The 115343-nt window shown below is 59.1% G+C and carries 95 protein-coding genes and 3 pseudogenes (1 of these 98 running past the window's edge); 40 read left to right on the top strand and 58 right to left on the bottom strand.

Annotated features, from left to right (window positions below; genetic code table 11):
- The 5 genes from AB4N82_RS23940 to AB4N82_RS23960 all read right to left on the bottom strand — a co-directional run.
- Nucleotides 1-2607 carry the 5' portion of a hypothetical protein gene (locus tag AB4N82_RS23940; protein WP_163034967.1) on the bottom strand. Its footprint begins 2112 nt before the window's first position, so the window shows 2607 of its 4719 coding nt (coding positions 1-2607); it begins with the start codon at nt 2605-2607; the stop codon falls past the left edge of the window.
- Nucleotides 2608-2758: 151 nt separating this feature from the next.
- A complete protein-coding gene (locus AB4N82_RS23945; RefSeq protein ID WP_095184747.1) occupies nt 2759-4429 on the bottom strand; it encodes a response regulator in 1671 nt (556 codons plus the stop codon).
- Entirely contained in the window at nt 4429-5928 is a 1500-nt protein-coding gene (locus AB4N82_RS23950) for an ATPase domain-containing protein (protein WP_032885743.1), read from the bottom strand. The genes AB4N82_RS23945 and AB4N82_RS23950 overlap by 1 nt, the downstream gene beginning before the upstream one ends.
- Nucleotides 5929-6073: 145 nt before the next feature.
- On the bottom strand, nt 6074-7132 hold the full coding sequence (locus tag AB4N82_RS23955) for a tetratricopeptide repeat protein (protein WP_095184748.1): 1059 nt from the start codon (nt 7130-7132) through the stop codon (nt 6074-6076).
- 76 nt (nt 7133-7208) lie between these two features.
- A complete protein-coding gene (locus AB4N82_RS23960; RefSeq protein WP_032885671.1) occupies nt 7209-8102 on the bottom strand; it encodes a bestrophin family protein in 894 nt (297 codons plus the stop codon).
- Between the two features lie 291 nt (nt 8103-8393).
- On the opposite strand from AB4N82_RS23960, the gene AB4N82_RS23965 reads away from it, so the two are divergent.
- Genes AB4N82_RS23965 through AB4N82_RS23980 form a run of 4 tightly spaced genes read left to right on the top strand, consistent with a single transcriptional unit; the run spans nt 8394 to nt 12280 of the window.
- The gene (locus AB4N82_RS23965) at nt 8394-9161 is read left to right on the top strand and encodes an SDR family NAD(P)-dependent oxidoreductase (RefSeq protein ID WP_099602498.1); all 768 of its coding nucleotides are present in this window, start codon (nt 8394-8396) and stop codon (nt 9159-9161) included.
- A gap of 12 nt (nt 9162-9173) precedes the next feature.
- Nucleotides 9174-10358 (top strand): acetyl-CoA C-acyltransferase, encoded by a 1185-nt coding sequence (locus tag AB4N82_RS23970; protein WP_122765165.1) that lies wholly within the window; start codon nt 9174-9176, stop codon nt 10356-10358.
- 9 nt (nt 10359-10367) lie between these two features.
- The gene (locus tag AB4N82_RS23975) at nt 10368-11495 is read left to right on the top strand and encodes an acyl-CoA dehydrogenase (RefSeq protein ID WP_122765164.1); all 1128 of its coding nucleotides are present in this window, start codon (nt 10368-10370) and stop codon (nt 11493-11495) included.
- A gap of 11 nt (nt 11496-11506) precedes the next feature.
- Entirely contained in the window at nt 11507-12280 is a 774-nt protein-coding gene (locus AB4N82_RS23980) for an enoyl-CoA hydratase (protein ID WP_122765163.1), read from the top strand.
- Between the two features lie 75 nt (nt 12281-12355).
- Here AB4N82_RS23980 and AB4N82_RS23985 read toward each other — a convergent pair whose 3' ends face one another.
- The 12 genes from AB4N82_RS23985 to arnC form a co-directional block, all read right to left on the bottom strand.
- The gene (locus AB4N82_RS23985) at nt 12356-13507 is read right to left on the bottom strand and encodes an acyl-CoA dehydrogenase family protein (RefSeq protein ID WP_122765162.1); all 1152 of its coding nucleotides are present in this window, start codon (nt 13505-13507) and stop codon (nt 12356-12358) included.
- Between the two features lie 3 nt (nt 13508-13510).
- A complete protein-coding gene (locus AB4N82_RS23990; RefSeq protein WP_122765161.1) occupies nt 13511-14614 on the bottom strand; it encodes an enoyl-CoA hydratase/isomerase family protein in 1104 nt (367 codons plus the stop codon).
- A gap of 142 nt (nt 14615-14756) precedes the next feature.
- Nucleotides 14757-15467, bottom strand: coding sequence for an HPP family protein (locus AB4N82_RS23995; protein WP_122765160.1), 711 nt, complete (start codon nt 15465-15467; stop codon nt 14757-14759).
- 178 nt (nt 15468-15645) lie between these two features.
- The gene (locus AB4N82_RS24000; protein WP_122765159.1) at nt 15646-15885 is read right to left on the bottom strand and encodes a type VI secretion system contractile sheath small subunit; all 240 of its coding nucleotides are present in this window, start codon (nt 15883-15885) and stop codon (nt 15646-15648) included.
- Between the two features lie 189 nt (nt 15886-16074).
- Complete coding sequence (locus tag AB4N82_RS24005) at nt 16075-17697, bottom strand: ArnT family glycosyltransferase (RefSeq protein WP_122765158.1); 1623 nt, start codon at nt 17695-17697, stop codon at nt 16075-16077.
- A gap of 3 nt (nt 17698-17700) precedes the next feature.
- Nucleotides 17701-19080 carry a UDP-glucose dehydrogenase family protein gene (locus AB4N82_RS24010; RefSeq protein WP_032885662.1) on the bottom strand — a complete coding sequence of 460 codons (1380 nt, stop codon included), beginning with the start codon at nt 19078-19080 and terminating at the stop codon, nt 17701-17703.
- Nucleotides 19077-19490, bottom strand: a complete 414-nt coding sequence (arnF, locus tag AB4N82_RS24015; RefSeq protein WP_032885661.1) for a 4-amino-4-deoxy-L-arabinose-phosphoundecaprenol flippase subunit ArnF — start codon at nt 19488-19490, stop codon at nt 19077-19079. The genes AB4N82_RS24010 and arnF overlap by 4 nt, the downstream gene beginning before the upstream one ends.
- Nucleotides 19487-19834 (bottom strand): 4-amino-4-deoxy-L-arabinose-phosphoundecaprenol flippase subunit ArnE, encoded by a 348-nt coding sequence (arnE, locus tag AB4N82_RS24020; protein ID WP_122765157.1) that lies wholly within the window; start codon nt 19832-19834, stop codon nt 19487-19489. Before arnE ends, arnF begins: the two co-directional genes overlap by 4 nt.
- A complete protein-coding gene (arnT, locus tag AB4N82_RS24025) occupies nt 19831-21486 on the bottom strand; it encodes a lipid IV(A) 4-amino-4-deoxy-L-arabinosyltransferase (RefSeq protein ID WP_122765156.1) in 1656 nt (551 codons plus the stop codon). The genes arnE and arnT overlap by 4 nt, the downstream gene beginning before the upstream one ends.
- Nucleotides 21483-22367: a 4-deoxy-4-formamido-L-arabinose-phosphoundecaprenol deformylase gene (gene arnD, locus AB4N82_RS24030; RefSeq protein WP_032885658.1), complete on the bottom strand. Its 885-nt coding sequence runs from the start codon at nt 22365-22367 to the stop codon at nt 21483-21485. The genes arnT and arnD overlap by 4 nt, the downstream gene beginning before the upstream one ends.
- Nucleotides 22367-24358: a bifunctional UDP-4-amino-4-deoxy-L-arabinose formyltransferase/UDP-glucuronic acid oxidase ArnA gene (arnA, locus tag AB4N82_RS24035; RefSeq protein ID WP_122765155.1), complete on the bottom strand. Its 1992-nt coding sequence runs from the start codon at nt 24356-24358 to the stop codon at nt 22367-22369. Before arnA ends, arnD begins: the two co-directional genes overlap by 1 nt.
- Nucleotides 24355-25386: an undecaprenyl-phosphate 4-deoxy-4-formamido-L-arabinose transferase gene (gene arnC, locus AB4N82_RS24040; RefSeq protein ID WP_032885656.1), complete on the bottom strand. Its 1032-nt coding sequence runs from the start codon at nt 25384-25386 to the stop codon at nt 24355-24357. The genes arnA and arnC overlap by 4 nt, the downstream gene beginning before the upstream one ends.
- A gap of 410 nt (nt 25387-25796) precedes the next feature.
- Here arnC and AB4N82_RS24045 point away from each other — a divergent pair, with 410 nt between their 5' ends.
- Both AB4N82_RS24045 and AB4N82_RS24050 read left to right on the top strand, forming a co-directional pair.
- Nucleotides 25797-26609 carry a M949_RS01915 family surface polysaccharide biosynthesis protein gene (locus AB4N82_RS24045; RefSeq protein ID WP_095184759.1) on the top strand — a complete coding sequence of 271 codons (813 nt, stop codon included), beginning with the start codon at nt 25797-25799 and terminating at the stop codon, nt 26607-26609.
- Between the two features lie 108 nt (nt 26610-26717).
- The gene (locus AB4N82_RS24050) at nt 26718-27632 is read left to right on the top strand and encodes a site-specific integrase (protein ID WP_032885654.1); all 915 of its coding nucleotides are present in this window, start codon (nt 26718-26720) and stop codon (nt 27630-27632) included.
- A 226-nt stretch (nt 27633-27858) separates the two neighbouring features.
- Here the strand turns inward: AB4N82_RS24050 and AB4N82_RS24055 are convergent, their stop codons facing one another.
- A complete protein-coding gene (locus AB4N82_RS24055) occupies nt 27859-28716 on the bottom strand; it encodes an SDR family oxidoreductase (protein WP_032885742.1) in 858 nt (285 codons plus the stop codon).
- A gap of 119 nt (nt 28717-28835) precedes the next feature.
- Entirely contained in the window at nt 28836-30044 is a 1209-nt protein-coding gene (locus AB4N82_RS24060) for a multidrug effflux MFS transporter (RefSeq protein ID WP_122765153.1), read from the bottom strand.
- A 146-nt stretch (nt 30045-30190) separates the two neighbouring features.
- Here AB4N82_RS24060 and AB4N82_RS24065 point away from each other — a divergent pair.
- Together AB4N82_RS24065 and AB4N82_RS24070 are read left to right on the top strand one after the other, a co-directional pair.
- Nucleotides 30191-30946 (top strand): annotated as a pseudogene (locus AB4N82_RS24065) (MCP four helix bundle domain-containing protein); the annotation flags it as partial.
- A gap of 132 nt (nt 30947-31078) precedes the next feature.
- Nucleotides 31079-31804, top strand: a complete 726-nt coding sequence (locus AB4N82_RS24070; RefSeq protein ID WP_371260729.1) for a methyl-accepting chemotaxis protein — start codon at nt 31079-31081, stop codon at nt 31802-31804.
- Nucleotides 31805-31896: 92 nt separating this feature from the next.
- On the opposite strand, the gene AB4N82_RS24075 is transcribed toward AB4N82_RS24070, so the two are convergent.
- On the bottom strand, nt 31897-32382 hold the full coding sequence (locus AB4N82_RS24075) for a DUF4019 domain-containing protein (RefSeq protein WP_122765152.1): 486 nt from the start codon (nt 32380-32382) through the stop codon (nt 31897-31899).
- A gap of 946 nt (nt 32383-33328) precedes the next feature.
- Here AB4N82_RS24075 and AB4N82_RS24080 point away from each other — a divergent pair.
- The 7 genes from AB4N82_RS24080 (at nt 33329) to AB4N82_RS24110 (ending at nt 38195) form a co-directional block, all read left to right on the top strand.
- On the top strand, nt 33329-34144 hold the full coding sequence (locus AB4N82_RS24080) for a DUF1206 domain-containing protein (RefSeq protein WP_122765151.1): 816 nt from the start codon (nt 33329-33331) through the stop codon (nt 34142-34144).
- A gap of 108 nt (nt 34145-34252) precedes the next feature.
- Nucleotides 34253-34384 (top strand): DUF2256 domain-containing protein, encoded by a 132-nt coding sequence (locus AB4N82_RS24085; protein ID WP_122765150.1) that lies wholly within the window; start codon nt 34253-34255, stop codon nt 34382-34384.
- 243 nt (nt 34385-34627) lie between these two features.
- Nucleotides 34628-35092, top strand: coding sequence for a thiol-disulfide oxidoreductase DCC family protein (locus AB4N82_RS24090; RefSeq protein WP_122765149.1), 465 nt, complete (start codon nt 34628-34630; stop codon nt 35090-35092).
- A gap of 154 nt (nt 35093-35246) precedes the next feature.
- Entirely contained in the window at nt 35247-35807 is a 561-nt protein-coding gene (gene folE / locus AB4N82_RS24095) for a GTP cyclohydrolase I FolE (protein WP_032887313.1), read from the top strand.
- 36 nt (nt 35808-35843) lie between these two features.
- Nucleotides 35844-36554 carry an SDR family NAD(P)-dependent oxidoreductase gene (locus tag AB4N82_RS24100; protein ID WP_095184766.1) on the top strand — a complete coding sequence of 237 codons (711 nt, stop codon included), beginning with the start codon at nt 35844-35846 and terminating at the stop codon, nt 36552-36554.
- 299 nt (nt 36555-36853) lie between these two features.
- Entirely contained in the window at nt 36854-37372 is a 519-nt protein-coding gene (locus AB4N82_RS24105) for a cysteine hydrolase family protein (RefSeq protein ID WP_122681001.1), read from the top strand.
- Between the two features lie 100 nt (nt 37373-37472).
- Nucleotides 37473-38195, top strand: coding sequence for a hypothetical protein (locus tag AB4N82_RS24110; RefSeq protein WP_122765148.1), 723 nt, complete (start codon nt 37473-37475; stop codon nt 38193-38195).
- A gap of 100 nt (nt 38196-38295) precedes the next feature.
- On the opposite strand, the gene AB4N82_RS24115 is transcribed toward AB4N82_RS24110, so the two are convergent.
- On the bottom strand, nt 38296-38838 hold the full coding sequence (locus AB4N82_RS24115; protein WP_122757316.1) for a cytochrome b/b6 domain-containing protein: 543 nt from the start codon (nt 38836-38838) through the stop codon (nt 38296-38298).
- A 201-nt stretch (nt 38839-39039) separates the two neighbouring features.
- Here AB4N82_RS24115 and AB4N82_RS24120 point away from each other — a divergent pair, with 201 nt between their 5' ends.
- Genes AB4N82_RS24120 through AB4N82_RS24150 form a run of 7 tightly spaced genes read left to right on the top strand, consistent with a single transcriptional unit; the run spans nt 39040 to nt 45331 of the window.
- Nucleotides 39040-39717, top strand: coding sequence for a thermostable hemolysin (locus AB4N82_RS24120; RefSeq protein WP_122765147.1), 678 nt, complete (start codon nt 39040-39042; stop codon nt 39715-39717).
- Nucleotides 39707-41188 carry an AMP-binding protein gene (locus tag AB4N82_RS24125; protein ID WP_122765146.1) on the top strand — a complete coding sequence of 494 codons (1482 nt, stop codon included), beginning with the start codon at nt 39707-39709 and terminating at the stop codon, nt 41186-41188. Before AB4N82_RS24120 ends, AB4N82_RS24125 begins: the two co-directional genes overlap by 11 nt.
- Nucleotides 41185-41859, top strand: coding sequence for a TenA family transcriptional regulator (locus AB4N82_RS24130; protein ID WP_032887331.1), 675 nt, complete (start codon nt 41185-41187; stop codon nt 41857-41859). The genes AB4N82_RS24125 and AB4N82_RS24130 overlap by 4 nt, the downstream gene beginning before the upstream one ends.
- Nucleotides 41846-42655, top strand: a complete 810-nt coding sequence (locus AB4N82_RS24135) for an SDR family oxidoreductase (RefSeq protein WP_122765145.1) — start codon at nt 41846-41848, stop codon at nt 42653-42655. The genes AB4N82_RS24130 and AB4N82_RS24135 overlap by 14 nt, the downstream gene beginning before the upstream one ends.
- Nucleotides 42652-43293, top strand: a complete 642-nt coding sequence (locus tag AB4N82_RS24140) for a tetratricopeptide repeat protein (RefSeq protein ID WP_460103313.1) — start codon at nt 42652-42654, stop codon at nt 43291-43293. Before AB4N82_RS24135 ends, AB4N82_RS24140 begins: the two co-directional genes overlap by 4 nt.
- Before the next feature lie 11 nt (nt 43294-43304).
- Nucleotides 43305-43967 carry a response regulator gene (locus tag AB4N82_RS24145; RefSeq protein ID WP_032887337.1) on the top strand — a complete coding sequence of 221 codons (663 nt, stop codon included), beginning with the start codon at nt 43305-43307 and terminating at the stop codon, nt 43965-43967.
- Nucleotides 43964-45331 (top strand): sensor histidine kinase, encoded by a 1368-nt coding sequence (locus tag AB4N82_RS24150; RefSeq protein WP_122765143.1) that lies wholly within the window; start codon nt 43964-43966, stop codon nt 45329-45331. The genes AB4N82_RS24145 and AB4N82_RS24150 overlap by 4 nt, the downstream gene beginning before the upstream one ends.
- A gap of 105 nt (nt 45332-45436) precedes the next feature.
- Here AB4N82_RS24150 and AB4N82_RS24155 read toward each other — a convergent pair whose 3' ends face one another.
- From AB4N82_RS24155 to AB4N82_RS24165, 3 genes are read right to left on the bottom strand one after another with little or no spacing between them, the layout of a single operon-like run.
- Entirely contained in the window at nt 45437-46075 is a 639-nt protein-coding gene (locus AB4N82_RS24155; RefSeq protein ID WP_122765142.1) for a dTMP kinase, read from the bottom strand.
- Nucleotides 46076-46085: 10 nt separating this feature from the next.
- Nucleotides 46086-47465 (bottom strand): LLM class flavin-dependent oxidoreductase, encoded by a 1380-nt coding sequence (locus AB4N82_RS24160; protein WP_122681008.1) that lies wholly within the window; start codon nt 47463-47465, stop codon nt 46086-46088.
- 23 nt (nt 47466-47488) lie between these two features.
- A complete protein-coding gene (locus AB4N82_RS24165; RefSeq protein ID WP_032887343.1) occupies nt 47489-48445 on the bottom strand; it encodes an ABC transporter substrate-binding protein in 957 nt (318 codons plus the stop codon).
- Nucleotides 48446-48744: 299 nt separating this feature from the next.
- Between AB4N82_RS24165 and AB4N82_RS24170 the strand changes: the two genes are divergently transcribed.
- On the top strand, nt 48745-49614 hold the full coding sequence (locus AB4N82_RS24170) for an isocitrate lyase/PEP mutase family protein (RefSeq protein WP_032887345.1): 870 nt from the start codon (nt 48745-48747) through the stop codon (nt 49612-49614).
- 10 nt (nt 49615-49624) lie between these two features.
- Here AB4N82_RS24170 and AB4N82_RS24175 read toward each other — a convergent pair whose 3' ends face one another.
- Together AB4N82_RS24175 and AB4N82_RS24180 are read right to left on the bottom strand one after the other, a co-directional pair.
- Nucleotides 49625-50728, bottom strand: a complete 1104-nt coding sequence (locus AB4N82_RS24175) for an aryl-sulfate sulfotransferase (RefSeq protein ID WP_122765141.1) — start codon at nt 50726-50728, stop codon at nt 49625-49627.
- A 63-nt stretch (nt 50729-50791) separates the two neighbouring features.
- Nucleotides 50792-51766 (bottom strand): ABC transporter substrate-binding protein, encoded by a 975-nt coding sequence (locus tag AB4N82_RS24180; protein ID WP_460103319.1) that lies wholly within the window; start codon nt 51764-51766, stop codon nt 50792-50794.
- 32 nt (nt 51767-51798) lie between these two features.
- On the opposite strand from AB4N82_RS24180, the gene AB4N82_RS24185 reads away from it, so the two are divergent.
- On the top strand, nt 51799-52908 hold the full coding sequence (locus tag AB4N82_RS24185; RefSeq protein WP_122765139.1) for a GlxA family transcriptional regulator: 1110 nt from the start codon (nt 51799-51801) through the stop codon (nt 52906-52908).
- Between the two features lie 183 nt (nt 52909-53091).
- Here the strand turns inward: AB4N82_RS24185 and AB4N82_RS24190 are convergent, their stop codons facing one another.
- Entirely contained in the window at nt 53092-54447 is a 1356-nt protein-coding gene (locus AB4N82_RS24190; protein ID WP_095184780.1) for a methyl-accepting chemotaxis protein, read from the bottom strand.
- Between the two features lie 180 nt (nt 54448-54627).
- Here AB4N82_RS24190 and AB4N82_RS24195 point away from each other — a divergent pair, with 180 nt between their 5' ends.
- Both AB4N82_RS24195 and AB4N82_RS24200 read left to right on the top strand, forming a co-directional pair.
- Nucleotides 54628-55008, top strand: coding sequence for a RidA family protein (locus AB4N82_RS24195; protein WP_032887358.1), 381 nt, complete (start codon nt 54628-54630; stop codon nt 55006-55008).
- Between the two features lie 70 nt (nt 55009-55078).
- Nucleotides 55079-57058, top strand: a complete 1980-nt coding sequence (locus AB4N82_RS24200) for a peptidase U32 family protein (protein ID WP_122765138.1) — start codon at nt 55079-55081, stop codon at nt 57056-57058.
- On the opposite strand, the gene AB4N82_RS24205 is transcribed toward AB4N82_RS24200, so the two are convergent.
- Nucleotides 57036-57941: a DMT family transporter gene (locus AB4N82_RS24205; RefSeq protein ID WP_095184782.1), complete on the bottom strand. Its 906-nt coding sequence runs from the start codon at nt 57939-57941 to the stop codon at nt 57036-57038. The genes AB4N82_RS24200 and AB4N82_RS24205 overlap by 23 nt on opposite strands.
- A 109-nt stretch (nt 57942-58050) precedes the next feature.
- Here AB4N82_RS24205 and AB4N82_RS24210 point away from each other — a divergent pair, with 109 nt between their 5' ends.
- A complete protein-coding gene (locus AB4N82_RS24210) occupies nt 58051-58485 on the top strand; it encodes an Lrp/AsnC family transcriptional regulator (protein ID WP_095184783.1) in 435 nt (144 codons plus the stop codon).
- Here AB4N82_RS24210 and AB4N82_RS24215 read toward each other — a convergent pair.
- The 6 genes from AB4N82_RS24215 to AB4N82_RS24240 form a co-directional block, all read right to left on the bottom strand.
- Nucleotides 58482-63077 carry a hypothetical protein gene (locus tag AB4N82_RS24215; protein WP_122765136.1) on the bottom strand — a complete coding sequence of 1532 codons (4596 nt, stop codon included), beginning with the start codon at nt 63075-63077 and terminating at the stop codon, nt 58482-58484. The two genes, AB4N82_RS24210 and AB4N82_RS24215, sit on opposite strands and share 4 nt — an antisense overlap.
- Before the next feature lie 147 nt (nt 63078-63224).
- Nucleotides 63225-64685, bottom strand: a complete 1461-nt coding sequence (gene xylB / locus AB4N82_RS24220) for a xylulokinase (protein WP_122765135.1) — start codon at nt 64683-64685, stop codon at nt 63225-63227.
- 16 nt (nt 64686-64701) lie between these two features.
- Complete coding sequence (locus tag AB4N82_RS24225; protein ID WP_122765134.1) at nt 64702-65694, bottom strand: LacI family DNA-binding transcriptional regulator; 993 nt, start codon at nt 65692-65694, stop codon at nt 64702-64704.
- A gap of 21 nt (nt 65695-65715) precedes the next feature.
- Nucleotides 65716-66648 carry an ABC transporter substrate-binding protein gene (locus AB4N82_RS24230; protein WP_032887376.1) on the bottom strand — a complete coding sequence of 311 codons (933 nt, stop codon included), beginning with the start codon at nt 66646-66648 and terminating at the stop codon, nt 65716-65718.
- Nucleotides 66649-66682: 34 nt separating this feature from the next.
- The gene (locus AB4N82_RS24235; protein WP_032887379.1) at nt 66683-67660 is read right to left on the bottom strand and encodes an ABC transporter permease subunit; all 978 of its coding nucleotides are present in this window, start codon (nt 67658-67660) and stop codon (nt 66683-66685) included.
- Entirely contained in the window at nt 67653-69185 is a 1533-nt protein-coding gene (locus AB4N82_RS24240) for a sugar ABC transporter ATP-binding protein (RefSeq protein ID WP_095184789.1), read from the bottom strand. Before AB4N82_RS24240 ends, AB4N82_RS24235 begins: the two co-directional genes overlap by 8 nt.
- Before the next feature lie 248 nt (nt 69186-69433).
- Between AB4N82_RS24240 and AB4N82_RS24245 the strand changes: the two genes are divergently transcribed.
- The 4 genes from AB4N82_RS24245 to AB4N82_RS24260 all read left to right on the top strand — a co-directional run bounded on the left by AB4N82_RS24245 (nt 69434) and on the right by AB4N82_RS24260 (nt 73275).
- Nucleotides 69434-70042 carry a hypothetical protein gene (locus tag AB4N82_RS24245; RefSeq protein WP_233896796.1) on the top strand — a complete coding sequence of 203 codons (609 nt, stop codon included), beginning with the start codon at nt 69434-69436 and terminating at the stop codon, nt 70040-70042.
- Between the two features lie 249 nt (nt 70043-70291).
- On the top strand, nt 70292-71650 hold the full coding sequence (locus AB4N82_RS24250) for a sensor histidine kinase (protein ID WP_122681017.1): 1359 nt from the start codon (nt 70292-70294) through the stop codon (nt 71648-71650).
- Nucleotides 71635-72018: a response regulator gene (locus AB4N82_RS24255; RefSeq protein ID WP_032887385.1), complete on the top strand. Its 384-nt coding sequence runs from the start codon at nt 71635-71637 to the stop codon at nt 72016-72018. The genes AB4N82_RS24250 and AB4N82_RS24255 overlap by 16 nt, the downstream gene beginning before the upstream one ends.
- Nucleotides 72019-72027: 9 nt before the next feature.
- Complete coding sequence (locus tag AB4N82_RS24260; RefSeq protein ID WP_032887387.1) at nt 72028-73275, top strand: EAL domain-containing response regulator; 1248 nt, start codon at nt 72028-72030, stop codon at nt 73273-73275.
- Between the two features lie 5 nt (nt 73276-73280).
- On the opposite strand, the gene AB4N82_RS24265 is transcribed toward AB4N82_RS24260, so the two are convergent.
- The 3 genes from AB4N82_RS24265 to AB4N82_RS24275 all read right to left on the bottom strand — a co-directional run bounded on the left by AB4N82_RS24265 (nt 73281) and on the right by AB4N82_RS24275 (nt 74253).
- Nucleotides 73281-73415 carry a hypothetical protein gene (locus AB4N82_RS24265; protein WP_256583459.1) on the bottom strand — a complete coding sequence of 45 codons (135 nt, stop codon included), beginning with the start codon at nt 73413-73415 and terminating at the stop codon, nt 73281-73283.
- Nucleotides 73416-73426: 11 nt separating this feature from the next.
- Nucleotides 73427-73639 (bottom strand): hypothetical protein, encoded by a 213-nt coding sequence (locus tag AB4N82_RS24270; RefSeq protein ID WP_032887388.1) that lies wholly within the window; start codon nt 73637-73639, stop codon nt 73427-73429.
- 68 nt (nt 73640-73707) lie between these two features.
- On the bottom strand, nt 73708-74253 hold the full coding sequence (locus tag AB4N82_RS24275) for a hypothetical protein (protein WP_032887390.1): 546 nt from the start codon (nt 74251-74253) through the stop codon (nt 73708-73710).
- Nucleotides 74254-74685: 432 nt separating this feature from the next.
- On the opposite strand from AB4N82_RS24275, the gene AB4N82_RS24280 reads away from it, so the two are divergent.
- The gene (locus tag AB4N82_RS24280) at nt 74686-76095 is read left to right on the top strand and encodes a circularly permuted type 2 ATP-grasp protein (protein WP_032887392.1); all 1410 of its coding nucleotides are present in this window, start codon (nt 74686-74688) and stop codon (nt 76093-76095) included.
- 3 nt (nt 76096-76098) lie between these two features.
- Nucleotides 76099-77049: an alpha-E domain-containing protein gene (locus tag AB4N82_RS24285; RefSeq protein ID WP_032887395.1), complete on the top strand. Its 951-nt coding sequence runs from the start codon at nt 76099-76101 to the stop codon at nt 77047-77049.
- 221 nt (nt 77050-77270) lie between these two features.
- On the opposite strand, the gene AB4N82_RS24290 is transcribed toward AB4N82_RS24285, so the two are convergent.
- The 3 genes and pseudogenes from AB4N82_RS24290 to AB4N82_RS24300 form a co-directional block, all read right to left on the bottom strand.
- Entirely contained in the window at nt 77271-80645 is a 3375-nt protein-coding gene (locus AB4N82_RS24290) for a hypothetical protein (RefSeq protein WP_460103336.1), read from the bottom strand.
- A gap of 271 nt (nt 80646-80916) precedes the next feature.
- Nucleotides 80917-83173 (bottom strand): annotated as a pseudogene (locus tag AB4N82_RS24295) (ATP-dependent DNA helicase).
- Nucleotides 83170-84819: a VRR-NUC domain-containing protein gene (locus AB4N82_RS24300; RefSeq protein ID WP_122757300.1), complete on the bottom strand. Its 1650-nt coding sequence runs from the start codon at nt 84817-84819 to the stop codon at nt 83170-83172. The pseudogene AB4N82_RS24295 and the gene AB4N82_RS24300 overlap by 4 nt, the downstream one beginning before the upstream one ends.
- Nucleotides 84820-85006: 187 nt before the next feature.
- Here AB4N82_RS24300 and AB4N82_RS24305 point away from each other — a divergent pair, with 187 nt between their 5' ends.
- Complete coding sequence (locus AB4N82_RS24305; protein WP_122757299.1) at nt 85007-85231, top strand: YgdI/YgdR family lipoprotein; 225 nt, start codon at nt 85007-85009, stop codon at nt 85229-85231.
- 427 nt (nt 85232-85658) lie between these two features.
- On the opposite strand, the gene AB4N82_RS24310 is transcribed toward AB4N82_RS24305, so the two are convergent.
- The 8 genes from AB4N82_RS24310 to AB4N82_RS24345 form a co-directional block, all read right to left on the bottom strand.
- Nucleotides 85659-87083, bottom strand: coding sequence for a polyurethane esterase (locus tag AB4N82_RS24310; protein ID WP_122765130.1), 1425 nt, complete (start codon nt 87081-87083; stop codon nt 85659-85661).
- Between the two features lie 40 nt (nt 87084-87123).
- Complete coding sequence (locus AB4N82_RS24315; RefSeq protein ID WP_122765129.1) at nt 87124-88461, bottom strand: TolC family outer membrane protein; 1338 nt, start codon at nt 88459-88461, stop codon at nt 87124-87126.
- 2 nt (nt 88462-88463) lie between these two features.
- Complete coding sequence (locus tag AB4N82_RS24320) at nt 88464-89765, bottom strand: HlyD family type I secretion periplasmic adaptor subunit (protein ID WP_032891488.1); 1302 nt, start codon at nt 89763-89765, stop codon at nt 88464-88466.
- A complete protein-coding gene (locus AB4N82_RS24325; RefSeq protein ID WP_032891486.1) occupies nt 89762-91513 on the bottom strand; it encodes a type I secretion system permease/ATPase in 1752 nt (583 codons plus the stop codon). Before AB4N82_RS24325 ends, AB4N82_RS24320 begins: the two co-directional genes overlap by 4 nt.
- Before the next feature lie 101 nt (nt 91514-91614).
- Nucleotides 91615-91983, bottom strand: coding sequence for an AprI/Inh family metalloprotease inhibitor (locus AB4N82_RS24330; protein WP_032891485.1), 369 nt, complete (start codon nt 91981-91983; stop codon nt 91615-91617).
- A 49-nt stretch (nt 91984-92032) separates the two neighbouring features.
- Nucleotides 92033-93466 carry a serralysin family metalloprotease gene (locus AB4N82_RS24335; protein ID WP_122765127.1) on the bottom strand — a complete coding sequence of 478 codons (1434 nt, stop codon included), beginning with the start codon at nt 93464-93466 and terminating at the stop codon, nt 92033-92035.
- 367 nt (nt 93467-93833) lie between these two features.
- Complete coding sequence (locus AB4N82_RS24340) at nt 93834-94937, bottom strand: DmpA family aminopeptidase (protein WP_122765126.1); 1104 nt, start codon at nt 94935-94937, stop codon at nt 93834-93836.
- Between the two features lie 9 nt (nt 94938-94946).
- A complete protein-coding gene (locus AB4N82_RS24345) occupies nt 94947-96311 on the bottom strand; it encodes an APC family permease (protein WP_032891482.1) in 1365 nt (454 codons plus the stop codon).
- Between the two features lie 198 nt (nt 96312-96509).
- On the opposite strand from AB4N82_RS24345, the gene AB4N82_RS24350 reads away from it, so the two are divergent.
- The gene (locus tag AB4N82_RS24350; RefSeq protein ID WP_032891481.1) at nt 96510-97295 is read left to right on the top strand and encodes a helix-turn-helix transcriptional regulator; all 786 of its coding nucleotides are present in this window, start codon (nt 96510-96512) and stop codon (nt 97293-97295) included.
- A 63-nt stretch (nt 97296-97358) separates the two neighbouring features.
- On the opposite strand, the gene AB4N82_RS24355 is transcribed toward AB4N82_RS24350, so the two are convergent.
- The 5 genes from AB4N82_RS24355 to AB4N82_RS24375 form a co-directional block, all read right to left on the bottom strand.
- Nucleotides 97359-97823 carry a M10 family metallopeptidase C-terminal domain-containing protein gene (locus tag AB4N82_RS24355; RefSeq protein ID WP_460103346.1) on the bottom strand — a complete coding sequence of 155 codons (465 nt, stop codon included), beginning with the start codon at nt 97821-97823 and terminating at the stop codon, nt 97359-97361.
- Nucleotides 97824-98045: 222 nt separating this feature from the next.
- A complete protein-coding gene (locus AB4N82_RS24360; RefSeq protein WP_095184806.1) occupies nt 98046-99125 on the bottom strand; it encodes a polyamine ABC transporter substrate-binding protein in 1080 nt (359 codons plus the stop codon).
- A 60-nt stretch (nt 99126-99185) separates the two neighbouring features.
- Nucleotides 99186-99527, bottom strand: a complete 342-nt coding sequence (locus AB4N82_RS24365; protein WP_032891477.1) for a cupin domain-containing protein — start codon at nt 99525-99527, stop codon at nt 99186-99188.
- A 27-nt stretch (nt 99528-99554) separates the two neighbouring features.
- Nucleotides 99555-100961 carry an NAD(P)/FAD-dependent oxidoreductase gene (locus AB4N82_RS24370; RefSeq protein ID WP_122765124.1) on the bottom strand — a complete coding sequence of 469 codons (1407 nt, stop codon included), beginning with the start codon at nt 100959-100961 and terminating at the stop codon, nt 99555-99557.
- A gap of 49 nt (nt 100962-101010) precedes the next feature.
- Nucleotides 101011-101820 carry a helix-turn-helix transcriptional regulator gene (locus AB4N82_RS24375; protein WP_122765123.1) on the bottom strand — a complete coding sequence of 270 codons (810 nt, stop codon included), beginning with the start codon at nt 101818-101820 and terminating at the stop codon, nt 101011-101013.
- 256 nt (nt 101821-102076) lie between these two features.
- On the opposite strand from AB4N82_RS24375, the gene AB4N82_RS24380 reads away from it, so the two are divergent.
- A complete protein-coding gene (locus AB4N82_RS24380) occupies nt 102077-102349 on the top strand; it encodes a DUF1652 domain-containing protein (RefSeq protein ID WP_032891472.1) in 273 nt (90 codons plus the stop codon).
- Nucleotides 102350-102360: 11 nt separating this feature from the next.
- Here AB4N82_RS24380 and AB4N82_RS24385 read toward each other — a convergent pair whose 3' ends face one another.
- Entirely contained in the window at nt 102361-104808 is a 2448-nt protein-coding gene (locus AB4N82_RS24385; protein ID WP_122765122.1) for a UvrD-helicase domain-containing protein, read from the bottom strand.
- A gap of 219 nt (nt 104809-105027) precedes the next feature.
- On the opposite strand from AB4N82_RS24385, the gene AB4N82_RS24390 reads away from it, so the two are divergent.
- Entirely contained in the window at nt 105028-105723 is a 696-nt protein-coding gene (locus AB4N82_RS24390) for a pirin family protein (protein ID WP_122765121.1), read from the top strand.
- Nucleotides 105724-105785: 62 nt separating this feature from the next.
- On the opposite strand, the gene pgm is transcribed toward AB4N82_RS24390, so the two are convergent.
- From pgm to AB4N82_RS24410, 4 genes are all read right to left on the bottom strand, one after another.
- Nucleotides 105786-107429 carry a phosphoglucomutase (alpha-D-glucose-1,6-bisphosphate-dependent) gene (gene pgm / locus AB4N82_RS24395; RefSeq protein ID WP_032891469.1) on the bottom strand — a complete coding sequence of 548 codons (1644 nt, stop codon included), beginning with the start codon at nt 107427-107429 and terminating at the stop codon, nt 105786-105788.
- Nucleotides 107430-107525: 96 nt separating this feature from the next.
- Complete coding sequence (locus AB4N82_RS24400; protein ID WP_122765120.1) at nt 107526-108932, bottom strand: aminotransferase-like domain-containing protein; 1407 nt, start codon at nt 108930-108932, stop codon at nt 107526-107528.
- Nucleotides 108929-110347 carry a hypothetical protein gene (locus tag AB4N82_RS24405; RefSeq protein ID WP_032891467.1) on the bottom strand — a complete coding sequence of 473 codons (1419 nt, stop codon included), beginning with the start codon at nt 110345-110347 and terminating at the stop codon, nt 108929-108931. Before AB4N82_RS24405 ends, AB4N82_RS24400 begins: the two co-directional genes overlap by 4 nt.
- Before the next feature lie 707 nt (nt 110348-111054).
- Entirely contained in the window at nt 111055-112077 is a 1023-nt protein-coding gene (locus tag AB4N82_RS24410; RefSeq protein ID WP_032891466.1) for a zinc-dependent alcohol dehydrogenase family protein, read from the bottom strand.
- 247 nt (nt 112078-112324) lie between these two features.
- Between AB4N82_RS24410 and AB4N82_RS24415 the strand changes: the two genes are divergently transcribed.
- The 3 genes and pseudogenes from AB4N82_RS24415 (at nt 112325) to AB4N82_RS24425 (ending at nt 115168) form a co-directional block, all read left to right on the top strand.
- The gene (locus AB4N82_RS24415) at nt 112325-113239 is read left to right on the top strand and encodes a LysR family transcriptional regulator (RefSeq protein ID WP_028616088.1); all 915 of its coding nucleotides are present in this window, start codon (nt 112325-112327) and stop codon (nt 113237-113239) included.
- A 152-nt stretch (nt 113240-113391) separates the two neighbouring features.
- Nucleotides 113392-114660, top strand: a complete 1269-nt coding sequence (locus tag AB4N82_RS24420) for a tyrosine-type recombinase/integrase (protein WP_460103355.1) — start codon at nt 113392-113394, stop codon at nt 114658-114660.
- 263 nt (nt 114661-114923) lie between these two features.
- Nucleotides 114924-115168, top strand: a pseudogene (locus tag AB4N82_RS24425) (type II toxin-antitoxin system ParD family antitoxin).
- Nucleotides 115169-115343: the final 175 nt, after the last annotated feature.

Consider the following 115343-nt stretch of genomic DNA (forward strand, 5'->3'; position numbering starts at 1 on the left):
ATCGGCAATATAAGAGGTACGTTCACTGTTAAAGCTATCGGGCGTGGCGGCTGCGCCACTTTTTTCATCCGTGAGGCCTGACGCGGACGGTGTGTCGGGAATCACCTGGACAAGTTTTCTATCAGGATGGGTGTGACCGGTTGGGAATCTTCCAGGTCGAAAATCGCCCAGGTCGGTACGTTCGGTAATTTTTGCGTGTTTTAGATCTATCTCGTAGGTATGAATCTGACCCATGCGTTCAGTTTTGACCAACAGGTTGTGATCGTCACGCTCGCGTATTTTCGGCATGAGAGAGAAGGGTGAATAGTCAATGTATTGCTCTTTAACAAGAGTTAATTTTCCGAGTTCAAGATTATTTCGCGTGGAAATGGGTTGTTGCGATATCAAGTGTTTGACTTGCGTGCCCAGGCTTTTTTCCATGCTTGAGCAGTACGCCGAAAACGCACTTTTGAAGGTCGAGGAAAGATGAGGGAGTTGTTTTATCGTTTTCAGGACCTCGCTGATATTGACGCCAGAGGCTGACGAAACAAACCTGCTGGGCGAGTAGGGGGATCCGTCGGTGAAGAGCGCTCTATAAAAAGCATCGGGTTGGGCGGTGGGTGCGCCATGTGCACTTCTTCCATCCATGTACAAATCCAGGACCGAATAAGGTCCGGGGAAATCCGCAACAGAAGGCTCCAGCGTGATGCACTTTTCATCAAAAAGTGCCGCAGCCATGTGCGGCAGCGCCTTCTGTAACTCTTCCCGCGCCATGTCCCTGGCTATCGGCATCGGTGCACGTTGCGCATCGCTGGCAGTTTTCAATTCAGCGATCCGAGCATGAAACGCGTTGCGCACTTCGTTCATCTGCGTTTCGTTTTGAGGGTAAGGCAAGCCATTGGCGTGCCCCCAGTCCTTGAGCGCTTCCTGCTGGACAAGGAACTCAGTACGACGCTCCTCTTCAGAGATCGGTGCGATCGCCGCTTGCAGCATCACCTCGCCGTAGGTCATCGCCGCCGTTGATCCCGCAGCCTTGGCCTCAAGGCGCCCGACGGCGGTGACAAAACTGACCCAACTGTGAGAGCCGAAGGTCAGGCTTTCGGGGATGTCCTTGACCAGCAACTCCGGCGTACGGCTTGCCAACAACAGGTGGGCTTGCAGCGCGGCTTTCTCGGGCGATGATGCTTGGCCTGAGGACACCAGGTAGTCGCTCAGGTCCTTGACGATGCCCGCTACAGGCTTCCCGTAAACATTAGGGCCCAAGGTAGAAATGCCCGCTACGTAGCCTCTGGGAGCGCCTGGTTGAACCTTACGGTCAATACTCAGCGCAGCCAGCAGCCAGTCGTTGGGACTGCCTTTCACAGACTTTGCATCGAAACTGCTCTGCAGTGCTTCGCCAAGTGCCTGCCCCCTGGGCGACTGGATCAACCTGTCGAGGACCCGTTGAGGATGACGTAACTCGGAAGGCTCGAATGTCGCGTCTTGCGCCAGGTACTCCAGCACGCTCTTGAAAGGCTTCAGGTCAATGTCGCCGATCTTGCCGTGACGTAGGTTTGCCCTCAGTTGCCACTGGCTGCGGGTGTCGAGTGGTATCGGCCATGCCAGTGCACCGCCATAGTTGCCATGGGGCGGGTGTTGGGGTTCTGGTCGGAGCAGGGCCGCGGCGAGATTCTCCGCTTCCTGGTGATTGGTGGGAATATCCCAACCGTTTGCCTGCAGGTAGTGCTCAAGTGTGGCTTCGCCCCATGTGTTCATGGCAGCTTCTGGATAGCTGCTGTCGGGGGCGATCTGGACGTTGTTTTTTTGCAGGTGATCAAGAATCAGCTCGGAGGGAAGATCGCCGCGCTTTAAAAGCATGGCGAGATGCGTGAACGCAAACGCGGCCTCACGGCGGGTATTCTTATCTCCCAGGGCCTTCTTTTGCCCTGTGAGTGCCTCCTCACTGCGCGCCTCTTGAAGGCCGGCGGGTAGCTGCGCAAAGGATTTATCCTGCGCCAATTGCGCCGCTCTGTCCTGGCGCTCTGCGACTGACGATTTTTCGGGCTCCCGATAGAAGCGCTTCACCAGCCATAACGGCGCACTGTTGCTGTGTTCGGACAACGGCGGGGAGAAAGTGGAAAGTCCGTTGCCCGCCGCTATGACCTTCGCCGCCTCAACGACAGGGCCGCTTACCCCGGACCACTGCTTGTCTTCCTGGCCATGCGTCTGTGTCACTGGTGATGCGGTGATATAGCGCTGAACTTTGAAAGATACCTGACCCGATTCGGGCGTGATTTTCACTGTGCGGCTATCCACCCCGATGTGTCTCATCCACTCCTTGACATCATCGGACTGCATCGCTCGCCCTAATTGCGCCCACCACTGACCGAATGTGGAGTTGGGAGGAATGTTTTCTATCATCACCTCCCGATCCTGACTTTCAACATCAGTCAAGCGAAGGAGTGCCTTGCCATAAATCTCGGCCAGAAGGCTGTCGCCCTCAGAACGGGCGGTGTCATGGGAGGGGATGGGACCTTCAGTCCTGAGCCCAGGCTTATTGAACTGGGGTTGATCTACGGACGTCAGTGGCGCGTTGACGTTCATCGGGAGGTGATGACTGAGCACTACATCATTACGGGATGGGATCATTGGCTAGCTCGTCAGGTCGGCAGGGAGGAACACCCTAGGTGTCACTCTCAGTACCCAAAACCGTTCTGGCGATTCCGCTTATCCCGACGCCAATGATTTCCGAACTTTTCCCTCTTGACCTGGCTGTGCCGCAAGCAATACATGCATCACATCACGCCCGGATCATCTCCCGCACCTTCGCCGTCAACAAATCAAAGGTAAATGGCTTGGTAATCAACTGCATGCCAGGGTCGAGAAAACCACCGCGCACGGCGGCATGTTCGGCATAGCCGGTAATAAACAATACCTTCAGATCCGGCCGCATCTGCCGGCCGATCTCTGCCATTTGTCTGCCGTTCATGCCGGGCAAGCCGACATCGCTGATCAACAGGTCGATCCGCTGTTCAGATTCAATGATCGGTAATGCCGTATTGGCGTCCTCTGCCTCAACAAACCCATAACCCAGCTCTTTAAGTACTGCGCTGACCAGCACGCGTACGGCGGGGTCGTCCTCGACGATCAGCACGGTCTCCCCGGAATTGGCAAATGGCAGCAACGCAGGGTCGACGGGTGCGGGCACGACGGTCTCACCCAGAAAACGTGGCAGGAACAGGCTGACGGTCGTCCCAAGGCCCACCTCGCTGTGCAGGGTGACGTGTCCGCGGGACTGACGGGCGAAGCCGTAGATCATCGATAAACCAAGGCCGGTGCCTTGGCCGATCGGCTTGGTGGTAAAGAAGGGATCGAACACACGGCCAATCACGCTTTGCGGGATGCCGCAGCCGTTATCACTGATGCTCAGCTCAACGTAATCGCCTGGGGGCAGGGTGCCAAACGCAGCGGTGAAAACGCTGTCCAGGTGCCGATTCGACGTTTCCACCGTCAGCTTGCCGCCGTTGGGCATTGCATCGCGGGCATTGAGCACCAGGTTGAGCAGGGCGCTTTCCAGCTGATTGGGGTCGGCTTCAGCTGTCCAAGGCTGGTCGGTGAGTTGCATCTCAAGGGTAATGCTTTCATTGATGCTGCGTTCCAGCAGTTCACCCATGGAGCTGACCAGTTCATTGATATTGACCGGTTTGGAGTCCAAGGATTGCCGGCGGGAAAACGCTAGCAACCGATGGGTCAATCCGGCTGCGCGGTTAGCTGACGTGACGCCAAGATCGATGAGGCTATCGAGGTCGTCCAACTTGCCACGGGACACGCGCCTGCGCAGTAACTCGAGGCTGCCGATAATCCCGGTGAGCATATTGTTGAAGTCGTGGGCGATACCGCCCGTCAATTGGCCGACGGCTTCCATTTTCTGTGATTGGCGCAGCGCCTCTTCGTTGTGGCGCAGTTGCGCGGTGCGCTCTTCGACTTGTTGTTCAAGGGTTTCAAGTGTGCGTTGCAGGCGCAGTTCGCTTTCGCTCAAGTCGATCAGGCGGTCACGCGCCTCGTACTGGCGACGACGGCCGCGCAGAGCAGCGCTGACCAGGCTGATCAGGGTCACCGGGTGGAAGGGCCGCTCCAGGAAGGTCACATTGCCGAGCAGGCCACTGAGGTGGGACGAACCGTTCTGTTCGCTGCCGCCGTGATGGGTCATCAGCACGATGGGCATATCCGACCAAGCGGGCTGCTGGTGCAGTTTTTCCAGCAGCGGCTCCAGATCGATACCGCGCAAGGCTTCGGCGGCAATGATCAACAGACCTGCACCTTCTTCCATCGCGTCGCACAGCATCGGCAGGTGGGTCGCGACGATGCCGGAGTAACCGGCTTCGTTGAGCATCATCAACGCCAGTGAACTGTCGCGCCCCACTGGCGCCAGGATGATCGCGCGTTCGGAAACGCCAAGTAGATTCGGCACTATTGCTCATCCTTGAGCAAAGGGGAGCCTGCGCCCATGTAGGTCGGGATGCCGCGCAGTACGCCCTGGAAGTTGTCCAAGGGCTCGCCGACGGTCAAACCACGGTTGCTGATGCGGTATTCACGAATGGTCGACTCGTGGGCGCCGGTACGTTTCTTGATGATCGAAATCGCCCGGCGGACTTTGCCCAGCGCTTCAAAGTAACGCAGCAGAATCACTGTGTCGGCCAGGTAGGTGATGTCGACCGGTGCTTGCATGTCACCCACCAACCCGTGTTGAGCGACGGTCATGAAGGTCGCCGCACCGCGACGGTTGAGGTACAGCAGTAACTCGTGCATGTGCAGGATCAGCGCATTTTCTTCAGGCATCGCCGCCTGGTAACCGTTGATGCTGTCGATCACCACGGTTTTGATACCCCCTTCGTCGATAGCGCGGCGCACCCGGTGGGAGAACTCGCCAGGGGACAGTTCGGCAGCGTCCACTTGTTCGATCATCAAGTTGCCGGTGGCCTGCAGCGCTTCAAGGTCGATACCCATGTTTTTCATGCGTTCAAACAACAACCCCAGCTCTTCGTCGAAGATAAACAGCGCTGCCTTTTCGCCGCGTAACACGGCGGCGGCAGCGAAGATCATCGAGATCAACGATTTGCCGGTACCGGCCGGGCCGAGAATCAGACTGCTGGAGCCCGTCTCGATACCGCCTCCCAACAATGAGTCCATCTCGCTGATGCCGCTGGTGAGCGTCTGGCGGTTGTAACCACCGCGGTGTTCGGCGGCCACCAGGCGAGGGAATACATGCACCCCGTCCTGCATGATGGTGAAGTCGTGGAAACCGCCGCGATACTTCTGTCCACGGTACTTCACCACGCGAACGCGGCGGCGTTCGGCACCGTAGTTCGGCGTCAATTCTTCCAGACGGATCACGCCGTGGGCCACGCTGTGCACGGTTTTATCCAGGGATTCAGTGGTCAGGTCGTCCAACAGCAGTACGGTGGCGTCATAACGCACAAAGTAGTGCTTGATGGCGAGGATCTGCCGGCGATAACGCAACGAACTCTGCGCCAGCAGGCGGATCTCAGAGAGGCTGTCGACGACCACGCGGGTCGGCTTGACCCGTTCCACCACCTCAAAAATCTGCCGCGTGGCTTCACCCAGCTCAAGGTCAGAGGAATACAGCAGGCTCTGTTGGTGCTCGGCATTGAGCAAGCTTTCCGGTGGGGTCAGCTCAAAAATATGGATGTTGTCATCCAGGTCCCAACCGTGGGACTTGGCGCCCTGGCGCAACTCGCGCTCAGTCTCCGACAAGGTGATGTACAAGGATCGCTCGCCGTTTTTTGCCCCGGCCTGAAGGAAATGCAGGGCCACGGTGGTTTTACCGGTACCAGGTTCACCTTCCAGCAAAAACAGGTGGCTGCGCGATAGCCCCCCGGCAAGAATGTCATCAAGACCTTCGATGCCGGTGGCCGCCTTTTCACTGAACAGCTCTTTGGATGTAGACAAGAAGTGCCCTCGGGTCACGTACAAGTGGAAGGGCATGTTCGTCACAACACGCCATGTTTACTTGACCGTGGCACTATGCAACCGTTCAACAAACGGCTCAATTTATCGGTACAGGCGAGCCGTCCCCGAGGTGTCGTGGCGTGTCTTAGAGCCCTTGCTGCAAGGCCGGATCGTCCGGATTCTGTTGCTCAAGCTGAGCCAGCAGCACTTGGACATTCTGCAACTGCCCACTCTCTTTCCAGTAGTTGACCAGCAGCACCCGAGCCTTGCGATTGGCCGGGTGGCGCTGGACGATTTCTTCCAATTGGCGCTGCGCTGCCTCCAGCTCCTGCTGGTCGTGCAGGGTGGTGGCCAGGTCGTAGCGGTAATCCTGATTATCCGGCTCAAGCTCTACCGCTTTGGACAGGCCGAGGAGGGCATAAGGCCGCTCGCCATGGTGCAGCAGCCACATGCCGAGGGCGTGTTGCAAGTAGGCGGACTCGGGGTGAGACGCCAACTGCCGCGCCAGCAATTGGCGGGACTCGTCGGTCTTGCCTTGCTTATCCAACAGCTCGATCTGCGCGACCACTGCTTGCAGGTTGTCCGGTTGCAAACGCATCGCCTGTTCCAGGGCCTGTTGCGCCTCCGGCAACAGCGCGCTGTGGATGTAGAGGCGTGCCAGCTGAATCCACCCCTCGGCGGTTTCGGGCTGGGCCTTGAGGTATTTCACGAATTCGTCCAACACCTGCTGCAGCGGCCCGAAATACAGGCCAAGGGTGTCCGGCGAAAGGCCGAGCAAGGCATTGGCGGCGGCAAAGCGCACGCTTTGCTCGGGGTCATCCAGCGCCGGGCCCAGCAGCAGGGTGCGCTGGCCCGTGGGCACCAGGCCGACAATGCTGTGGATCGCCGCTTCGCGCACCACCGGCGATTCATTGATCAGGTCTTTATCCGCCAGCTTCAGGGCCTGGGGGCTTGGATAGTTGTGCAGTTCGGCATGCAGGGCGGCGCGGCGCTCATCGGTCAGGTCCGGGCGGCCCAATTGCTGATACAGCACTCGGGCGGCGCCAGGCTCGCCGTTACGCGCCTGTTTCAGCGCTTTGGCGTAGCCATGGGCAATCGCGGGAGCCACAGCCACCGGGGCGGAGCGGGAGAAATACCAGGTGAGCAGCACAATGAAGAACAGGGCGCACAGGCCGACGATGGCGTAACGGCGTGACTTTGACATGCAGGCGTCCGAAGCTTGAGTAGCTATTACAAAGGCCGTCAGCTTCGGTCAGACCAGGGCAGGTGTCAAACCGGCGTCAGGTGAGCACGTACTCCACTGGCTCCAAGGGCGCCGGCAGTTCGGTTTCGCCCAGCGCCGCGAGAATCTCACGCTCCAAGGTGCGTAGAAGCGCATTGCAGGGCAGGTCGTTTTCATCAAAGCCGAACGGGTCTTCCAGGTCATCGCCGATTTCATCCAGGCCAAAAAAGGTGTAGCTGACAATGGCGGTGAACACCGGTGTCAGCCAGCCCAGAGGTTCGGCCATGGCGAAGGGCAGCAGAATACAGAACAGGTAGATGGTGCGGTGCAAAAGCAGCGTGTAAGGGAAGGGCAGTGGCGTGGTCTTTATCCGCTCGCACGAGGCCTGAACCTGACTCAGGCTGACCAAGCGGGTTTCCAGCTGGGTGTAGCGCCATTCGCTGATGACGCCCTGCTGAGCCAGTACCGAAAACCGCCCGCCGAGCTGTTGCAGCACACGGTCCGGCAGGTTGGGATGGTCCGCTTCCACGCTGGCCCAGGGCTGTATCGCCTGGGCTTCATTTTCATGGCGCAGTCGTGCGATCAACCCATGGGCAAAGCCCCCCAGCCCGCGCAACACGCGCGCACGTTCAGCGGCATCGGCGAGTACTTGTGTTTCACGGATCAGCGAGCGCACCTCGATGATCATCTGCCCCAACTGCTTGCGGCCCTCCCACCAACGGTCATAGCAGGCATTGTTGCGAAAGCTCATGAAGATCGACAACGAGAGCCCGAGCAAGGTGAAGGGCGTGGCGTTGACCTTGGAGAAGTACGCGGGGTGCAGGGTTTCCACGAGCACGATCACCGACGCCAGCAACGTGACCAGTAGGCTGCGCAGGGCGATGCGCTTGGCAATCGAACCTTTTAGGGAAAACAGGATACCCAGGAGATTGGGTTTAGGACGCACGATCATGGGGGGGCTTCTTTGGTGGTGCAGGCCATCAGGTTAGAAGCTGATAGGGAGGGCGTCCAATCGCTTGGGCTTACCGGCTGATCGGTGGGGTCTATGATCGGAGGTGCGCCAGCTTCTGTGTCAAGCAGGCCTCTGTGGTGGGCGGGGCAAGTCCACTCACCACCAGTGCCTTGCCCCCTTGGCCAAACCAGTCAGCCATGTTGAAAGCTTTGACCATTGTCGCTGTGCAGCACCCAAGCGACTATCTGGGCCATACGCTCGTTACCCGGTCCATCGTTCAAGGAAACAATGATGCAGATTGAAAACAAGGTTTTTCTGGTCAGCGGCGGCGCTTCGGGCCTCGGCGCGGCCACCGCTGAGATGCTGATCGCCGCTGGTGCCAAGGTGATGCTGGTGGATTTGAACGCCGAAGCGGTCGCCGCCAAGGCCAAGCAATTGGGTGAAAACGCCCGCAGTGCGGTGGCCGACATCAGCCAGGAAGCTGCCGCTGAAGCCGCCGTGCAAGCCACGGTTTCGGCCTTTGGCGGCTTGCACGGGTTGGTCAATTGCGCAGGCGTGGTGCGCGGCGAGAAAATTCTCGGCAAGAACGGCCCTCACGTGCTGGCGAACTTCGCCCAGGTGATCAACGTCAACCTGATCGGCAGCTTCAACCTGTTACGCCTGGCCGCTGCGGCCATTGCGGAAACCGAAGCGAATGCCGACGGTGAGCGCGGCGTGATCATCAATACCGCTTCCGTGGCCGCCTTCGATGGGCAAATCGGTCAGGCTGCGTATGCGGCCTCCAAAGGTGCCATCGCCAGCCTCACACTGCCCGCGGCTCGTGAATTGGCGCGTTTCGGTATTCGCGTAATGACCATCGCTCCCGGTATCTTCGAAACGCCCATGATGGCCGGCATGACGCCGCAAGTGCGCGACTCCCTGGCCGCCGGCGTGCCATTCCCGCCACGGCTGGGCAAGCCTGCCGAATACGCCGCACTGGTGCGGCACATCATTGAAAACAGCATGCTCAATGGCGAGGTGATCCGTCTTGACGGTGCCTTGCGCATGGCAGCCAAGTAAGGAGAGTGACCCATGACTGATCCCATCGTGATTGTCAGCGCCGTGCGCACGCCCATGGGCGGGTTCCAGGGTGACCTCAAGGGACTGACCGCACCTCAACTCGGTGCCGCCGCTATTCGTGCAGCGGTTGAGCGCGCCGGTATCGCTACCGACGCCGTGGATGAAGTGCTGTTTGGCTGCGTACTCCCTGCTGGCCTGGGCCAGGCGCCAGCGCGGCAAGCGGCATTGGGCGCCGGGTTGGACAAGTCCACCCGTTGCACCACCCTCAACAAGATGTGCGGCTCAGGTATGGAAGCCGCCATCCTGGCCCATGATTCACTGCTGGCGGGCAGTGTCGATGTGGTGATTGCTGGCGGTATGGAGAGCATGTCCAACGCACCGTATTTGCTGGACCGCGCCCGCAGTGGCTACCGCATGGGGCATGGCCGCGTCCTCGACCACATGTTCCTCGACGGCCTGGAAGACGCTTACGACAAGGGCCGCCTGATGGGCACCTTCGCCGAAGACTGCGCCCTGCATAACGGCTTCACCCGTGAAGCCCAGGATGCCTTCGCCATTGCCTCCTTGACCCGCGCTCAGGAGGCGATCACCCACGGCAACTTCGCTGCCGAAATCGTCCCGGTACAGGTCACTGTCGGCAAAGAGCAAAAAACCATTCTGCACGACGAACAACCCCCCAAAGCCAAGCTGGACAAGATTGCCAGCCTCAAACCGGCGTTTCGCGAAGGCGGCACGGTGACAGCGGCCAACTCCAGCTCGATTTCCGACGGTGCTGCGGCGCTGCTGCTGATGCGCGAGTCCGAGGCGCACAAACGTGGGCTCAAGCCGTTGGCGGTGATCCATGGGCATGCTGCATTTGCCGATGAGCCGGGGCTGTTTCCCATGGCGCCAGTGGGTGCGATTCGCAAATTGATGAGCAAGACCGGCTGGAACCTTGATGAAGTGGATCTGTTCGAGATCAACGAAGCCTTCGCGGTGGTCAGCCTGGTGACCATGAGCAAGCTGCAAATCCCCCATTCCAAGGTCAACGTTCACGGCGGTGCCTGCGCCCTCGGCCACCCGATTGGTGCCTCGGGCGCCCGCATCCTGGTGACCTTGCTCTCGGCCCTGCGCCAGAAGGGCCTCAAGCGTGGCGTTGCCGCGATCTGCATCGGCGGTGGTGAAGCCACAGCCATGGCCGTCGAATGCCTGTATTAAGGAGCCACGATGCTGCCCAATGACGAACAACTGCAAATCAGCGACGCGGCCCGGCAATTCGCCCAGGAACGTCTCAAACCTTTCGCCGCCGAATGGGATCGCGAGCACCGCTTTCCCAAGGAGGCCATCGGCGAGATGGCCGAACTGGGGTTTTTCGGCATGCTGGTGCCGGAGCAATGGGGCGGTTCCGATACCGGCTACCTGGCTTACGCCATGGCCCTGGAAGAAATTGCCGCTGGTGATGGAGCCTGCTCCACCATCATGAGCGTGCACAACTCGGTGGGTTGCGTGCCCATCCTCAAGTTCGGCAACGACCAGCAAAAAACGCAGTTCCTCACGCCTCTGGCCAGCGGCGCCATGCTGGGGGCCTTTGCCCTGACCGAACCGCAGGCCGGTTCCGATGCCAGCAGCCTGAAAACCCGCGCGCGTCTGGACGGTGACCACTACGTGCTCAACGGTTGTAAACAGTTCATCACCTCCGGGCAAAACGCTGGGGTGGTGATTGTGTTTGCCGTTACCGACCCAGCGGCAGGCAAACGCGGGATCAGCGCGTTTATCGTGCCCACCGATTCGCCGGGCTACAGCGTCGCGCGGGTCGAGGACAAGTTGGGGCAGCATGCGTCCGACACGTGCCAGATTCTGTTTGAAGACGTGAAGGTCCCGGTGGCCAACCGTTTGGGTGAGGAGGGTGAAGGCTACAAGATCGCCCTGGCCAACCTCGAAGGCGGCCGCGTGGGCATCGCCTCGCAAGCAGTGGGCATGGCCCGTGCCGCGTTTGAAGCGGCGCGCGACTACGCCCGCGAGCGCGAGAGTTTCGGCAAACCGCTGATCGAACACCAGGCGGTAGCCTTCCGACTCGCCGACATGGCCACGCAAATCGCCGTGGCACGGCAGATGGTGCATTACGCCGCCGCCTTGCGCGACAGCGGCAAGCCGGCGCTGGTGGAAGCGTCGATGGCCAAGCTGTTTGCCTCGGAAATGGCCGAAAAAGTCTGTTCGGCCGCCTTGCAAACCTTGGGCGGTTACGGTTACCTGAGCGACTTTCCCCTGGAGCGGATCTACCGCGATGTGCGGGTCTGCCAGATTTACGAAGGCACCAGCGACATTCAACGCATGGTCATCTCACGCAATCTCTAAGGAGCCGATACATGAGTTACGAAACCATTTTGCTCGACGTCCAGGGCCGCGTCGGGCTGATTACCCTGAATCGTCCGCAAGCCCTGAATGCGCTGAATGCGCAGTTGGTCAGTGAGTTGAACCAGGCGCTGGATGATCTGGAAGCCAATCCGCACATCGGCTGCATCGTGCTGACCGGTTCGAAGAAAGCCTTTGCGGCCGGCGCCGATATCAAGGAAATGGCCGAGCTGACCTACCCGCAGATTTACCTCGATGACCTGTTCAGCGACAGCGACCGCGTGGCCAACCGCCGCAAGCCGATCATTGCCGCCGTCAACGGTTTTGCTTTGGGCGGCGGCTGCGAACTGGCGCTGATGTGCGACTTCATCCTGGCGGGTGATGGCGCCAAATTCGGCCAGCCAGAGATCAACCTCGGCGTCCTGCCCGGCATGGGCGGCACCCAGCGCCTGACCCGCGCGGTAGGCAAGGCCAAGGCCATGGAAATGTGCCTGACCGGGCGCTTTATCGATGCGGTGGAGGCTGAGCGTTGCGGGATTGTCGCGCGCATCGTGCCGGCCGATGAGTTGCTGGATGAAGCGCTGAAGGTCGCCACGCTGATTGCTGGCAAGTCGGTGCCAATCAGCATGATGGTCAAGGAAAGCGTGAACCGTGCGTTTGAAGTGAGCCTGTCCGAAGGCGTGCGCTTTGAGCGCCGTGTGTTCCATGCGGCGTTTGCGACGCTGGATCAGAAGGAAGGTATGGCGGCGTTTGTGGCCAAGCGCACGCCAGAGTTCAAGGATAAGTAAGCCAATCTTCATGTACTGAAGTGCAAATGTGGGAGGGGGCTTGCCTCCTCCCACAGTAGTTCGTTGGTGTCTCTGTCAGAGCTGGTAGTTCTTGAGTTCCCTGGCAATCACCATCCGCTGAATCTCGCTGGTCCCTTCGTAAATCTGCGTGATCCGCGCATCCCGGTAGTAACGCTCCACCGGGTAATCCTCCAGATAGCCGTAGCCGCCATGTATCTGCATCGCTGACGAGCAGACCTTCTCCGCCATTTCCGAGGCAAACAGTTTGGCTTGTGACGCTTCCGACAGGCACGGCTTGCCGGCACTGCGCAGGCGCGCTGCGTGCAGGATCAGCAGGCGGGCCGCGTTCAAGCGGGTCTGCATGTCCGCCAGCAAATTAGCCACGCTCTGATGCTCGATGATCGCCTTGTCGAACTGCACCCGGTCTCGGGCGTAGGCCAGCGCCGCTTCAAACGCTGCTCGTGCGATACCCAGGGCCTGGGCGGCGATACCGATGCGGCCACCTTCCAGGTTCGACAGCGCAATCGCCAGGCCTTTGCCGCGTTCGCCCAGTAAGTTGGCTTCGGGAACTGTGCATTGGTTGAGGGTGACGGCACAGGTGTCAGAAGCGCGTATGCCCATCTTGTGTTCGGTGCGGTCCACCACAAAGCCAGGGGTGTCGGTGGGCACTAGGAAAGCGGAAATGCCTTTCTTGCCCAAGTTCGGATCAGTCACGGCAAACACGATAGCCAACTTGGCGCGCTTGCCGTTGCTGACGAATTGCTTGGCGCCGTCGATCACCCACTGGCCGTCACGCAGCTCAGCGCGAGTGCGCAGATTGTGGGCTTCGGAACCGGCCTGGGGTTCGGTCAGGCAGAAGCAGCCAATCGCTTGGCCACTGGCAAGTTCTGCCAACCAGGTTTCTTTCTGCGCCGCTGTGCCGTAGTTGAGGATCGGCCCGCAACCCACTGAATTGTGGATACTCATCAGTGCGCCGGTGGCGCCATCGCCGGCGGAAATCTCTTCCACCGCCAGGGCATAAGCCACGTAGTCGACGTAGGTGCCGCCCCATTCTTCCGGGACCACCATGCCCAGCAGGCCGAGTTCGCCCATTTTGGCTACCAGGTTGTCGTCAATCCAGCCGGCTTTTTCCCAGGCTTGGGCGGACGGGGCGATTTCACGCCGGGCGAAGTCACGCGCCATGTCGCGGATCATCACTTGTTCTTCAGTGTATTCAATGTCTTGCATGGCTTATCTCGCAATTTGCTCGAACTGTTGGAAGAAGCTTTCGACGTGGGCAACTGATAGCCCATGCAACGTTGGCGGGTTCCAGCGCGGGGTTTTGTCCTTGTCGATGATCAGGGCGCGCACGCCTTCGATCAGGTCGCCGCGCTTGAACCATTGCCGGTCCAAGTGCAGTTCCAGGGCGAAACACTGTTCCAACGACAGGCGGCGGCCTTTGCGCAACATTTGCAAAGTCACGGCCATGGCCAGGGGCGAGCGGGTCTGCATCAGGTGGGCCGTGTTGAGCGCCCATTCATGGCTGTCGGCAACGGTGACGGCCTGTAATTGCTCAACGATGCTCGGCACATCCGGCAACCCGAAGAAATGGTCGATCGCCGGGCGCAAGGCTGCCAGCGGCGGATCGGGCAGCTGCTGCACCGCAAGCTTTGCCAGCACACCTTGCAAGTCTTTGAGCGCAGAGTCGTGCCATTGCAGGTGGTCGAGTTTCTGGTCGAGGTCGGCGAGCTTGTTGCTGTCGAGGTACCAGTCTGCTAAACCACAATACAGTGCATCGGCGGCTCGGATCTGCACGCCGGTGACGCCGAGGTAAATCCCCAGTTCGCCCGGAATGCGCGGCAGGAAATAGCTGCCACCCACGTCGGGAAAATAACCAATGGCCACTTCCGGCATGCCCAGGCGGCTGCGCTCGGTAACGACGCGTAAATCGGCACCTTGCACCAGGCCCATGCCACCGCCGAGGACAAACCCGTCCATCAACGCCAGCACGGGCTTACGGTAGTGGTGGATGGCGAGGTCGAGGGCGTATTCCTCGACGAAGAAATCTTCGTGAAGGGTGTCGCCATTCTTGAAACTGTCGTACAGGGAACGGATATCGCCGCCGGCACAGAAGGCTTTGTCGCCGGTGCCGCGCAGGACCACGGCGTAGACCGATGGATCGTCGGACCAGGCCTCCAGGTGCCGGGTCAGGCTGCGAACCATGTCGAGGGTGATGGCGTTTAAACCCGCAGGGCGGTTAAGGGTGAGGTGGCCGATATGGTTGCGGACGTCGGCCAGTACCTCTTCCTGAGGCGAATCGGCGCGGCTTGCTTCGGATGAAACCTGAGCAGTCATCTCTAACTCCCTGCTTTTATTGTTCTTTATCAAGATGTTCGGGGACGAACTATCTCGCGATCGTACCAGTGCAAATTTGCGCAGTACAACCCGGAATCATGCAGGTGGTTGTTGCATTTATGCAGGGCGCCCGGGCCTCTGCTCAGGGCGCGCGGTTGGCCAGTACTTCGCCGATGCTGCGACGGCGCGCGTGGGTTTCGGCCGCGTGAATCAGTTGTTCAAGCTCTGCGGGCGCCACGTCGTAGAACTGCTCCATCTCGGCAAGCGCCAGCTTCAAATCGGCGGCGGTCACGGCAGGGTTTCGCGCTGCATCGGGGGTATTCAATACGGCCGAAGGGGACTCGACAGCCCCCTTGGGATAACGCGTGCGAGTGGCGTTGTTGTAGGCCAGCGCACATGCCAGCAGGGCGCTGGCGCCGAGCAGCACAGCGCCCAACTCATGCCAGCCCAGTGCGGCGGAAGCCGGGTCGGCCAGCACCAGGGTCATGGCCAGGCCACCTGCGGGTGGGTGCAGGCAACGCAGCCAGCACATCAACACCACTGCCATGCCGGCCGCCAGGCAAGCGCCGCCCAAGGTGCGTCCGAGAACCCGCGCGACCAGCAATGCCACGACACCGGCGCACAGGTAGCTGCCGATGATCGACCAGGGTTGCGCCAGCGCACCGGAGGAGACGGCAAACAACAACACCGCCGAGGCCCCCAGCGGGCCGAGCAGGTGCAGCGCCACCTCCATGCCAAATACCTGGGCACAGAGCCAGACACTGAACAATGTACCCAGTGCCATCCCAATGGCGGCACGGCTCCATTCGGTAGGACGAGTATTGATTGCAGCGGGAAACCAGCGAGCGAGCATTGAAAAGAAATCCATAAACGGCGGGCAAAAAAAAGGCTTGTCTGGTTTCCCGGAAAAGCCCTTTGAACGTTCCTGCATTTGGGGGAGGAACCTGCGCAGTGTGCCGCGCCTCGATTATCGGCGCCAATGCATATTAATGAGGTTTTAATGCATAAATATTGAATTAAAACCCATTTCACTAGAGGGGAATGCACGCGGTGTTCAGTTTGCCCAAGACGCGGATATCGGTTTCTTCGTTGAACATATGCTTTTGCAGGTTTTCCAGGAGCCCTGGCTCGCCAGAGAGGGGACCTTTGAGTGCCACCAGAGCGTTGCGTAGCGACATCAGTCGATCCAACGGCGGAATGGGTAGGTAGCCGATATGCACTTCATCCCGGATCAAGGCAGCAGGAGTATCAGGTAAACGATCATTTGGCACGGCATTGTCCTCTCGCGAAGTGAGCCGCAGTGATGGCTGCCGCTCTTAACGTCCTTGTTGTGTTCCATGGCCTGTGGCGGTAAAGACCTACCCCACATGGCCATCGAGTTTACAGTTGGGTTTCAACCCCCGGAAAGTGAAATGACACCAGCCATTACGCATAGCTGCGTAGGATTCTTCCGGGTCGGCTCAAGGCTGTGGGGGTTTGGCCAGGTACAGCAGGACAAAGGTGTTGCGATCAAACTCACCCGTTAAGGTCGGTGTGAGCGTGGCAAAGCGCGGATCTTTAAGCGCGCGGAAATCCTCTTCGCTCATCACCAGCCAGGCTGGCCCTTGCAGGGGCGTCAGGTCAGCAGCTTGCTGGGTAAACAACGGCACCTGATCGCAGTCGAGGTTGACCATGTATTTGATGGCCTTGGCGTCTTTGCCCAAACCGTGCAAGACCACGGGGGCATGCTGCTGCATCACCTGCTCATGAACGTTCAAGGTAAATGTGCGGGTGTCATAGACACTGCGCTCCAGCGGCTCCACCACCAGGATGTAGGTAGCCCACACCGCCAACACCGCAGTGAAGGCCGGCCCCACCGGCCGTAGACGAGAGACGAACAACGACAACAGCGCCAATGCCTGCAGCGCACCAAGCACACCCAGCACCAAGCCCAGATGGCTCAGTTGTTCCGGATAACGTGGGCGCACGAACAGCAGCCCGGCGATCAGCAGCGTAGGCAGCAGCGTCCATAAACCCAGCATCAGGCCGCGCAGCCAGGCGAAAAGCCGCCCGCGTGCGCCGTAAAAGGGATACGCCGCAATAATCGCCGCCATGGGCAGCATCGGCAGTACATAGCGCGCCTTTTTCGCCTGGGGGATCGACAGGCCAACCATCACCAGCAAGCCGGCAGCGGCGCAGTACAGCACCAATTGCAAGGCCGGCTCCGGCGTGCGCCGCCCACCGGTCGCCACTGCCAGCAGCACCAGCAACGCCAGGGGATAGGCCAAGGCGTAATTACCCAGGGAGCTGGTGAAGTAATACAGCACACCGCTGCTGCCTTCGCTGCCATCCATGCGCCCGAGGAACTGCATGCGGATCACGTCCTGCATGAAACGCTCACCGCCACTGAGTTTGGCCATCAGCAACAGCAGGCCGACACATGCCAGCAGCAGAGCCAGCGCCAGGAGGCCGAAGCTGAGCAGTTGGCGCCATTGCCGGTTGATCAGGTAATAGCTGCACAGCACACCGGTGGGCACGACCAGGCCAATTGGCCCGCGTATCGCAAACCCCAGGATCAAGAGCAGAAACAGCCAGTGCAGACGTTTACCCGCAGAGAAATGATCATGGGCGTAACCCAGATAAAACACCGTCAAGGTGATCGCGGCGAGCATCTGGTCCAGGGACACGGCGCGGGTTTCGCTGATAAAGGTGGTGCTCAACAGCAGCACCGCAATGCTCAACAAGCCCCAGCGCTGGGAGTAGGGCGCCGTGAGGCGATACACCAGGATGACGATCAGTGCCGAGGCCATCGAAGTGGGCAGCCAGGCCGTGAGGCTGGTGACCTGGCCCAGGGGCAGCGACAACAGCCAGGTCATCAGGGTCGAGGTGGCCAGATAATCAGCATACGGCTGGCCGTAAGTGGTGGGAAAAAAGCCCGGCCCATGGCGCAGCATTTCCTGGGCGAACAGCACGAAGCGTGAGTCGAAACCGATAATCGCCTGGTGCCAACTGCCGGCGATAAACAGCAACAGCGCCAGCAATCCCAGGCAGAGGGATTGGCGGCGGATCGTGGCACTCAGCAAAGGCGGTCGGGCTGTGTTCACGTATCAGGCTTCCACGACCTGTGGCACCCACTGCTGCTGCGGAATCGGCAACTGACATGAGTCGCCTCGCCCTATCGGGAAGTACTGGAAGCCCTTGCGCGACAGGCGCTCGCCGTCATACAGGTTGCGGCCATCGAAGATCACCGGGGTTTTCAGGCGCTGGTGGATCAGGTCGAAATCGGGGGCTTTGAACTGCTGCCACTCGGTGCACACGATCAGCGCATCGGCGCCAACCAGAGTGGACTCCGGCGTGCCCATCAGCATCAGCCGTTCTTCGTCGCCGTAGAGGCGCTGGGTTTCCTGCATGGCTTCCGGGTCGAACGCGCGCACGTTGGCGCCGGCAGCCCACAGCGCTTCCATCAGCACGCGGCTGGGTGCATCGCGCATGTCGTCGGTGTTGGGCTTGAACGCAAGGCCCCACAGGGCGAAGGTCTTGCCGCGCAGATTGCCTTGGAAGAACGCATTGACGCGCTCGAACAGCTTGCTCTTCTGGCGTTGGTTGATCGCTTCTACGGCTTCCAACAGGTCGCTGGAGCAGTTGGCCTGTTTGGCGCTGTGGATCAAGGCGCGCATGTCTTTGGGAAAACATGAACCGCCGTAACCACAACCGGGGTAGATAAAGTGATAGCCGATGCGCGAGTCGGCACCGATGCCCAGGCGCACGGCTTCGATATCCGCCCCCAGGTGCTCGGCCAACTCGGCGATCTGGTTGATAAAGCTGATCTTGGTGGCCAGCATGCAGTTGGCGGCGTACTTGGTCAGCTCGGCGCTGCGCAGGTCCATGAAGATGATGCGGTCGTGGTTGCGGTTGAACGGCGCGTACAGATCGCGCATCACTTCGCGCACTTCTTCGCGCTCACAGCCGATGATGATGCGATCCGGACGGCGACAGTCGGCAACCGCCGAGCCTTCCTTGAGGAATTCCGGGTTGGAGACGATATCGAACTCCAGGTGCCGGCCAGCGACGTGCAGGGCTTTTTCGATATGGGCGCGCAGGGTGTCGCCGGTGCCCACGGGTACCGTGGACTTTTCCACCAGGATTACCGGGGCCACTCGATGACGGGCCACGGCGTCGCCCACCGACAGCACGTACTTCAAGTCGGCCGAGCCATCTTCATCCGACGGCGTGCCGACGGCGATGAACAGCACTTCACCGTGTTCGACGGCGAGCTTCTCATCGAAAGTGAAATTCAGGCGGCCGCTTTCCAGGTTCTCCTTGACCATGGCGGCCAGTCCCGGTTCGAAGATACTCACATGGCCTTGCTGCAGCAGCTTGACCTTGTTTTGATCGACGTCCATGCAGATCACATCGTGACCGACTTCGGCTAATACGGTGGCCTGTACCAGGCCGACGTAACCACTACCAAATACACTGATTTTCATGGGGCATTCCTGGGACGAGTAGCACTGGCACGACGAGAGTTGATGATCAGCACACCGAGGATGACAAGCGCCACCCCCAGGGTTTTTGAAACGGAAAAATGTTCGTTGAACACCGGCAAGCTGGCGGCCAACAGGTACACCAGCGCATAGCTGATGCTGAGCAATGAATAGGCGCGGCCAAGGGGCAGGTGCTTGAGCGCGCCGAGCCAGCAGAGCATCGACAGCGCGTAGGCGAAGATCGCCAGGCTCACCACGCCCAACGCAGCGAAGTCGATGGCGTTGCTGTTCAACGCCGCCAGCCATTCGGTGGGCAAGGGCAGGCGCGTCATGCTCCAGCGCATGCCCAATTGGGCGGCGCTCACCAGGCCAACGCTGCCCAGGGCCAGGGCAAAACCACGCACGCGGCTCATACCTGGCGCCCCAACAGCACCACACCGGCAATCACCAGCACGACACCCAGCCAATGCCGTGTGTCGATGTGTTCCTTGAACACAAAGCGCGCCACCAGCGTGACCAGGACAAAATTGAGGCTGAGCATCGGGTAGGCGATACCGACTTCCAGGCGCTGCAATACCAGCAACCACACCAGCAAACCAAAACCCAGGCACAGCAGGGCCGACCACAGCCACGGCGAGCGCAGCTTCAGCGCCCAACCGTCGGGCTGGTCGCGCCAGCTTTCCACGGCGAATTTTTGCGAAACCTGGCCAATGCATGTCAGCAGGCAGGCGGCCAATAACAGGCATAGCGTGATCATGGCGCAACCTGCGGGAACACCAGGATCACGATATTGCCTTGCTCGTAGCGCTTGCCGTCTTTGGGCAGCAAGTCCACCTCGGCGATTTCGTCGTCACCCTTCACGCGCATGACCACCCCGACGGCGCCGTGTTTACGTGCGTCGCTCATCCACTGCCGGACCTGTGTGGTGTCGACCTTGTGATGGGCCGCATCGTCGAAGGCCAAGCCATATTTCACTTCGCCGACGGTGTTATAGAGGGTCACGTCCGGGCGCTTGACGCGCCAGGCCAAGGCGGAGGCTGCGCCCAGGTCATTGCTCAGCAACGCGCTGGTCTGGCTCAGCTCCTGGAGGTGATCGATGATGAACTGGTCCGGAGTCTTGTTGTAAACCACCGAATGGGGCAGTGCGGCCGGGACCAACGCCACCAGCAACCAACTGCCAACTACCGGCGCTGCCCACAAGCGCAGCGGGCGTGACGCTTGCAGCAGGTTGGCGATGATCCAGCCGAACAGGAAGACAAACACCAGCACCAGGCTGAGGGTTTCCTGACCGTGTTCGTAGACGGGCTTCTTCAGTTGAAACCACGTCAGCGCCAGTAACGCCGCGACGCCAATCACCAGGTTCAGCCAACCGTTGATACGCACGACACGGCCGCGGCCTGCGGCGAGTTTGTCCGCCAGTGTCGAGCCCATCAGCAGCGCCAGCGGCAACAGGCACGGCATGATGTAGGAGGGCAACTTGCCCTTGGCCAGGCTGAAAAACGCCAGCGGCATCAGCAGCCACAGCAGCAGGAAGGCAGTTTTCGCTGCACGTTTTTCCTGCCACGCCTGTTTCAGGGTGGACGGCAGCAGTGCGACCCACGGCAGGCTGAACGCGACCAGCAACGGTAGGTAATACCAGAAAGGCTCGGCGTGCTGGGCATCCTCGCCGGCAAAACGCTGGATATGCTCGTGCCAGAAGAAGAAATTCCAATAGTCCGGTTCTTGCAGATGCACGGCCAGTGCCCACGGCAGGCTCACTGCAATGGCGACAACCACGGCGACCAGCCCATAACCGAGCAGTTCGCGAAAGCGCTTCTGCCAGATCGCGTAGGGCAGGGCGATTAACACCGGCAACAGCCACGCCAGGAATCCCTTGGTCATAAAGCCCATGCCACAGGCGAAACCCAGCAGCGCCCAGGATCCCAGGCGGCCGTTGCGGGAGGTGCTGTCGAAGCAGAACCACAGGGCAACGCCGGTCAGGTTGACCCAGAAGGTGAACTGCGGATCGAGGTTGGCATAACCGCCCAAGGCCGCGACGCTGACAAAGCTCATGTACAGCACGGTGCTGACCAGGCTCTTTTGCGGGTCATTCCACAGCCGACGCGACACCAGGTACACCAGCAGGATGCTCAAACCGGTGCTCAACGCCGAGGCGAAGCGCACACCAAACAGGTTTTGCCCGAAGATCGCCTGGCCGAGCGCGATCATCCAGTAACCGGCAGCCGGCTTTTCGAAATAGCGAATCCCCATGAAGTGCGGCGAAGCCCACTTGCCGGTCAGCAGCATTTCCTGGCTGATCTGTGCGTAGCGGGTTTCATCAGGAATCCACAGGCCATGGGTGGCCAGCGGCAGCAGGTAAAACACGCCAAACGCTAACAGGAGCAGGGGCAAGGCCCAACGCCGAATCATGCCTGCTGCACTCCAAGCCAACCCTCACGGCCGCTCAATGCGCCGCGCACCAACTGTTGCTGGGGCAGGGTGGTCAGGTCCGCAGGCAACAAGTCACCCAGCGGTTTGAAATCGATGCCGCGCTGCCCTGCCTGGGCAAGCAACTGGCGAAAATCGTTGGCCATCAGAATCCCTTCTACTTCTGCGTGGATCGTGTAGACGTTGAGCTTCGACTCGGCAAACCGGTCAAGAATGAAGCTGTTGAAGTCTTTGGCGGCCACCACCGGCCCGACGACTTCGTCGAAGGTCGGCAGGTCCACCGGAATTTGTGGCGTACCTGCGCTGCCATCGGCCAATGTCGGCCGAAACAGGCTGGTACCCCGGCAATCGCTGTTGTAGCGAAAGTTGAAACCTTGTTTGGCTTGCACCACACGCTCATCGGCACGCCAACCGGCGGCCGCCGAACAGTCGATGCGTTCGCCCAGGATGTCGCTCAGGGTCTCCACGCCGCGTCGAATTTGCTCGACCAGTTGTGCATCGCTCCACCGTCCGGTGTTGGCCTGCCAGCCATGGTGATCCCAGGCGTGCAGGCCGACTTCGTGACCGGCGGCCTTGGCCTGGCGCATCAAGTGCCCCAAGTCACGGCCGATCGGCTTGCCCGGCCAGGCAGTGCCGGCGAGCAGGATGTCCCAGCCGTACAGGCCGGCAGCGTTGGAACGCAGCATCTTCCACAGGAATTGCGGGCGGATCAGGCGCCACAAGTGGCGCCCCATGTTGTCCGGCCCGACACTGAAGAAGAACGTCGCTTTTACCCCGGCCTCGTCCAGGGATTCGAGCAACCGTGGCACACCTTCACGGGTGCCCCGATAGGTATCGACGTCAATGCGAAGACCTGCCTGCATTAGCGCTTATCCGCGATTTCGAGCATGGCCTCGCGCAGGAAGAAGTCCAGCGTGTTGCCGATGGTTTCGCTCATCTCCACGGTTGGCTCCCAGTTCAGCAGGCGCTTGGCGTTTTCGATGCTTGGCTTGCGGTGTGCCACGTCTTGGTAACCGGTGCCGTAGAACGCCTTGCTCTCCACATCGCGGAAACCGGCGAACGGCGGGAAGTTGCTGCGCAGCGGGTGCGCTTCGAACTGACGCAGCAGCTCTTCGCCCAACTGGCGGATGCTGGCTTCGTTTTCCGGGTTACCGATGTTGATGATCTGGCCGTTGCAGGCATCGTTGTCGTTATCAATGATGCGGGCCAGGGCTTCGATACCGTCGGCGATGTCGGTGAAGCAGCGTTTCTGCTCGCCACCATCGAACAGGCGGATCGGCGTGCCTTCCACCAAGTTCAGGATCAGTTGGGTGATCGCACGGGAGCTGCCGATACGGGCCGAATCCAGGCGGTCGAGGCGTGGGCCCATCCAGTTGAACGGACGGAACAGGGTGAAGTTCAGGCCCTTGGCGCCGTAGGCCCAGATCACGCGGTCCAGCAGTTGCTTGGAGACCGAGTAGATCCAGCGCTGTTTGTTGACCGGGCCAACCACCAGGTTGGAAGTGTCTTCGTCGAAATACTGGTCTTGGCACATGCCATAGACTTCAGAGGTCGACGGGAAGATCACGCGCTTGTTGTACTTGACGCAGTAGCGCACCAGCTTGAGGTTTTCTTCGAAGTCCAACTCGAACACGCGCAGTGGGTTGCGGGTGTATTCGATCGGCGTGGCGATGGCCACCAGCGGCAGGACCACGTCGCACTTCTTGATGTGGTACTCGATCCACTCGGTGTGGATGCTGATATCGCCTTCGACGTAATGGAAGTTCGGGTGGCTGCGCAGGCGCTCAATGGCGTCGGAGCCAATGTCCAGGCCGTAGACTTCATAACGGTCGTCACGCAGCAGACGCTCGGACAGATGGTTACCGATAAAACCGTTCACGCCCAGGATCAGCACGCGGGTACGGCGTGGCTTGCGGCCGGACTCGGCACCGCGCAGCACGGAGCCGTCGACCAGGCCCAGTTCGTTGGCCAGGGAAGGGCCGGCCAGGTACAGGCCGTTGTCGTTGCGCTGGCCGAACTTGACCACCAGGGAGTCTTCGCCGCAGGCGATGCGCAGCGGGTTGACGCTGATCACCCGGCCCGGTGCCAGGCCTTCGTTGCCCTTGACCACCTCGGCTTGCCACACGATCAGCTTGTGTTCGCCCACGGCACAGAATGCGCCTGGATACGGTTGAGTCACGGCGCGAACCAGGTTGAACAGGGTTTCAGCCGGATGTTTCCAGTCCAGCTTGCCGTCTGCGGCCGTGCGGCGACCGAAGTAAGTGGCTTGGCTTTCATCTTGTGCGGTTTCAGTCAGCTTGCCTTCGGCCAGTTGCGGCAGGACATCACGCAGCAGGTTGCTGGCGGCTTCACGCAGCTTGGCATGCAGGGTCAGGCCGGTGTCGCTACGCTCGATGGTGACTTTTTGCTGGGCGAGGATCGCGCCGGCATCCGCACGCTTGACCATGCGGTGCAGGGTCACGCCGGTTTCGGTTTCGCCGTTGACCAGCACCCAGTTGGCCGGGGCGCGGCCACGGTACTTGGGCAGCAACGAACCGTGCAGGTTGAACGCACCTTTACGGGCGGTGGCCAGCAGCGGCTCGCTCAGCAGGTTGCGGTAGTAGAAAGAGAAAATGTAATCCGGGTTCAGCTTGGCGATGCGCTCAATCCACAAAGGGTGGTTGGCGTCCTCTGGCGCATGCACCGGGATACCGTTGCGGGCGCACACTTGGGCAACGGAACCGTAGAAGTTGTTTTCCTTGGGGTCGTCGGCATGGGTAAACACAGCAGCAATTTCGTAGCCGGTATTGAGCAGCGCTTCAATGCCTGCACAACCAATATCGTGGTACGCGAATACAACAGCTTTTGAACTCATGACTGAACCTGATCGGCGGAAGTGGAAGTATGGGAAGACACCAGGCCGTCAACGACGACCACAGGAGCCGGTGCTGCCGGTTGGTTGCGCAGCACTTTTTCGATAAAGAAGCGTGGGCGGGCGCGCACATCGCTGTACATGCGGCCCAGGTATTCACCCAAGAGGCCCATGCCGATGAACTGGCCACCGGTGAAGACGAACAGCACCGCGAACAGCACGAACAGGCCGTCGCCCGCCCAGTCGGCACCGAAGGCCAGGCGCAGAACGATCAGCGCGAAGGCAAACAGCATGCCCAGGGCCGCCAGGCTGAAGCCGACAATAGACAACAGGCGCAGCGGCGTGGTGGTCATGCAGGTCAGCAGGTCGAACATCAGGCTGATCAGGCGCATGGCGCTGTATTTGGACTCACCGTGTTCGCGCTCGGCGTGGTGCACCAGGATTTCCGTGGTGTGGCGGGCGAAGCCGTTGGCGAGGATCGGGATAAAGGTGCTGCGCTCGCGGCAGGCGAGCATGGCGTCGACGATGGTGCGGCGGTAAGCGCGCAGCATGCAGCCGTAGTCAGTCATGGCCACGCCGGTAGAGCGCTGCACGGCAAGGTTGATCAGGCGTGACGGCCAGCGGCGAAACGCCGAGTCCTGGCGATTGTTGCGCACGGTGGCGACGACGTCGTAGCCGAGGGCGGCTTGCTCCACCAGGCGCGGGATTTCTTCGGGTGGGTTCTGCAGGTCGGCATCGAGGGTAATCACCACTTCGCCCTGGCACTGTTCGAAACCCGCCATGATCGCGGCATGCTGGCCGTAGTTGCGGTTGAGGATCACAGCCACCACGTTGCTGCCGTCTTCTGCGGCAGCGTCTTCCAGCAGTTGGGCCGAGTTGTCACGGCTACCGTCATCCACCAGGATGATTTCGTATTCGTAGGCCAGTTGCCTGCACGCCGCGGTGGTGCGACGCAGCAATTCAGGCAGGCTTTCTTCTTCGTTGTAGACCGGGATAACGATCGACACGCGATGAATAGGGTAGGGTTTCAAAGATTTATGACCTCGGGGTTAGAGCAGCGTGGCGCGTGAAAACGCCCGCAATCATTGGATACAAACGCCGTGCAACGGTTGGGAACCGCTAAAAATCGAATTCTAATCAAGAGGTTAGTTCAAAAATGTGAATATCACATTGAGCTTCCGTATTTAAGATTAAGCTCAAAAATGTAGGAAAGGTATGAAGCGGAAGTCGAAAATTCGTTTATTTGACAGCCAGACAGCCAGGGTTCAGCTAAACGTGAGGGCGCTAAGGGGGGCTGGATCGCGGTGAAACAGGAACGGCATGCAACGCATTTGCTACAGCGTGGGCGAACACAAACAGGCTTCGACCACGATTGAAGAATCTTCTCTGCAATGCCTCTCAAGTGCCGGTAAAGTAACGCGTCTCTTGGCAGGGTAATCGGATGAATAGCGTGCAGCTTTTACGCGGCCAGTTGCGGCCAGTATTGATGGGGTTGTTGATGAGCGTGGCGTGTGTCACGACCGTTCGCGCCGATGAAAGCGTGGCGTTGACCAGCCTCGATCAGGTGCCGGATGGCGTGGAAGTACGTGGCAAGCAGATCGCCGCTTACACCTGGGACGACCGCCAGGGCAAGAATCTGCTGGTGCTGGCTGAACAAGTCAGCGAGCGGGATGACGACGGCACCCAGTCGTCCTTTGTGTATGCCGCTCAGTACCTGATCGACGGTAACCGCCCCAAGCGCGTGTGGATGCTCTACGACGATGTGCAGCATTGCGAATTTGACGCGGCGTTGCGTTTCGACCAAGCCGCGACCAAGGTCACCGACCTGTCTGGCGATGGCATCACCCAGGCCACTGTGGGCTATTCGCGCACCTGCACCAGCGACGTCAGCCCCAATGAATTCAAGCTGATCATGCATGTGGGCAAGTCGCAGAAGTACCGTTTGCGCGGTGTCGACCGCTACGGCGCCGCCTGGTGGGATGAAGAGGCCGGGGCGTTGCGCGGGATGCCGCTGCCCAAGGATTGCAGCACCGCCGGGCAACAGGCGCTCGTCAGCCAGTACAAGGAGCAGGGCACCGAATTGCCGTTACCCGGCTGCTATGGCGATGAGAAGGATTTCGCCAATGCGCCCGAGGCGTATCTCACGTTCATGCGTCAGCATTGGTTCGCACTGATGCAAAAGCAGGACGCCGAATGGAGCCAGGCCCAGACCCAGCCCCAGGAACCCACGGAGGACGAAGAAACCGCCCCATGATTTGGTAAGAGGGCCTGTGCTGCGCTAGACTCGGCCCTCGCCAATTCACTAAATACCTTGATTTAACAATGGCTTGTTCGAGGTATTTAATCCAAAGGCTGATCTATTTTGACTGAGCATATCCGCAACCCGCTGACCCTCTACCTCACCCGCCTGGCCCCCTCCAGCCAACTCACCATGCGCTACGTGCTGCAGGACGCCGCCGACCGCCTGGGCTTCGAGGATATCAACCTTGAAGACATCGACTGGCACCTGCTGCAACCCGAACACGTCATCGCCCTGGTAGCCGCCCTGCGCGAAGACGGCTACGCGCCCAACACCTCATCGTTATATGTAAATGCGGTGCGCGGGGTGATGAATGAAGCGTGGCGCATGAGCCTGATCAGTCAGGAACACTTGTTGAGAATGCGCACGGTCAAGCCAGCGCCCGGTACGCGTCTTGGCCAGGGCCGTAACCTGCGGCGCACGCTGATCCGCGAAATGATGGAAGTCTGTGCCGCCGACCCCAGGCCACAAGGCCTGCGTGATGCAGCGGTCATCGGCATCCTCTACGGCTCGGGCATGCGCAAGTCGGAGTCGGTCAACCTGGATCTCGCGCAGATCAACGTTGAGGAGCGCAGCTTGCGGGTCATTGGCAAAGGCAACAAAGAGTTGATCAAGTACGCGCCGCAATGGGCATTTGCCAAGTTGCAGGCCTGGTTGGCGTTTCGGCGCGAGCAGTTAAAAGAGGGCGAGCAGGACGACAGCTTCCTGTTCAATCGCATCCGCCGGGGTAGCCATATCACCCGGGAACGCATTACTAAACACGCGATTTACTACATTGCCCGGCAGCGAGGGGAACAGGTTGGGGTGAAGATCATGCCCCATGACTTCCGTCGCTCGTTTATCACGCGGGTGATCGAGGAGCATGACCTATCGATCGCGCAGAAGCTGGCGCATCACACCAACATCCAGACCACCGCCAGCTATGACGTGCGTGACGATAACGAACGCCGCCGAGCCGTAGATCGATTCGACCTGTAATGAGCGGGCTTGCCCCGCGCCGGCTTGCATAGCAGCCCCCAAGTTTATTGGGTCTGCTTCGCAGCCCAGCGCGGGGCAAGCCCGCTCACCACAAAAGCCTGATGATCACAAAAGCCCGATCACCACAAAAAGCCCGGTCACCGCGAAAAGAGAGGTCACCACAGGCGCTCAGTTCATCAAGGCGCTCGCCACAGGGAGGATGTTCAGCCTTCGAGCGCCTTCAAGGCTAGAGGATGGGTTTCCCCCCGGTAACCGCATAGCGTGAACCGGAGATGTAGCTGGCTTCATCCGAGGCAAGCAGCACATAAATCGGCGCCACCTCCACCGGCTGGCCAGGTCGGCCCAGTGGTGTTTCGCTGCCGAAGCTCTTCACGTCTTCATCGGTCATGGTCGCCACGATCAGCGGCGTCCAGATCGGTCCGGGGGCCACACTGTTGACGCGAATGCCCTTGCTGCCCAGCAACTGCGCCAAACCGCCGGTGAAGTTGGCAATCGCGCCCTTGGTGGCGGCGTAGGCCAGCAGGGTCGGTTTGGGCATGTCAGAGTTGACCGAACTGGTGTTGATGATCGAACTGCCAGCCTTCATATGGGGCAGGGCGGCCTTGCAGATGCGAAACATCGCCGTGATGTTGATATCGAAGGTCTTCACCCATTCCTCGTCCTCGATCTCTTCGAGGGTTTCGTGGGTCATCTGGAACGCGGCGTTATTGACCAGCACATCGATGCGACCGAACTGTTCGACGGTGCTGTCGACCAGTGCCTGGCACTGGGCTTTCTGCGCAAGGTCGCCGGGCAGTAACAGGCATTGGCGACCGGCTTCTTCCACCCAACGTGCGGTTTCCTTGGCGTCTTCGTGCTCGTCCAGGTAGGCGATGGCAACGTCTGCACCTTCACGGGCAAACGCAATGGCAACCGCGCGACCGATGCCGCTGTCGGCCCCCGTGATCAGCGCGATTTTGTTGGCCAGCCGACCAGAGCCTTTATAGCTTTGCTCGCCACAATCGGGATACGGGTCCATTTTTCTCTGGGAGCCTGGGACCGATTGGGCTTGAGGGGCGAAAGGCGGGCGTGGGTAGTCAGTCATCTCAATCTCCATAGGTTGCTAAGGGTGCTATGGAGTTAGTAATTCCTTGGCCGGCGATAGTTGTGCTGGATCCTGCCCAGGGCCGACGAGTGGTTAACGCCGAGCCCTGTTGTTACCCCTCAGGAGGAGGGCGGGGCACTCGCCAAGTGGGCGGGCAAACGGCGTAATGTCCAGATCACCGTGAGCATCGCCGCAACGGCACACATCGCAATACCGATGATCATTGGCGCCGGGGTGTGGTCGGCAAAGACACCAACAAGGGTCATGGACACTGCCCCTGTGATCATCTGAATCGCGCCAAGCAAAGCGGATGCAGAACCCGCCACCGCGCCATGGTCCTCCAGGGCCAATACCCCCGAGGCAGGTAACAGCAAACCAAGGAAGCCGAAGCCGATAAACAGCAACGTCATCATCAGGACCAAGCTATCAACCCACAGCGTGGTGACCGCCAGCAGGAGCATCACTGCAGCCACCGCCGTAACTGACCAAAGTATCAACGGCACCAGACCGAAGCGTGCGCTCAGTCGCGCCGTCAGCTGGCTCATAGCGAAAAATGACGCCGCATTCAGGGCAAAACACAGGCTGAATTGCGTGGGTGTCAGGCCGAAATATTCGATGTACACAAAGGGCGCGCTGCCAATAAAAACAAAGAACGTTGCCAACCCAAAGCCGCAGACCACCGACAATCCGATAAACACAGGATCGCGCAGCAGAGCCCCATAACTGCTGAATGCAATGCCCAGGGTTTTACCCATACGACGCTCGGGCGGGTGGGTTTCGGGCAATTGCACGGCCGTCATCACCAGGCACAACACGGCCACCACCGCCAGCACGGCGAACACTTCGCGCCAACTCCAGAGCGCAATCACCACACTGCCAGCCAGCGGGGCAAGAATTGGCGAGACACTCATCACCAGCATCAGCAATGACATCAGCCGCGCGGCTTCATGGCCGGTGTACAGATCGCGAACGATAGCCCGAGGGATCACCATGCCGGCACACGCACCAAATGCTTGCAGGGCTCGAAATCCAATCAGCACTTCAATGGTCGGCGCCAGGGCGCAGCCGATACTGCCTATGGCAAAAATCAGCAGTCCGGCATAAATCGGCGGTTTGCGTCCGAATACATCGCTGATGGGGCCGTAGAACAGCTGGCATACCCCCACGATCACAAAGAACACGGTCAGGCTCATCTGTACGGCGGCCGGCGAGGCGTGCAGGCTCGCGCCAAGGGTTGGCAGCGCAGGCAGATAAATGTCGATGGCGAACGGGCCAACGGCCGTGATCAACCCCAGGAGCAGGGCCAAGTGGGCAATACTTCGAGACATGGGCATTTCCGGGCGGAGCAAAGGATGGCCAGCTTAAGGGATCCTCGCAGATCCGCAAACTTAGGCTTCACTAACCAGTGACTGCTGCCGATAACGTTAATAGAGGTTGGGTTCCCAACCCGCGGCCAAGGTATGGGGATACCCGCATGACGATCAAACTACGCTTGATGCTGTTGATAGCGACCGGGTTGCTTACCGCCCTGGTCATGAGCCTGGCCAGTTACCTGGGCAACACGCGGATGGGCGAGGCTGTGCAGGCCAATGAGGTCGCCATGACGGTACTGCGCAACCACATGGAAGCCGACATGATGCACGACGCCCTGCGCGCCGACGTGCTGTCGGCCATGTTGGTGGGCTTGGGGAAAAGCGCCAGTACCAAGGCCGAGGTGACGAGTTCGATCAAGGAACATTCAGAGCACTTCCGGGAGGTGCTGGGGGACAATCTCAAGTTGCCCCTGGATGACAGCCTTAAAGCCAGTCTGGAAAAAATCAAACCCAGCCTCGATACCTATATAAGCGCCGGCGAACGTATCGTCGCGCTGGCGTTGGAAAATCCCGAAGCCGCTCGCGCAGAACTGGAGAGTTTCAACACTGCGTTCAGCCGTCTGGAAGACCAAATGGCGGCGCTGAGTGAGCTGATCGAAACCAATACCCAGCAGACCGGCGCAAGCACTCAGCACGCAATCAGTAATGCGAACTTCACCCTGGGCACGGTGTTGATTGCCAGCGTATTGCTGCTGTTGGCTCAGGGCCGCTGGGTCATCCTGAGCATCATGGGGCCGCTGCAGACCGCCAGCCGCATTGCGGCGAGTATCGCCAGGGGCAACTTGAGCGAGCCGATTGTCGAACCTAAGCGCAATGATGAAGCAGGCGCGCTGATTCTCAGCCTTGCCACCATGCAGCGCGACTTGCGCGGCATGATCGAAGTGGTGCGCAGCAACGCTCATGGCGTCAATGGCATGAGCGAGCAACTGAGCCACGGCTGCCATGAAGTCGCCGGCAGCAGCCAGCAGCAAAGCGCTGCCGCCAGCACCATGGCCGCTGCTGCGAGTGAAATGACGGCGAGCATCGAGGAAATCACTCGGCACGCCGGCCGCGCCCTGGACATGGCCAATCAGGCTGAAGCCTTGGCCAAGGACGGCGGTCGCGTCATTCACCAAGTGGTCAAGGACATGGACGGTATTGCCCGTTCAGCCCAGCAATCGGCTCAGGTGATCCGCACGCTGGACAAGGAGTCCGAGGCGATTTTCAGCATTATCCAAGTCATCAAAGGCATCGCCGACCAGACCAACTTATTGGCCCTCAACGCCGCGATTGAGGCTGCCCGCGCGGGAGAACAAGGCAGGGGATTTGCGGTGGTCGCCGATGAAGTGCGCAGCCTGGCGGGTCGCACCAGCGCTTCGACCCAGGAAATTGCCAGCATGGTCGGACGCATCCAGCAAAATACTCGGGAAGCGGTGACCAGCATGGAGGAGGGCGTCACTCAAGTGGATAAAGGCATGGCGGTGACCGCAGAAGTAGAACGGGCAATCCGCGAGATTCTGCAGGCCACGTTGAACACCACGGAGTTGGTGAACGACATTTCGCGCACCATCGGGGAACAAAGCCTGGCCAGCAATGAAATCTCCCATCAGGTGGAGATGATCGCTGGCATGTCGGAAAACAACAGTCGCGTGATCGGGCAAACTGCCTCAACTACGGATGAACTGGCCAATCTAGCAGGCAAACTGTCGCAATCTGTGGACCGTTTTCAGCTCTAACAGGGGTAGCGTAGGAATGACTCATATATAACTCAACTAAATAGATATTTAGTTGAGTTATATCATTATCGAATAATTGGGGCAGGGCCGGGCTAGGGGGATTTCTTAGTACCGTCACCGAAAACAATGCTCTTATGGACGAAATACCCGACGATTCCCCAGTGCTTGTCGTCGTCGCGCATGATCACTTTCTCTTGAACAGAGGTCGTGGAAAACATCGAGGCAAACTCGATCACCGCATAATTTCCGGCAGGCGCGTCAGGTAGCTGATCGATAAAACCAATCGCAACAGGTTCGCGCCTCTGGAATGAACCCAGCCCCAGTCGCAGGCCTTTGAGGCTACTGGCCCACATCGACTTAGAGGTTTTGGCTTGCAGCACGGGACTGATTGCGGGCCAAGTCATTTCGGCTGTGCCCGCATCAAGTAACCCCAAAAATCCCACAGCTGTATCGAAAACACGCTGTTGCTGTTGCGGCGTGCCAGGATCGGTTGCAGTGACGTTAGGCGTGTTGTTGAAGCTGACGTCGCAGCCACCGAGCATCGCGAGTATGAACACCATGACTGCAAGCGACTTCATGCAAAACCTCCAAGGCACTGACATCCGTTGGAACGAGTAAAGATGACGCTTAAGGGGGTTGCCATCAGCTAGGCGGAAAATGCTGGGGTGGTGTGTGAATTCTGCAGGCCTACGGCTGGCATCCAGAAATATATAGTTACGCATAATGTATATTATGTTAAACAGGATATTACGTAGAGATGCTCATCGGCCATATATCCCTCAACGTCTACTGTCCCTTTCCCAATTTTCTGCACTCACGTTGAATGGCGTCCATCAGGCATCAGTCAATTTCCAAAAAATGCCGATGCGATCGCCAAGCTGCAGGCTGTCACCGCTTCCAGCCGTCCATTTGTCAGCGACTGGTACTGCCAACGATATTTTGCCTGGTTGGCACGTAGCTAGAATCCTGAGCAAAGCTTCTGGGGCTTGCTACGTCGAAACCACACACCTCGGGCGCCTTCTAAACTCACCAGAGTATTCGGCGTTCTGAACTGGGCATACGCACGAGTAACCAGAAAGTCAGGGCTGTCGGCCAACAGTTGATCAAAGCGCCGTAAGTGCTCGGTTTTTTTCATTCTGCAGCTGACGCTTGGGCTCTTGTATCAATGGGGCAACGGCCATGCGATTTCGAAGAATCCCGGACATGCGCAACAAGGTAGCCTGGCCGATGGACGCCGCCGCCAATGGCGTTAAGGAAAACCGGTCGAAGCACCCTTCCCATCCCTTGCCTCAGCTTTCGTTGAGGGATGCACATTGCCCGAAGTCAACAGCAAGTGCCGGACGTATGTATTCCTTACAGTGAGTGACACTCAAAACTGTAGGCCCAAAAGACCCGCGTGGGCGAGGCAATCTCGACAGCGGCCGGCGTTGGGGTTTTTTAAATCACTTCACCCTTCGACTTGGTAATAGAACCCCACCCAGCGATAGGGGTCTGCTCTTGTATCAGACCTCAGGAATACATCGAATGTCCGCGCAACATAGCCTGGTAATACTCGCTCGGGGAGGCTACGCCGCTCGGGGATTGCTTTATTTGATCATCGGTATCTTCGCACTGCTGGCAGCACAAGATTCGACGAAACCGAAGGACAGCCACAAAAGCCTGGAAGCACTGCTAAGCCAACCCTTTGGCTATTTTCTAGTTGGCCTTGTGGTGGCTGGCCTCCTCGCATTTGCGGCGTGGCGCATCCTGCAAGCTACACGCGATGTCGATCATCATGGCAAGAAATTCAAAGGGTTGGTGATTCGTGCTGGTCTGTTCGCGGGAGGTATGTTCAACGGCGCTCTAGCTTTTTTTGCGTTGGGCCTACTCATTAGCGGTATTAAAAGCTCGGGCGATTCTGGAGGGCAAACCAAAGACTGGTTAGCGCATCTCTTGTCATGGGATCACTCGAATGTGTTGGTATACCTGATCGCACTCGTTCCGCTTGGGGTTGGTATTGCTCACATCATCAAGGGATGGAAAGCGTCATTCGAGAGATATTTTGAGGCCGATGAAGACGTCATGCGATACGTCCGCCCGGTATCACGATTCGGACTAATCGCCCGTGGAGTCGTGTTTTTAGAAATTGCGTTGTTACTGGCCATCAGTGGTTCCACTTATCAAGCCATGGATCCACCTGGTATGAAGGAATCGCTGGATGCACTCCAAAATCTACCTGCTGGTTGGTTGATTTTGATGGTGATGGCCTTGGGGCTGATTGCCTTCTCGGTGTACAGCTTCTCTGAAGCCTTTTGGCGCAAGATCAACATGGATGTGCCGGGAGTATCGAGCAAGGATTGATGAGAAACGGAAGTCTCACGGCCATGGGGAGCCTTACTTGCACCAGGGCCACGATCTCGGCGGGTTATCCACGAGATCTATTGATCGCACCAGCCGGTAGTAATATCCATGAAAAAGAGTGATCTTCCCGTAAAAACCTGCGTGATCTGTGGTCTTCCCTTCACTTGGAGGAAGAAATGGGCGCGCTGCTGGGATGAAGTCCGTTATTGCTCGGAGCGTTGCCGGCGCAGCAAACGTTGACCAAAAAAGGGCCGTCACAGGCCCTCTTGTACTCAAGCTACATGAAACAATTTACGGCTGTCCCCTCCTCCCTTCTGCGCAACGACACTTAGCCGTGGCCCTCCCTCTGGAAGCTTGATGCCGAAGGGGCGGACGATCCCTTCACAACACTGGGCGTGCCCATCACGCAGCTACAACACAGTGCCCATTGTCAGCCCGTTTCTTTCAGCCTATCTTGTGTAAACCTATACAAGGTCCATTACGATGTACAAGAAAATGAAGTGGCCGTTGACGCTGTATTTTGACGGTGAATGCCCTCTGTGCGCGCGAGAAATCAAGTTCCTGCGAGGACGCGCCGTAACGGATCGACTGCTTTTTGTGGACATCAGCAGCGGTGCATTCGATGCCAAGGCACTCGGGTTGACGTTCGAGCACATGCAGTCCTCGCTGCACGCTCGTTTCGCTGATGGCCGCTGGGTTACCGGCCTGGATGCCACTCTGTGGAGTTGGCGAGCGGCTGGCTTAGGTTTTTGGGCCACGCCACTGACGTGGCGTGCATTGCGCCCGCTGTTTGAATTCGGTTATCGCCTTTTCTGCCGTTTACGTCCCCATTTGGCGTGGTTACCTCATCCAGAGGGTGGCCGCCGCTGTGTCGATCAGCAGTGCGCGGTGCCGGCGTCAAAACCCGCATCAGACAAGCAGGCCATTTTGAAAAAAAAGCAGACCTAGAACGCTTTGCGTTGTCATGGTCCCGACGAAGAAGGTGGGTCATGGCTGATCTGGCGACCCCCGTGCCATCTGCGTCAGATCGTGCGCAGCAGATACGTTCCTACCGCCATGGATTGCCGACACTTAAACCGCAGCATGGCTGCGAGGAATCAAGATGAGCCCATCATTAGCCGAACACTACCGTGAAATTCTCGTCGGCGTAGGCGAGAACCCTGAGCGTGAAGGACTGCTGGATACCCCCAAGCGCGCAGCCAAAGCAATGCAGTACCTGTGCAATGGCTACACAATGAGCCTGGAAGAAGTGATCAATGGCGCATTGTTCGAATCGCAAAACGATGAAATGGTCATCGTGCGCGACATCGAACTGTATTCATTGTGTGAGCATCACATGCTGCCCTTCATCGGCAAGGCTCATGTGGCATACATCCCTACTGGAAGGGTATTGGGCCTGTCGAAAGTGGCCCGAGTGGTCGATATGTTCGCCCGCCGCTTACAGATCCAGGAAAACCTCACAAAACAAATTGCTGACGCCATTCAGCACATCACCGATGCGGCCGGCGTGGCAGTGGTCATTGAGGCTAAGCACATGTGCATGATGATGCGAGGCGTGGAGAAGCAAAACTCGGTGATGACATCTTCGGTGATGCTGGGAGCCTTTCGCGAGTCGTCCGCGTCGCGTCAGGAGTTTCTACAGCTGATTGGACGAATGGGTTAACACCAACAAAGCGAACCAGACCGCGGGAGCGCCTAGATGAACAGTCCCTTCAAGATGAACTCGCTTGGTGAGGGCTATCGTGCCCTCGTGATAGGTGCCAGTGGAGCGATCGGCTCGGCTTTTTGTGAGTTGCTCAATCAGGATCCAAGTTGCGCGTATGTGCGTGAGCTGGGGCGTAACAGTGTTCCATGCCTCGATCTGGAAGAGGCCGACAGTATTGCCAGCGCGGCCTCCGAATTAGCTCAAGAAGCCCCCTACCAATTAATTTTGCATGCTGCCGGTTTGCTCCATCGCGACGAAATTAAACCTGAAAAGAGCTACTCCGCTATTGAAGCGGATACGCTCCAGGCGATATTCCAGGTCAACACCATCGGGCCTGCGCTGGTTTTGCGTCACTTTTTGCCCTTGCTTGACCCACGAGGCGCTATGGCGATGCTCTCTGCCAAGGTGGGTAGCATCGGTGATAACCGTTTGGGCGGCTGGTACGCCTATCGCGCCTCCAAGGCGGCACTGAACATGATGATTAAAACGGCCGCCATCGAGCTGGCACGAACCCGGCCTCAGACGCGCTTGTTAAGTCTTCATCCCGGCACGGTTATTTCAGGCCTGTCACACCCCTTTCGAGGTGCCTCTGAAGCCAGGCCGGCAAACATTGCTGCGCATGAGCTGTTATCTCTGATTGACCGCTTAGGGCCTGCTGACAGCGGTAATTTCTTTGCCTATAACGGAGAACGCCTTCCTTGGTAGACAGGAAGTGAACCTTGAATCTCCAGGGGCCGACCGACAGGGCCGCGCACAGGGACGTATGCGAATCAGAGCAACTGCTGCAATCTGGGATCCTGGCTTGTCAGCTCGCCGCGAGATTGTTAGTGTCGATCCATGACTCACTATTGCCTCACCTCGACTACCACCACCACGACCGCTGTATGCGGAGCGTGCGAGGTGTCGTGAGCCAATAGCCTACGAACTTCAAAGGCCCGCCAGCGATGGACAGGGCCTTTTTTTATGCCCTTGTGTCGCTGGTTCATACGCAAGGAGATGCACCCATGTACGCCCTATTGATACTCGATATCCAAGTCGGGCTTGTTCACGGCCCGGAAAAACCATGGCGCTGCGAAGCGTTATTGGAAACAGTGAATAGCCTAATGGACAAAGCCCGCAGCGCTGGCGCTCCGATTTTTCTCGCGCGCCACGTCGGGCCCGCTGGATCGCCCATCGGCCCCGACAGTCCGTTGACGATGCTTGCGCAGGAACTCAACCTGGTGGGTACAGAGGTGGTGTTCGAAAAGCGGCGGCCCAACGCCTTTGAAATGACTGAGCTGGCAGACAATTTGCGGTCTCGTGGAGTTACTGGTGTGGTCATCACAGGCATGAAAACTCAATACTGCGTCGATAGCACTTGCCGTGCTGCTCGTGATCTTGGCTTCGATGCGGTACTCGTTGCCGAAGGTCATACCTGTTCAGACACGCCAGTGATGAGCGCTAAGGACATCGTTGCTCATCACAATGCAACCCTAGATGGGCCGTTCTGCCGGCTGGTTCGGGCCGAAGAGTGGCGCTTCTAGCAGAGCCTCAATAACGGGAATGTGCGTGACTTGGGAGAATGATTTCTTCTTGTCACGCTCTGCTACATTCATCGGAGGCCACAATCAGGGATAGAAACAAGTGACCATTCGCCTAAACGTTCGCCTTCTTTTATTCGTGCGATTCGCGAGCATCGCAATCGCGCTCACTGCAGCGACTGATGCCCACTCTGAGCAATACACAGTGGGCGGCAGATCGATTGAGCTGCCTTCGCCTCAAGGCTACTGCAAGATTGGCGAAACGCCCGGAGAGCAAACGTTCGTTGAACTGACAGCCAAGGCCACTGGGCCGTCGAGCCGCATTTTGGCGTTGTTTTTGAGGTGCGAAGAGGTGGCAGAGTGGAGAAAAAACGCACCGTCCGAGTTAGTGAGCTCATCCGACTGGGTGGTGTTGGGCGTCATCCTGGACCGTGATGGTCAACTGCGGCCCATGGAGGGCGTGAGCCGTAAGGAGTTTGTCCGCACACTTGGAAGTGCAATGTCTAAAGATCCAACCCTCTTCTCGCGCACGAATGCTGACGCCCAGATTCGACTCAATAGCTTAGTAACCGGAGCGGACTTCAGGATGATGGGCACCCAGGTTCTAAAGGCGGACGACGAAGCCATCTATTTCATTCTGGGAAGTGAAATACTCGCCGACAATGGTGAGCACCGCCGCGTAATCGCTGTATCAGCGATCACCCTACTTAAGGGCGTGCGCATCGTTTATGGTAACTATCGTCAAGTGAACCCATCACAGAATGGCAACGCGCTCTTTGGCAAGACGAACGCGCTGGTTCATGCCGCTGTGCAAGCCAATCCCTGAAACGGACCTCAGCGCCCACGACGAAAATTAAAGACTGACTCAACCCTTTATTGAGTAGTGCGGCAACCTTTAAGTCGATAAGCGCTCAAGCCCCAGAACACTAACGTTTCGGTAGCATCCGCGTCAGGGTGTTGTCCCGCACCCAGTAGTGATGAAACAGCCCTGCAGCCGCATGCAAACCGATCAGCCAATAGCCGCTGCTACCGAGCAGCTCATGCCAATGTTTGAACTGCCTGGCCAAGTCTGGATCGGGCTGGACCAGCGCGGGTAAAAAGAACCCGAAGTAAGGCATCGGTTTACCTGCTGCAGACAACATTAACCAGGCAAGCACGGGCGTAGCGATCATCAGGCCATACAAGGCCAGATGCATCAGGTGCGATACCCCAGTCTGCCACGCCGGTAAGTGTGGCGTTATCGGTGGCCGAGGTGTCAGGCGACCCAGCAGGCGTATCCAGACCAGAGCAAAAATGCTCAATCCGAAGACCCCATGCAACCCAAGGAACATCGCTTTCCACGGATTACCCCGTGGCAAAAGCCCTTTGATTTCGATACAGGCATACACGCCGACAAACAGTCCCAGCATCAACCAGTGCAAGGTGATCGACAGTTTTCCGTAACGATGGTCAGTTGAGTCTGGGGTCATGATGCGCCTCTTGAATAATTAACGCGGGCAAGTCATTCGCCCGGCCACGATCCGACGTGTCACCTAATCGAATGCCAGCACAGTGCCCATCAAGCCTTAAGGTAATCTGAAGGTGCGTTTGCATCGGCTTTTGCCACATTCAGACTTCGTTAAGAAATGCCCTCGATACTCTTCCCAAACCTACCGGGGAGACGTTGTCCAATGGCCGATTTCGACTGGCACATCGCATTACCACTCCACTTCGGCCAAGCCGGCTCTCCACCGCTGAGTATGGCTCGGGCCCTGCCCAGCGATGCGGCAAGGCCTCACTTCGAAACCTTTGTGCAGCAACGCTTTCGTCAGGCACACGGTGCTGACATTCGTCATTTCATGCCGCAACTGTTTGGCATGAGCGATGCGGCCGGACAATTGTGCGCAGTCGCTGGCGTACGCCTGGCCAGCGAAGAACCCCTCTTTCTCGAACGCTATCTAGACGATTCGATTGATCCACTGATCGCCGCGGCTGCCGGGCGGCCGGTTGACCGCGCCTGCATCGTCGAGGTGGGCAACCTGGCTGCCAGTGACAACGGCAGCGCGCGTCTGAGCATCATCACCCTCACTTACATGCTGGCCCTGGGGGGGCTTGAGTGGGTGGCGTTCACGGGGAATATCGGGTTGGTCAACAGCTTCCATCGCCTCGGTTTAAAACCCGTGACGCTGTGCGCCGCCGACCCGGCGCGGCTCGGCGATGACCGCCACAGCTGGGGCAGTTATTACGAAAGCAAGCCCTGGGTGCATGTCGGCAATATCCGCGCGGGCTTTATCCATTTGCGCAACATCGGGTTATTCAATCGCCTGGGCTTGCCCACGTCACTCCTGGAGGCCACTCATGTCGCCTGAAGTCGAGCATTTCAAGAAAACCCTGCGCAGCCATGCTGAGCGCAACACAAACACCATTTCTTTATGGGGCGATGAGCTGAAGCTGGACTACGCCACGTTGTATGCCGAGGTCGTGTATCGCCAGGAACGCCTGCGTGACGAGAACGTCAAGGTGGTCGCGCTGGCTTTGGATAACGGCGTCGAGGCGCTTATATGGGATCTGGCCGCGCTGTTCGAAGGGCTGACGTGCCTAACGCTGCCACCGTTCTTCACGCCCTCCCAGCGCAAGCATTGCCTGGACCAAAGCCAAGCAGAACTGTTGATCGCAGAAGTCGAGTTGGAGTCTGAACTGCAAACAGCGGGTTTCGAGAAAACCGGCGAATTCTGGCGTAAGACTGTTCACGGCCCATCGCTGATGCCTGAGGGCACCGCGAAACTGACGTTTACGTCGGGCACTACCGGCACCCCCAAAGGCGTGTGCCTCAGCGCCGAGAGCATTGTGTGCGTCGCGCGTGAGTTGCATGAGGCGAGCCGGCCCAACGATCCGCAGCACCACCTTGCGGTTCTACCCCTTGCGATCCTGTTGGAAAACATCGGCTGTTATGCCGCGCTGTATGCGGGCGCAACCCTGAGCCTGCCCAGCCAGGCAACCCTGGGTATTCAGGGCGCCAGCGGCGTCGATGTACCGCGACTGCTCGGCTGCCTGGCCTCTCGCGCCCCCGACAGCCTGATTCTCGTGCCACAGCTGCTGTTACTGCTGGTGAGTGCTGCCGAACAGAACGCCTTCAATCCAAAGACGCTGCATTTTGCAGCCGTGGGCGGCGCGCGCGTTTCACACGAACTTCTGGACCGTGCGCAACGCGTTGGCATGCCGGTTTACGAAGGTTACGGGCTGTCGGAATGCGCATCGGTGGTGTGCCTCAATCGCCCAGAGGCGCGCCGCGCAGGCAGTGTCGGAAAACCGCTGCCGCACGTTGAGGTGCGTCTGGCCGAGGACGGCGAAGTACTGATTAAGGGCGCTACTTTGCTGGGTTATCTGGGCGAGCCGCCTCACACCCATGAATGGTGGTCCAGTGGCGACATCGGCGAATTTGACGATGAAGGTTTCCTCTACCTGAAGGGGCGCAAGAAACATCAATTCGTGACCAGTTTCGGGCGCAACGTGAACCCTGAATGGGTTGAGGCCGAACTGACACAGCGCCGCCACATTGCTCAGGCCTTCGTGTATGGCGAAGCCATGCCAAGCAACCATGCATTGTTGTGGCCTCATCGACCCGATTGCACCGATGAGGCGTTGGCGGCAGCGGTTGCCGAGGCCAACGAGGCGTTGCCCCATTACGCCCAAGTCCATCACTGGACCCGCCTGCCCCACCCATTCACGCCCGCCAATGGCCTGCTGACCGCCAACGGCAGACCCCGCCGCGACGCCATTGTCGAGCTTTACCAGACACAACTGACTGCTCCCCTACGCACCGAGGAATCTGAATCATGAGTTTTTTTGACACGCTGCAACTGGCCACGCAAAAAGAACGGGCGGAATTGTTCAACCTTCCGGTCATTCGTGATGCCCTTGAGGGAAGGGTCAGCCTGGAAAGCTATCGGGCCTTTCTGACTCAGGCTTACTACCACGTACGCCACACCGTACCGTTGATGATGGCCTGTGGTGCACGCCTCCCGTCGCGCCTGGAGTGGCTGCGCAAAGCGGTCTGCGAATACATCGAAGACGAATACGGCCATGAACAATGGGTACTCAACGACATCCATGCCTGCGGCGGAGACAAGGATGCAGTGCGTGACGGGCGTCCGTCCTTGCCCATTGAGCTGATGATCAGCTTCCTCTATGACCTCATCGCCCGGGATAACCCAGTAGGCCTGTTCGGCATGGTCAACGTGCTTGAAGGTACCAGCATCGCCTTGGCGACCCATGCTGCAGGCGCTATTCGCGAACGCCTTGAGTTACCGGAAACGGCGTTCAGCTACCTCAGTTCCCATGGCTCGCTCGATATTGAACATATGCAAACTTATCGCCGATTGATGGACACACTGGACGACCCGAGCGATCAGGCTGCGGTCATACACGCCTCCAAGGTCGTCTACACCCTCTACACCGACATGTTTCGTGGCTTGCCGCGTGACGGGGAGCGTTTGCATGCGCCTGTCTGAGGCCCGTGCGGTATTGACCGGCGCCAGCGGCGGTATCGGTCTGGCGATCGCTCATGCCCTGTGCGCCAGCGGCGCCTCTGTGTTGGTGGTATCGAGGAACCGAGAGTCATTGGTGCCGTTGCTTGATCAGTATCCGAACCAGGCGTTGTGGGTGGGGGCCGACCTCACGTTTCTGGCAGATCGTCGTAAGGTGCTGGCGGCGGCCGAGGCCATGGGCGGGGTCAACTTGCTGATAAACGCTGCCGGGATCAACCACTTCGCCATGCTTGAGCAACTGGCGGACAGCGACATCAATGCAATGCTGGCGGTAAACATCAGCGCACCGATCTGCCTGACCAAAATCCTGCTGCCGCTGCTCAAGCAAGCCCCAAGCGCGATGGTCGTCAACGTTGGCTCCACGTACGGCTCTATCGGCTATCCCGGATATGCCAGCTATTGCGCGAGCAAGTTTGCGTTGCGCGGATTTTCCGAAGCCTTGCGCCGAGAACTGGCAGACACCCGTGTTGGCGTTTTATACGTCGCGCCCCGGGCCACCCGCACCCCCATGAATAGTCCGGCTGCGCAGGCGTTGAATGATGCCCTCAAATCCAATGTCGACGACCCGGAAACCGTCGCATCCGCAGTGATCCGCGCAATTGCCGGCGACCACCGCGACTTGTACCTCGGATGGCAAGAGCGATTTTTTGTGCGCCTCAACAGCCTGCTGCCCAACTTGGTGGACCGAGGCTTGCGCAAACAGTTACCTCTGGTCCGTCGCCTCAGTGAAAAAAACGACAGTGAGCACCCTAAACCATGAAAAAAATTCTCTGTGGCCTGTTGCTCGGCGTCATGAGCCATAACGTCTGGGCCCTTGACGCTGCTGACCAGCAGCGCCTCGCTAATATTCAGCAAAGTTGGGCACATATCCAATACGAACTGCCCGCAGACCAGCGTGCTGCGTTTGAACAGCTCGCCACGCAGGCCGACGCCTTTACTCAGGAACGCCAGTCAGTCGCCGAGGCATGGATATGGTCCGGCATTGTCACCAGCAGTTGGGCCGGCGCCCAGGGTGGGCTCGGTGCCCTGAGCAAGGTCAAGCTGGCAAAGGCCGATCTTGAAAAAGCCATCGCCCTGGACCCCAAAGCCTTGCAAGGCTCGGCTTATACCAGCCTTGCTGCGTTGTACGATCGCGTGCCGGGCTGGCCCATTGGGTTCGGCGACTCGGACAAAGCAGAGGTGTTACTCAAGCAAGCCTTGCAACTGAACCCGAACGGCATCGATAGTCTGTACTTCTGGGGTGATCACCTCTACCGTCAAAAGCGCTATACCGACGCCCACGCGGCACTGCAAAAAGCACTGCTGGCCGCCCCAAGGCCAGGCCGCGAAACCGCTGACGCTGGACGGCGCAAGGAAATCGAAGCGTTGCTGCAGGATATAACCAAGAAACTCGGCTGACAGGAGTCCGTGTGCGCATATTATTGATCGAGGATGACGTCGCTCTGGGCGAGGGTATTCACCAGGCGCTGGTACGAGAAAGCTATACCGTCGACTGGTTACAGGATGGCAGTAGCGCCTTGCATGCTCTGCTCAGTGAAACGTTTGATCTGGCCGTACTCGACCTTGGCTTGCCGCGCATGGATGGGCTCGAAGTGCTGCGTCGCTTGCGTGACAGTGGCTCCAATCTGCCGGTGTTGATCCTGACCGCTCGGGACGCCACAGAGGACCGCATCGCAGGGCTCGACGCCGGTGCCGACGACTATTTGATCAAACCGTTCGACCTGGCAGAACTCAAGGCACGCCTCAGGGCGTTGCTGCGACGCAGTGCGGGCCGCGCCCAGGTGTTGATTGAGCACGCAGGCATCAGCCTGAACCCGGGAACTCAACAAGTCAGCTATCAGGGCGAAGCGGTCGCCCTGACACCCAAGGAGTATCAGTTACTCCATGAGTTGCTTTCCCCGCCGGGTCGGGTGATGACGCGCGACCAACTGATGCAGTTACTCTACGGCTGGAACGAAGAGGCAGAAAGCAACACGCTGGAGGTGCATATCCATCACTTGCGCAAGAAGTTTTCGAGCCAGCTGATCCGCACGATCCGTGGGGTCGGTTACCTGGTGGAAGAGCGCCCATGACGTCTATTCGGCGACGCACGCTCAGGTTGATTCTGGGTCTGTTGTTCCTCGGGCTGTTGCTCATGACCGTTGTCAATCTCCACGACAGCAATCATGAAATCGACGAGGTATACGACGCTCAGCTGGCGCAGAACGCACGTCTGCTGCAGGGCGTGATGCGCATGCCAATGGCGAGCAACGAGCACGCAAAGCTGTATGAGGCGTTCAACCAGGCATTGGGGCTCGCCGCACCCAGAGTGGATGGCCACCCGTATGAAAGCAAAATCGCTTTTCAGGTGTGGAACGCGGCTGGCTCGTTGCTGGTGCACACCTCCAGTGCGCCGTCCTTTAGTTCGCCTCCGGTCAAACCGGGTTTCAGTGACATCACGGATATCAACAACCGAACCTGGCGCGCATTTGTCTTGGATGATGCCCAATACAATCTGAAAATTTGGGTGGGAGAGCGTGACGATGTGCGTGCCGACCTGGTGGATCGCATCGTCCGTCATACGGTTTTACCTAACCTGATAGGTAGCCTGCTGCTTGCCGCAGTGATCTGGTTGGCCATTGGCTGGGGGCTCAAACCGTTGAGCAATATGGCTGAAACCTTGCGAGCGAGGCATTCAGGTTCTCTCGAACCCTTGCAGTTGAATCCGCTGCCTACTGAGCTGGAGCCCATGCAGGCCGCCCTGAATCGTGTGCTGGCACAGATCCAGGAGGTGATGGGCCGTGAGCGACGCTTTATCGCGGATGCCGCCCATGAAATGCGCACACCGCTCGCCGTGCTCAAGGTCCACGCAGAAAACCTCGTGGAGGCCGTCAGTGAGGAAGATCGGCGCGAATCCCTTAATTACCTGATCGTAGGTGTGGACCGCACCACTCGCCTGGTCAATCAACTTTTGACCATGGCCCGTATCGAACCGCAACCCCAAACCCATGAGGCGCAGAGCATCGATCTAGTGGCGACGATTCGGGGCGGTCTGGTGCAAATGACACCCTGGCTGCTGAGCAAGGGGCTTGAACTCGTGTTCGAACCCATGGAAGAGGTCTGCCTTGTTAACGTCGATGCAGCCGTCATACATATTGCCTTGAACAACTTGGTCACCAATGCCGCCAACTTTTCCCCTCCCCAGGGAGTGATTACCGTGCGGTTGATGAAAAACCAGGATCACTACGAATTATGTGTTGAGGACGAGGGGCCAGGCATCGATGAAGCAGAATGTGATCGACTTTTTGAGCGGTTCTACAGTCGTGGAAATGATCAAGGCGCTGGGCTGGGGCTGACCATCGTCCGGTCCATCGCAAGTCGTTTGGGAGGGAGCGTGCGTTTAGAAAACCGTGAATGCGGAGGATTGCGCGCAACATTCGAGATCTTGAGGTTCTAAAAAACCATGGCATTCGAAGTAGCCGGACAGCGCATTTTTTTAAGGCTGTTGCTGGATGCCTGGGGGAAATCGTCACTGTCTGGCTGATATCCGATAGCGCATCCCTTAACCCTGATTGGGTAGAGGCGAAGCATCACGAAGGACTCTCTGGATATGAGCAACCACCTGCATGGTTGCCTCTTCGATCGTTCCTTCATTGCGGCAGAGCACCCAGTCATGATCGGCAGCCGCCTGCTCAAACGCCTCGGTGCTAGCAACATGTTCCTCCAGCGCATGCATGACCGTACTGCTCAACCCACGCGTTCGTGCTGCCGCTCGCGCCCATGAAATCTCAGGCGCGGTGACAACCCCAACGTGCAGGTCTGGCACTTGCACGTTGCGGTCACGGTTCACCTGGAGAATCTCTGCAAACGGCACCAGCCGGCGAAACGCCGCTTCTGACGGGTACCAGCGATCCATCAGGATGATGCTGCCCGGCGGCTGTTCCGGCAGCACCTGTTGGGAAATCCACCGGCGGCTATCAGCAAAGCGCTCGCACACCGTCAGCTCCAACTCCCTGCTGGGGTTTCTGACGAATTGATTAACCAGGGCCATGGTTTCAGCCCTGTAGGGATCGCTTTTTTTCTCGCTCAGCCGGATCACTGTGTGGTGGTCGACCCTCAGGGCTTTCGTCACGGCCTCCAACAATGTGGTCTTGCCGACGCCCTTGGGACCATCCAGAGAAACAAACAACGCACGCTTCATTTTTCACATATCAACGGGTAACGGATGACCACTCTAACCCGGTTGCTGGGTCCACCGTAAACGTCGACCCGCGACGCTCAAACCGGGGGATCTCCAATCCCAGGCTTTCACGCAAGGTTGTCCCTTCATACGCGGTGCGGTAGACACCACGCGCCTGCAACAACGGTATGACTTCCTGGGTGAAACGATGGAATTGCTCGGGGTGCCCGATGTAGATATTGAACCCATCCACGGCCCGCGCCTCGAACCATTCGGCCATTTTCTGCGCGACGGTTTCAGCCGTACCCACGAATGCACCGGGACGCAGTTGTCGGCCGAACTCTACGGCCTGGCGCAGCGTGAAGCCTTTCTCGCGCGCTTGGTCTGCAATGCGTTTGGCAGCGGTAAAGAAGCTGCTGCGCGCAGCCTCCAGGCTTTGCTGGGGAAACGGTGCATCGAGGTCGTACTGGCTGAAATCATGCCAGCCGAAATTGCGCCCGAACTCCTTCAGGGCGAGCTCAAAGCTGTGATCGGTCTGATGATAGTGCTGCTCGATTTCCCGAGCGTGCTCGTCAGTGTCGCCAACATAAATTTCAGCGCCCGGCATGACCAGCAATTGCTCCGGGTCGCGCCCCTGTTGCGCCGCCCTGCCCTTTATATCCTGATAAAAAGCCTGGCCCTGCTCGATACTGGCGGCATGGGTGAAGATCACATCCGCCGTCGCAGCCCCCAGGTCGCGCCCCTGCTGCGAATCACCAGCCTGGAAGATCACCGGTTGGCCTTGCGCTGAACGTTGGATATTCAACGGGCCGACCACCGAAAAGTGTTCGCCCTGGTGATTCAGGCTATGCAGTTTGCTCGGATCGAGAAACTGACCGGTCGCCCGGTCGCGCACGAATGCATCGTCCTCGTAGGAGTTCCACAACCCCTGCACCACCTGGACGTGTTCCGCGGCGCGGCCGTAGCGTGTGTCGTAGTCGTAATGTTCGTCGCGGCTGTAATTGCCCGCCGTGCCGGCGTCGCCGCTGGTGACCACATTCCAACCCGCACGGCCTTTGCTGATCAGGTCCAGTGACGCCAGGCGCCGCGCGACGTTATACGGCGAGTTATAAGAGGTAGTCAGCGTGCCCACCAGGCCAATGTGTCGAGTGCTCACGGCGAGCGCCGATAACAGCGTCAGCGGTTCCAGTCGATTCAGGTAATGGGACGGTGAGCCCGGCGTAATGAACTGGCTGTCGACGATAAATATCAAGTCAAACAGCGCCGCCTCGGCTTGGCGCGCGATGTCGATATACCAGTCGACGTTGACGCTCGCATCGACCGGCAATTGAGGGTCGAGCCACAGGTTGTGTCGGCCTGGACCGCCGCTGCCCATGGTCAAGGCACCCAGTTTGAGCTGTCGTTTGGTCATTTGCAGAGGATTCCTTGAGGCGTTCACGGCTGTTTAGTAGCGACGGCGGGCTGCAAAGACGCCGCGAACGAGTCATCAAACAAGCTGGCAGCAGGGAAAGACTTGACCAGTCCCTGGCCGGCAAAAAAGTCCACGGTCTTTTGCGCTTCGACGGGAGATTGGGCCGTTACGGGCTCGACGGTGGTGCGCGCGCGGGCAAACCAGGCACGGGCGATTTCAGCATCCGCGCGGGTGCGTTTGGCCCACGCGTCGGCATAGGCGTCTGTGTTGGCCGGCGCTTGGCGAGCCCAGTCGCGTGCTTTCTTCAGGCGCTGGAGAAAGTCACTGATGGGCGCCCGTTTGGCGTCCACAGCACTGGCGTTGGCGGCAATGAAACTCTGGGCTGGAATCAGCCCTTGCGCCGTGGCCAGCACCCGCGCGCCTTGACGTTCCTGCTGTGTCACATAGGGTTCCCAGGTCGCGATGACGTCAACCGAGCCGCCTTCCAGCGCGTGGGAGGCATCCAACGCGCTCAGGTAACGCAACTCCAGGGCGTCGCGCTGCACGCCGGCTTTGTCCAGCGCCGTCAGCAACAACTGCTGACTCCAGGAGCCTTTCCAGATGGCCGCGCGCTTGCCTGCAAGGTCCGCGAGACTCTTGATCGGCGAATCCTTCGCAACCAGAATCGCCACGCCGTCGAGATTTTGCCGACTGACGGCAATCACCTTGATTGGCGCGCCCAATGCGCCCAGGAACAGCACAGGCGCATCCCCCAGCAGGCCGATGTCGAGGCTGCCGACGTTGAGCGCTTCGGCAACTGGCGAGCCGGCGGTGAATTGCTTCCATTCAAGGGTATAGGGAAGATCGTCCAGCACCCCCGCCGCTTCCATGACGGCTTGGGCGTTGTAGCTTTGGTCGCCGACCACCAGCGTTTGCGCGTTCGCGGTCAGGCTCAGCAGTGCGGCGGCTAACCCGGCCGCCAGTTTTGAAAGGTAACGCACGTTCGTCTCCAGATGCCTTGTCAGGCAGATCAAGTCGATCCGCGCGTGCGGTCTCGGTAGTGTTCAAAGGAATAATCTGCCTCATACGATGAGGCCCATCCAGCCACCTGTAAAATACTGATAACGCATAACGTAATTCTATAATAATGCCACCTACGCATTTTAACGCCGGCGTTCAACATCTGTTTGGCGCATACCCCATGCTCAAACGTCATAATCCCCGGCCTGCCTGCATGGTAATCTCGCGCGACCACGAATAGACATATGTCGTCACATGACGATCAGAGCCAGGAAAGAACATGCCCAAAAAATCTCACTCGACGCTGCGCCGTGACTTCCGCGAATTGCTTGCCAAGCCGAGCTGCGTTGAAACTGCTTCCGTATTTGACCCCATGTCCGCCCGTATCGCGGCGGACCTGGGGTTTGAGGTGGGTATCCTGGGAGGGTCAGTCGCGTCGTTGCAGGTATTGGCGGCGCCCGATTTTGCGTTGATCACGCTGAGTGAGTTCGTTGAGCAGGCCACGCGCATTGGGCGTGTCGCTCAACTGCCGTTTATCGCCGACGCCGACCACGGTTACGGCAATGCCCTCAACGTGATGCGCACCGTCGAAGAGCTTGAGCGCGCCGGCGTGGCCGCATTAACGATTGAAGACACCCTGCTGCCGGCGCAATTCGGGCGCAAATCCACCGACCTGATTTCCATCGAGGAAGGCATTGGCAAAGTCCGCGCCGCCCTGGAAGCCCGTGTCGATCCTGAACTCTCAATCATCGCTCGGACCAATGCGGGTGTGTTGCCCACCGAAGCGGTGATCGAGCGCACCCTGGCCTATCAAAAAGCCGGTGCGGATGGAATCTGCATGGTGGGCGTGAGTGACTTCGAGCACCTGGAAAAAATCGCAGAAAACCTCACCGTTCCATTGATGCTGGTGACCTACGGCAATCCCAAGCTCAACGACGCCCAGCGCCTCGCGAGCCTGGGCGTGCGCGTGGTGGTTGCCGGGCATGGCGCCTATTTCGCGGCGATCAAAGCCACTTACGACAGCTTGCGTGCCCAGCGCCAATTAACCCATAGCACCTCTAATCTCAGCGCGACCGAACTGACGCATACTTACACGCTCCCGGAAAACTACGTGGCGTGGGCTGAAGAGTTCATGGACGTCAAAGAGTAATCCTCCCCCCTCACAGCCAGGCAATGTCCTCGCGCTGGTAACGGTGCGCACGGAAGATCGCGTTGTTTTCTCCCGGCAGGTAACGCCGGGAGGCTGCATCGGGATAAGCGGCGAAGTGCGGATTCATGTACTCCCACACCACTTCCCCGGCTGGCGTGACTTCGAACAGACGGCCAAAGTTGGCTTCGGTCACCAGCGTGTTGCCATTGTGCAGACGCTGGGCGCCGCCCATGAATGGCGTGAAGAAGGCATAACCCGGCGTGTCCGCGTACTGCCATTCGATACGCTGCGTGTGCGGGTCGATCTCCAGGATGCGCGAGTGCGGCATGCTCACATGTGGGCGTGAAATGCCGTTGTCGAACACCAGCACATTGCCGTTTTCCAGCTCAGTCGGGCAATGCTGCTGCGCGACCAGATCGTGGCCCAGGCGCCACAACACTTCGCCACTGCCACGCTGGATAGCAATCACCGAAGAGACACTGCGCAAACTGAGAATGACCTTACCGTCACTGCCCGGCGAGACCGCGTTGGTCATCGGCCAGTGGTAACGCTCGAATGTGTCGTGCAGCGGGTAATCCTCGGGCCGCAAATGCTCCCAACTGCGCCACTCCCAGACCACCTGCCCTTGGCGGTCAACCTCCTTGACCACGTCCGCATAAATCACACCACCCGCCGCCTCGCTGCCGGGAATGCCGCCGACCACTCGGCTGGCTAACTCCGCACTCAAGGGTTCCACCGTGGTGTACAGCAGGTGGCCGTTGTCCAGCCATTGAGCGTCGTGATGGTGCAGCAAATCGGTGTATTCCCACACCACCTCGCCTTGGGGGGTGACCTCGCTGAAGGCACCGCCGTGCCACACCGACCAACCGGGAAACAGCTCCGGGGAATCCGGGTGATTGCCGTTGTAGCCCAGGTTGCCGTTGCCCAGGATCACAGCGTCGCGACCGGGGCGCTGAGGGAGCTTCCAGCGGTGCACGACCTCGCCGTCGATGTCGATCAGGAACACATTGCCCTCGGCGGTTTGCGGTGCGAACAAGGTGTAGCCACCCGCGCTGCGGGCGTGGTCGACAGTGATAAGGCCGGTCTTCTGGCGTTTGAGGGTGGTGCTGTGCATGAGATTTCTCCGGGTGCAGGAATCCCTGCCGAGGCTACGTCGACAAGGTCAGAAATAAGCGAATCAGTGGGGGGTCGGTAAAAGGCTGTTGAAGCGCGGGTCGAAGATTTGCCCGACGTCCAGCGCACGGGGAATCACCCGCTCGGCGGCGAACAGGTCCGCCAGACGCTGTTGCAAGGCGATGACGGCAGGATCAATCGGCACGTACTGCAAGGTTTGATGGGCGAGCATGTCGCGCACCAGAGCGATTGGCAGCCGCGTGGTCTGGGCAAACACCTCGGCCCAGGCATCCGGATGCGCCGTGGCCCAGGCTTGGGCGCGGGCGAGCCTGGCCAGCAAGTCACCGGCCTGCGCCGTACGCTCAGGGTCGGCCAGAGCCTTGAGGCTCGCCACCGTAAAATTCTGCCCGGTTTCCGGCCATTCGCTGCCGTCCAGCAGTACCCGCGCGCCTCGCGAAGTGGCTTGGCCAACAAAGGGATACCACACTGCCCAGGCATCGAGCCGGCCACTGGCAAAGGCGTTTTGTGCATCGACGGGGCTGGCATAGATCATGTTCAGGTCCCGCGTTGTGAGCCCGGCCTGATGCAGCGCTGCCAGGAACAGGTAATGCCCGCTGGTGCCTTTGGCGACGGCGACCCGTATGCCCTTGAGATCGGCGACTCGCTGGACAGTGGTCCCCTCAGGTAACAACAGCGCGTTATTGTTCTGCGCCCCGCTCGCCACGCCAATGATGCGGATATCAAAACCGCCAGCCTGGGCAAAAACCGGCGGCGCGTTGCCGACCACACCCAGGTCGATGGCTCCGGCGCTCAGGGCTTCCAGCAGCGTGGTACCTGCGGTGAATGGATGCCACACCAACGTTCCCGACAGCCCCGCATCCTCCCCCGCCGCGTGCAGCATGGCTTGGGTCAAACCGCTTTGGTCACCCACATGCAGCGCAGCCGACACCGGTTGCACGATCAACAACGCAGCCCAGCACACCAGCCCGACCAAGCGTTGTCGTACAGCGTACTTGGCAGCACCCGGTTTTAACGTCATTGTCTTTCCCTCATTTTTGCGTTGAATCCAGTATGTCGAGGCTCGCCGTGCCGCTCCATGCCAAACACCCCTCCTTTACTGCCACGTCGGACATCGCTGTGCGCACGGTGGTGGTGCTAGCGTTCGATGACTTGCTGCTGCTCAACGCCGCTGGACCGCTGGAGGTGTTTGCCGCGATTCCACGCCTGCTGGGCGGCGCGTTTGCCACACAGGCGCCGTATCGGTTGCTGCTTGCCTCACCGTTTGGAGGCCAGGTCAGCTCGGTGTCGGGGATCAGCGCCAGCACCCAGTCACTGGAACAAATTGATCAACAAGCGCCCGACATTGATACGCTGATCGTCGCGGGCGGCCCCGGCATGGACGCCCTGGAAGCCAACGAGCATGCCTGCGCCTGGCTGCGCGGCCGCGCCCCGGCGATCCGTCGCCTCTGTTCAATCGGCACCGGCGCCTTCGCATTGGCCGCCGCCGGTTTGCTCGATGGGCGCAACGTAGTGACCCACTGGAAGTTCGCCGAAGCATTGCAGGCGCGTTACCCCAAGGTCATCTGCCAGACCGACGCGTTGTACCTGCATGACCGCAACCTGTGGACGTGCGGCGGCGCCACCGCAGGCATCGACTTGGCGTTGGGACTGGTCGAGCAGGATCTGGGGGCCGACGCGGCGCTGTCATTGGCGCGCTATTTCACCGTGTTCCTGTGGCGCTCGGCCGAGCAACCGCAGTTGAGCGCTTCGCTCAAAGCCCAGTCCACCGCTCTGCGAACTGATCCCGATGTACGCCTGGCGCGCTTGCATGCGTGGATTGCGGGCAACTTGAACGGTGATCTACGCGTGGAGCGCTTGGCCGAGCAATTCGGCATGAGCCCGCGTCACTTTGCGCGAGCCTATGTCGCCGCCACGGGCGATACGCCCGCACAGGCGGTGGAGAGTTTGCGCTTGGAAGCCGCCTGCCGGGTGCTGGCCACCACGAGTGAACCCATCAAGCGGATAGCGCAAACGGTTGGTTTCGGCCGTGAAGAGCGCATGCGGCGTGCCTTCCAAAAACAACTGGGCACTAGCCCGCTGGGTTATCGCAACCAAATGAAGGCAGCAACCCACCAGGCACCGTTTCCGATGGGGATCGCGCTGCAGGGTTTGGCGCATTGAGTTCAGCTAAGCCCAGCGCTCAAGGACGCCCCCACAAAAAAATCCGCCGTAACATGTGAGCGCTGGCTTGCCCGCGACAGCGGCCGTTCGGTGTACCTATCCACTATCTAGGTAACGGCGGCTCACTTTTGGAAAAGAGCCCCAAAAGCAAGCCTGAGACCAACATCAACAGCGAGCCAGCGATTAGCCAACCCAGCCTATGGCAGTCTTGGGAATCACCTCCGACTCATCCAGCTTCGACGCAAACATACTCACCGCCTGCACCGCATCGCTGGTGCTGGTGCGAATCTGCAAGATCACCGAACCCGCCTGGTCCGCCAACTGGACGCCGCGTTGTGCGCCTTCCTGCGTGGCGTTCATGCTGGTCACTGCGTCGCGGGTTTCCGAGAGGATCATGCCGATCATCTCGGCGATTTCCGCTGTGGAGCGACTGGTACGCCCGGCCAGTTGCCTGACCTCATCGGCCACCACCGCAAAGCCACGGCCTTGGTCGCCGGCCCTTGCGGCCTCGATGGCGGCGTTGAGCGCCAGCAGGTTGGTCTGGTCGGCGATGCCACGAATGGTGTTGACGATGGCGGTAATTTGCTCGGAACGATCGCCCAACTGCCCGACCAGGCGCGCGGATGAGCCGATGTTTTCGGCAATCCGGCGCATCTCCGTGGCGGTTTCCTGGATAACCTGGGTGCCGTGCTCGGCAAACCGTTCGGTCTCGGACGAGATGTGGTAAGCACGGGAGGCGCCACGGGAGTCTTCTTCGAACTTCTCTACACGTTCGGTGATGTCGCTGGCGAACTTGACGATCTTGATCAGCTTGCCGTCGCCGTCGTAGACCGGGTTGTAACTCGCTTCGAGCCACACGACCCGGCCATGTTTACCAAGGCGTTTGAATTGCCCGGTGAAGAATTCGCCATTGTTCAAGCGCCGCCAAAAGTCCGCGTACTCATGGCTGTTGATCAGGGCCGGTTCGCAAAACAGGCGGTGGTGTTTGCCTTTGAGCTCGGCCAGCGAATACCCCATGACGTTCTGGAAGTTGTCGTTGGCGTCCAGTACCTGCCCGTTCAAATCGAATTCGATAACGGCCATCGCCCGGTCCAACGCCGTCAGTTTGCTGCGCGTAGCGGCTTCCTGTTCAACCTTGGCAGTGACGTCCAACGCGTACTTGACCACTTTCAACACCTGGCCACGCTCATCCAGCACCGGGTTGTAGCTGGCCTCAAGCCAGATAGTCCTGCCTTGGGAGTCCACCCGCTTAAACGTACCTGACACGAACTTTCCGGCCTTGAGGTCAGCCCAGAACTGGCCATAGGCCGAGCTGCTGGTCAGCGCTGGCAAGCAGAAATCACGATGGGATTTACCGAGCAGTTGCTCACGGCTGTAACCCAGCGTCCTCAGGAAGTTGTCGTTAGCGCTCAACACCTTGCCATTGAGGTCAAATTCGACCACGGCCATGGAGCGTTCGAGTGCAGTAAACAGTCCTTTGTATTCGGTGACTTCGGCCGTCCTGGCCGCCAGTTCTGTTTTAACTGCTTTATTGAACATGACGTACCCTCAACCGTGCGAAGAAGCTGTCTGTAACTGGCTATCGGCGGCTGAATACGCGACTTTACGCGGTTTTAATGTTTATTTTCTGGCGTCAAAAAAGCCGCGCATTGCGGTTTGCCCGCGCGGCTGTTTTCGGGGACCATGGGCGCCTTTGCAACCTGCCAACGAGAGGCGCCCATGGCCAACCACGACCTGTCCTACACCCCCGATCCTGATGCCGACTCCATCTCATCTGACGTAATTGGCTTCAACGGTATCCTGGTCTCCACCCAGATCCCGACCCGCGCCGACGGCAGCCTGGAGCTGGGCGATATCTCCCTGCAATGCGAATGCACCCTGCAAGCGCTGAAAGTCGCGCTGGAAAAGGCCGGCAGCTCCATGGATCGGGTAATGCACCTGACCATTTATCTGACGGATATGGCCGATCGTGCGGCCTTTAATGAAGTCTACAAACGCTTCTTTGCCAAGCCCTGGCCCGTGCGTGCGGCGGTTGGCGTTGCTGCATTGGCGGTAGAAGGCATGCGCGTGGAAGTGACCGCGATGGCCGCCCAGGCCTGAGTTGATGCCGGTCAGGCATTTCACAGCTACAATGCGCGCCTCAACCGTGACAAGCCTGACTAAAAAAACTATGTCCATGCCCAAGCATCACCTGGAATTGCTCAGCCCTGCCCGCGATGTCGCCATCGCGCGGGAGGCGATCCTGCATGGCGCCGACGCCATCTACATCGGCGGCCCAAGTTTCGGCGCCCGCCATAACGCGTGTAATGACGTGAGCGATATCGCTCAGTTGGTAGAATTCGCCCACCGTTACCATGCGCGCGTCTTCACCACGATCAACACGATCTTGCATGACAACGAACTGGAACCCGCGCGCAAGCTGATCCATCAGCTCTACGACGCCGGTGTTGACGCGTTGATCGTGCAAGACCTGGGTGTGATGGAGCTGGATATTCCGCCCATCGAGCTGCACGCCAGCACCCAAACCGATATCCGCACCCTGGCCCGCGCGAAGTTTCTCGACCAGGCCGGTTTCTCGCAGTTGGTCTTGGCCCGTGAGCTGAACCTGCAAGAAATCCGCGCCATCGCCGACGAGACCGATGCCGCCATCGAGTTCTTTATCCACGGCGCCCTGTGCGTGGCGTTCTCCGGGCAGTGCAACATCTCCCACGCGCAAAATGGCCGCAGCGCCAACCGTGGCGATTGCTCCCAGGCTTGCCGCCTGCCATACACCTTGAAAGACGATCAGGGCCGCGTTGTGGCCTTTGAAAAGCACCTGCTGTCGATGAAAGACAACAACCAGAGCGCCAACATCCGCGCCCTCGTCGAAGCCGGTGTGCGTTCGTTCAAGATCGAAGGCCGCTACAAGGACATGGGCTATGTGAAGAATATCACCGCCTATTACCGCCAGCGCCTCGACGACGTGCTTGAAGACCGCACAGACCTGGCCCGCGCTTCCAGCGGCCGCACCGTGCACTTTTTCCTGCCTGACCCGGAAAAAACCTTCCACCGTGGCAGCACCGACTATTTCGTCAGCGACCGCAAGATCGACATCGGCGCCTTCGACACGCCGACCTTCACCGGCCTGCCGGTCGGTACGGTGGAAAAAGCCGGCAAGCGCGATCTGCAAGTGGTCACCCATGAGCCGTTGTCCAACGGTGACGGGCTGAACGTGCTGGTCAAACGCGAAGTGGTGGGTTTTCGCGCCAACATCGCCGAACCCAATGGCGAGTTCGAGGAAGACGGCCAGAAGCGCTATCGCTACCGCGTCGAGCCGAACGAAATGCCGGCCGGTCTGCACCAGTTGCGCCCGCACCATCCGCTGAACCGCAACCTGGACCATAACTGGCAACAAGCGCTGCTCAAGACCTCGGCGGAGCGCCGTATCGGCCTGTCGTGGGTCGCGCGCCTGCGTGAAGACCAGCTGGAAATTACCGCCACCAGTGAAGAAGGCATCAGCGCCAGCGTCACCCTGCCCGGCCCGTTCGGCGCGGCCAACAAGCCGGAGCAGGCGCTGGATACCCTGCGCGACCTGCTTGGCCAACTCGGAACTACCGAGTATCACGCGACGAATATCGAGCTGGACGCGCCACAGGCGTTCTTCGTCCCCAACTCGCAGCTCAAGGCATTGCGCCGCGAAGTGATCGAAACGCTGACTGCGGCCCGTGTCGCGGCTCACCCCCGTGGTGGACGCAAGGCCGAGACCACGCCGCCGCCGGTTTACCCGGAAGCGCACCTGTCGTTCCTGGCTAACGTCTACAACCAGAAGGCCCGCGACTTCTATCATCGTCACGGCGTCCAGATGATCGACGCTGCCTTTGAAGCCCATGAAGAAACCGGCGAAGTACCGGTGATGATCACCAAGCACTGCCTGCGCTTCTCGTTCAACCTCTGCCCTAAACAGGCCAAGGGGGTGACGGGCGTGAAAACCAAGGTCGCGCCGATGCAATTGATCCATGGCGACGAAGTGCTGACGCTGAAGTTCGACTGCAAGCCGTGCGAGATGCATGTGGTGGGCAAGATCAAGGGGCATATCCTTGGCTTGCCGCAGCCGGGCAGCGTGGTGGAGCATTTCAACCCGGATAAGATCATCTTTCAGGGCACGCACTAACCCTGCGGGAGCGGGGCCACCACCAGCCCCGCTGCAACCCGGCAGCCGCCAGCAGAATAGCCGCCACCCCCAGCCATTGCAGCCAGCCCAGGCGGTGGCCAAAGGCAATCCAATCGACGACGATCGCCGCTATCGGGTAGATAAACGACAGCGCGCCGGTGATGGCCGTCGGCAGTTTCTGGATCGCCCCGTACAGCAACACATACATCAACCCGGTATGCACAACGCCCAGGGCCACCAATGCCGACCAGGCATTACTCGCCTGCGGCAGGCTGTTCCAAGGCACCAGCGGTGCCAGTAGCAGCGCACCGGTAATCACTTGGATCAACGCCATCAAATGCGGCGGCACGTCCTTCAAGCGCTTGATGATCAATGCCGCTACGGCATACAAAAACGCTGCGCCCAACGCCAGGACGATTCCCGTCAAATAGTCCCCGCCACCGCTCTGCTGCTCGCCATGGGCAGTGACAATCGCCAGCATCCCCATAAACGCCACACTCAGCCAGGCCAGTTTCTGTAAGGTGATTTTTTCACCGAGAAACAGCGCCGCCAGCATGACCAACAGGAACGGCTGAACGTTGTACACCGCCGTACTGATAGCGATGGATGCGCGGGAATAGGATTCAAATAACAGTAACCAATTACCGACGATGGCAACGCCGCTGAGCATCGCCAGCCCGAGCCGGGCCCAACTGAGCAGGTCCAGGCGCAGGTAACCCAGCACCGCGCAGACCAGCAGTAACGTGAGCCCACCGATCACACAGCGCCAGAACACCACCTCAATTACCGACACGCCCGACACCAGCACAAACCAGCCAATGGTGCCCGAGATGAGCATGGCGGCGACCATTTCCCAAGAACCGCGACGGATCGATGTATCCATGATTGGAGCTCCTCAAGTGAGGCTCAATTATGGCAATCTGCGCGTGATCGGCTCCAGTGACTAAAAAAGGCAAACACCGGAAATCACCTTTTCTTATTAGGCGAACACCATGATTGACACCATCGACCAGCAACTGATCGCCGCCTTGATGGACGACTCGCGTTTGTCGCTCAAGGCCCTGGCGGGTATTACCGGGCTGTCCTCGCCCAGCGTTGGCGAACGCTTGCGTCGCCTGGAAGAACGCGGCGTGCTGACCCACTACACCGTGGACATTGACCCCAAGCATTTTGGCTATTTGCTGCAAGCCATCGTGCGCATCCGTCCTCTGCCCGGCCAGTTGCAGGAAGTGGAACGCCAGATCCAGGCGATCCCCGAGTTCACCGAGTGCGACAAGGTGACGGGCGAAGACTGCTTTATCGCCCGCCTGCATGTACGCACCATGGACCATCTCGACACCCTGCTTGACCGCCTCAACGCCTATGCCGAAACCAACACGGCCATCGTCAAGAAAACCCCGGTAAAGCGGCGTTTACCGCCCCTCTAGGGTGTGCAGGGCGCCAGCCGTCGCCAAGGTTTGGCGCTGCCTGTGATGACCCAGTTCAAATCCGGCCGTTGGTTTTGCGTCCAGTGCGCCACCTCATAGTTGTAGCGGTCATACGAGACTTTCTCGTTGTTGACCGAATAGGCTTTGCTCGCCACCCACGGCGGCGCGCAATCCCCGGCTTGCTCCGGTGGGCTGATAATCACCGAATGACTGGCGCTGGCCGTGCGGTTGGCGGCGTCGGTGACAGTCAGCCCGATGCTTCGCGCGCCCGCAGTGGTGGGCGCGGTGAACGTTGGGCTGACTGTCACCGACGCGGCCGGTGTAAAGCCCTCTGCCTGCCATGCGTAGCGTAACGAGAGCCCACTTGAGCCGGTCGCCGACAACGCCAGGGGTTTGCCCGCCTCGACCGTGGTGGGCCCACTGATCTGGGCGACGGGCCTGGCGGACGGTACGACGCTCACCGTCTTGCGCAGGTTCAGGCTGGCGTTCTTGCTGTCTGTGACGGTCAATGACACCGTGGCCGGGGTCACCACGCTGACCTGGGCCGCACGCAGTGTCAGCGACGGGCCATCGACCAGCGTACCGTCCAGTGGCGGCGAAATGGACCACGCGTACTTCAGTTCGCCGCCCGGCGGGTTCGAGGCTGCGTCGGTAGTGAACAGGATGGATGCACCGGCTTCTACGTCGTCTGTGCTGATGATTTTACCCACCGGCGGTAGTGGATCAGGCTCTGGATCAGGCTCAGAGCCGCTGGCCTTGACCAACACCGCGACGGCTTTTTTGACACTGTTGCGGGCCGCGTCAGAAACCGTCACCGCCACGGTGACCACTTGATCGGTGGTCACTCGCGGCGCGGTCCAGGTCTGATCGGCGCTGTTGGGCGTGGCGCCGATCAATGAGCCTTTGACCCACGCGTAGTTCAAGGGATTGCCAACGGGCGAGGTAAACGCGGCCTGGTAACGAATGCTTTGGCCACTTACGACTTCCAGAGGGCCGTTCAGTTGACCTTGGGGTGGATTGGCGCCGGACGGCTCTCCAACAACCACGCGAGGCTCGTTGTAAATCACCGTTCGAGGGCCGCCGTCGCTGACCGTGGCCTGAACCACCAACCCACCGTTATTACTCGACTTGACCGCCTTGACTCGGGCTGTGGGCTGCTTGGGGTCGGCATCCAACAATTCGAAGCTGGCGGTGTTCACCCACCAGCGATAGCTCAGATCCCGGTCTTCAGGGTTATCAATGATCACCCGGGGCTCGAAGATGTCCCCCACGTTGACATGGTTAGGCAAGATCATGCGTCCGATCAAAGGAGGATATTCATACGCCTTGATCTGGATGGTTTTGTTCGGCAGCGATGCGAAGCCCACACCATCTCGGACCAACACCCTGACGTAACCATTCTTGTTAGCCATCAACTTAGGCGCCTTGAGGGTGATCTCCCGCTGATCGCTAGGGCCTATTACCGTCAAGGCGCCTTCGGGCGGCGATGTTACGGTCCATACGTAGGTCAGTTCACGATTGTGCGGGTTGCCGATTTCGACGTGCTGGGTGAAGGCCTGATCGCTCGGAACTTGCGTTTCGCCGACGATGGTTCCCCCGACCAACTGGGTATCTTTTTTGACGATTACGTTTTTGTGCAAATTCAGCGTTGCGCCGTTGCTGTCGCGTACGTCCAGGGCCAACTCAAGCGTCGTGTCAGCCGCGACCGGCGGTGCCGTGAGGGTCACGCTCGCGGTATTGCCCACCTGGCCCGTAAACCCAGGTGGGATCCGCCAGTCATACATCAAGGGCAAGTTGCCGGGGGAGTTGACCAAGGCCGTAAAGGTCGCGGTGGTTTTTTCCACCACCTCCGCCGGAGCGTTCAGCTCGCCTTCGGGCCCGCCTTGTCCCTGGCTGCGTACCACGACCACATGCTCTTCACGGGCCTGGACCTGCCCGTCATCGACCCGAAGGGCCAAGGTGTACGGCGTCGGCGTGGTCACCGTCGGCGCGTTGAATTGCAGCCGCGCACCGTCGGTGTGTGCGCCGAGTTCGGGCGGTGCTTCCCACGTGTAAATCAGCGGGTTGGCGCCTGGGTTGATGGAACTCGAACCCGCGCCGTCCAGTTGCACGCTGTCACCACTGCTGGCCTCGGTGGGTCCGCTGATCACAATCATCGGCGGCATGGGCGGTGCGGTACCGGGCTGCCCTTCGCTGTCCATCACGTGCCCGACCACTTTCAAGGTGTCCGCGCCCGCATGGGCCAGCAGCAAACTGGCGTCCTGGGCAACGTTGCCGAAGCGGGTGTAAGTGACGGAGTTAGTGGGGATTTTTGTTTTGGTGATCAGACTCCCCCCCACGTTGGCCAGGAAATTACCGTAATCCACCGCCGGGTTTACGGTGAAGTCGCTTGCAAGGGACAGCCCCACGGCCCCTTGGTAGTCAATGAACCCTTCCTTGAGACGGACCCAGGGCGTGCTGTCGTCGGCACAGGCCTGCAACGTCACTGGCTGATCATTGCCGTTGTTGCGCACACACAGCTCCGGGGTATCCATGGCGTGCAGGCGTCCACTGCCATCGAGCAACCAGCGCGCCGCATTGGGCTCATGGCAAGCCTCCTGCGCCACCAACCTGAGGGGGTTGGCCGCGTCCTTGACCACGCAGTTTTTGGACTCGAACTCGATCGGGCGCAGGCGCCCCGCTGCCGCTGGCGCGGGCCAGTCCATGTGTAGTTGCGCCAGCAAATTGTGCAGCTGTTGCTGCAAGCCGACAGTCACCGGCGCGTCGCGGTTGACCCTTGCCCAGTGGTCCACCGCCGCCAGACGCTGCTGCAAAGTCCTTGCGTCGTCACAGGTCTTGATCAGCCGCCAGTTCATCGGGGCCACCAATCCGCTCCATACGGCCGGTGCACGTCGCGCAGAGCTACCGCTCGCAGGCACGATGAGACGGTACAGATTGCCTTGGTAGCTCACCGGCTGGCCGGGCACGGAATACACCTGCGCGGGGTCCCATGGCGCCACGTTTTCGCAAGCGTCCCCGAGGGTGCGCGGATACACCCGCACGCTGGCCACGGTGGCGTCCACGGCCCCCGTGGCATTCCTGACGGTGAGGCGAAAGCGATAGTCGGTAGGCACCTGGACTTCAGGGAAATGTGCGACGGCCATGTCCGACTGGCTGTTGTCGATCACAGCCGCCGGGGCACCTTCAAGCTGCGACCATTCGAATTGCAGCGCGTCCATGCCAGGATTGCGTGACGCCTTGGCATTGAGCGTGGCGCGCTCACCGGAAAACGGCAGGTCTTTTTGCCCCAACTCCACGAAGCCACTGGCGATGGGCGCCCCTGTTGGATCGGGAGGTGGGAAAAAGCCGGCGATTACCGAATGCCAGTTGTTGATGGAACGTACATTGTCATTCACGCCCTCCACCCCGGTGGGTAATCCCTGGTACGTCAATTGCGGATTGGAATAGACACCAATACGTACCGAGGACGGTGTGGCACCGCCGCAATACCCCATGAGGGTGTGCCAGTAAGGCAAGACGCTACGCTGGCAATAACCACGGGAATACGGATAGGGCGTCCCGGCATCTTCATGGTGTGCGCCCAATAAATGACCGACTTCATGGGCGTAGGTCTGGGCGCTGTGCATGGTCGCGTAGGCATGGCTTTGTCTCAGCGATGTGGGCCCTGCGGTGGACGCGAGGCCGCCATCGGTATCCAGCATTGCGATGACCACATGGGCCTTTAGTTGGGTGCGAATATCACTGCTTAACGTCCCGACCGGGCTCAGCAACCGATTCATGCAGGGCAAATCGCCCAGGCATTGCTTGGATGGCTGGTTGTAGTCGATGTGCGCCACACCTGCATTTTCAAACACCCCGGTCACCCCGCTGAGCTGGGCCACCGTCTTGAAATACTCGAAGTGCTTGATGCCTTGTGCGACGGGATCAACCAACGCATCGCGAACATCGTTGCTATAGACCGTCAGGACACGTATCGGCTGCTGCACCGTGTCGCCGTTGCGCGCAACTGCCTGCACATCGCGTGCGTTCAGGGTGTCGACAAGTGGGGGGTCAGGAAGGTCGGCGTCTTGCCTGCGCGAGACGGCAACCTGGCCATTCTCCATGGGTAAAATTTCATAACTGACCCCGTCCACGATAACGGTGCCGGTGACACGCTCATCATGGGCCACCAGGATCGCCAGGTTCTTGGGGTCTATGGCCAGGTCATGGGACAGGTCAGTACTGGGAGAGATGTAACGACGCCCGGATGCGGAAGGTTGCACCTCACCCACCCACACCGTGGCACCGGACTGCTGGGAAACTCGAAGTTTCTTGACCCTGACCGTCACGCTCCGGTCCAACGGAATGTCCAGCCACTGCTGTGTATCAAGCAACAATTTTGCGTTACCACGGCCCAGGCTGGCGGGCTGGCCCAGCACGGTTTTCGGGGCACCACTGTCAAGGATGATCAGGGAGGGAGCATCGTCAGCCCGGGCGGTGCCGGTCGCAACAGTCACCCACACAAAGGCAATTAATACCAAGGCAGGTAATGCAAGGCGAAGCGCCCCTTTCTGCCACGTTGCAAGGGTGGAAGGATTTTTTTCGGAGCGCATCGTGCTTCTCCCTGAGTAGTCAATTACCCAGTTGCAGCAGCTGATTCCACTCGCTCCGAGACTGCGCCGGCGAAATGCCCGTGGCACAGTAAACTCGCAACTGACGCCAGATTTAACTGTAGTTCAATATGCGCGACAGGCAGCCCTTCAATCACGCAACGCCTTGGCGGCGGGCAATAACTGCTTGAATTTGGCATAGCGCATTTCCAGTAACCCATGCTGAGCCAAATCAGGCTGATAACGCGCCTTCACCGGCATACCCGCCTGCAGCAACTCCGCGCCCTGCCCCATCGCCAGAAACCCCAGCTTCGCCGCCCCAATACACGCACTCAGTTCGCTGCCGTGCAGGGTATGGACTTCCCGCTGGAGGATGTTGGCCAGCAGTTGGGCCCAGTACTCGCTGCGCGCACCACCGCCCACCAGCGCACAGGCGCCAACACTGGCACCGGCGGATTGCACGGCGCGCAACGCATCCAGCAGGCCAAAGCCCACGCCCTCCATCACTGCATAACCGAGCATGGCGGGGTTGCAGTCGTGACCGAGGTTCATAAACCCACCCCGCAACAATGGATCGTTATGGGGCGTACGCTCACCGGCCAGGTAAGGCAGAAACAGCGGCGTATCCAACGGCACCGGCTGTCCGATCGGGAATTGCGCCTGCACCTGATTCAACAGCGTTTGCTCATCCGCCGTCCCGGTGAGCCGAGTGACCCAGCGCAGGCAACTGGCGCCGGCGAGCATGGCGCCCATGGTGTACCAGCGGTTGGGCAGCGCATGGCAGAAACTGTGCACAGCGCTGGCCGGGTTACCGGCAGCGTGATCGGTGATCGCGACCAGGGCCGCGCTGGTACCAAGGGTGATAAACGCATCACCGGCATTGATCGCCCCCATACCCACCGCGGCCACCGGGTTATCGCCGCCACCACCGGCGATCACCACGTTTGTCGGCAAGCCCAGGCCACTGAGCGTCACGCACGCACTCGCGGCGCCACCTTCCACCAACCGGGGCATCTGCGCAGGCGTGAGGCCCGTTGCATGCAGCATCGGGGCGAACCACTCACGTTGCGCCACGTCCAGCCACAGCGTACCCGCCGCATCGGACATCTCGCTGATCCGCTCGCCACTGAGCCGCAAACGCAGGTAGTCCTTGGGCGACAGCACACAGTCAATCGCCTTGAATACCTCAGGTTCGTGCTGTTGCAGCCACAGCAACTTGGGTGCAGTCAGCCCGGCCATGGGCAAACTGCCCGTGACTTCGGCAAAGGTCGGCCCCAACTGTTCGGCTTCGGCCACGGCGCGGGAGTCGTCCCACAGGATCGCCGGGTACAGCACGCGGTCGTCATCGCCAAGTAAAACCGCACCGTGCATCTGCCCGGACAGCCCGATACAGGCCACTCGGGCATACGCTTCATGCTGGCGCAATTGGTCCAAGGCCTGCAGGCACGCCTGCCACCAATCTTCCGGAGCCTGCTCGGACCAACCGCTGTGGCGCCGTGACACGCTCAAGCGCACGCCGGCATGGGCCAGTACAGCACCGCCGGTATCCATGAGGATGGCTTTGAGTTCCGAAGTGCCGAGGTCGATTCCGAGGGAAACAGGACTGTTCATACGTGCGTTATTCCAATCAATCACAGCCGCAGGAGTTACGTAATTGCAGGGTGGGTGCCAGTCGTACGCTCTGGGGTGGCGCGCCGGGCGCAGCCATGCGCTGCAGCAGCAACTCGACCGCGCGTGCGCCGAGGGCCTTGACCGGTTGCGCGATCAGGCTCAGACGCGGCACAAACAAATCCGCCCAATCGAAATCATCGAACCCCACCAGGGCCATTTGCCCCGGCACCTCGATCTGCGCCTCCCGCAGTGCCTGCATGGCACCGAGGGTCATCAGGTTATTGCCGGCCATGATCGCCGTGGGCGGCGCAGCCAAGCCCAGCAACTGAACGGTGGCCTGGCGTGCCGGCTCAGTGTTGGAGCCGCCGTCGACCAGCAATTGCGGATCAAACACCAACCCCGCCGCTTGCAAAGCGGCTCTGTACCCCGCCACTCGCTCATCCGTGGTGCTGAAGCCGGCACGTCCGGCGATGAAACCGATACGGCGATGCCCATGGGCAATCAGGTGTTCAATCAGGGCCTGGGTCGGTTGGGCATTCTCCACCCCGACTTGATCGAAGTGCTCACTCATCATGCGATCCACCAACACCGCTGGAATCTCGTTGGCCTGCAAATACGCCAGGGCCATCGAGCCGTTGGACGGCGCCAGGACAATCCCATCGACCCGTCGATGATGCAGCGCCGTGACCACCCGCAATTCCTGCTCCGGGTCATCATGGGTATCGACAAACAGCATCATGTAGCCGTGTTTGGCGCACTCGGTTTCAATCGCGTGCACGGTTTCGCTGAAGTAATGGTTGGACAACGCCGAGATCGCCACGCCAAGGGTGTTGGTACTGGAGCGGGCCAGCGAGCGCGCCAGGGTATTAGGGATATACCCCAACGCCTGGATCGCCCGCTGCACCGCCTGCACCGTGGCCGGGCTGACTTTGCGGGTGCCGTTCAACACGTGGGACACGGTCGACGTCGACACCCCCGCCCTGCTTGCCACGTCATCCATGGTGACCACGGCGCCGTTCCTCTCAATAGATCAATGTTTACTGGACCAACCGCTGTACGTACCGACGTTGTCGCGGGTGATCAGTTTGGGGGTCAGCAGGGTAACCGCTTCGGCCGGGGCTTTGTCATTGAGAATGTCATTGCCCACGTTCACGGCAGTCTGGGCCATGGCCCATGGGTCCTGGCTGGCGGACGCCTGGATCTGGGTGTCGGTCTTCAGGGCGTTCTCGATATCCGGCGCGCCGTCCACTGAGGTAATGATGATGCCGCTGCGCTTGAGCTGTTTGGCCGCCAGGTCGCTGCCGATGGCTTGCGGGTCATTGATTGCGAACAGGCCGTCAATTTTGGCGAAGCGCGTCAGGTAACCCTGCATCACGTTCAAGCCGCCCTCGCGGGAGCCTTTGCCGTCCTGGTCGTCGGACAGCACCTTGATCTCTGGCGCTCCGGCCAGTGCAGCCTTGCAGCCTTTGACGCGATCGGTCACAGCGGTCACTTGCGGGCCGTTCTGGATAATCACATTGCCTTTGCCCGAGAGCTTGTCCACCAGGTACTGGCAAGCGAGCTTGCCGGCTTCGACGTTGTCGGTCTGCACGGTGGCATTCACGCCTTTGGCGTCCACATCCACCGCGACCACGACGATACCGGCGTCGCGGGCTTTCTTGATCGCCGAGGCCATGGCGGACGGGTCGACAGCGTTGATCAGGATGAGGTCGACCTTGGACGAAATGAAGTTATCGATCTGCGAAAACTGCTTGCTCAGGTCATAGTCGGCCGACACCGAGGTGACCTTGACGTTGGGATTCAACTCCTTGGCGCGGGCGGTTGCGCCGTCGGCCAGGGTCACGAAATACGGGTTACCCAACGAGCCCATGCTGATGCCGAGGGCTTTGAGCTCCCGGGCCTCCACGGCTTGCGACATCAGGGCGGCCAAGGCAATGACAGGAAACAGGTGTTTAAGCTTCATGGGAGTCTCTCTTGTGATTGTTGTATGAGTGAAATCAGGTCCGCGCACCGGACTGGCGATAACGATCCAGCGCCACGGCGCCAATGATCACGATGCCCTTGATGATGTACTGCCAGATATCCGACACGCCCAGCAGCACCAGGCCATTGGTGAGCACCGCGATAATCAGCGCACCGATCAGCGTGCCGCCAATGGTGCCCACGCCGCCGGTAAAACTGGTGCCGCCGAGGATCACCGCCGCAATCGCATCCAGCTCATAGGATTGCCCGAGTTGCAGGCCATTGGCGGCAAACAGGCGCGAGGCGCTCATCACCGCGCCAAGCCCGGCCAACGCACCGGACATGGCGTAGACAAACAGCAGCACTTTCCACACCTTGATCCCGGACAGCCGCGCGGCTTCTGGGTTGCCGCCCACCGAGTAGATCTGCACGCCCATCACGGTGCGGCGCAGGATGAACCACGACAACGCCACCACTGCCACGGCGATCACCACCAGCCACGGCACACCAAGAATCGAATCGTTACCGATAAACGCAAAGGGCAGGTCGGGGTTGAACACGGTTTTGTCATCCGCCAGCAACCGTGCGAGGCCGCGCATCGCGGTGAGTGCACCGAGTGTGACGATAAACGGCGGCAGGCGCATAAAGGCGATCAGCCCGCCGTTGACCAGGCCCAGCAACAGGCCAAAGCCAATCCCGGCGGCAATCCCGAACATACCGAACTGCGGCGACATTGACGCCTGCAATGCCACCACGGCGGACGCCGCCAGAATCGCCCCCACCGACAGGTCGATGCCCGCCGTGAGAATCACGAAGGTCATGCCCGCCGCGAGCACCACGTTGACCGAGGCCTGCTGGGTGATGATCGACAGGTTTTGCACCGTCAGGAAGTTCTCGCTGGCCAGGGCGAAGCCCACCAGCAGCAATATCAGCACCGGCAACATGCCGACCGTGCGCATCAGTTCGCGCACGCGCTCTGCCTTGCCTGTTGTTGCAATCATCGAATCAGCCATGGGCAACCACCTGATCGCCACCGGTGGCGAGGTCAATAATACGTTCCTGGGAAATAGCGTGGCCGGAAGCCCCGCCGACTTCGGCCACCAACTGGCCTTCGCGCATGATCAGCACCCGGTCGCAGGTGCCGATGATTTCCGGCAGTTCGCTGGAAATCACCACAATGCCCACGCCGGCCTGGGCCAGTTGATTGATGATGCGGTAAATCTCGGACTTGGAGCCGATGTCTACGCCCCGCGTCGGTTCGTCGAGGATGAGCACATGGGGCTTGACCTCCAACAGCCGTGCCAGCAACACCTTTTGCTGGTTGCCGCCGGACAACGCGCCGACATTGACCTTGCCCGACGCGACGCGAATCGACAGGGACTTGATAGCGTCATTCGAGCGCTGCGCCGCATGACCGCGATCCAGCAAGCCGCCGGCATGGGCATCCGGCACACAGGCGCAGACGTTGATGTTGTCGGCCACGCTCATATCCAGGAACAGGCCCTGGGCCTTGCGGTCTTCGGTGAGGTACACCACGCCGGCGCGAATCGCGTCCGCCGGGGTGCGCAGTTGGGTGACGGTCTTGCCCACCACTTCCAGGGTGCCGCTGGTGCGAGGGTCGGCAGCGAAGATCAGCCGCGCCAGCTCGGTGCGCCCTGCCCCCACCAGTCCGGCGATGCCCAGCACTTCACCGGCGTGTAAATCGAAACTGCAGTTGCGCACGCGTTTGCCATCGGCCATGTCGCGCACGCGCATCACCACGTTGCCGGGGTTGTAGGCGGCGTGTTCTTTCTTATAGAAACCGGACAGGTCACGGCCCACCATCATCTTCACCAGCACCTCGGCCGACAGCGCATCGCGGGTGAGTTCGCCGATGTACTGGCCATCGCGCAACACCGAGACGCGGTCCGACAATTCATAGATTTCGGCCATACGGTGGCTGATATAGATGATCGCCAACCCTTGGCTGCGCAGTTGCTTGATCAGCGCGAACAGCCGGTCGGTCTCGCGGGACGAGAGTGGCGTAGTGGGTTCGTCCATCACCAGGATTTTGGCGTGGGCGTGCAAGGCGCGGGCGATTTCCACCAGTTGGCGCTCGGCAATCGACAGGCTGCTGACCTGAGTTGCCGGCGTGAACTCCGCTCCCAGGCGTTGCAGCACTTCGACGCAGCCGGCCTGCATGCCTTTGCGGTCGATGGTCCAGCCTCGGCGCAGCTCACGACCCAGGTAGATGTTCTCGGCCACACTCAGGTTCGGGCACAGGCTCAGCTCTTGATAGATCACGGCGATGCCGAGGGCTTTGGCGGTGGCGGGGTTGTAAGTGGCGATGGCTTGGCCGCTGATGCGAATTTCGCCGCCGGGGTCGGCTTGGTAGGCGCCGGAGAGGATTTTCATCAGCGTCGATTTGCCGGCGCCGTTCTCCCCCATCAAGGCGTGGATTTCGCCGGGGTAGACCTTCAGGCCGACACTTTTGAGCACGCGCAAACCGCTGAAGGTTTTACTGATGCCCTGCATCTCAAGCAAGGGTTCAAGGCTCATGGCTGAGCTCCTGGTTTTATTATTTTTGTGGTTAAGCGAGGCCGACTCTAATCCAGATACATTTTCGTACGCAAGCGCTTGCTTAGGCATTTTTGTCATTGAAGAAACGTTTCACCAAGCTGTTTGGTGAAATTTTGCGGGTAGCAGGATGGATTTGGTTACAACCCTATGCCCGTAGGGTAAGGGGCAAAGACAGATGACCTGACTAGAATGCGCGCCCCTCATTCACGCGGAAAAAATCGAAGACCATGCCCCTTTCCAGCGCCGTCGTTTATATCTGGTTTCCCGTATTTGCTAAGCAAGAGACAAACGTCGGCCACGCCGCCCTGTACATCGGCGACCCACATATCGGAAAAAATATAGAGCGCAATTACTACGCGTATGCAAATAGAGAGGCACGGCATGTCGACAGGGGGGCGATCGAGCATGTCAATACCAACTACGTGAGTTGGTGGCCGGAAAGTGACGCGCAGTGGTTAGGCAAGCAGCCGCAAGGACGCAACCTGTTCCTGGAGTCGGACATAAGCGCCGAAGGCAGCCCTCCCCATCTGGTCTATACAGTCTCCGGGCTGGACGTGGCGAACATGCGGGCGGAATGGTTCAAAATCAGGAACAAAACCAACGCCCATTACGATTTGTTCCGCAAAAACTGCTCCACCATCGTTTTGCGAATACTCACGGCGGGCGGAGCCCTGAAAAACTTACCCACTGCCAAGCACCTGTGGTTTTCCAACAACCTTTACGTCACGCCGAAAAACATCGCGCAGATTTGCAACGAACTGCGCAATCTCAACATGGCCGTTAAGGCCAGAAGCAGCAATTGCCCACAAAGAGAATTCATGTTCGGTCTGCGCTGAGGTAAACCAGCGCTGGCGCAGGTCGTTTATCCATGAGTGAAACGATTCATTAACGACAAGCTTCAAAGGCACTCATATGAGTGCCTTCCAATCCGAAGAGATAGACCAAGACATCAAATCGCCATAATGTCTGCTATTGTCCAAGGACCTCATCTCCTCCTCGTCGCTTCATCGCGATCTTCTGTGAGCATGCTCTGCGCCCTCGCCCACTGACGATGGCGGGCCTTACGTTCACGGAACCCCACCACGATGGATAAAAGCTCAACCGACCACCCCAGCGAACCGCAGTCACGCGCTGAAAAAATCGTCGAATTCAAACGCCAGAAAACCCTGCTCAAGACCGGCGCCCTGCAAGACGCCATCTTCAATAGCGCTTATTTCTCCAGCATCGCTACCGATGAAAAAGGTGTGATCCAGATCTTCAATGTCGGCGCCGAACGCATGCTCGGTTATGCCGCTGTCGATGTGGTCAACCGCATCACCCCCGCTGACATTTCCGACCCTGCCGAGCTGATCACCCGCGCGGCGGCCCTCAGCGAGGAACTGGATACGCCGATCACCCCAGGGTTCGAAGCGCTGGTGTTCAAGGCCTCGCGCGGCATCGAGGACATCTACGAGCTGACCTATATCCGCAAGGACGGCAGTCGGCTATCGGCGATGGTCTCGGTGACGGCGTTGCGCAATCGCAATGACACGATCATCGGCTACCTGCTGATCGGTACCGATAACACTGCGCGCAAACAGGAAGAAGCCGAGCGCAAAGGCTTTGAGCGCGCCCTGGAAGAAAAGAACCTGGAGCTGGAACACGCCAACCACATGAAGTCCGAGTTCCTCGCGACCATGTCCCACGAATTGCGTACGCCGCTGAACGCGGTGATCGGCTTTTCCGAGGCGCTGAAGGACGGGCTGGTGGGCGACATGACTGAGATCCAGCGCGAGTACATCGGCGATATTTTCACCAGCGGGCAGCACTTGCTCTCGCTGATCAACGACATCCTTGACCTGTCCAAGGTCGAGGCCGGGATGATGGACCTGGAACTGGAGCCGGTGGAGCTGGCCGGGTTGTTGGCAAACAGCCTATTGATCGTGCGCGAAAAAGCCGCCCTGCAGCGTATCCAACTCAAACTCGACAGCCAGGACGACCTGGGCACGCTGATCCTGGACCTGCGCAAGACCAAGCAAATCGTCTACAACCTGCTGGCCAATGCGGTGAAGTTCAGCGCCCACGGCAGCGACGTGACCCTGGCGGTGCGCGAGGTCAGCCGCGATGAGGTGGGGCTGGTCGCCGGCGATTGGCCGGTGCATGGCTTTGCCCTGCAACCCAGCGCGCACCGCCGCTTTCTTGAGTTGAGCGTCAGCGACAGCGGTATCGGGATTGCCCCGGATGACATGGGCAAGCTGTTCAAGGCGTTCAGCCAGATCGACAGCAGCCTGGCACGCAAATTCGAAGGCACCGGCCTGGGCCTGGCGATGGTCAAGCAGCTCACCGATCTGCAGGGCGGCAGCGTTGCCGTGGCCAGCCGCGAAGGCCTGGGCGCACGCTTTGTGGTGTGGCTGCCGCTGCATCGCGCCGCCGCTACTGTGGAGGCCACATGGCCAACATCCTGATTGTCGAAGACAACGAAGCCAACATGCGTCTTGCGCGCTTACTGCTGGTCAACGCCGGCCACATTGTGCTGTGGGCCGCCGACGCCGAGAGCGGCCTGACCATGGCCCGCGAACACCAGCCGGCTCTGATTCTGATGGACATTCAATTGCCAGGCATGGATGGCCTGGCAGCCACTCGCCTGCTCAAGCAAGACCCTCACACGGCTCACATCCCGGTGATCGCCCTCACCGCCATGGCGATGAAGGAAGACCGGGAAAAAGCCCGACTCGCCGGATGCGACGCCTACGTGAGCAAACCCCTGCGCTACAAGGAGCTGTACCAGGAGATCGACACCCTGCTGAACCCAACCCTCACACCTCCTGAATGAGTCCTCTCCATGGCCAGCTCACCCGCAACGCTGTTGATCGTTGACGACGAACCCCAGGTTCGCAAGCTATTGGAAACCCTGCTGCAACACGAGGGCTACCTGACCCTGAGCGCCTGCAGCGGTGAAGAAGCGTTGCAGTTGGTGGCGCAGCAACCGCCGGATCTGATCCTGTTGGACATCATGATGCCGGGCATGGACGGCTATGAAGTCGCCACCCAGCTCAAGGGCAACCCGGCCACGGCGAACATCCCGATCATCATGCTTTCGGCCTTGAGCGACATCAGCGCTCGGGTCAGCGGTCTGGAAACAGGCGCCGAAGAGTTCCTCAGTAAGCCAGTGGAGCACTTGGAACTCTGGCTGCGGGTGCGCAACCTGCTGCGGCTCAAGGCCCATGGTGACCAGTTCAAACAACGCAGCGAGCAGTTGGAGCAACGGTTGCACCAGCACACCGTGCATACCACCCAGGGCAATGTGCATGATCTGGTCCGCGTAGACATGGAGAAGGCCCTGCGTGAGGCCATTGAGCGGGGCGAATTCGCCCTGCACTACCAGCCCAAGGTCGAGTTGGCCAACGGCAATATCTGCGCACTGGAAGCCTTGCTTCGCTGGGACCGGCCCGATTATGGCGCGGTGTCCCCGGCGGTCTTCGTGCCGATCCTGGAAAGCCTGGGCCTGATCGTACCGGTGGGTCGTTGGGTGATCGAGCAGGTGTGCCAGCAGATTGCCGAGTGGCAACGCAGTGACATCGGCGCGGTAGAAGTGTCGGTCAACGTGTCCGGCCATCAGTTAATCGAGGGCGACCTGATTGCCGATATCGCCCATAGCCTGGAGAGCACCGGGGTTGAAGCGCACTGGCTGGAAGTGGAACTGACCGAAGGCTCGCTGATGGAAAACACCCAGCACACCATCGCCAGCCTGCAACGCTTGCGCGCCATGGGCGTGAAGATCTCAATTGATGACTTCGGCACCGGCTATTCAAGCCTGGCGTACCTGCGCAGGTTTCCCATCGATACGCTGAAAATCGACATCGCGTTCATCCGCGAGGTCACTACCAACCCGCAGGATGCGGCGATCACCCGCACCATCATTGAACTGGCGCACAGTCTGAAATTGCGCGTAGTGGCCGAGGGCGTGGAAACCCAGGCGCAACTGGCGTTTTTGAAGGAGGCCGGCTGTGATCAGATTCAAGGGTATCTGTTCAGCCGGCCGTTGCCGGTGGTAACGCTGGAGCGGCTATTGCTGGAGCGTCTTAAGTAACGGGCTCAGTCCTGATCTTCGGTGTTGCCCAGATCGGCTGCTTCATCCAGATCATTAAGCGGGACTTCGGCATCATCCATCAATGACCCGGGATCTTCATTGCCTGGGTCGTTAAGTTCTTCGTCGAGTTCTTTAGACATGACCTTCTCCTCTAACCGCCTTGGGTGTCGATATCTGCATCCGTTTCAGGCTTGGGCTCGCGCTCGGGCTTGAAATCAGGGCTGTAGTCGTTGTCCTTCGCCTTGGGATCGCTCTTGGCCTTGGGATCCTTGGGGGCGTCAGCGCTGGTGCCGGGGGCCGGTTCGCCGCGGTCAATCGCCGGATCGTTACGGTTACTGACTTGTGGATCGTTGGATGTGCTCATGGGTCACCTCTCACTGGGATCTGTAAGGTTAAGGCGCCGCGCTGCGCGTTGAAGTTCCGTCCAATTGCCTAGCGGATCGGATTGTCGACCTGGATATAAAACGCATAGATGCCCAGCAGCAACCAGAACACCATGAACAGCCACGGAGCGCGCATGGAGAACAGCAGCGACTTGCGGTAGCCCTTATGGGAAGACTCCATCTCGGAAAACAGCGGTGATTCGTCATAGGCCATGCCCATTATCGGTTCGCTGCGCAGCAACTCACTTTGCTTGAAGTGCCAGTGATCGATGATGTCATACGCAGCGCGGATGCCCGGCCAGGCGTTCAAGGAACTGAGAATCCCGAGCGCAGCGAGGAAAACTGGCACCACGAGGGTAAACAACTTGCCCCACTCGGGGTTGAGGTTGCCCATGCCGGAGACAAAGGCAATCACCAGAAACGACTGCGCGGTGAGATAGGCGTCGGTACGGTTGGCCAGGATTGAGGTTTCGTACTGAATTTCTCGACGGTAAAAGTCCAGGCGGTCCTTGGGCGAGCCGAAAATCTTGGCGGTGTGCTCGCTGTGATCGTCCAGGCTCGATTCGGGTGTGTCGGGTGAAATGATTCTGGGCACGGGCGTGCTCCACAAGGATTCGAGTTTCGTTAGAAGAACCGGGCGCGAATGAAGTTCAAGTTTGTTCATGCACCACACCAGGGCGCGCATTGCCTCTTTATGGTGAATGGGCTCCGTCAGGAAGGGCTCGCTGCTGGGAGGGGATGACTCGGCCAGCAGGCTTTATGGCGTTTGGGCGCGCTGTGGCGAGCAGGTTTGCCCGCTCGCCACAGCAAACCCAGTCACCTCAAGGGCATTCCGGCACACGCATTGCTTAACCCATTCATCTGCCCGGATACAGGAGCAATCGTTACCGCCCGACCCAGAGCCGACCCCATAAGAAAGTAAGGACCAGGCCTGCTGGCACTCTGCGCCACAGGCTCATAAAAACATGCGTTTTTTGAAGCGGCAGTGCCACCCCCACGCAACCCTGGGCACTGACAAGGTACTGGAATGGCTCTATCTTTCTTTGACGAAATGAATGACGCAAATGGCGTATGCCGTGCGCACTATCAGGATTTCTCCCGCTGGCTGGCCAACACGCCGCCGGAACTGCTGGCCCAGCGTCGCCGCGAAGCCGACCTGCTGTTTCACCGCGCCGGGATCACCTTTACCCTCTATGGTGACGAGCAGGACACCGAGCGCCTGATTCCCTTCGACATCATCCCCCGCAGCATCCCCGCCAGTGAGTGGAGCGTGATCGAACGCGGCTGTATCCAGCGGGTCAATGCGCTGAACATGTTCCTCGCCGATATCTACCACGACCAACGCATCATCAAGGCCGGGATCATTCCCGCCGACCAGGTGCTGGGCAACGAGGGTTATCAGAAGGCCATGGTTGGGCTGGACCTGCACCGCGATATTTACTCGCATATTTCCGGCGTCGACCTGGTGCGCGACGGCGACGGCACTTACTACGTGCTCGAAGACAACCTGCGTACCCCCAGCGGCGTGAGCTACATGCTCGAAGACCGCAAGATGATGATGCGCCTGTTCCCCGAGGTGTTCGCCAAGCAGCGAATCGCACCGGTGGACCACTACCCCAACCTGTTGCTCAAAACCCTCAAAAGCTCAAGCCGCCTGGACAACCCCAATGTGGTGGTGCTGACCCCCGGCCGCTTCAACAGCGCATTTTTCGAACATGCCTTCCTCGCCCGGGAAATGGGCGTGGAACTGGTGGAAGGCGCCGACCTGTTCGTGCACGACCTCAAGGTGTTCATGCGCACCACCGACGGCCCGAAAGCCGTGGACGTGATCTACCGGCGCATTGACGACGCCTTCCTCGATCCACAGGCCTTCAATCCGGACTCGATGCTCGGCGTGCCCGGCCTGGTGGCCGCCTATTGCGCCGGCAACGTGGTGCTGGCCAACGCCATCGGCACCGGCGTGGCGGACGATAAGTCGATCTACCCTTACGTGCCGGAAATGATCCGTTTCTACCTGGACGAGGAACCGATCCTGCAGAACGTACCGACCTTCCAGTGCCGCAAACCCGATGAGTTGTCCCACGTGCTGGCCCACCTGCCGGAACTGGTGGTCAAGGAAACCCAAGGCTCCGGCGGCTACGGCATGCTGGTCGGCCCCGCTTCTACTGCCGCCGAGATCGAGGACTTCCGTCAACGCATCAAAGCGCGGCCTCACGCCTACATCGCCCAACCGACCCTAAGCCTGTCCACCTGCCCGACCTTTGTCGAAAACGGCATTGCGCCCCGGCATATCGATCTGCGGCCGTTCGTGCTCTCGGGCAAGGAAACCCGCCTGGTGCCCGGTGGCCTCACGCGGGTGGCACTGCGTGAAGGCTCGTTGATCGTCAACTCGTCGCAAGGCGGCGGAACCAAGGACACCTGGGTGGTGGAGGGCTGAATCATGTTGAGTAGAACCGCCGCAGATCTGTACTGGATGTCCCGCTACCTGGAGCGCGCCGAGAACCTGGCGCGCATGCTGGAAGTCAGTTATTCGCTGTCGTTGATGCCCCAGGCCGGACGCAGCGATGGCCTCGACGAACTGGCCATGTCGTTGCTCAGCAGCGGCACGCTGGAGAGTTATCTGGAACGCCATAAGCAACTGGACGCCGAGCGCATGCTGCACTTCTTCGCCCTCGACGAAGAAAACCCCGCCAGTATCTACAACTGCCTGCGCGCCGCACGGGGCAACGCCCACGCCGTGCGCGGACGCATCACCGCCGACATGTGGGAAAACCTCAACGCCACCTGGCTGGAAATGCGCAGCATCGCCGCCGGCGGCCTGGCGCGGCACGGCATCAGCCACTTCTGTGACTGGGTCAAGCAGCGTTCCCACCTGTTCCGCGGCGCGACCTCCGGCACCATCATGCGTAACGACGCCTATCGGTTCATCCGACTCGGCACCTTCATCGAACGTGCGGACAACACCCTGCGCCTGCTGGATGCGCGCTACGAAATGTTCGGCGAAGAGTCCGAAGAAGTCAGCGACCTCTCGGCACGCGGCTATTACCAGTGGAGCGCCCTGCTCCGCGCATTGTCGTCATTCGAGGCGTACACCGAGCTGTACCCGAATGCGCTGAATGCTCGGTCGGTGTCTGAGTTACTGCTGTTGCGTAGCGATGTGCCGCGTTCACTGCATGCGTGTATCGAGGAGTTGAGTCATATCCTCGCGGACTTGCCCGGTAGTTATGGGCGTACGGCGCAACGCCTGGCCGCCGAGTTTGAAGCGCGGCTGAGGTATACGGGGATTGATGAGATTCTGGAGGATGGGCTGCATAGTCGGTTGACGGAGTTTATTGAGACGGTGAGGGAGTTGGCGGGGGCGGTTCATAGTTCTTATTTGGAAGTTGTTTGAGGAGGCTTTAGCCACTTGTCTGTTTACTCAGATAATTGCCCTACTTGCGTGCCGCTTTTATTTTGAAGCGATGACTGGTCTTCCCAGCGTTCAACGGCTGATGGCCTGAGTGCCTTAAGCACGCCAGTTCACGGAGTCGGATAAGCCTCTTACGGTGCGGGTGCTGAGGAATGAACTAAGGTTAACTACCTGTTTCATTTTCAGCACCCATCCCTACGACGCTATATACATTTCTGCTGCGCGTTATCAAACTCCTTACCCGCAGCACAGCTCAATATCGTCTTCGTCCAGCGATAAGAGAAAGGATCCCAATAACAATAATAGTACTTTCCTGGCACCACACTTCGGAAGTAGCCATTAGCGCTGCAGGGTGGGTCGCCCACATAAGATGCGTTGACGGTATAGCTCACGACAGGAAAGACAATAGCGTCCGCTTCTGTTATGCCAGGGCCTAAAGCGGCTTTGAAGTGCAGTGTCAGTGCAGTGTTGTGCCCCAACTCTTTCAAGTACGACGCATAGCTAACTCCACTTTGCCACCACCCCTGACTGAACCAGGTACCATTGACATATGAAGCACCACCATTCCAGTGTTTGAGATTGTGCGCTGCCCCTCCACTCTTGAAGCCTCTGAATTCAATCCAAACCGGAGAATTAGTCGCAATGAACGGCCAGGAGCCGACCCGCAGCGTCCTATTAGCCGTACCGCTCGATAGATCCAATACCTTGGTAGTTTGGTTCGCCTCATTAATTCGGATTAGCGTTTTTGCCAGTTCACTTGTTGGTATTGGCGTCACTGTCACTGTCAACACCTGCGACGACTGCACTACTCCCCCACGCGTTACTTCATATTTAAGCGCGAAACTTTTGTTGGTATTGCCAATGTTCGCGGCAATTGCTGTCACGGGAATATCAAATGTCACCACGCCACCGGTCAACCCAAACTTGGCTGCGATAACTGGCGAACCCGCACCGGCAGTCCCCAACATCGTGACCTTGATGCTGTCGGTCGTGTACATCGGCATGTACTCCACCGAGACCGTGCCGCCGCTTTGTGCATTCAAGGGCGCCAGGGACACTACCACCCCTGTACCGGTTGCCTGGGTCAGCCTGGGCAAAGGAAATTCGGCCGACAAGGTATTGACCCGGTACTCCATTATCGGAAAAGTCAGGGCCTCAGCTTCAACCTTACTAGTACTTACCGCCGCCTTGAGTTCCATCTTAAGCAAAGAGCCATTACCCAACCCATCCAGATAGGACCGCAGGATACTGGATTCCACTTTCCCATCAGCGATCCAGGTCGCGTCAACCGCCGAACTTTCTGCCCCGTTGTATACCAAGCAATCATGGTCAACGTTGCCGGCTGTTTTACCCAGCAACCTCAACCACACGGGGTAAAGTGTCGTAATAAATGGCCAAATGCCGACGGCGGCGCTGGCATCTCCTGAAAAGCTGCTCAGGTCCAGTACCTGGGTGCCAGCATTGGCTTCGTTGATTTTAAGTACTGTCTTGGCCAGTTCGGCCAGCGGTATCGGCTTGACGGTTACCGTCAAGGTGTCTGATGGATACGCCGCGCCCAGGCGCGTCACCACGTACTTGAATGTAACAGTAGTGTCTTGGTCACGAAGATTGGCGTGTATTGCCGCTTTGGTGATATCGAACTCCACCTTCTGCAGCGCTTCATTACCGGGTTTTGCCGGAATGGTCGGCGACCCACCATTGCCTGCACCGATCATGGTGACCTGGATGGAGTCGGTACCCCGCATACCAAGGTAGGTCACCACCAGTTTGGTGCCGTTCTGTACCTTGAGCGGTTCCAGCGTAGCGGTCCCTGGGCCGGTCACCTGTGCTTCCAGCAAGGTCGGCGACGGCAGCTCGCCCACACCCTGACTCACCAGAACCTCGGTAATTTGTGAGTAACGCGGAATTTCATCGCCGCGCTTGAGCGTGTAGAACACCGTCACCGTTTCATTCAGGTTGCTGGTCACGTAGTAGCTTTCGATGTAATGCTCGGTGGTGGCACCGTCTACGGGCACCTGCACCGGCACCTCGATACGCGCCTTCGGCCCGACCCAGTGCATCCTGATCCAGTCATCGCGTTTTGTTTCTGCAAATGGTGCAAACACTTTGGCATAAGCGCCGATATCATCCGGATTCAACTGACCACTGATCGCCTTCTCGATGATAGGTGCAGGCATCGTGCGTTGAAGCTGGCCCACAACAACTTGCAACCGCAAAGATTCCTGCGGCCGACTGCCAGGACGTGTGTGGGCGTAGAACACTTCCACCAGGTGTCCGTCAAAACGCGAAAGCTCGTCAGGGTATACGATGAACTCCATGTCCCCGTCGGGATTGGGTGGAATATCGTCGACTTCGCGACCTACCCGATGCTCGATGGTGATATCGGGGCTGCTGACCCGGAAAATCACTTCCAGATAGCCGTTTGCCGGCCAAATGGGTTGCAAGGGGAAATACACGGTTGCAGCGAAGTCAGGCTCGATGTGACCGCCCAGGTCCTCCTTGATCTGCGGCGCTGGCCATCTGACGATTTCGCCGACCACATCCAGGTAAAGCTTTTTAGAGGGCTGCTCAATCGTCCCTTGTTGAAACACGATGTGCACGCTGACGGAGCCGTCGGCAATCGCAGCCACCACCGCATTAGGCACATTGAATGTGTAGAGCCCTGCCGAATTCAGCGACCTGGTTTCTGTATAAGGAATTGAGTTACCTTCGCGGTCCACACCCGCCCAGATCAGCGTCAGTATTGAATAGGCGACGACCTCTGCGCTGGTGATCCACGCTTGGATTTGTGCATCCCAACTGCCCAGTTCGGCCAGGTCAATCTCTGTGCCAGTGTCTGGAAATGCTAGCCACGGCGCCTCCGGGCGGATCTGATTCAGGTGCACATCAACCAACGTTGTCGCCGACCAACGTGCCCATTCATCCGGCTGGTTACCCCCGGCGTCGCGGACCTGATACCCCACTCTTGTGTCCCGGCTGTTGCCTGCGGCACTGATAGTGGCGTAGTCAACGGTCAGCGTAATATCACGGCCTACTTCGTTAGGCTGCACACGATGGAGTACCCGCTGAGACCCCCAGACCAGAATGATCAGGTCGTAGGCATGCATGTGAATCCAATGGCGGATGATGATATTGACCCCTGCCAATGCATCGACTTCGCTGACGCCATTCAACAATATGGAGGGTGGAACCACATACACCAGCCCCTGGTGGCCGGGCAATATGCTATTGGGGTCACGGTCCCCGGGGCGCGTCAGGTTAACCCGGTACTTGCGCTCTTCGGTAAACGACTCATTGCCACTGGCACGTCTTAATTTGCCGAATACCGGGTTGGCCCAATATTGGACGACTTTATGGGCAGGGACGGTCAAAGGGATACGGTCCAGGTGTTCCTCACCCTCGCGAATCTGGGTAGACGCTACGGGAACATTGCGGTTGCCCCAATAGAGATACGCAACGCTACCGGGGTTGACACCGTCTTTGGGGTTTCTGAGGTAAACAATGAAATCAACCTCCGTATGCCGAAGGCCGATACCACCGTGGGCGCCGTCAGGATCGCCTTCGAAGGGAAGCTCCAAAAGCGACACTTCAATGGGGGGTAAAAGAGCTTTAGGTTTTTTTTCCGGGTCATGGCAACAGTACTCGCAGGGCGCCGTGAGGGAGGCTTACCTGCATCAAACGCTTCAAACCCTGGGTTGCCTACTGTCAGAACTAACAGGTGGCGACGGGTGGTAATGACCCGATGACTGAACGGTGCGCTCGCTATCGGCACCTGTTAATTCTGAATGAGCACGTAGTTGTGAGCGCTCCTTACTATGCTTGACGCCAACCATACGCCGGGTCTAACCATCAGCCGACTACCCACCATTTCGGCAACAACTGACGCACCCGCCCTTCCCCAAACCGATCATCCATCAACATCACCACTCCCCGATCGTGCTGGCTGCGGATCACCCTGCCCGCCGCCTGCACCACCTTTTGAATACCGGGATACAGGTACGTGTAGTCGTACCCCGCGCCAAAAGTCGCGGCCATCCGCAGCTTCATCTGCTCGTTCACCGGGTTGAGTTGCGGCAGCCCCAGGGTGGCGATAAACGCGCCGATCAAACGTGCACCGGGTAAGTCGATGCCTTCTCCGAAAGCACCACCGAGTACGGCAAAGCCAATACCCTGGCTGTGTTCGGTGAACTGGTCGAGAAACGCCTGTCGCTCGGTTTCGGCCATGCCCCGCGATTGCTGCCACAGGGTGATGTGCGGGTGTCGTTCTGCGAGCAGTTGAGCCACCTGCTGCAGGTAATCGAAGCTTGAAAAAAACGCCAGGTAGTTACCCGGGTGCTGCCCGAACTGGCGGGCTATCAGCTCGACAATGGGGGCCAGCGAGGCCTCGCGATGCACGTAGCGGGTGGAAATTTCATCGATAATCCGCACCTGCAATTGCTCGGCCTTGAACGGTGATTCCACATCGATCCAGGCAGTGTCCGTCGGCAGGCCGAGCAGGTCGGCGTAATAGTGCCGAGGGCTAAGGGTCGCCGAAAACAGCACGCTGCTGCGGGCGGCGGTGAGCCGGGGGCGGATGAATTCGGCGGGCACCACGTTGCGCAGGCACAGGGTGGAACTGCTGCGTTTGCCGCCGAGCTGACGTTTGTGGATATCGAAGATGAAGTGTTCATTGAACAGCTCGGCGACTTTGGCAAATTGCAGCGCTTCAAAGTAGAAAGCTTGCAGGTCACCGCTGAGGGCTTCGGGGTGGTCGTTGAAGTAATCGCCCAGGGCGCTGGTGCACAGGCTCAAGGCCTGGAGCAGCTTTTCCGGGCGCGCGGCGTAGGCCTGGTACGGCGTGAGCTGGTCTTTGTGAAGGGCATTCCATTCGCGATTGAGGCGCTGCAAGGGTTTCTTCAGGGGCTCGGGCGCTGTGTCGCGCAGGCCCTTGAGGCTGTACTGGTCGAGGCTTGCGCTGTACATGGAGCGTGCACGATCCACCAGGTTATGGGCTTCGTCCACCAGCACCGCGACGCGCCATTGGTTGAGTTGGGCCAGGCCGAAGAGCATGGCGCCGAAGTCGAAATAGTAGTTGTAGTCGGCGACGATCAAGTCGGCCCAGCGTGCCATTTCCTGGCTGAGGTAATAAGGGCATACGTCATGGGCCAGGGCGACCGCGCGCAGGTTGCCCTGGTCGAGCAGGCTTACCTTGGAGGCGGCAATGCGCGCGGCGGGCAAACGGTCGTAGAACCCCTTGGCCAAGGGGCATGAGTCGCCATGGCAGGCTTTGTCCAGGTGTTCGCAGGCTTTGTCCCGCGCCACCAATTCGAGCACACGCAATTGCAAGCCGGGGCTGCTGGTGAACAGCACCTGCGATGCGTCGAGGGCAAGTTTGCGGCCCGGGGTCTTGGCGGTGAGGAAGTACACCTTGTCCAGTTGCTGCGGCGCAAAGGCCTTGAGCAGCGGGAAGATCGTGCCGATGGTCTTGCCGATGCCAGTGGGCGCCTGGGCCATCAGGCAGCGCCCGGTGCTGGCGGCTTTGTATACGGTCTCGGCTAATGTGCGTTGGCCGGGGCGAAAGTCGGCATGGGGGGAAACTCAAGGCTTGCGCGGCGGTGTTACGCGCTTCGCGGTGCTGCATTTCCTGTTGAGCCCAGCCGAGGAACAGCGTGCATTGCTGGTTGAAGAACCTCTCCAGATCAGGCGCGTGGAAGCGTTGATTGAGCAGGGTCTCGCCCTCGCCAACGATATCGAAGTACACCAGCGCCAGGTCGATTTCCGTCAACCCTAGCTTCTGGCACATCAGCCAGCCGTACACCTTGACCTGGGCCCAGTGCAATTGCCGGTGGTTGGCGGGCTGGGCATCAAGGTCGCCGCGGTAGGTTTTGACTTCTTCCAGGCGATTGGCATCGGGGTCGTAGCCGTCTGCCCTGCCCCGTACCTTGAGTTGCTGGTACTCGCCTTCCAGTGCTACTTCGTTTTGGTAGTGCGCACTGCGGCGCGACGCGACTGTGCGGTGGCCCACGATACCTTCCTGGGCGCTGGGCGACGGGGTAAAGCGCAGGTCCAGGTCGCCGACCTTGGCCGTGAACTCACACAATGCGCGCACGGCCACGTTGTAGCTCAAGCCGGTTGCTCCGCCCAGCGCACGTAGCAGACGGTGACCGGCATCTGGTTCTCGCCACAGAACTCCAGCCAGCGCAGTTGGTTGTCCTGCAGACGGTCGCCCGGACCTTTGACTTCGATCATGCGGTAGGACTTTTGCGCAGGCCAGAACTGGATCAGGTCCGGCATGCCCGCGCGGTTGGCGCGGATGTCCAGGAGCAGGCGTTCAAACCAGTAGCGCAGGTGTTCGGCGGGCAAGCATTCCAGGGCCTGCTCTAACAGGTCTTCACTGAGCAGATTCCAGAATACGAAGGGCGATTGAATGCCCCACTTGGCGGCGTAGCGCTGGCGAATGAGGGCCTTGTACCGATCATCCTGCAGTTGCTCGAAACACGCGGCGAACAGTGGGGCGCGGCGCTGGTGGAAGTCTTCGCTGTGCAAGTCGGCCGGGCCACGCTGGAACGGGTGGAAAAACGCTCCCGGCAGCGGTGCGAAGATCGCGTCCCAGCACAGCAACCCGAACAGCGAATTGATCAGGCCGTTTTCCACGTAATGCACCGGTGCATCGGGCGCGCTCAAATGAGCCTGGACGCAGTACTCCACCGACATCAAGGGTTCCGGCAGTGCCAGTTCCAGGTCCAGGCGCATGACTTCCCGTGGTCTGAGCCTGGGCAGCTTGGGCTCACCCAGCTTGCGACGCAGGCGCGGCATGACGCGCAGCAGGTGTTGCTGTTCGGCGGCACTTTCCGGTGCCTGTTGCGCGGCACTCGCCAGAACCAAGGCCTGGGCGTAGTCCTCCTGGCGCTCCAGCACGCGGATCAATCGCGCACGGGCGCCGGGGTAGGCGCAGGTACGGTAGATTTGCTCGGCCAAGGCCAACTCGGCGCTGCGCTCACAATACTGCCCCATCTGGAACAGCAGCTTGGCCCGGCGTTTTTCCAGCCAGGGGTTGTCGGTCGTCAGCGTGGCCACCTGCGCCAGCACGTCGTGCAGCGCGGTGCCGGTTTCAAACGCATGCTGGCATTGGTGCAGGAACAGCACGCCGTGCACGTCGTCACGGCTGCGCAAACCCCTCGATTCAGCGCAGAACGCCACTTTTTCGTAGGTGTAGATGCCGAGGTCTGCCAGCACGAATTCCGACCAGTCCTGGTGCAGATTGCCGAAGAACATCAAGCGCAGCCGATCACACAGGTCCATCACGGTGAGGCTGTACAGCGGTTCGGCAAGCTGCGGGCACCACTGGGCAAAGCTGCGGGTTTCACTGAACTGCGCTGCCAGCCCCTCAAGCCAGTCGGCCTTCTTGCCTTTGGGTTGGTCGATCCACGGCTTGAACGTGCTGAGGATTTCGCCTTTTTGCAGCAAGGCGAACACCTCTTCAAAGGCCAACAGGCATTGATCGTCAACCCAACCCAATTGCCGCAATGGCGTTGCAGCCGCGTGGGTACAACCGACCTCCTGATAGCTGAGTTTCCCCGCACGAAAGTGCACGCCCTTGCGCATTACCATGCGCACCAACAACGCCTGGGACGGCTGCGGCAAGCTGTCGAATTGCTGAATGAAATGCTGTTCGTCAGGGTCCAGCAGATCGGCATAGCGCTGCCCCAGCCATTGCAGGACCTGGCGGAAGTTGTGCAGGTAATAGAGCGGGTCGTCGAGGGGGTTGGTCATGGCGCAAGCGAGTCAAATACTGGTTATGCATACAGAGTGCCGGTCCCGATGCTGTGTTGCAATCGGTAATAGATAAATGGCTCACGCAACTTTTTGTATAAAAGTGATCAGATGGTGGAGTCGATGGCGTAACATTTGCGGCCCGCAGCCGCACGCTGCGGGACTTTTCAGGGTTAAGGTAAGGGTTATGAACATGAAGAATTTGGGTCTGCCACTGGTTGCACTCACATTTCTGGTATTGGCCGGTTGCGCGACGCAAACCGTAGTGACACTGCAAAATGGCACGCAGTATTTGACCAAAGACACCCCAAACGCCAAGACCGCCGATGGCTTTTATGAGTTCACCGACATCGCTGGCAAACGCGTTCGTGTCAAAGCTGACGATGTGGCGACGGTGCGCAAGGAAAAGTGAAGTGGTTCTTCAGTCGATATCTTTATTGACTGAGCCACCGCCATCGGGGGCAAGCCCCCTCCCACAGGGTTGACCGCGTTCCAATTTGGCCAATAGCGTCCGCTGCCCACTGATGCGCAAGGAAGACTGATTCTCCGCTGCCAACACTGCCCAAATGTGGGAGGGGGCTTGCTCCCGATGGCCATCTTCCAGTCAACATCTCCATTGACTGAGCCAACGCCATCGGGGGCAAGCCCCCTCCCACAGGGTTGACCGCGTTCCAATTTGGCCAATAGCGTCCGCTGCCCACTGATGCGCAAGGAAGACTGATTCTCCGCTGCCAACACTGCCCAAATGTGGGAGGGGGCTTGCTCCCGATGGCGATCTTCCAGTCAACATCTCCATTGACTGAACCACCGCTATCGGGAGCAACCCCCCTCCCACCGTTTTAACTGATGACAATCCCCTCTCCCGATAACCCAACCACTCCCACCAGCGTCACTGAATCCCCGCCAAAACTGATCACGGTATCTCCGCCCACCACCTTGGCGTGATCACGATAATCGCCACTGCTCTGCACGTCCGTAAACACCAATTTGTCCGTCGGCTGATAGCCAATAATCCGGTCCTGGCCAAACTGCCCGCTGAATAAAAACGTGTTGTGCCCGCTGCTGTCACGGATCGTGTCGTTACCCTTGCCGGCCTCGATAAAGTCCGCGCCCTTGCCGCCCTGGATCAAGTCATTGCCAGCGCTGCCAATGATGAAGGTGTCGCCTTTGTGGGGCTCGGCGTTGCGATTGAGGTCCTGCACCCACGTGTTGGCCCGCGCAGGGTCCGACAGGTTGGCGACAATAATCGTCGAGTCGCGAGTCATCACCTCATAGAACCCGGACTCCAGAACACGCGTCATGCCGTCGCCATATCCGGTGGGCAAATGGGAGATCCAAGTCGGCAGGTTGGTGATGGAAAACGGCAGCACGTTCCACAGCGTCGAGGCGTAATGGTCGTTGAAGCTGACGATATTGTCGGTGGTCGATTCATGGGGCTTGTCATGCACGCCCAACGACGACCAGTTGACGGATGAGCCGTCCAGCGCACGGAAAACCGGATCGTTTTCATAGCCGACATTGAGCACCTTGTCGCCGCTGCTCTGGGTCGGCGAGGCGTAGGCCACATAGTTGGCGTCCCTGAAGAAGCCCGCCCATTTGCCGTTGCTCAAGTCCGCCATGCTGTTCACCGCCAGGCCGCCCAGGCTGTGGCCGCTGACTACCACGTCGTGGCCGCTGAGGCCGTGGGCACTGGCGTAGTCGGCGATGTTCTTGAGCAAACCGCCGAAGGCTTCGCCGGCGAAGTTTTTCGCGTAATCCTTGGGCCCCAGGGCCGCGAGCAGATCGCTGACCAGATCGCCGATGGAGTCGCTGATCAGGCTTTCCCGTGGGCCTGAAGTACCACGAAAACCGATGCCGATTTCCAGCAGTTTGCCGGCGTCATCGTACTTGCCGAGCACTTCGACCTGGGCCGTGGTGTAGCCCGGTTTTTCGCCAAAGAAGGTGCCCCTGGCGTCGACCTTGCCGGTATAGCCCAGGGCGCTGGCGCTGATAGGTGTCCAGCCGGCGTGTTGCACGGCCTCCAGGGCGGCTTTTTCCGAGTCGGGGTTCCAGGGAATGCCGGGGATCACGCCCTGGGAATCACTACTGCCTAACAACGCGCCGACCAGGGTGGCCGGCAAGCCAATGCCCAGACCGTTGTGCTGATAACCCACGGCAAAGCCGTTATCCAGGTTGTGGTAGGTGTACAGCGTGATCGCCATGGCATCGGCGAACAACGCTTTGGAGCCTTCGGCGCCCAGGTTTTTATAGTCGAATACGCCCATGGTATTGCCTCTCTTTTGTTGGAGTTGTCGAGAAAGCTGGTTAACGCTGTGCGGGCCCGAACGCTTCGTCCACCTTGGCCAGATCGGTGTCGCGCAAGTTGCCGGCGTAGTAATGCAATTTGGTCCAGGCCATCAAATAGTCGTAGCGAGCCTGTGCGAGGTCGCGACGGGTGCTGTACAGCTGCTGTTCGGCATTCAATGCATCGAGATTGACCCGTTCACCGCCGAGAATGCTCTGCTTGGTCGACACCACCAGCGCCTCGGCCGACGCCAGCGCCTTTTGGTACGCACGCAGCTTGCTCACGCCCGACAAACAGGCACTGAACTGCCGACGCAGTTCGATCAGGGTTTCCCGAGTCTTGCCCTCCAACTCGTACTCTGCCTGCTCCATGGCGCGACTGGCCTGGCGGGTAGAGGCCGATATGCCGCCACCCGCGTACAGCGGCAGGCTGACTTCCACGCCAATGGTGTTGGTGTCATAGCGCTGATTGTAGGTGTTGCCGCTGTCGGACTCCTGCTGGCGTGAACTCGCGTACGCCGTGACCTTGGGCAGATGCCCGGCGCGATTGCGCTCCACTTCGTAGCGCGCCACCTCCAGGGCCTGGCGCTGAGACGCGAGGGTGGGGTTATTACTGATTGCCAGTTCATGCCAAGTGTCGTAATTGGCCGGGGTCAGGGCGAGTGCGGCGAAATCCTGGTTCAGCGGCGCCAAGTCGTGGATGTTGACGCTCTGAACGCCGATCAAGGCGCCCAATTCCCTTAACGACGCGTCTTGTTCGTCCAGCGCTTCGATCTCTTCGGCGGTGGCCAGCTCGTAGCGCGACTCAGCTTCGAGAATGTCGGTACGGGTGCCCTCACCCTGCTGGAATAGATGCTGGTTCTGCTGAAACTGCTGCTCGAAGGCCTTTTTCTTGGCGCGGGCGATGTCGATCTGGTCCTGGGCGAACAGTGCTTGGGTGTAGTAGGTCAACACCCGCACCAGCAGCGCCTGACTCTTGTCACGAAAACTTTCGTCGGCAAACAACGCCTGGGCCACGCCTTTGCGGTAGTTGGCATAAGCCTCGTAGTCAAACAGCGGTTGTTGCAGGCTGAAGGTGGAACCGTAGCTGTTGTAGTTGCGGTCGTCGTGATAATTGCCGCCGCGCCCGTCGGGCAAGGTGGCCTGAGAGTTGTTGCGGCCCTTGTTGTAGTTGTACGACAGCTTGGGCAGCAAGCCAGCACGGCCGATGGTGCGGTTTTCCAGGCCGGCGTCGCGCTCCTTGATCGCGCCAAGAAACACTGGGTCGTTGCGCAAGGCTTGCTCGTAGACATCAAACGGACCCATGGCAGCCTGGGCACTGGCGCAGCAGAACAACAAGGCGATGAACACAGGTTTCATGTTCATTCCTCGGTCAACGCTGAGCCGGCGCGATCCAGCAGCGGTTTGAACAGGTAATTGAGCAGCGAGCGCTCGCCCGTACGCACGAACATCTCGGCGGGCATCCCCGGCTTGATCACCAGACCCTGGAGTTTTTCCAACGCTGCCTCGCTCACCGTGGTGCGCAGCACGTAATAGGGCGCACCGGTTTTCTCATCAAGCATTTGGTCGGCAGAAATCAGGCTGACCTCCCCCGGCACGCGCGGCGTACGGCTCTGGTTGAACGCGGTGAAGAGAATATCCACCGGCAAGTGCGTGCCTACTTTGTCCACCAGATGCACCGGTAGATGCCCTTCCACCTCCAGGCGTGTGCCTTGGGGCACGATCTCCAGCAGGGTTTCACCGGCACGCACCACAGCGCCTTCGGTGTGCACGCCGAGGTTGACCGCGATGCCGTCGGCCGGCGCGTTGATTTCGCTGTGTTGCAGGTCGAACCCGGCAGAGGTCAGTTGTTGCTCCAGGGTCAGGCTGCGCAGTTGCGCGTCGGCCAATTGGCTGCGCACTTCCTTCTGGTACTCCTCGCTGTGCTGCTGCAACTTGAGACGCGACTCGACGATGCCCTGCTCTACCCGGCCGCTTTCCCCGGTGTTTTGAGCCAGGTCTTGTTGCACTTGGGACAATTGGCGCTGGTACTCCATCAGCCGATTGCGCGGGATGTAGCCGTTGTCGGCCAAGGGTTGCAGGTTGCTCAGTTGATCACGCAGGGATTGGGCCTGGGCGGTCAAGTCGCTGCGGGCACGACGCATGCCGCCGAGTTGCGCGGTGGCGCCGTCGATATTCGCGCGAATGCCGGCTTGCTCACGGGCGAAGGCCTCGCGGCGGCTGCTGAACAGCTGACGCTGGCCTTCGAGCACCAAGGCCAAGGCAGGCTCGGGATTGCTGCTCAGCTCGGCGGGAAAGGTGATAGAGGATTGATTGTCGCGCTCGCTCTGCCAACGCGCCACACTGGCCCAGGCCATACGGTACTGGGCTTGCAGCGATTGCACGTCGGCCTGGTTCTGGGTCTGGTCGAGACGGAACAGCGGCTGGCCCTGTTTCACCAGCTCGCCTTCACGCACCAGAATACGGCTGACCACGCCGGGGCTGAGGGTTTGCACAGCCTTGCGCTTACCGGACACCACCACCGTGCCTTGCACGGGAATCCCTTGATCCAGCGGCGCGAGGCTGGCCCACAGGAAGAAACCACCGGCACCGACCACTGTCAGTAGCCAGCCCATGCGGGCGAAAAAACCCGCGTCGCGTTGTTCGAAAGTGATGCTGCTCATGCGCCTGGATTCCTTCCGGCTTGATACTGACGACTGAAACTCACACCCGGTTTGTCCTTCGGCGCTTCCTGCTGGCCGGACAACGCCCTAAGCACGTCCTGGCTTGGCCCGAACGCCTGTAAACGGCCTTCGTTGAGTACCAGCAACTTGTCGGCCTGGGCCAACGCAGAAGACCTGTGAGTGACCAGCACCACGCTGCTGCCCTGGGCTTTCATCTGCACAATGGCAGTGGCCAAGGCCGCTTCGCCCACGGTGTCGAGATTGGAGTTGGGTTCATCCAGCACAATCAACCGTGGCCCGCCATACAGCGCACGGGCCAGGGCCACGCGCTGCTTCTGGCCGCCGGACAGGCCGCCGCCGTTATCCCCTAGCACTGTGTCGTAGCCTTGGGGCAGGCGCAGGATCAGTTCATGCACGCCCGCTTGTTGTGCGGCCTTGACGACAAGCTCAGGGTCCGCCTCGCGAAAGCGCGCAATGTTGTCGGCGATGCTGCCGCTGAACAGTTCGATGTCCTGGGGCAGATAGCCAATGTGCGGGCCGAGGTCGTCGCGGTCCCAGCGGTGTATGTCCGCGCCATCCAGGCGCACGGTGCCGGCCAGGGTCGGCCACACGCCCACCAGCACACGGGCCAGGGTGGATTTTCCGGAGCCCGAGGCACCGAGCACGCCGAGCACTTCGCCCGCTCCCAAGGTAAAGCTGACTTGATGCAACGTCGCCACGCGCTTACCCGGCGGGCCGGCACTGACCTGCTCGAAGCTGACTTGGCCCTTGGGTGCGGGCAGTTTCATCTGCTCCACTTCCGGAGGGAACTCGCGCAGTAATTCGTCCAGCCGCTGGTAGGCCAGCTTGGCCGAACTCCATTGCTTCCACACCGCAATCAACTGGTCGATGGGGCTGAGCACACGGCCCATCAGGATCGAACCGGCGATCATCATGCCTGCTGTCATATCGCCCCGGATCACCAGCAGTGCGCCGAGACCGAGTACCAGTGATTGCAAGCATAGCCGCAAGGATTTGCTCAACGAGGTGATCACCGAACCGGTGTCACTGGCCTTGTTCTGCAGGCCGAGGAACTGCGCATGCACCGCAAACCAGCGCTTGCGCAGCGCGCCGAGCATGCCCATGGCCTGGATGGTTTCGGCGTTGTGCAAATGGCTGGTGGCCAGTTGCGTCGACTGTTGGGAGAAACCACTGGCCTCACCCAATGGCTTCTTCGTCAGGTATTCGTTGAGGCACGCGAGGCCGATCAACAGCACAGCCCCGGCGGTGGCCAGCACCCCAAGCCAGACGTTGAACAGGAAAATCACAAACAGGTAGATCGGAAACCACGGCGCATCAAAAAACGCGAACAGCGCCGGCCCCGTGATGAATTGGCGGATATGGGTCAGGTCGCCCAGGGATTGCCCGGCGTGCCCCTGGCCGCGTTGCAGATTGCGTTCGAATGCGGCCTTGTACACGCGTAAGTTGAAACGCCGTTCCAACTGACTGCCGATACGGATCACGATGAAACTACGGATCACTTCCAAGGTGCCAATAAACGCAAAGAAGCCCACGACCATCAGCGTCAACATCACCAGGGTGGTTTCGTTCTGGGAGGACAGCACGCGGTCGTACACTTGCAACATGTAAATCGACGGCACCAGCATCAGCAGGTTAATTAATGCCGTGAAACAGCCAACGCTGATCAAGATGCTCTTGTATTCACCCAGCGCCTTGAATAAGGGCGCTACCGCAAAGGGCTTGGCCATATGTTCTGATCTTCCTTGAGCCAAATTTCGCGCATAAGTTGCCCGAACCCTGATAAAGGCCGGCCAACTAATAAAATCGAGTTATAAAGTTATAGCGATAACTAAGGCATTCGTTTTAATTCAACCACGACGCCCGCCTGGGTGCGGGCTTGATACTCCCCGTCTTTCTGGCGATTCAAATGAGTGATCCCGCTGCCTTCGGCATTGAATAGCCAGATACCGTCCGGAGTGGGCGACCAGGTCAGAGGGGTGTCGCCCAACCATTGGGCGGCACAGGCCACATCACCGCTCAACGCGTTGGCCTGTTCGAGCAGGTCGAGGGCGCACACCTGATCCTGTTGGTGCAGTTGCCAATGTCCGGCCAATTGAGCGCTGGAAGGTAAAACAAGACTGCTCGCCATTGCGTGGGCTCCTGCCGACACGAACATCACCTGCAATACGCAGGCGATAAAGTTGAAAAAACGCTGCATCTTCACGCTCCATCCTGGAGGCGCGACGCCGAAACGCCGCGCCTTTGTATCACGCCACGATGTCGCTGACGGCTGCCTGGCCTACGGTGGTGACGAGGAAATCCGCCACGCCGTGCCCGGAGAAGTCGACGGCCAACGTACCCAAATTGGTACCGGCTGCGTAGGTCAATACCGCGTCGCCGGCATGCCCGGTGAACGCGTTGACGAAGGTCAGGCCAGCACCTTTGGTGATGCCGCTGAGGTCGATCTTGTCCGAACCTGAGGTGAAGTCAAAGATCTTGTCCGCCGCCCCTGGCTTGGAGTCGGAGCTGGCACCGAACACAAAGGTGTCATTGCCGGCGCCGCCCCACAGTTGGTCCGCACCGCCAGCACCGTAGATCAGGTCGTTGCCGGCCCCACCCTTGATAACGTTGGCGGCGTTGTTGCCGATGATCAGGTCATTACCCGCACCACCGAAGGCGTTTTCGACCGTCACGCCCTTGGCGATGGACACGTTGCCCACCAGGCCGCCTACGTCGGAGAACGAGGCTTCATTGAGGTTGATCTTCTGGTTCTGAGTGAAACCGGAGAAGTCCAGGGTGTCGTTGCCGCCACCGTCCCACACCGAGAACACCAGCTTGTCGGCGTTGGAGGTAGCGCTGAGGAAATCACGCCCGGTGTTGGAATTGAAGCCGTAGGTGGTGTCGCCGGCGCGTGTGTTGTAGTTGGCGCCGTATAGCTTCTGGATTGCTGCGATGTCGTCGATCAGCGGGCCGGAAGCGTAGGCCTCGACGCCGCCTTTGCTGAAGTTCTGGTTGGTGTTGCTCTCGCTCCAGTAACTCATGAGGCTGTAGCCGCGCGTGTCCTGTCCATAGGTCGCGTCTTTGTAAGTCGGCGCGCCTTCGCCGGCGTTGTAGTCGCCAGGGTGAGCCAGGCCGAGGGTGTGCCCGATTTCGTGGGTCAGGGTCTGCCGGCCGTAGTTGTTCAGGTCCGGAGTCTTGTTAGGCGTGTAGCTGTTGTTGGTCAGGTACCACGAGGTGCCGTCGTAGCCTGCACCGGTGCCGGGCAGGTAGGCGAAGGCCGCTGCGCCATCCTGGCCGCTGCTGTAGTTGCCGAATGTCATGTGGCCGTCACCGCCGGTGGCTTTCTCGGTGAAGGTGACGTTGGCCACGTCAGACCAGGATTGCATGGCCAGTGCGGCCTGTGCTTTCTGCTGGGCGTTGAACTGGCTGAAGCCCGAGATGCCATGTTTGTTCATGGTGCTCGACGACGCCGAGGTCAGAAAGGTGTAGGTCAGGTCGATCTTGCCGTTGCCGTCAAAGTCCCGGTACGCGGCGCCGTCGCGCAGCAGCTGGGTGGCGGCCTGGTCGACGGTGTAGGACGGTTTGCCGTTGATCGTGAGGTTGCCGCCACGGTCATACAGATGGCTGAAGCTATCGATTTGCGAGTAAGCGGTGCTGGCTTGCGCCGCCGACACGATAGCCTTGTCTTTTACTTTGGACATAAACGTACTTCCTTGTTTGCAAGTGCATCAGTCTTTGATCGATAGGAACCCCGCGGGCGAGATCGTCCTATCACTCGCCTCTTTTGAAGGCGTAAGAAAACTGACACAACTTGAAATCTTTCGTCTACATCTATTTCCGCCGTAAAAAAGTAGCAAACTGCCAACTAGTGAAACTTTTGTGCCGGGTTTATTGGGGCAACTTGGTTTTGTCCGACAAAAAGCAGCGGGCACGTATTTAAATATTAAATAGCACCAATGCCGCGCAAGTTGAGCGGCACAGTTAATAATTGGATCCACTATATTGCCACGGTGTCATTGGCAACATTAAACAGCCATTACTTCAACTAATAATAGGCGTTGCCCCCCATTACCGGGACACACTCCACCCCGTATCGTGTAATGCCTGTAACAGCGTCTCGCCCATCAAACCCGGAACTTGCACGCCATCGTCGGTGTTCATGGTTTCACCCGCCAGAATGGCGTTGATGATTGCCTCTTCCACCGCCTCTGCTGCGGCGCTGAACAGCGGCGAAATGTGGTCATTATTGACCATCTGCAACGCACTGCTGAACGGCAGGCCCTTGCGGCCGTAATCCGCGGCAGGCAGGTCCTGGTTCCCGGTGGCGAAAGCCAGGAACAGATCGCCACTGGAATCTTCGGTGCCGCCGCCGGTACGGGCGATGCCGATGGAGGCGCGTTGCGCCAGACGCTGGCATTGATGCGGCAGCAACGGCGCGTCGGTGGCCAGGATCACCACAATGGAGCCCATGCCCGGCGTACCACGCTCGGCGAAGGGCGATGGGATGTCCATCAGCAGGCGTCCTACCGGATAGCCATCCACCCGCAGCTCCTGGCGCTTGCCATGGTTAGCCTGGACCAGCACGCCGACGGTCCAACCGCCCTGCTCCCCCGGCAAACGCCGCGACGCCGTGCCGATACCGCCCTTGAATTCATGGCAGATCATTCCGGTGCCGCCACCCACCGCGCCCTCTTGTACCGGACCGGCTTCGGCGTTGACGACGGCTTCGCGCACATGTTCGGGTTTCACATGTTGGCCCCAGATATCGTTGAGCAGGCCGTCATAGGTCTCCATCACCACCGGCATGCACCAATACACCGCCGGGTCCGCGAGGCGCTCGCGCTCCAGGGCGATCAAGGTGTCGCGCACAATGCCGATGCTGTGGGTGTTGGTGATGGCCAGCGGTGTGGTCAGCAGCCCTGCTTCACTGATCCACTCCAGGCCCGTGGCATCGCCATTGCCATTGAGCACGTGGTAGCCGGCGAAGCAGGGTTGCTGGCGCGCTTCCCCGGCGCGCGGCTGGATCACCGTCACACCGGTGCGCACTTGCTTACCGTCGATACGGGTGTTGAGGGTACTGTGGCCCACCCGCACGCCCGGTACATCGGTGATGGCATTCAACTCACCGGGTGTGCCCAGCCCCAAAGTGATGCCCAATTGACGTGCGCGCATAACCGCTCCTTACAATTTCTGGAAGACCGGACTCGACCGGCCGCTGATGCAATAGAAAATCACCGACAAGGCCAGCAAGCCGAGGATGATCATGATGTCGCGCACAGACGCCGCATAGATCAAGGTCACCAGCAAGTAACCTGCACCGATGACAGCCAACAACGCCGGCAACGGCCACAGCGGCATGCGATAAGGGTGTTCGCGGTCGCGCAGCAACACGCGGCTCATCAACGCGCTCAACGCCACTACCAGGTACACCAGCATGATCAGCAACACGCTGAATGAGGTGAGATCCGCCAGATTGGAACTGAAACTGAGCAGCGCCGACGGGATCGCCAGGAACAGCGTCGCCAACCAGGGCGAATCCCAGCGCGGGTGAATGCGAGTGAATAGTGTGTTGATGGTCGGCGTCCACAGCGCATCGCGCCCGCTGCTGAATACCACGCGGCCGATCTGGATCACGATGGCGACAATCGCGTTGAATACAGAGAGGAAGATCCCGGCACTGACCAAGCGCGACAAGGTTTCATTGCCGTGGCTGGTGAGCAAGTAGCCGATGGGGTCTGGGCTGCTGATCATTGCGCTCAGGGACGGCGCGCCGATCAGCAGTGCGGTGATCGGCACCAGTTCGATCACCACCACCAAGCCCAGGGACCACAACACGGCCTTGTGCACGCCTTTGCCGCCGCACTTCATGTCTTCGGCCAGCAGCACTGCGGGGCCGTAGCCATTGTAGGAAAACAAACCTATGCCCACCGCACCGATCACCAAGGCCCACGGCGCGAGATGCAGCACGCCGTTTTCGACGATCTGGGGCTGGAACAACACACTCGCCGGCTGCACCGGGTTACCAAACCCGATAAATACGATCACCAGTAGCGCCGCCACTTCCAGCAGCAAACAGGTGCCGGTAATCCAGGCATTGAGCTTGATATTGAGAATGCCCAGGGCGTAGCTGCACACCACAATCACCAGGGCGACGGTTTGCGAGTCGAACGTCGTGCCCAAAGCGTTGTTGAGATAGGTCGCGGCCCCGGTGGCCAATACCGGCGGGATGAATAGCAACATCACCAGCACCGTGAGAAAGGTCGCATAGCCAGCCATGCCACCGAACACACGCTTGGCGTACACATATTCACCACCGGCACTGTTGTGGGCGCGACCCAGTTCGGCATAACAAAACGCGAACATCAGCGCGAGCAGGCCGGCCATCACAAACGCCAGGAACACACCACTGCCCGCCTGCTGGATGGCAAAGGGCGCGATCACAAACACGGAACTGGCCGGCGTCACTGCGGAAACGGTGATGGCCACTACATCGAAAACGCTAAGGGTAGGTTTCAACACGCCGTCAGGCGTGGGGGAAGTGCTCATATCGTTATCCTCTGTCGTTGTTCTTGGTGTGAGGCAGAAACGAAAAATGATGTTTTTCGGGATATGTTTCCCGTTGGATGATGAAGACGTTATCGCCCAGGAGTTTGTCAGCCAATTCCCCTATTGGCGTACTCCCCTTGACGGTTCCCGGCAAAAGCCGAACCCTTGAGCGATCTTTTGCTGGCGGGAGCCTGTGATATGAGCCTGTTCCGTGAGGTCGGCATGCACGCTGGCTTGGGCCGTACCGTCGCGCACATCGGTACCCAGGGTTTCTGGAAACAGTTGGTGCTGTTGTTGCACCAATGCCTGCCCTTCGATAACGCGTTGGCGATTTTCTACCCGTTGGAGGGCGCGCCCCAAGCCCTTGAGGAATACGACGCCCAGCCCAGCAGCAAACCGGCGTCGATGCTGACGTACCTCAATGGCCTGTATTTGCTCGATCCGTTTTTCCAGGCGTGTCGCGAAGGGTACTCCAGCGGTGTATACCGCCTGGAAGAAGTGGCGCCGGACCATTTCCGACAGAGTGAATACTTCCTCAATTACTTCCATGACAACGTGCTGGAAGACGAGGTGCAATTGATCCTGCAACTGCCGGGGATGGGGACATTGTCACTGTCGTTGGGGATGCAGCGGCGGTTCAGTGCAGAAGACACTGGGCTGATGACGATGATGGCGGCGTGGGTACTGCCGCTGATGCAGCAGCATTGGCAGCAAAGCACCCAGCGCGCCCCGGCCATGGACAGCCAGATCAGGGATGCCTTAAGCCAGTTCGGCTGTGGCGTGCTGTCGGACCGAGAGCTGGAAATCGCCCGCCTGGTGCTGCGCGGGTTTTCCTCCAAGGCCATGGCTGAACGCCTGAATATCTCGCCGGACACGGTGAAAGTGCACCGTCGGCATTTGTACGCAAAGCTGGATATTTCATCGCAGCCGGAGCTGTTTTCGTTATTTATCCAGTCGCTGGGGCATGATCTGGAAAATCCGTAGAGCGATATCGACGTAAAACGGCCGGGCAGCACACGCTGCCTGACCATTTTGCGGTGAGTGGATTTAACTAAAGAATTTAACGTGATCGGCCAACAACTTTACATTATCAATACGGATGGAGAAGTTAGGCCCCTGCGCATTGACTTTCATATCCAGCGTACTCCAACCAAAAGGGCTGTGCTTTAACTGTACATCGCCTACTTCAGCGGGTGCACGAGGCCGAATATGAATTATCTTTATCTTGCTATTCTTTACCATGTCAGACAAATCAACTTTATCCTCCCTTGGATTGAAGTTGAAAATAGTATCCGGATCATTGCTCGTAGAGTCTGTTAAGTGTTCGTACTTGAAGGTATTCGCACCTCGCGCGCCCACCAACTGGTCACTGCCACCGCCACCGACAAGCACCGAAGCCTCGTCGGGCCTGGCGTTCAGGCGTTCACGGGCGTCTGTGCCACGCAATACAGGAAGGCTGTTTTCGGGACGAGTCCACGTTCCGCCATTTGGCAAACTTTGTACTGAAGACATATGAGGTACCTTTTCATGTAATGATCAATAAAGAAGCTTCGTGAATTGCGGACGAGAACTTCTCACACTGATACCTCTCTTCCTACTCGAACTGTTTTTCCTGTCGTTTCCGGAAAACAGCAAAACATCCCTTAGTCTAATAATTCAACTGAACGTTGCTGGCCACGCTTCGTAGACCAGCAACACTTTCAAATATATTTTGCAGTACTCGACAGCGTTTGATCAGCGGCCCATACGAATCGTATTCCACACCCGCGTGCGAATCCGGTCGATATTCAGCGGCATTGATTCCAGCGCGAATAACTTGCCCATCATGGCTTCGCTTGGGTAGATCTTGGTGTCTGCCTTGATCTCAGGATCGACCAGGTTGTCCGCCGCGCTGTTGCCATTGGCGTAATGCACGGAGTTAGTAATGTCCGCCATCACTTGGGGCTCAAGCAGGTAGTTCATGAACGCGTAGCCGGCCTTTTCATCGGGGGCATCCGCAGGCATGGCCACCATGTCGAACCAGATAGCGGCGCCTTCCTTGGGGATCTGGTAACCGATTTTAACGCCGTTCTTGGCTTCCTTGGCGCGACTCTCGGCTTGCAGCACATCGCCGGAGAAGCCGACGGCCACGCAGATATCGCCGTTGGCCAGGTCGCCGGTGTATTTCGAGGAATGGAAATACGCCACGTAAGGCCGCACTTTCATCAGCAAGGCCTCAGCCTTTTTGTAGTCTTCGGGCTTCTTGCTGTGGTGCGGCAAACCCAGGTAATTGAGGGCGATAGGCAACAGCTCCGGGCCATTGTCGAGGATGGCTACGCCGCACTTGCTGAGTTTTTCCATGTATTCGGGCTTGAAGATCAAGTCCCAGGAGTCCACCGGGGCGTTATCCCCCAGCACGGCCTTGACCTTGTCGATGTTGTAGCCGATGCCGGTGCTGCCCCACAGGTACGGGAAGCCATGGGCATTACCCGGATCGTTGTTTTCCAGGGTTTTGAGCAGCACCGGGTTGAGGTTTTTCCAGTTGGGCAACTGGCTCTTGTCGAGCTTTTTGAGCGCGCCGCCCTGGATCTGCCGGGCCATGAAATGGTTGGACGGAAACACCACGTCGTAACCCGAGTTGCCGGTCATGAGCTTGCCGTCGAGTGTTTCGTTGCTGTCGTACACGTCGTAGCTGAAACCGATCCCGGTCTGCTTCTGGAAGTTCTTCGTGGTGTCTGGCGCGATGTAGCTGGACCAGTTGTAGATTTTCACCGTCTCGGCGGCCTGGCTGATAGAGGCCACCAACATCAAGGGCAACAGGGCAATGGCTTTCATGGTTCGATTTCCTGGCGGTTTTAGGGCTGTTTTTATGGCAGGCGATCAAGGATCAAAGCGTTACAGAATCAGTACGTAGGTCTTGCGCACGGTTTCCTGGATATCCCAGATTCCGGTGCTGTTGGCCGGCAACATCAGTGCGTCGCCGGCTTGTATGTGGACGATTTCACCGTTGTCGGGGGTGAAGGTGCAGCGGCCCTGGATAAAGTGACAAAACTCCTGGGATTTGATCTGGCGACGCCAACGACCCGGCGTGCATGCCCAGATGCCGGTTTCGACGCCGTCGCTGCGCTCTACGCTCAAGGTCGAGGCCACCGCAATCGGCTCGCCCAGGGGCACGGCCACGGGTGACGAGTCCGGCAGGTGGGCATTCAGCGTGTCTTTGAAATGCGTGATGCTCATGGGTTTTTCCCGTGTAAGTGAAACGACTCAGTGCATGAACCCTTCCATGAATCCGGCCAAGCCGGTCGCCAGCTTGCGGCGCCAAGGGGCGGTGTTGGGGTTCGCCAGGACTTGGTCTTCATGGACAAAACTGCGAATGATCGCGTTGTAACCCAGCCAACGGCAGGGTTCCGGTTCCCAGGCCTTGAGCGCATCAAGGCCGCGCTCGCGGATCACCCAAGGTTGATAGGTCAGTGGCGTGTCGCGACGGAGGATCAAATCCGCCAGAGTGCGGCCACCCAGGTTGGTGGCTCCAACGCCCTCCCCGCCATAACCGCCGGACAGCGCGATGCCGGTGGTGTGATCACAGAGCATGTGAGGTCGAAAATGGCGCGACATACCAAGGTTGCCGCCCCACGAATGGGTAATCCGCACGTTCTTGAGCTGTGGGAAGAGTTCGCCGAACAGATAGCGACGTAGCTCCACTTCGCTATCGGTCAAATCGAAGTTGTGGCGAAGTTTGCCGGCGAATTGGTAACCGCCGCGGGCCCCGAACACCAGTCGGTTGTCTGCCGTGCGCTGACCATAAGTGACCTGACGGCTACTTTCGCCAAATGCCTGGCCGTGGCGCAGGCCAATCTCGTCCCAGGTGCTGGCGGGCAGCGGCTCGGTGGCGACGATCAGGCTTTGCACCGGCAACTGGTAGCGGCCCAACGGCGGCAAGGTGTTCGCGTATCCCTCGACGGCGGGCACTACCCAAGCGGCGCGGACACTGGCCTTATCAGTGCACAGGCTGCCGGACTGCCACTGGGTGACCGGACTTTTTTCGTAAATCGTAACGCCCATGCGCTCCACTGCCCGCGCCAGGCCGCGCACTAGCTTGGCCGGGTGGATCGTGGCGACGTGAGGTGCATAGATACCGCCATAGGGTTTGGCAATGCGGATCTGTTCGGCTAACTGCTGTGGGCTCAGCCAGCGATAATCGCCTTCGGTGAGGCCTTGGGCGTAGAGCTTGTCCAGGTAGGCACGCAGGCTGCTCTCCTGCTCGGGGTAACGGGCCGCGCAGTACAGCGCGCCACCCTTGCGGTAGTCGCAGTCGATGCCTTCGCGGGCCAATACCTGGGCGACTTCATCCGGAATGCTGTGCAGCAGGTCGAATGAGGCCCGGCGTTGTTCAGGTGCCAGGCCGGCCAGCAGGCGATCTTCCCCCAGCAGGTTGCCCATCAGCCAGCCGCCGTTGCGCCCCGATGCACCGAAACCGGCGGTTTGAGCCTCGATAATCGCAATCTTCAGCTCGGGCGCCTGGCGTTTTAGGTAGTAGGCGGTCCAAAGCCCGGTGTAGCCAGCGCCGATAATCGCCACATCGACGTCCAAGTCGTGTTCCAGGGTCGGCCGCGCCACCAGGGGGTCGTCCAGTTGGTCCATCCATAAACTGATGTTGCGCCATGCCGGCATGCCAAGCTCCCCAACCACGTTTCGATGGGGCTGATCCTAGGGCCGGCGGTTATTCGTTGTCTTGCGCGCGTGCACGCAGGGAAATTTGTTTGACGTAGGCCTTGGGCGACTGGCCGGTGTGCTGGCGGAAGGCACTGTAGAACGCAGACAACGAATTGAAACCGGCGGCAAAGGCCAGGTCGTCTACCTTGATCGGCGGGCGCGCGTTATCCAGCGCGGCGAGCAAATGCTGCAGGCGCGCCTGGTTGACGTAGCGATAGAAGCTTTGACCCAGCACTTGGTTGAGCAGGTAGGAAATCTGATTGCGGCTGTAACCGCACTCCTTGGCGACTCGCTGCAGGTCCAGTTCCGGGTCCAGATAAGGCTGCTTGTGCTCGAAATACTGCTGCAGGTCATTGGCCATATGCCCCAGTTGCTGGGGCGACAGGCCCAAGCGGCTGACGCTGGGGCGCTGGGCCTGGGACGGTTGTTCGTGCACCAGTGACGCGTATTCATTGACGCGCCAGATCAACCCATCGCGCACGGTGATGGCCTCGCTGGTACGGAATGACACCAGCCCATTGCCACCACGCAGGGTGATGCGGTACTGGATAAAGGCGGTATCGCCGTCGGCGCGGATGCGGTCGGTGTGTTCAATCGCTTCGTCAGCTTCGCGTGGCATGCTGGCTTGCAGGTAATCGCGCAGCTCGGCGTAACCGACTACGCGGTTCTGGAAAAAGTCGTGGTACTGGATGTCCGGGTGGTAGTAGGACATCACCCCGTCCAGATCGCGATGGCGCCAGCACAGGTGATGGCGTAATACCAGGTCGCCCGTGGCTTGGGTATGCAGGCAATCATCGTCGGGAGCGATGTCAGGCATGGTGAGCTCTGCAGCGGGAAAACCGTGGAGATTGCCGAAATTCGGTGGTGCGTTCAATGGCCAGGTGCAACTTCGGACTAATGGCCACTTGCCCATTTCTGAGCAGGACATGACCCACATCAACCGTTAGGAAAACAACCGCCGAACGGGATGAAAAAAGTCACCTCCGGTTAAGAGCGAATGCTATTTTTAAGCTCTACAACGCCAAGACCAGTGACGGTCATGGCCCCCTGCCGCGAGCTAAAGGAAGCGCTCAATGAACAAGGTGGGCAACATGAATAAAGTGACGTTCCCCAACGCCTGCCAGCTGATGCGCTGGCATTTTCATCCAATGGGCTTCGAGGGCAGCATGGACGCGCCCGGCAGCATGATCGCCCGCCTGTTTGACCGCGTCAGCGGCGAAACCCTGATTGCCATCGCCGGCATCCCTTGTGCCACGGTCATGAATGCCGCTGACGTAGAGCGAATTATCGAGGCGGTGGAGGATGAACTGGCGTCGTTTGTGCCACCGCTGTCACTGCGGGCCTGAGCGATCAGCCATCAGCCGCGCTGATCGTCAAAAAACGCTTTCTTTCCATCTACATGCTCCGAGGCCTTCGGCATATTCACGGCCTGGCCTTCGGGCTTCTCCACATACCAGTAGCAATGGCTGACCGCCCGGGTAATGCCGACGTAAGCCAGGCGCAGCACTTCGTCTTTTTGTGCCGTGTCATAGGGTTCGCTGTCGCCAGACTTGCCCAGACCGGCCATACGATAGACCTGGTTTTTGTAGGGGGAACGGGTGAGGTGTTGGCAATCCCCAAGCAGGAATACGGCGTCCGCCTGTAAGCCTTTGGCACTGTGATAGGTCAACTGTTTCAGCCTGCGTGCTTGAATCGGCAAGCTAGAATCCACATTAATTACAGACTGAATATGCTCTTGAATCAGTAACTTATCGCTACTTTTTCGATACAGCATTAATACCGACTCACCCTTCTGATAATGCTCCAGCAGCTGACGGCCCAGCGCCGCGTCGTCACGCTCCAGCACCTTGACCGGCTGCAATGCCTTGGGCGCGCCGCTGGCTTTGGCCTTCTTGCCGGGAATCGCCGGCGCTGTGCGCACGATGTGCTCGGCAGCATCGATAATGTGTTGGTGGCTGCGGTAATTCTCGCCCAGCATCACCCGCGTGGTGCTCGGCGACGGGAATTCCTGATTGAACTCCATGAAATACTTGGGTGAACTGCCCCGCCAGCCATAGATCGATTGCCAGTCATCGCCCACACACAACAGCGAAGAATGCTGGGCACCACGGCCCACGTGCATCGCGGGGCCACGGCTACGGATTTCTCGCAGGCTGGCGCGGATCCACGAGACAATCTGCGGCGACACGTCCTGGAACTCATCGATCATCAGATGCGACAGGGGCCGTAACAGCGGGTCGCTGAGCAGCTTGAGGTTTTCCGGAGTGTTTTCACCGAACAGCGAGAACATGCGGTTGTAGGTCATGATCGGCGGTGACTGGTCAAGCAGATGGTCTTCCAGGGCCTTCCAGAAAATGCTCAGCGCCTCGAAGAAGAAGCGGTCCGGATCGTCCTTGGCGAAAGTCATCTGACCCACGGCGGTCGGAACGTCCAATCCAAGGTTTTCGATAAAGCCGGCCGCCATGACAAAACTGTCGAGCAACGGGGCACCAGCCAGTTCACCTTTAACCTTGTAATCAAACCCGGGGCCGGAGGACGCATCCCCAGCCAAGCTGCTTAAAAGACGCTTGGATGATTCATAATTATCCAACCAAATTAGAGGCTTACGACAGAAAGCTTGAAACAAGGTTCGCTTCACTGCCCACTCCGCACGCAGTGACAGCTTGGCGTTGGGCCGACTGAGCCGGGCGTTTTCCCGCGAATCGAAACCCAGTACTACCCACGCGTCCAGCTCAGGGACATAGCCATGGCAATGGAACTGCGCGCCATTGATCTCAATGGTCTGGCGACTAGGCTCAATGCCTTTGATCGGCCAGGCACCTGCGCGAAACCATAGATCTTCGATTGCATCGCACAGTTCTTCATCTCGTTTAGCTGCCAGTTCGGTTACCGCCACGCGCTTTTGCACATCCGGGTGGTCACGTTCCAGCTCCTTGAGCTGCAAGCCATGCCGAGCCAGGGGCGCGATCAACGCTTGAAAGCGCGGGTGCTGCCCGTAAAGTCGGTGGTAGCAGGCATTCATTTGTTGGCGCTGGGCGTCGTTGATGCGCAGGTCGAACGGATTACTGTCGGCATCCTCGAAACCTGAGCTCAGGTTCTCAAACGCTTGCAGGCGTTCAAAACCCGGCAGGCTGCGGACCATCGGCAGGATGCGCGAGTGAAAGGTGCGCACCACCGCCTGGGCTTCTTTCATGCCAAGCGGTCGACCCCACAAGCTGAGAATGTCCATAAGCTTGTTGATGAAATCCTTGCGCGACTCGCGGGTGAAGGTCACCACGGTCATCGAACTCAATTCAAAGCCCAGGTAATGGGTAAGCAACAATATGCGCAGGACCAGCGAGGTGGACTTACCTGCACCGGCCCCGGCGATCACTGAGGTGGACGGCGTGTCACTGAAGATCATCTTCCATTGCGCCGCACCGGGCTGGGCATGGGCTGGCAGCAAGCGGGCCACGTCGGCCTTGATGCGTTTCTTCACGTCCGCCGTCAAGGGCAATCGCCAATCATCGAACAAACTGTCATCGACACCGGGCGCACGATGCTCTTCGGGACGAAAGTCGCGTATCAACAGGACTTGTCGACCTTCCTCGATACCATCGGCCTTGCCCTCACGATAGCCATACTCCACACCCGCTTCGTGACCGCTGCGAAAACCATCGGCCTGACCGTGCAACCAGGAAAACCGGTGCTGTGCGCGCAAACGGGTCAAGCCATGGCCAAACAGGCGTGCAGCCAGGCGTTTCAACAGAGGCATTTGCGCCAATGGGAGCAGTTCGGGGGGCAGATCAGGCTTTTGTTGCGGCACGCGGACTCCTGCGGTGAGCTGGTTTGTGACAAGTGCGCCATGGTCGCCGGAATCGGCACTCAGTTCCAGGCAATTGCTTTGCTGTCATGCAGTTAGCCGATGAAGTGAAAGTCAAAACACCGCTAACCAATCGCTTTACCTGATAGGAATCAGGCATTTTTTACGCTTTTTATCGATCATGGCCTACGGGATCATAAGCGCCATCAACAGGAGACGATCATGCTTGAACTTCGACCTTTCAACTCCCTGGGCGGCGCCCACCATGGCTGGCTTGATGCCCATCACCACTTCTCGTTCGCCGAATACCACGACCCCAAGCGCATGCACTGGGGCAACCTTCGCGTGTGGAACGACGACATTATCGCGCCAGGTACGGGCTTTCCACAGCATCCGCACCGTGACATGGAAATCATCACCTATGTGCGCGAAGGCGCCATCAGTCACGCCGACAACCTGGGCAATAAGGGCCGGACTGAAGCCGGTGACGTGCAAGTTATGAGCGCAGGCACTGGAATCGCCCATAGCGAATACAACCTGGAAGCGACGCCGACAAAGATTTTTCAAATCTGGATCATCCCGAACGAGGCCGGTTTGCCGCCCTCCTGGGGCGCAAAGCCATTTCCGAAAGGTGACCGCGAAGGGTTTGTCACCCTGGCCAGTGGCAAAGCCGGTGACAGCGAAAGCCTGCGCATTCGGGCTGATGCACGCTTGGTGGCAGCCAACCTGAAAGCCGGGGAAACGGCAGAGTATCGCTTGGACAGTGGCCGCCGTGCCTATCTGGTGCCAGCCACGGGAGTGATTGAAGTCAATGGCTTGCGTGCGCTAGCGCGGGACGGTGTTGCGATTGAAGATGAGCGGGTGTTGCGGGTCACGGCGATTGAAGACAGCGAGATCGTACTGGTCGATCTGGCCTGAGCTGAGTCTTCATCCCGATAAATGTGGGAGGTGGAATGTCCCCTCCCACATGGCTTTCGGTGTTACTGGGAAATGGCGCCGTCTACCAGTACCTGAGCCTCTTCTACCAGCTGTTTGAGGTGATCTTCGCCGATAAAGCTCTCTGCGTAGATCTTGTAGATGTCTTCGGTACCCGATGGCCGTGCGGCGAACCAGCCGTTTTCGGTCATTACTTTCAGACCGCCAATGGCTTGATCGTTGCCCGGCGCGTGGCTGAGGATCTGCTGGATGCTTTCCCCAGCCAGTTCGGTGGAGGTCACCTGCTGTGGGGACAGCTTGCCCAGCAAAGCCTTCTGCGCCGGGGTGGCCTTGGCGTCGACGCGAATGGCGAACGGCTCGCCAAGGGCGTCAGTCAAGCCACGGTAGATCTGGCTCGGGTCCTGGCCTTTGCGCGAGGTCATTTCCGCAGCCAGCAGCGCTGGGATCAGACCGTCTTTGTCGGTGCTCCACACCGTACCGTCTTTGCGCAGGAACGACGCACCGGCGCTTTCTTCGCCGCCAAAACCCAGCGACCCTTCGAACAAGCCATCGGCAAACCACTTGAAGCCTACCGGCACTTCATACAGCCGACGGCCAATGCGCGCGGCCACACGATCAATCAGGCCGCTGCTGACCACGGTCTTGCCCACGGCTGCATCCGCGCGCCAGTCGGGACGGTTCTGAAACAGGTAATCGATGGACACGGCCAGGTAGTTGTTCGGCGCCAACAGGCCGCCGGACGGGGTAACAATACCGTGGCGGTCGTGGTCCGGGTCGCAGGCGAAAGCGACGTCGAAACGTTCCTTTAGCCCGATCAAACCCTGCATGGCGTAGCTGGAGGACGGATCCATGCGGATCTGGCCGTCCCAGTCGACGCTCATGAAGCGGAAGGTGGAATCGACTTCAGTGTTCACCACGTCCAGGTTCAGGCGGTAGTGCTCGGCAATCGCCGACCAATAGCGCACTCCTGCTCCGCCCAATGGATCCACGCCCAGGCGCAGATCAGCGCTGCGGATAGCGTCCATGTCGATCACATTGACCAAGTCGGCCACGTAGCTGTTGAGGTAGTCGTGACGATGGGTGGTGTCAGCCTTGAGTGCCTGGGCGTGGGTGATGCGTTTGACCCCGGCCAGCTTATTGGCCAGCAACTCGTTGGCTTTGGCTTCGATCCACTTGGTGACGTGGGTATCAGCCGGGCCACCATTGGGCGGGTTGTACTTGTAACCACCACTTTGCGGCGGGTTGTGGGACGGCGTAATGACGATGCCGTCCGCCAGCCCGCTGGTACGGCCACGGTTGTAGCAGATGATGGCGTGGGAAATCGCCGGGGTCGGCGTGTATTCATCACCCTCCGCCAGCATTACATGGACGCCGTTGGCCGCCAGGACTTCCAAAGCGCTCGCGCCGGCAGGCGTCGACAGCGCATGGGTGTCGAGCCCGACAAACAGTGGACCGTTGATGCCTTGGGCTTCGCGGTACAGGCAGATGGCCTGGCTGATGGCGAGTACGTGCCATTCGTTAAAGCTCAGCTCGAAGGAGCTACCACGGTGCCCCGAAGTACCGAAGGCCACACGTTGGGTGGAGATCGCTGCATCAGGCTGGCCGGTGTAATAGGCCGTAACCAGTCGCGGGATATCCACCAGCAACTGGGCCGGCGCCGGTTTGCCCGCAAAAGGACTGATTGTCATGCATAAACCTCGGATAGAAGGATCTGGAAAAATGGCAGTTTACTGAGAGTTCGACTACGGCGCGACGGTATCGATCCTACAACCGTAAGAGAAATTTCACCCAGTCTGCGCCTGCCGCAGTGCTTCACTCAACGCTGCCAATGCAATATCCAGATTAGGCTGACCGTGAAAGGTGTGGCTCAAGCGCAGGTTTTGTTGATGCAACCCGCTGACACTGAACAACTCGCCGGGCGAGATCACTACCTGCCGGCCCAGCAACCGCTGGAATGCCTGACGCATGTCCACCGCACGGCTGGAGGCCAGCCAAAAGGCGGCACCGGCGGCAGGCATCCGATAGGTCACCTGGTCGCCCAAGTGCTGCTCCAGGCGCTGACTCATTAGCACGGCCTGCTCGCTCAACTGCTGGCGCAGTACGCGCAGGTGCTGGTCCAGTCGCCCGCTTTGGTACAGGCGGGCAATCGCTCGCTGACGGATCGACGATAAGCGGAATGAGCGCAACAAGAATTGGCGCTGTAGCTCGTTGCTCATGCGTCGGGACAGCAGATACCCATAAGAAGCTTCAGAACCAAGCACCTTCTCGAACGAAGAAAATACAATCAGCCGCTCAGGGTTCACTAATTCGCGCAATGCTGTGTGCGGCGCTTCGAAACCCAGCTCACCGAAGGTGTCGTTTTCCAGCAACCAGCAACCGTGTTGTTCCAGCAGTTGTGCAACGTAAAGACGCTCGTCAATGGACATAGCCACCCCTGACGGCAGGCTGACCGAAGACGAGAGCAACACCAACTGCACCGACTCATCGCGTAGCAGTCTGGCCAACGTGTTCCGGTCAATACCGCCCTCCTTCGTCCAGGGCAACTCGATGATGCGCACCCCAGCGCCCTGCAACAACCGCAGGATCACCCAATCACAGGGTGACTCCACGATGACGGTAGTGCCCCGCAGGCCCAGCACTTCGATCAGAATATCCAGCACACCACGAAGGTCGGCACCGATATACACATCGTCGGCATGCCAGCAGCGCGTAGCTGAAGAGGTATAACGTGCCGCCAGCGCCGCACGTAACTCCCACACACCACATGGCTGGGACCATGGCTGCAACTGCGGCGGATACTGACGCACCAACTCCCGCTCCAATCGCAGCAGCGTTTCATCCAGCGCCCCCAGCAAGGCCGGCTCGTCACCACTGAAGACCGCCATGCCAGGGCGCCGAGCGGCAGCGTACAAGCGGTCGAGCAAATCCCCTCCCGCCCACGGCATCGGGTTTGCGGACATTGGCCATGCGTAATAACCGGACTTGGCCACCGAATAGACCCTGCCCTCCTTCTCTAGCAGTGCATAGGCATACTGAATCGTCGAAATCGACACATTCAGGCGCCCGGCCAACTGCCGCAGGGACGGCAGTTTTACCCGGGTGTCGGTGCTGACTTCGTTGATCAGACTGATCATGTAGCGATAGACCGCCTGATACGCGAAATCCGCCTGACGCTCGCCACGCAGCGTCATCGACCGAACAATGGCACGGCCTGAGCCGCACTTTGGACGGCACCGTCTTGACGTACGTCTTTCGCACTGACCACCTGCCGTTTGCGGTACAGATGCTGCAACAAGGGCAAGGGCAAGCCGCTGGTGTCCATTACCCACTGCTGCAGCATCTCGGCGCAGGGCTTGCCTTGCAGGACTTTGTGCAATTCGGGCAGTGCCACCAGCATGCCCGGATGGCATTGGCGCAAGTAACCCTCCAAGCGCTGGCCGTGATCAAGAAAGGGAGAGAACAGCATGCAGATCAGCTGAGTTTCATCCAGGCCAAAAAATTGCTGGGCGTAAGTGCTCGACAGCATCCGCCCTTCAGGGGTCCCGGCCTGAGCCAGCACATCTTCGGGCATACGCAGTCGACGCATGTAGGCATCGGCCTGTTGGATAAAACCGTCGACACCGTCTTCATAATCCAGTTCATGCAGAAACTCGGCCTGCAGCCCGCGCAGATGAGCCATCAGCAACGGATTGGAATAGGCCGGATGGCTGAAGTGAAAGCCCAGCGGGTCTGGAACGTAAGCCATGAACTCAGTCAGCAAGGGGGCAGACGCCATGTCGACATCTTCCAGCAGATCGGCGATGCCGATGTAGGCCAAGTGACGGTGTCCGGCCTTGCTGGGGTTATCGTTGGCGGTGTATTCCTCACCGAATACATCACGGTAGTAACCGGTGCTGCACTCGTCCATGCGCGCAAACAGCGCGTTGAGCGACAGCGAGCTGCTCTTGGGAACAGCGATACCCGCACTTTGAGCAGTTTGCTTGAACCAGGCTAAAAACTGACTCTGCTTACGCGGTGAATCACCGCTGACCAGCGCATGGACGCCTCCGTTGTAAGTGGTGACGCGCTGGTAAAAATCACCGACCGCCAAGTAGGTGTCGTTGCACAACGTAGCGCGACAGTCCCCGGCACTCACGTGGCCCACCATCAACATATTGCGCTGGCTGACCTCCCGCCCGATCGCTGACGCGGGGCGCAGATGGTTGAAGGGCTGCACTTCCCGATTTTCCACCATCAATAACTCCACGCGCGGGTCGTCGTGGAGAAACAGCCGGCCGTAGCCGCGATTGAGGGTATCGAGTTGGCCCTCGGTCATGCCTGCGTGCCGTAGCGTCGCGACCCTGAGATGAAAGGTACGGGGTGCCCGACCGGCAATGGTCAATTGGGCAGCGCGCAGCAATGCCAGGGAATAACTGCTGACTTCACCGCCACCATGGGCCACCAGCACTTTGAAATCCCCAACCTGCTCCATGCCCCCTGCTGCGACAACGATTCGCTGCACCAATAACTGCAGGGCGGTACGGCCTGCGCGAGTAAAGTGCCCAATCAAACGTTGCAGAACTTGCTGGTAGACATGATTCATAGCCTGTTCGTGAATAGTGCTCATAGTTCTACTACCTGAGTTGAAATATCAGTTTCAAGCAACTGCTGACAGTGTTTGCTCGACCTATTTTGCGTGTAGGAAAATCGCGCACCGCATTGTGCGCCGATGATTAAACACTAGCACCGCGCAACAAAACGACAGGGATCGCCAGGGGTTTATCCCTCACCCTTAAAAACCCATAACCAAATGTATTTAAAAGGAAATCCAGAAAAACAAACTAGACTTAGGACTCTTCCGACAAGTTCCTACACATTTTTAATCAGCCTTTTAAAGAGGCGTCCGACAAATAGACTCAAACAACTTTCCCTTTTGCAGGGCAGGTACGACTTATGAAGGCTCCTTCCGTCACGAGCCCGTGTGTGCGCCACACTCATAGTTCGAATAAGTATCTGCAGAGTTTTCATAGATTCAATCATTGCTCAATCCTTGAGATGAAAGTGAAGACGCAATTATCAAGGCTGGAATAATGATTAATAGATACAGAAGCCCGCCTAAAACCAGTTCAGATGAGCGCGGGATGTCGCGTACGGGACGCACAAACAACAACGCCGCACTGGGATTCAGCGCGGCGTCAGGGAGGAAGAGCAGGATTTGGGGGCTAAAGTGCCGAATCGGCACCTTCTGGGGCGAGCGGGTTAAGCCCTGTCAAATGGCGTATTTGCCCCATTCACTCAGGCACCGGAACACTCATTTACGAATACTCCTACAGCTCAAACAGCCGCAACCTGCAAAGCAACTCGCTCGCGGCACGGGCATTCGTCCATATAACGGTGCGCTTCCACGAACTGGTTGAACGGAAACACCGTGGTTTTCAGTGGAAGCAGCACGCGGTCGGCGGTGAGTTGGTTGATATCACGCAACGCACGCTGCAATGCCACCTGGTCCTGAATGATGCCCAGCTCCGGTTTACCGGTGAAATTACCGATGCAGTGCACGAAGAACTGAATGTTCTTCTGGAACGCCGCACACGCGGGGAATGGCGTCTGGTTGCCGCCCTGCAAGCCATACAGCACCAAGCTGCCACGGGGCGCCAGCACATCGCCGAGCAATGACATCTGCGGGCCACCCAAGCCATCGAACACCACGTCAACGCCACGGTTGTCGGTGAACTTGTTGATTTGCATCAGCAGGTCCTGCTCTTCGGTGACGATCACCTTCTCGGCCCCGAGGGACAGCAGGTACTCACGCTCAGCGCTGTCCTTGGTTGCGGCAATCACCCGCACACCCAGGGCCTTACCCAGCTGGACAAAGGAAGGGCCGGCGCAATGACTCGCATCGGTGACCAGGGCAAATTGCCCCGGTTTGACCCGAGCCAGATCCATATAAGCAAAGTAAGCAATCAACAGCGGCGTGTAATGCACGCTCGCTTCAATAGGGCTCAGCACGTCCGGGTAGCGAGTCAGGGCTGAACGGGGCATGACGATTTGTTCGCCATACACCGGGTAATCATTGGGGCTCTCGGCCGGAAAACTGGCCACCTTATCGCCCACAACCAAGTCGTCCACGCCCTCGCCAAGGGCGACGACCACCCCAGCCATCTCGTGGCCAAGGCCAGATGGAAGACGGGCGTGGGAAGACGCCAGGTTCTGGCGCCACAAAATGTCATACCAACTGATGCCAATCGCCTCGACACGCACCTGCACTTCGCCCGGTGCAGGCTGCGCGGCTGCATGCTCTTCGCATTTGAGCACCTCGGCCGGACCAAACTTGTGAAAACGGATCGTGCGGGACATCGCAAACCTCGTCAAAGTAACCTCTAATGCCATGAACTTTATCTGGGCTTTGCGGGTAAGACCACAGGTCGCCATTAATAGTCGACATGCCTGTCATCGATTCCACGCCTGAGGAATAGACCCCAACTATCGTAGGAAAACTCAATTATCCTGTGCAGAGTACCAGCCTTTCCCCGTAAGATTAATGCTGGTCATCGTTTCCATGTGGCCGCTCACGTCAAGCTAGCTGACTCTTCCAGGACACAAGATGAACCGTAACGACCTGCGTCGTGTCGACCTTAACCTCTTGATCGTATTCGAAACCTTGATGCATGAGCGCAGTGTGACCCGTGCCGCCGAGAAACTCTTTCTCGGCCAGCCAGCCATCAGCGCGGCATTGTCGCGGCTGCGTGGTCTGTTTGACGACCCGCTGTTTGTACGCACCGGGCGCAGCATGGAGCCATCGGCCCGAGCGGTGGAAATCTTCGCCCTGCTCTCGCCGGCCCTCGACTCAATCTCAACCGCCGTCAGCCGCGCCGCCGAGTTCGACCCGGCAACCAGCACCGCCGTGTTCCGCATCGGCCTGTCCGACGATGTCGAATTCGCCCTACTGCCTCAACTGCTCAAACGCCTGCGAGCTGAAGCCCCAGGCATCGTGCTGGTGGTGCGTCGCGTCAACTACATCCTGATGCCGGGCCTGCTGGCCTCTGGCGAAATCTCCATCGGCGTCAGCTACACCGCCGACCTGCCGGCCAACGCCAAGCGCAAAGTGTTGCGCCGCAGCCTGCCCAAACTGCTGCGCGCCGACAGCGTACCCGGCTCCTTGAGCCTGGACGACTTCTGCGCCCGCCCCCATGCCTTGGTATCGTTTGCCGGTGACTTGAGCGGGTTTATCGATGAAGAGCTGGAAAAGCTCGACCGCAAGCGCCATGTGGTGCTTGCCGTGCCGCAGTTCAACGGTCTGGGCACCCTGCTGGCGGGCACCGATATCCTCGCGACCGTACCGGATTATGCGGCTGAAGCGCTGACATCCGCCGGCGGCTTGCGCGCCGAAGACCCACCGTTACCGGTGCGCTCGTTTGAACTGCACATGGCCTGGCGTGGGTCGCAGGACAATGATCCGGGGGAGCGGTGGTTGCGGTCGCGGATTCAGATGTTTTTTGGGGACCCCGATAGCCTGTAATGGAATTCCATTAAATTCCATAAAACGTTTTATAACAACAAGTTACTGGTTATTTAAGTCCATTGCCGCCTGTCTAAATCCAATGGATTCCACGACTCATGGGGGCATAATTGGGGGCAAATTTCGGTTCCTTAAAAAGGATGCCCCCACCGATGCCCCCAGACAATGTGGTTGTTTTCAAACGAAAACTCAGCGATGCCTTGATCCGCTCTCTGACCGAACCAGGTAAACACGCCGATGGCGAAGTTCCTGGCCTTTATTTGGAGGTCAGAGCGTCGAGCAAGGTCGGCAAATCCCCTTCCAAGGTTTGGCGATTGAAGTATCGGCTGCATGGGAAGGAAAACCGCTTCTCCATCGGCGCTTACCCCGACATTGGCCTCAAGGAGGCGCGCGACATTGCCCGCGGCGCACGCCGCGACGTGGCTAACCACACCGCTCCGCTCAAGGCCAAGACCGCCAAGATCGAGGCACAGTTGCTCAATGAAGAGCGCACCTTCGCTTACGTGGCCGAGCAATGGTTGGCATTCAAGTCAGCCGACCTGGTGACCAAATCCATCTCGGGCTTTACCGGAGCGCTGAACAACCACATCTTGCCTGCCATTGGCAAAAAACCGATCAGCGAGATCAAGTTGGAGCACATCACTACGATCATCACCGAGTTGCGCCGCCAGCGCACCATGGCCATGGCCCGACGCGTGCGCACCATCATACGTGCCGTTCTGGGCTTTGCCGAAGGTCGCGGCTGGGTGGAGCGCAACGTGGCTCTCAGCAACATTGAGGAGTTGAAGATTCGCCACATCGTGACCAGCAACCCGGCGATCGAAAGGCCATCCGACCTAGGCAGGTTTCTTATACGCCTTGATGACTGCAATGACGGCAGCGTTGCTACCGCAATGCGCCTGCTGGTCATGTTGCCGGTCCGCCCAGGCGAACTGGTGCAGATGCGCTGGGAAGATGTCGACTTGGTGGGCGCCGATTGGCGTTATGTGGTGAGCAAGACCAAGCATCTGGACAAGAGCAAACACATCGTGCCGTTGCCTGAACAAGCGTTGGTTCTGTTACGCGAGCTACGTAAAACCCGCGTGGTGGATGAAGAAGGCAAAGGCTGGGTGTTCGTCTCGCCGGTCTATCCAGGACGTCCCATAAACCCAACCTCCATGCTCAAGTCCTTCCAGCGCATCTGGCCGGAGTACGACATCACTGCTCACGGCTTTCGCGCCACCTACCGGACCATCGCTCACGAGCACCTGGGTATTGACCCAATCGTGCTCGAACTCTCGCTATCTCACCGTATGCCAGGTGCGCTGGGGGCTGTGTATGCACGCGCTCAACTGCTAGTGCAACGCAGGGAGGCGGCTCAGCAATGGGCGAACTACTTAGACCAGTTGCTGCAAAACGCGGCGCGAGCCACCACCGATTGATGATGCAGAGAAACCATTAAAAAAATTGGAGAGGGAAACGAGACAGGCATCGGGTGGGTTAATCGTTGATTTATATGGATTTTATTTTATTACGCTGATGCAAGAATACTTGATGATGTACTTGTTTTCTGGGGCTTTCAAACGTGAAAATACCAACGGTGAGTGCGCCGATTGGCAGCCTTTGACCACTCATCTGCGGCGCGCAAAATCGAACCAATAGTATGATATTTCGCACCACTTCTGACCTATCAGAGAGGCATCCCATGGCAGCGGTACGAAAAACCATCACCGTTACGGACCAGCAGGACACTTGGATCAAGGGCCAGATTGAGGCTGGCCATTACACCAATGACAGCGAGTATATTCGCGACTTGATTCGTCGCGAGCAGGAGCGCACTGCAGAGGTAGACGCCATCCGTGCTGCCTTGCTTGAGGGCGAGGCCAGCGGCAAACCTCGCGCGTTTAATGCTGAAGCGTTTAACAGCTGATGCTGAACACCCATGGCTGAATACCGCCTTACCCCTGCGGGCGAACGTGACCTCGAAGGGATTTTGATCATTCGTACCCTGCATGACCGGATAGACCCGCCGCGTAGTCAATGATCGCTCCTGCCGCTCAATCCGAGTCCCGGGTCCGAGCATCAAGCCTCCACTTAGCACGGGCAAAAATGACCGCGCTCGTAA

The organism is Pseudomonas sp. H1_D04, assembly GCF_054683855.1.

Coding starts and splice junctions, on each gene's coding strand:
- AB4N82_RS23955 (WP_095184748.1), bottom strand. CDS start 7,132: ATGTCAAAGTCACGCCGTTACGCCATCGTCGGCCTGTGCGCCCTGTTC.
- AB4N82_RS23960 (WP_032885671.1), bottom strand. CDS start 8,102: ATGATCGTGCGTCCTAAACCCAATCTCCTGGGTATCCTGTTTTCCCTA.
- AB4N82_RS23965 (WP_099602498.1), top strand. CDS start 8,394: ATGCAGATTGAAAACAAGGTTTTTCTGGTCAGCGGCGGCGCTTCGGGC.
- AB4N82_RS23970 (WP_122765165.1), top strand. CDS start 9,174: ATGACTGATCCCATCGTGATTGTCAGCGCCGTGCGCACGCCCATGGGC.
- AB4N82_RS23975 (WP_122765164.1), top strand. CDS start 10,368: ATGCTGCCCAATGACGAACAACTGCAAATCAGCGACGCGGCCCGGCAA.
- AB4N82_RS23980 (WP_122765163.1), top strand. CDS start 11,507: ATGAGTTACGAAACCATTTTGCTCGACGTCCAGGGCCGCGTCGGGCTG.
- AB4N82_RS23985 (WP_122765162.1), bottom strand. CDS start 13,507: ATGCAAGACATTGAATACACTGAAGAACAAGTGATGATCCGCGACATG.
- AB4N82_RS23990 (WP_122765161.1), bottom strand. CDS start 14,614: ATGACTGCTCAGGTTTCATCCGAAGCAAGCCGCGCCGATTCGCCTCAG.
- AB4N82_RS23995 (WP_122765160.1), bottom strand. CDS start 15,467: ATGCTCGCTCGCTGGTTTCCCGCTGCAATCAATACTCGTCCTACCGAA.
- AB4N82_RS24010 (WP_032885662.1), bottom strand. CDS start 19,080: ATGAAAATCAGTGTATTTGGTAGTGGTTACGTCGGCCTGGTACAGGCC.
- arnF (WP_032885661.1), bottom strand. CDS start 19,490: ATGAGCCGCGTGCGTGGTTTTGCCCTGGCCCTGGGCAGCGTTGGCCTG.
- arnE (WP_122765157.1), bottom strand. CDS start 19,834: ATGATCACGCTATGCCTGTTATTGGCCGCCTGCCTGCTGACATGCATT.
- arnT (WP_122765156.1), bottom strand. CDS start 21,486: ATGATTCGGCGTTGGGCCTTGCCCCTGCTCCTGTTAGCGTTTGGCGTG.
- arnD (WP_032885658.1), bottom strand. CDS start 22,367: ATGCAGGCAGGTCTTCGCATTGACGTCGATACCTATCGGGGCACCCGT.
- arnA (WP_122765155.1), bottom strand. CDS start 24,358: ATGAGTTCAAAAGCTGTTGTATTCGCGTACCACGATATTGGTTGTGCA.
- AB4N82_RS24045 (WP_095184759.1), top strand. CDS start 25,797: ATGAATAGCGTGCAGCTTTTACGCGGCCAGTTGCGGCCAGTATTGATG.
- AB4N82_RS24055 (WP_032885742.1), bottom strand. CDS start 28,716: ATGACTGACTACCCACGCCCGCCTTTCGCCCCTCAAGCCCAATCGGTC.
- AB4N82_RS24060 (WP_122765153.1), bottom strand. CDS start 30,044: ATGTCTCGAAGTATTGCCCACTTGGCCCTGCTCCTGGGGTTGATCACG.
- AB4N82_RS24070 (WP_371260729.1), top strand. CDS start 31,079: ATGGCCGCTGCTGCGAGTGAAATGACGGCGAGCATCGAGGAAATCACT.
- AB4N82_RS24075 (WP_122765152.1), bottom strand. CDS start 32,382: ATGAAGTCGCTTGCAGTCATGGTGTTCATACTCGCGATGCTCGGTGGC.
- AB4N82_RS24080 (WP_122765151.1), top strand. CDS start 33,329: ATGTCCGCGCAACATAGCCTGGTAATACTCGCTCGGGGAGGCTACGCC.
- AB4N82_RS24085 (WP_122765150.1), top strand. CDS start 34,253: ATGAAAAAGAGTGATCTTCCCGTAAAAACCTGCGTGATCTGTGGTCTT.
- AB4N82_RS24090 (WP_122765149.1), top strand. CDS start 34,628: ATGTACAAGAAAATGAAGTGGCCGTTGACGCTGTATTTTGACGGTGAA.
- folE (WP_032887313.1), top strand. CDS start 35,247: ATGAGCCCATCATTAGCCGAACACTACCGTGAAATTCTCGTCGGCGTA.
- AB4N82_RS24100 (WP_095184766.1), top strand. CDS start 35,844: ATGAACAGTCCCTTCAAGATGAACTCGCTTGGTGAGGGCTATCGTGCC.
- AB4N82_RS24105 (WP_122681001.1), top strand. CDS start 36,854: ATGTACGCCCTATTGATACTCGATATCCAAGTCGGGCTTGTTCACGGC.
- AB4N82_RS24115 (WP_122757316.1), bottom strand. CDS start 38,838: ATGACCCCAGACTCAACTGACCATCGTTACGGAAAACTGTCGATCACC.
- AB4N82_RS24120 (WP_122765147.1), top strand. CDS start 39,040: ATGGCCGATTTCGACTGGCACATCGCATTACCACTCCACTTCGGCCAA.
- AB4N82_RS24125 (WP_122765146.1), top strand. CDS start 39,707: ATGTCGCCTGAAGTCGAGCATTTCAAGAAAACCCTGCGCAGCCATGCT.
- AB4N82_RS24130 (WP_032887331.1), top strand. CDS start 41,185: ATGAGTTTTTTTGACACGCTGCAACTGGCCACGCAAAAAGAACGGGCG.
- AB4N82_RS24135 (WP_122765145.1), top strand. CDS start 41,846: ATGCGCCTGTCTGAGGCCCGTGCGGTATTGACCGGCGCCAGCGGCGGT.
- AB4N82_RS24140 (WP_460103313.1), top strand. CDS start 42,652: ATGAAAAAAATTCTCTGTGGCCTGTTGCTCGGCGTCATGAGCCATAAC.
- AB4N82_RS24150 (WP_122765143.1), top strand. CDS start 43,964: ATGACGTCTATTCGGCGACGCACGCTCAGGTTGATTCTGGGTCTGTTG.
- AB4N82_RS24155 (WP_122765142.1), bottom strand. CDS start 46,075: ATGAAGCGTGCGTTGTTTGTTTCTCTGGATGGTCCCAAGGGCGTCGGC.
- AB4N82_RS24160 (WP_122681008.1), bottom strand. CDS start 47,465: ATGACCAAACGACAGCTCAAACTGGGTGCCTTGACCATGGGCAGCGGC.
- AB4N82_RS24170 (WP_032887345.1), top strand. CDS start 48,745: ATGCCCAAAAAATCTCACTCGACGCTGCGCCGTGACTTCCGCGAATTG.
- AB4N82_RS24175 (WP_122765141.1), bottom strand. CDS start 50,728: ATGCACAGCACCACCCTCAAACGCCAGAAGACCGGCCTTATCACTGTC.
- AB4N82_RS24180 (WP_460103319.1), bottom strand. CDS start 51,766: ATGACGTTAAAACCGGGTGCTGCCAAGTACGCTGTACGACAACGCTTG.
- AB4N82_RS24185 (WP_122765139.1), top strand. CDS start 51,799: ATGTCGAGGCTCGCCGTGCCGCTCCATGCCAAACACCCCTCCTTTACT.
- AB4N82_RS24190 (WP_095184780.1), bottom strand. CDS start 54,447: ATGTTCAATAAAGCAGTTAAAACAGAACTGGCGGCCAGGACGGCCGAA.
- AB4N82_RS24195 (WP_032887358.1), top strand. CDS start 54,628: ATGGCCAACCACGACCTGTCCTACACCCCCGATCCTGATGCCGACTCC.
- AB4N82_RS24200 (WP_122765138.1), top strand. CDS start 55,079: ATGTCCATGCCCAAGCATCACCTGGAATTGCTCAGCCCTGCCCGCGAT.
- AB4N82_RS24205 (WP_095184782.1), bottom strand. CDS start 57,941: ATGGATACATCGATCCGTCGCGGTTCTTGGGAAATGGTCGCCGCCATG.
- AB4N82_RS24210 (WP_095184783.1), top strand. CDS start 58,051: ATGATTGACACCATCGACCAGCAACTGATCGCCGCCTTGATGGACGAC.
- AB4N82_RS24215 (WP_122765136.1), bottom strand. CDS start 63,077: ATGCGCTCCGAAAAAAATCCTTCCACCCTTGCAACGTGGCAGAAAGGG.
- xylB (WP_122765135.1), bottom strand. CDS start 64,685: ATGAACAGTCCTGTTTCCCTCGGAATCGACCTCGGCACTTCGGAACTC.
- AB4N82_RS24230 (WP_032887376.1), bottom strand. CDS start 66,648: ATGAAGCTTAAACACCTGTTTCCTGTCATTGCCTTGGCCGCCCTGATG.
- AB4N82_RS24235 (WP_032887379.1), bottom strand. CDS start 67,660: ATGGCTGATTCGATGATTGCAACAACAGGCAAGGCAGAGCGCGTGCGC.
- AB4N82_RS24240 (WP_095184789.1), bottom strand. CDS start 69,185: ATGAGCCTTGAACCCTTGCTTGAGATGCAGGGCATCAGTAAAACCTTC.
- AB4N82_RS24245 (WP_233896796.1), top strand. CDS start 69,434: ATGCCCCTTTCCAGCGCCGTCGTTTATATCTGGTTTCCCGTATTTGCT.
- AB4N82_RS24250 (WP_122681017.1), top strand. CDS start 70,292: ATGGATAAAAGCTCAACCGACCACCCCAGCGAACCGCAGTCACGCGCT.
- AB4N82_RS24255 (WP_032887385.1), top strand. CDS start 71,635: ATGGCCAACATCCTGATTGTCGAAGACAACGAAGCCAACATGCGTCTT.
- AB4N82_RS24260 (WP_032887387.1), top strand. CDS start 72,028: ATGGCCAGCTCACCCGCAACGCTGTTGATCGTTGACGACGAACCCCAG.
- AB4N82_RS24265 (WP_256583459.1), bottom strand. CDS start 73,415: ATGTCTAAAGAACTCGACGAAGAACTTAACGACCCAGGCAATGAAGAT.
- AB4N82_RS24270 (WP_032887388.1), bottom strand. CDS start 73,639: ATGAGCACATCCAACGATCCACAAGTCAGTAACCGTAACGATCCGGCG.
- AB4N82_RS24280 (WP_032887392.1), top strand. CDS start 74,686: ATGGCTCTATCTTTCTTTGACGAAATGAATGACGCAAATGGCGTATGC.
- AB4N82_RS24285 (WP_032887395.1), top strand. CDS start 76,099: ATGTTGAGTAGAACCGCCGCAGATCTGTACTGGATGTCCCGCTACCTG.
- AB4N82_RS24300 (WP_122757300.1), bottom strand. CDS start 84,819: ATGACCAACCCCCTCGACGACCCGCTCTATTACCTGCACAACTTCCGC.
- AB4N82_RS24305 (WP_122757299.1), top strand. CDS start 85,007: ATGAACATGAAGAATTTGGGTCTGCCACTGGTTGCACTCACATTTCTG.
- AB4N82_RS24310 (WP_122765130.1), bottom strand. CDS start 87,083: ATGGGCGTATTCGACTATAAAAACCTGGGCGCCGAAGGCTCCAAAGCG.
- AB4N82_RS24315 (WP_122765129.1), bottom strand. CDS start 88,461: ATGAAACCTGTGTTCATCGCCTTGTTGTTCTGCTGCGCCAGTGCCCAG.
- AB4N82_RS24320 (WP_032891488.1), bottom strand. CDS start 89,765: ATGAGCAGCATCACTTTCGAACAACGCGACGCGGGTTTTTTCGCCCGC.
- AB4N82_RS24325 (WP_032891486.1), bottom strand. CDS start 91,513: ATGGCCAAGCCCTTTGCGGTAGCGCCCTTATTCAAGGCGCTGGGTGAA.
- AB4N82_RS24330 (WP_032891485.1), bottom strand. CDS start 91,983: ATGCAGCGTTTTTTCAACTTTATCGCCTGCGTATTGCAGGTGATGTTC.
- AB4N82_RS24335 (WP_122765127.1), bottom strand. CDS start 93,466: ATGTCCAAAGTAAAAGACAAGGCTATCGTGTCGGCGGCGCAAGCCAGC.
- AB4N82_RS24340 (WP_122765126.1), bottom strand. CDS start 94,937: ATGCGCGCACGTCAATTGGGCATCACTTTGGGGCTGGGCACACCCGGT.
- AB4N82_RS24345 (WP_032891482.1), bottom strand. CDS start 96,311: ATGAGCACTTCCCCCACGCCTGACGGCGTGTTGAAACCTACCCTTAGC.
- AB4N82_RS24350 (WP_032891481.1), top strand. CDS start 96,510: ATGAGCCTGTTCCGTGAGGTCGGCATGCACGCTGGCTTGGGCCGTACC.
- AB4N82_RS24355 (WP_460103346.1), bottom strand. CDS start 97,823: ATGTCTTCAGTACAAAGTTTGCCAAATGGCGGAACGTGGACTCGTCCC.
- AB4N82_RS24360 (WP_095184806.1), bottom strand. CDS start 99,125: ATGAAAGCCATTGCCCTGTTGCCCTTGATGTTGGTGGCCTCTATCAGC.
- AB4N82_RS24365 (WP_032891477.1), bottom strand. CDS start 99,527: ATGAGCATCACGCATTTCAAAGACACGCTGAATGCCCACCTGCCGGAC.
- AB4N82_RS24370 (WP_122765124.1), bottom strand. CDS start 100,961: ATGCCGGCATGGCGCAACATCAGTTTATGGATGGACCAACTGGACGAC.
- AB4N82_RS24375 (WP_122765123.1), bottom strand. CDS start 101,820: ATGCCTGACATCGCTCCCGACGATGATTGCCTGCATACCCAAGCCACG.
- AB4N82_RS24380 (WP_032891472.1), top strand. CDS start 102,077: ATGAACAAGGTGGGCAACATGAATAAAGTGACGTTCCCCAACGCCTGC.
- AB4N82_RS24390 (WP_122765121.1), top strand. CDS start 105,028: ATGCTTGAACTTCGACCTTTCAACTCCCTGGGCGGCGCCCACCATGGC.
- pgm (WP_032891469.1), bottom strand. CDS start 107,429: ATGACAATCAGTCCTTTTGCGGGCAAACCGGCGCCGGCCCAGTTGCTG.
- AB4N82_RS24400 (WP_122765120.1), bottom strand. CDS start 108,932: ATGACGCTGCGTGGCGAGCGTCAGGCGGATTTCGCGTATCAGGCGGTC.
- AB4N82_RS24405 (WP_032891467.1), bottom strand. CDS start 110,347: ATGAGCACTATTCACGAACAGGCTATGAATCATGTCTACCAGCAAGTT.
- AB4N82_RS24410 (WP_032891466.1), bottom strand. CDS start 112,077: ATGTCCCGCACGATCCGTTTTCACAAGTTTGGTCCGGCCGAGGTGCTC.
- AB4N82_RS24415 (WP_028616088.1), top strand. CDS start 112,325: ATGAACCGTAACGACCTGCGTCGTGTCGACCTTAACCTCTTGATCGTA.
- AB4N82_RS24420 (WP_460103355.1), top strand. CDS start 113,392: ATGCCCCCAGACAATGTGGTTGTTTTCAAACGAAAACTCAGCGATGCC.